Source organism: Pseudarthrobacter scleromae (genome assembly GCF_014644515.1).
In the GTDB taxonomy this organism is placed as follows: Bacteria; Actinomycetota; Actinomycetes; order Actinomycetales; family Micrococcaceae; genus Arthrobacter; species Arthrobacter scleromae.
Map to the genome: position 1 here is coordinate 1 of NZ_BMKV01000008.1, position 115,343 is coordinate 115,343.

General features: G+C 66.4%; 96 protein-coding genes and 1 tRNA gene (1 of these 97 running past the window's edge). 31 read left to right on the top strand and 66 right to left on the bottom strand.

Annotated features, from left to right (window positions below):
• Window positions 1-62 precede the first annotated feature (62 nt).
• The 4 genes from IEX33_RS17465 to IEX33_RS17480 are packed head-to-tail and all read right to left on the bottom strand — an operon-like array spanning window position 63 to window position 5,539.
• Window positions 63-788, bottom strand: coding sequence for a thymidine kinase (locus IEX33_RS17465; protein ID WP_188732206.1), 726 nt, complete (start codon window positions 786-788; stop codon window positions 63-65).
• Entirely contained in the window at window positions 781-2,070 is a 1,290-nt protein-coding gene (locus tag IEX33_RS17470; RefSeq protein ID WP_188732207.1) for an alkaline phosphatase family protein, read from the bottom strand. Before IEX33_RS17470 ends, IEX33_RS17465 begins: the two co-directional genes overlap by 8 nt.
• 1 nt (window position 2,071) lies before the next feature.
• Window positions 2,072-2,812 (bottom strand): DUF5998 family protein, encoded by a 741-nt coding sequence (locus IEX33_RS17475; protein ID WP_104187600.1) that lies wholly within the window; start codon window positions 2,810-2,812, stop codon window positions 2,072-2,074.
• Between the two features lie 42 nt (window positions 2,813-2,854).
• On the bottom strand, window positions 2,855-5,539 hold the full coding sequence (locus tag IEX33_RS17480) for a bifunctional acetate--CoA ligase family protein/GNAT family N-acetyltransferase (protein WP_188732208.1): 2,685 nt from the start codon (window positions 5,537-5,539) through the stop codon (window positions 2,855-2,857).
• Between the two features lie 88 nt (window positions 5,540-5,627).
• Between IEX33_RS17480 and IEX33_RS17485 the strand changes: the two genes are divergently transcribed.
• Together IEX33_RS17485 and IEX33_RS17490 are read left to right on the top strand one after the other, a co-directional pair.
• Window positions 5,628-8,144, top strand: a complete 2,517-nt coding sequence (locus tag IEX33_RS17485) for a DNA gyrase/topoisomerase IV subunit A (RefSeq protein WP_188732209.1) — start codon at window positions 5,628-5,630, stop codon at window positions 8,142-8,144.
• 19 nt (window positions 8,145-8,163) lie between these two features.
• Window positions 8,164-8,682 (top strand): DinB family protein, encoded by a 519-nt coding sequence (locus IEX33_RS17490; protein WP_188732210.1) that lies wholly within the window; start codon window positions 8,164-8,166, stop codon window positions 8,680-8,682.
• Here the strand turns inward: IEX33_RS17490 and cydD are convergent.
• Genes cydD through IEX33_RS17505 form a run of 3 tightly spaced genes read right to left on the bottom strand, consistent with a single transcriptional unit; the run spans window position 8,664 to window position 14,884 of the window.
• A complete protein-coding gene (gene cydD, locus IEX33_RS17495; protein WP_188732211.1) occupies window positions 8,664-12,197 on the bottom strand; it encodes a thiol reductant ABC exporter subunit CydD in 3,534 nt (1,177 codons plus the stop codon). The genes IEX33_RS17490 and cydD overlap by 19 nt on opposite strands.
• Window position 12,198: 1 nt before the next feature.
• A complete protein-coding gene (gene cydB / locus IEX33_RS17500; protein WP_188732212.1) occupies window positions 12,199-13,248 on the bottom strand; it encodes a cytochrome d ubiquinol oxidase subunit II in 1,050 nt (349 codons plus the stop codon).
• 31 nt (window positions 13,249-13,279) lie between these two features.
• Complete coding sequence (locus tag IEX33_RS17505) at window positions 13,280-14,884, bottom strand: cytochrome ubiquinol oxidase subunit I (RefSeq protein WP_188732284.1); 1,605 nt, start codon at window positions 14,882-14,884, stop codon at window positions 13,280-13,282.
• A gap of 271 nt (window positions 14,885-15,155) precedes the next feature.
• On the opposite strand from IEX33_RS17505, the gene IEX33_RS17510 reads away from it, so the two are divergent.
• Window positions 15,156-15,542, top strand: a complete 387-nt coding sequence (locus tag IEX33_RS17510; protein ID WP_013600699.1) for a BlaI/MecI/CopY family transcriptional regulator — start codon at window positions 15,156-15,158, stop codon at window positions 15,540-15,542.
• Window positions 15,543-15,548: 6 nt separating this feature from the next.
• Window positions 15,549-16,541, top strand: a complete 993-nt coding sequence (locus IEX33_RS17515; RefSeq protein WP_188732213.1) for a M56 family metallopeptidase — start codon at window positions 15,549-15,551, stop codon at window positions 16,539-16,541.
• Window positions 16,542-16,620: 79 nt separating this feature from the next.
• Here the strand turns inward: IEX33_RS17515 and IEX33_RS17520 are convergent, their stop codons facing one another.
• Entirely contained in the window at window positions 16,621-18,729 is a 2,109-nt protein-coding gene (locus IEX33_RS17520) for a DNA gyrase/topoisomerase IV subunit B (RefSeq protein ID WP_188732214.1), read from the bottom strand.
• 256 nt (window positions 18,730-18,985) lie between these two features.
• Here IEX33_RS17520 and IEX33_RS17525 point away from each other — a divergent pair, with 256 nt between their 5' ends.
• Entirely contained in the window at window positions 18,986-19,207 is a 222-nt protein-coding gene (locus IEX33_RS17525; RefSeq protein WP_013600696.1) for a DUF7455 domain-containing protein, read from the top strand.
• A gap of 218 nt (window positions 19,208-19,425) precedes the next feature.
• Here IEX33_RS17525 and IEX33_RS17530 read toward each other — a convergent pair whose 3' ends face one another.
• The 4 genes from IEX33_RS17530 to IEX33_RS17545 all read right to left on the bottom strand — a co-directional run bounded on the left by IEX33_RS17530 (window position 19,426) and on the right by IEX33_RS17545 (window position 24,686).
• Window positions 19,426-20,730: an RNA polymerase sigma factor gene (locus IEX33_RS17530; RefSeq protein ID WP_104187575.1), complete on the bottom strand. Its 1,305-nt coding sequence runs from the start codon at window positions 20,728-20,730 to the stop codon at window positions 19,426-19,428.
• A gap of 303 nt (window positions 20,731-21,033) precedes the next feature.
• Window positions 21,034-22,284 (bottom strand): DUF4192 domain-containing protein, encoded by a 1,251-nt coding sequence (locus IEX33_RS17535; protein ID WP_188732215.1) that lies wholly within the window; start codon window positions 22,282-22,284, stop codon window positions 21,034-21,036.
• A gap of 83 nt (window positions 22,285-22,367) precedes the next feature.
• On the bottom strand, window positions 22,368-23,714 hold the full coding sequence (locus tag IEX33_RS17540) for an MFS transporter (protein ID WP_104187570.1): 1,347 nt from the start codon (window positions 23,712-23,714) through the stop codon (window positions 22,368-22,370).
• A gap of 33 nt (window positions 23,715-23,747) precedes the next feature.
• The gene (locus IEX33_RS17545) at window positions 23,748-24,686 is read right to left on the bottom strand and encodes a proteasome assembly chaperone family protein (RefSeq protein WP_188732216.1); all 939 of its coding nucleotides are present in this window, start codon (window positions 24,684-24,686) and stop codon (window positions 23,748-23,750) included.
• 258 nt (window positions 24,687-24,944) lie between these two features.
• On the opposite strand from IEX33_RS17545, the gene IEX33_RS17550 reads away from it, so the two are divergent.
• The 5 genes from IEX33_RS17550 to IEX33_RS17570 all read left to right on the top strand — a co-directional run bounded on the left by IEX33_RS17550 (window position 24,945) and on the right by IEX33_RS17570 (window position 31,146).
• Window positions 24,945-26,468 carry a leucyl aminopeptidase gene (locus IEX33_RS17550; protein WP_188732217.1) on the top strand — a complete coding sequence of 508 codons (1,524 nt, stop codon included), beginning with the start codon at window positions 24,945-24,947 and terminating at the stop codon, window positions 26,466-26,468.
• A gap of 259 nt (window positions 26,469-26,727) precedes the next feature.
• Complete coding sequence (gene lpdA / locus IEX33_RS17555; RefSeq protein WP_188732218.1) at window positions 26,728-28,110, top strand: dihydrolipoyl dehydrogenase; 1,383 nt, start codon at window positions 26,728-26,730, stop codon at window positions 28,108-28,110.
• A gap of 113 nt (window positions 28,111-28,223) precedes the next feature.
• Complete coding sequence (gene sucB, locus IEX33_RS17560) at window positions 28,224-29,996, top strand: 2-oxoglutarate dehydrogenase, E2 component, dihydrolipoamide succinyltransferase (RefSeq protein WP_188732219.1); 1,773 nt, start codon at window positions 28,224-28,226, stop codon at window positions 29,994-29,996.
• Between the two features lie 182 nt (window positions 29,997-30,178).
• On the top strand, window positions 30,179-30,529 hold the full coding sequence (locus IEX33_RS17565; RefSeq protein ID WP_066275205.1) for a hypothetical protein: 351 nt from the start codon (window positions 30,179-30,181) through the stop codon (window positions 30,527-30,529).
• A 188-nt stretch (window positions 30,530-30,717) separates the two neighbouring features.
• On the top strand, window positions 30,718-31,146 hold the full coding sequence (locus IEX33_RS17570) for an OsmC family protein (protein WP_104187558.1): 429 nt from the start codon (window positions 30,718-30,720) through the stop codon (window positions 31,144-31,146).
• Window positions 31,147-31,243: 97 nt separating this feature from the next.
• On the opposite strand, the gene IEX33_RS17575 is transcribed toward IEX33_RS17570, so the two are convergent.
• Window positions 31,244-34,777, bottom strand: a complete 3,534-nt coding sequence (locus IEX33_RS17575) for a S41 family peptidase (protein ID WP_188732220.1) — start codon at window positions 34,775-34,777, stop codon at window positions 31,244-31,246.
• A 73-nt stretch (window positions 34,778-34,850) separates the two neighbouring features.
• On the opposite strand from IEX33_RS17575, the gene IEX33_RS17580 reads away from it, so the two are divergent.
• A complete protein-coding gene (locus IEX33_RS17580) occupies window positions 34,851-35,744 on the top strand; it encodes a TIGR01777 family oxidoreductase (protein WP_188732221.1) in 894 nt (297 codons plus the stop codon).
• Between the two features lie 7 nt (window positions 35,745-35,751).
• Here IEX33_RS17580 and IEX33_RS17585 read toward each other — a convergent pair whose 3' ends face one another.
• On the bottom strand, window positions 35,752-37,728 hold the full coding sequence (locus IEX33_RS17585) for a serine/threonine-protein kinase (protein ID WP_188732222.1): 1,977 nt from the start codon (window positions 37,726-37,728) through the stop codon (window positions 35,752-35,754).
• A 163-nt stretch (window positions 37,729-37,891) separates the two neighbouring features.
• Here IEX33_RS17585 and lipB point away from each other — a divergent pair, with 163 nt between their 5' ends.
• From lipB to IEX33_RS17605, 4 genes are all read left to right on the top strand, one after another.
• Complete coding sequence (gene lipB, locus IEX33_RS17590) at window positions 37,892-38,560, top strand: lipoyl(octanoyl) transferase LipB (RefSeq protein ID WP_229675445.1); 669 nt, start codon at window positions 37,892-37,894, stop codon at window positions 38,558-38,560.
• Complete coding sequence (gene lipA / locus IEX33_RS17595) at window positions 38,557-39,564, top strand: lipoyl synthase (RefSeq protein WP_188732223.1); 1,008 nt, start codon at window positions 38,557-38,559, stop codon at window positions 39,562-39,564. Before lipB ends, lipA begins: the two co-directional genes overlap by 4 nt.
• A 96-nt stretch (window positions 39,565-39,660) precedes the next feature.
• Window positions 39,661-40,413, top strand: coding sequence for a DUF4191 domain-containing protein (locus tag IEX33_RS17600; RefSeq protein ID WP_188732224.1), 753 nt, complete (start codon window positions 39,661-39,663; stop codon window positions 40,411-40,413).
• 82 nt (window positions 40,414-40,495) lie between these two features.
• On the top strand, window positions 40,496-40,855 hold the full coding sequence (locus IEX33_RS17605) for a DUF3817 domain-containing protein (RefSeq protein WP_188732225.1): 360 nt from the start codon (window positions 40,496-40,498) through the stop codon (window positions 40,853-40,855).
• A gap of 36 nt (window positions 40,856-40,891) precedes the next feature.
• On the opposite strand, the gene IEX33_RS17610 is transcribed toward IEX33_RS17605, so the two are convergent.
• The gene (locus IEX33_RS17610; protein ID WP_104188642.1) at window positions 40,892-41,329 is read right to left on the bottom strand and encodes an RDD family protein; all 438 of its coding nucleotides are present in this window, start codon (window positions 41,327-41,329) and stop codon (window positions 40,892-40,894) included.
• A gap of 300 nt (window positions 41,330-41,629) precedes the next feature.
• Between IEX33_RS17610 and glnA (IEX33_RS17615) the strand changes: the two genes are divergently transcribed.
• Entirely contained in the window at window positions 41,630-43,054 is a 1,425-nt protein-coding gene (gene glnA / locus IEX33_RS17615) for a type I glutamate--ammonia ligase (protein ID WP_174177032.1), read from the top strand.
• A gap of 251 nt (window positions 43,055-43,305) precedes the next feature.
• On the opposite strand, the gene IEX33_RS17620 is transcribed toward glnA (IEX33_RS17615), so the two are convergent.
• From IEX33_RS17620 to glnA (IEX33_RS17635), 4 genes are all read right to left on the bottom strand, one after another.
• Window positions 43,306-43,821: a GNAT family N-acetyltransferase gene (locus tag IEX33_RS17620; RefSeq protein WP_188732226.1), complete on the bottom strand. Its 516-nt coding sequence runs from the start codon at window positions 43,819-43,821 to the stop codon at window positions 43,306-43,308.
• Between the two features lie 5 nt (window positions 43,822-43,826).
• Entirely contained in the window at window positions 43,827-44,270 is a 444-nt protein-coding gene (locus tag IEX33_RS17625) for a VOC family protein (RefSeq protein WP_188732227.1), read from the bottom strand.
• A gap of 69 nt (window positions 44,271-44,339) precedes the next feature.
• Window positions 44,340-47,351 (bottom strand): bifunctional [glutamine synthetase] adenylyltransferase/[glutamine synthetase]-adenylyl-L-tyrosine phosphorylase, encoded by a 3,012-nt coding sequence (locus IEX33_RS17630; protein ID WP_188732228.1) that lies wholly within the window; start codon window positions 47,349-47,351, stop codon window positions 44,340-44,342.
• A 9-nt stretch (window positions 47,352-47,360) separates the two neighbouring features.
• Window positions 47,361-48,701 (bottom strand): type I glutamate--ammonia ligase, encoded by a 1,341-nt coding sequence (glnA, locus tag IEX33_RS17635; protein ID WP_066280551.1) that lies wholly within the window; start codon window positions 48,699-48,701, stop codon window positions 47,361-47,363.
• A 275-nt stretch (window positions 48,702-48,976) separates the two neighbouring features.
• On the opposite strand from glnA (IEX33_RS17635), the gene panB reads away from it, so the two are divergent.
• Window positions 48,977-49,879 carry a 3-methyl-2-oxobutanoate hydroxymethyltransferase gene (gene panB, locus IEX33_RS17640; protein WP_188732229.1) on the top strand — a complete coding sequence of 301 codons (903 nt, stop codon included), beginning with the start codon at window positions 48,977-48,979 and terminating at the stop codon, window positions 49,877-49,879.
• Between the two features lie 53 nt (window positions 49,880-49,932).
• On the opposite strand, the gene IEX33_RS17645 is transcribed toward panB, so the two are convergent.
• Window positions 49,933-50,097 carry an SPOR domain-containing protein gene (locus tag IEX33_RS17645; RefSeq protein WP_188732230.1) on the bottom strand — a complete coding sequence of 55 codons (165 nt, stop codon included), beginning with the start codon at window positions 50,095-50,097 and terminating at the stop codon, window positions 49,933-49,935.
• A gap of 121 nt (window positions 50,098-50,218) precedes the next feature.
• Here IEX33_RS17645 and map point away from each other — a divergent pair, with 121 nt between their 5' ends.
• Together map and ppgK are read left to right on the top strand one after the other, a co-directional pair.
• A complete protein-coding gene (gene map / locus IEX33_RS17650; protein WP_188732231.1) occupies window positions 50,219-51,097 on the top strand; it encodes a type I methionyl aminopeptidase in 879 nt (292 codons plus the stop codon).
• A gap of 132 nt (window positions 51,098-51,229) precedes the next feature.
• Window positions 51,230-52,033 carry a polyphosphate--glucose phosphotransferase gene (ppgK, locus tag IEX33_RS17655; RefSeq protein ID WP_104188661.1) on the top strand — a complete coding sequence of 268 codons (804 nt, stop codon included), beginning with the start codon at window positions 51,230-51,232 and terminating at the stop codon, window positions 52,031-52,033.
• 191 nt (window positions 52,034-52,224) lie between these two features.
• Here the strand turns inward: ppgK and nrdR are convergent, their stop codons facing one another.
• The 3 genes from nrdR to IEX33_RS17670 form a co-directional block, all read right to left on the bottom strand.
• Window positions 52,225-52,728 carry a transcriptional regulator NrdR gene (gene nrdR / locus IEX33_RS17660; protein WP_104188663.1) on the bottom strand — a complete coding sequence of 168 codons (504 nt, stop codon included), beginning with the start codon at window positions 52,726-52,728 and terminating at the stop codon, window positions 52,225-52,227.
• 151 nt (window positions 52,729-52,879) lie between these two features.
• Window positions 52,880-54,250, bottom strand: a complete 1,371-nt coding sequence (gene hisD / locus IEX33_RS17665; protein WP_188732232.1) for a histidinol dehydrogenase — start codon at window positions 54,248-54,250, stop codon at window positions 52,880-52,882.
• Window positions 54,251-54,259: 9 nt separating this feature from the next.
• The gene (locus tag IEX33_RS17670) at window positions 54,260-54,790 is read right to left on the bottom strand and encodes a hypothetical protein (protein ID WP_188732233.1); all 531 of its coding nucleotides are present in this window, start codon (window positions 54,788-54,790) and stop codon (window positions 54,260-54,262) included.
• A 132-nt stretch (window positions 54,791-54,922) separates the two neighbouring features.
• Between IEX33_RS17670 and IEX33_RS17675 the strand changes: the two genes are divergently transcribed.
• Complete coding sequence (locus tag IEX33_RS17675; protein WP_188732234.1) at window positions 54,923-55,423, top strand: flavin reductase family protein; 501 nt, start codon at window positions 54,923-54,925, stop codon at window positions 55,421-55,423.
• A gap of 83 nt (window positions 55,424-55,506) precedes the next feature.
• On the opposite strand, the gene dnaE is transcribed toward IEX33_RS17675, so the two are convergent.
• The 23 genes from dnaE to dinB form a co-directional block, all read right to left on the bottom strand.
• Window positions 55,507-59,064 carry a DNA polymerase III subunit alpha gene (dnaE, locus tag IEX33_RS17680; RefSeq protein WP_104188671.1) on the bottom strand — a complete coding sequence of 1,186 codons (3,558 nt, stop codon included), beginning with the start codon at window positions 59,062-59,064 and terminating at the stop codon, window positions 55,507-55,509.
• Between the two features lie 36 nt (window positions 59,065-59,100).
• Window positions 59,101-60,027, bottom strand: a complete 927-nt coding sequence (locus IEX33_RS17685; RefSeq protein WP_188732235.1) for an RluA family pseudouridine synthase — start codon at window positions 60,025-60,027, stop codon at window positions 59,101-59,103.
• The gene (lspA, locus tag IEX33_RS17690; RefSeq protein WP_104188673.1) at window positions 60,020-60,592 is read right to left on the bottom strand and encodes a signal peptidase II; all 573 of its coding nucleotides are present in this window, start codon (window positions 60,590-60,592) and stop codon (window positions 60,020-60,022) included. The genes IEX33_RS17685 and lspA overlap by 8 nt, the downstream gene beginning before the upstream one ends.
• A gap of 92 nt (window positions 60,593-60,684) precedes the next feature.
• A complete protein-coding gene (locus IEX33_RS17695) occupies window positions 60,685-61,371 on the bottom strand; it encodes a DivIVA domain-containing protein (RefSeq protein WP_104188675.1) in 687 nt (228 codons plus the stop codon).
• Window positions 61,372-61,548: 177 nt separating this feature from the next.
• The gene (locus IEX33_RS17700; protein WP_104188677.1) at window positions 61,549-61,836 is read right to left on the bottom strand and encodes a YggT family protein; all 288 of its coding nucleotides are present in this window, start codon (window positions 61,834-61,836) and stop codon (window positions 61,549-61,551) included.
• 120 nt (window positions 61,837-61,956) lie between these two features.
• A complete protein-coding gene (locus tag IEX33_RS17705) occupies window positions 61,957-62,487 on the bottom strand; it encodes a cell division protein SepF (RefSeq protein WP_104188679.1) in 531 nt (176 codons plus the stop codon).
• Window positions 62,488-62,577: 90 nt separating this feature from the next.
• A complete protein-coding gene (locus IEX33_RS17710; protein WP_188732236.1) occupies window positions 62,578-63,339 on the bottom strand; it encodes a YggS family pyridoxal phosphate-dependent enzyme in 762 nt (253 codons plus the stop codon).
• Window positions 63,332-64,021, bottom strand: coding sequence for a polyphenol oxidase family protein (locus tag IEX33_RS17715; RefSeq protein WP_188732237.1), 690 nt, complete (start codon window positions 64,019-64,021; stop codon window positions 63,332-63,334). The genes IEX33_RS17710 and IEX33_RS17715 overlap by 8 nt, the downstream gene beginning before the upstream one ends.
• Before the next feature lie 8 nt (window positions 64,022-64,029).
• The gene (ftsZ, locus tag IEX33_RS17720; RefSeq protein ID WP_188732238.1) at window positions 64,030-65,268 is read right to left on the bottom strand and encodes a cell division protein FtsZ; all 1,239 of its coding nucleotides are present in this window, start codon (window positions 65,266-65,268) and stop codon (window positions 64,030-64,032) included.
• Between the two features lie 183 nt (window positions 65,269-65,451).
• A complete protein-coding gene (locus IEX33_RS17725; RefSeq protein WP_188732239.1) occupies window positions 65,452-66,432 on the bottom strand; it encodes a cell division protein FtsQ/DivIB in 981 nt (326 codons plus the stop codon).
• Window positions 66,425-67,801, bottom strand: coding sequence for a UDP-N-acetylmuramate--L-alanine ligase (gene murC / locus IEX33_RS17730; RefSeq protein WP_188732240.1), 1,377 nt, complete (start codon window positions 67,799-67,801; stop codon window positions 66,425-66,427). Before murC ends, IEX33_RS17725 begins: the two co-directional genes overlap by 8 nt.
• A complete protein-coding gene (gene murG / locus IEX33_RS17735; protein ID WP_188732241.1) occupies window positions 67,798-68,898 on the bottom strand; it encodes an undecaprenyldiphospho-muramoylpentapeptide beta-N-acetylglucosaminyltransferase in 1,101 nt (366 codons plus the stop codon). The genes murC and murG overlap by 4 nt, the downstream gene beginning before the upstream one ends.
• A 6-nt stretch (window positions 68,899-68,904) precedes the next feature.
• Window positions 68,905-70,245, bottom strand: coding sequence for a putative lipid II flippase FtsW (gene ftsW, locus IEX33_RS17740; protein ID WP_104188692.1), 1,341 nt, complete (start codon window positions 70,243-70,245; stop codon window positions 68,905-68,907).
• A gap of 2 nt (window positions 70,246-70,247) precedes the next feature.
• Window positions 70,248-71,822: a UDP-N-acetylmuramoyl-L-alanine--D-glutamate ligase gene (gene murD / locus IEX33_RS17745; RefSeq protein ID WP_188732242.1), complete on the bottom strand. Its 1,575-nt coding sequence runs from the start codon at window positions 71,820-71,822 to the stop codon at window positions 70,248-70,250.
• A complete protein-coding gene (mraY, locus tag IEX33_RS17750; RefSeq protein ID WP_104188696.1) occupies window positions 71,804-72,913 on the bottom strand; it encodes a phospho-N-acetylmuramoyl-pentapeptide-transferase in 1,110 nt (369 codons plus the stop codon). The genes murD and mraY overlap by 19 nt, the downstream gene beginning before the upstream one ends.
• Complete coding sequence (locus tag IEX33_RS17755) at window positions 72,910-74,376, bottom strand: UDP-N-acetylmuramoyl-tripeptide--D-alanyl-D-alanine ligase (RefSeq protein ID WP_188732243.1); 1,467 nt, start codon at window positions 74,374-74,376, stop codon at window positions 72,910-72,912. Before IEX33_RS17755 ends, mraY begins: the two co-directional genes overlap by 4 nt.
• Window positions 74,377-74,382: 6 nt before the next feature.
• Window positions 74,383-76,044, bottom strand: a complete 1,662-nt coding sequence (locus IEX33_RS17760) for a UDP-N-acetylmuramoyl-L-alanyl-D-glutamate--2,6-diaminopimelate ligase (protein WP_188732244.1) — start codon at window positions 76,042-76,044, stop codon at window positions 74,383-74,385.
• Between the two features lie 81 nt (window positions 76,045-76,125).
• Window positions 76,126-77,922 (bottom strand): peptidoglycan D,D-transpeptidase FtsI family protein, encoded by a 1,797-nt coding sequence (locus IEX33_RS17765; protein ID WP_188732245.1) that lies wholly within the window; start codon window positions 77,920-77,922, stop codon window positions 76,126-76,128.
• Window positions 77,923-77,970: 48 nt separating this feature from the next.
• Window positions 77,971-78,705 carry a hypothetical protein gene (locus IEX33_RS17770; RefSeq protein WP_188732246.1) on the bottom strand — a complete coding sequence of 245 codons (735 nt, stop codon included), beginning with the start codon at window positions 78,703-78,705 and terminating at the stop codon, window positions 77,971-77,973.
• Entirely contained in the window at window positions 78,702-79,694 is a 993-nt protein-coding gene (rsmH, locus tag IEX33_RS17775; protein ID WP_188732247.1) for a 16S rRNA (cytosine(1402)-N(4))-methyltransferase RsmH, read from the bottom strand. The genes IEX33_RS17770 and rsmH overlap by 4 nt, the downstream gene beginning before the upstream one ends.
• A 162-nt stretch (window positions 79,695-79,856) precedes the next feature.
• Window positions 79,857-80,285: a division/cell wall cluster transcriptional repressor MraZ gene (gene mraZ / locus IEX33_RS17780; protein WP_104188709.1), complete on the bottom strand. Its 429-nt coding sequence runs from the start codon at window positions 80,283-80,285 to the stop codon at window positions 79,857-79,859.
• 395 nt (window positions 80,286-80,680) lie between these two features.
• Window positions 80,681-81,055, bottom strand: coding sequence for a DUF3040 domain-containing protein (locus IEX33_RS17785; protein WP_104188817.1), 375 nt, complete (start codon window positions 81,053-81,055; stop codon window positions 80,681-80,683).
• 274 nt (window positions 81,056-81,329) lie between these two features.
• Entirely contained in the window at window positions 81,330-82,541 is a 1,212-nt protein-coding gene (dinB, locus tag IEX33_RS17790) for a DNA polymerase IV (RefSeq protein WP_188732248.1), read from the bottom strand.
• Window positions 82,542-82,631: 90 nt separating this feature from the next.
• Between dinB and IEX33_RS17795 the strand changes: the two genes are divergently transcribed.
• Together IEX33_RS17795 and IEX33_RS17800 are read left to right on the top strand one after the other, a co-directional pair.
• A complete protein-coding gene (locus tag IEX33_RS17795; RefSeq protein ID WP_188732249.1) occupies window positions 82,632-83,159 on the top strand; it encodes a hypothetical protein in 528 nt (175 codons plus the stop codon).
• The gene (locus IEX33_RS17800; protein WP_188732250.1) at window positions 83,156-84,250 is read left to right on the top strand and encodes a polyprenyl synthetase family protein; all 1,095 of its coding nucleotides are present in this window, start codon (window positions 83,156-83,158) and stop codon (window positions 84,248-84,250) included. Before IEX33_RS17795 ends, IEX33_RS17800 begins: the two co-directional genes overlap by 4 nt.
• Before the next feature lie 65 nt (window positions 84,251-84,315).
• Here IEX33_RS17800 and IEX33_RS17805 read toward each other — a convergent pair whose 3' ends face one another.
• Window positions 84,316-84,669, bottom strand: coding sequence for an Rv2175c family DNA-binding protein (locus IEX33_RS17805; protein WP_188732251.1), 354 nt, complete (start codon window positions 84,667-84,669; stop codon window positions 84,316-84,318).
• Between the two features lie 239 nt (window positions 84,670-84,908).
• Between IEX33_RS17805 and IEX33_RS17810 the strand changes: the two genes are divergently transcribed.
• Together IEX33_RS17810 and IEX33_RS17815 are read left to right on the top strand one after the other, a co-directional pair.
• Window positions 84,909-86,294 (top strand): lytic transglycosylase domain-containing protein, encoded by a 1,386-nt coding sequence (locus IEX33_RS17810; protein ID WP_188732252.1) that lies wholly within the window; start codon window positions 84,909-84,911, stop codon window positions 86,292-86,294.
• A 101-nt stretch (window positions 86,295-86,395) separates the two neighbouring features.
• Window positions 86,396-88,570, top strand: coding sequence for a protein kinase domain-containing protein (locus IEX33_RS17815; RefSeq protein WP_188732253.1), 2,175 nt, complete (start codon window positions 86,396-86,398; stop codon window positions 88,568-88,570).
• A gap of 46 nt (window positions 88,571-88,616) precedes the next feature.
• Here IEX33_RS17815 and IEX33_RS17820 read toward each other — a convergent pair whose 3' ends face one another.
• The gene (locus IEX33_RS17820) at window positions 88,617-90,011 is read right to left on the bottom strand and encodes a class II 3-deoxy-7-phosphoheptulonate synthase (RefSeq protein ID WP_188732254.1); all 1,395 of its coding nucleotides are present in this window, start codon (window positions 90,009-90,011) and stop codon (window positions 88,617-88,619) included.
• Window positions 90,012-90,084: 73 nt separating this feature from the next.
• On the bottom strand, window positions 90,085-90,912 hold the full coding sequence (locus IEX33_RS17825; RefSeq protein ID WP_188732255.1) for a lysophospholipid acyltransferase family protein: 828 nt from the start codon (window positions 90,910-90,912) through the stop codon (window positions 90,085-90,087).
• A gap of 111 nt (window positions 90,913-91,023) precedes the next feature.
• Between IEX33_RS17825 and IEX33_RS17830 the strand changes: the two genes are divergently transcribed.
• Genes IEX33_RS17830 through IEX33_RS17840 form a run of 3 tightly spaced genes read left to right on the top strand, consistent with a single transcriptional unit; the run spans window position 91,024 to window position 93,204 of the window.
• Window positions 91,024-91,812, top strand: coding sequence for an alpha/beta hydrolase (locus IEX33_RS17830; RefSeq protein WP_188732256.1), 789 nt, complete (start codon window positions 91,024-91,026; stop codon window positions 91,810-91,812).
• Window positions 91,809-92,630 carry an alpha/beta hydrolase gene (locus IEX33_RS17835; protein ID WP_188732257.1) on the top strand — a complete coding sequence of 274 codons (822 nt, stop codon included), beginning with the start codon at window positions 91,809-91,811 and terminating at the stop codon, window positions 92,628-92,630. Before IEX33_RS17830 ends, IEX33_RS17835 begins: the two co-directional genes overlap by 4 nt.
• Window positions 92,617-93,204 (top strand): hypothetical protein, encoded by a 588-nt coding sequence (locus IEX33_RS17840; RefSeq protein WP_188732258.1) that lies wholly within the window; start codon window positions 92,617-92,619, stop codon window positions 93,202-93,204. Before IEX33_RS17835 ends, IEX33_RS17840 begins: the two co-directional genes overlap by 14 nt.
• Window positions 93,205-93,266: 62 nt before the next feature.
• On the opposite strand, the gene IEX33_RS17845 is transcribed toward IEX33_RS17840, so the two are convergent.
• Entirely contained in the window at window positions 93,267-94,361 is a 1,095-nt protein-coding gene (locus tag IEX33_RS17845) for an ROK family glucokinase (protein WP_104188737.1), read from the bottom strand.
• A 190-nt stretch (window positions 94,362-94,551) separates the two neighbouring features.
• Between IEX33_RS17845 and IEX33_RS17850 the strand changes: the two genes are divergently transcribed.
• A complete protein-coding gene (locus IEX33_RS17850) occupies window positions 94,552-96,360 on the top strand; it encodes an AMP-dependent synthetase/ligase (RefSeq protein WP_188732259.1) in 1,809 nt (602 codons plus the stop codon).
• A 197-nt stretch (window positions 96,361-96,557) separates the two neighbouring features.
• Here the strand turns inward: IEX33_RS17850 and IEX33_RS17855 are convergent, their stop codons facing one another.
• Window positions 96,558-99,956 carry a pyruvate carboxylase gene (locus tag IEX33_RS17855; protein WP_188732260.1) on the bottom strand — a complete coding sequence of 1,133 codons (3,399 nt, stop codon included), beginning with the start codon at window positions 99,954-99,956 and terminating at the stop codon, window positions 96,558-96,560.
• Window positions 99,957-100,257: 301 nt separating this feature from the next.
• Between IEX33_RS17855 and IEX33_RS17860 the strand changes: the two genes are divergently transcribed.
• Window positions 100,258-101,076, top strand: coding sequence for a ParA family protein (locus IEX33_RS17860; RefSeq protein WP_188732261.1), 819 nt, complete (start codon window positions 100,258-100,260; stop codon window positions 101,074-101,076).
• A 78-nt stretch (window positions 101,077-101,154) separates the two neighbouring features.
• On the opposite strand, the gene IEX33_RS17865 is transcribed toward IEX33_RS17860, so the two are convergent.
• From IEX33_RS17865 to gcvH, 5 genes are all read right to left on the bottom strand, one after another.
• A complete protein-coding gene (locus IEX33_RS17865) occupies window positions 101,155-101,748 on the bottom strand; it encodes a MerR family transcriptional regulator (protein WP_066275050.1) in 594 nt (197 codons plus the stop codon).
• A gap of 231 nt (window positions 101,749-101,979) precedes the next feature.
• Window positions 101,980-102,483 carry a bifunctional nuclease family protein gene (locus tag IEX33_RS17870; RefSeq protein ID WP_009358600.1) on the bottom strand — a complete coding sequence of 168 codons (504 nt, stop codon included), beginning with the start codon at window positions 102,481-102,483 and terminating at the stop codon, window positions 101,980-101,982.
• Window positions 102,483-103,199: a transcriptional regulator FtsR gene (gene ftsR, locus IEX33_RS17875; protein ID WP_188732262.1), complete on the bottom strand. Its 717-nt coding sequence runs from the start codon at window positions 103,197-103,199 to the stop codon at window positions 102,483-102,485. The genes IEX33_RS17870 and ftsR overlap by 1 nt, the downstream gene beginning before the upstream one ends.
• Window positions 103,200-103,222: 23 nt before the next feature.
• The gene (locus IEX33_RS17880) at window positions 103,223-103,699 is read right to left on the bottom strand and encodes an FHA domain-containing protein (protein ID WP_188732263.1); all 477 of its coding nucleotides are present in this window, start codon (window positions 103,697-103,699) and stop codon (window positions 103,223-103,225) included.
• A gap of 155 nt (window positions 103,700-103,854) precedes the next feature.
• The gene (gcvH, locus tag IEX33_RS17885; protein WP_104188752.1) at window positions 103,855-104,241 is read right to left on the bottom strand and encodes a glycine cleavage system protein GcvH; all 387 of its coding nucleotides are present in this window, start codon (window positions 104,239-104,241) and stop codon (window positions 103,855-103,857) included.
• A gap of 165 nt (window positions 104,242-104,406) precedes the next feature.
• Between gcvH and IEX33_RS17890 the strand changes: the two genes are divergently transcribed.
• A complete protein-coding gene (locus IEX33_RS17890; protein ID WP_188732264.1) occupies window positions 104,407-105,276 on the top strand; it encodes an Fpg/Nei family DNA glycosylase in 870 nt (289 codons plus the stop codon).
• A 50-nt stretch (window positions 105,277-105,326) separates the two neighbouring features.
• Here IEX33_RS17890 and IEX33_RS17895 read toward each other — a convergent pair.
• From IEX33_RS17895 to IEX33_RS17940, 10 genes are all read right to left on the bottom strand, one after another.
• Window positions 105,327-105,403, bottom strand: a tRNA-Pro gene (locus tag IEX33_RS17895).
• Window positions 105,404-105,563: 160 nt separating this feature from the next.
• The gene (gene der / locus IEX33_RS17900; protein ID WP_104188756.1) at window positions 105,564-107,114 is read right to left on the bottom strand and encodes a ribosome biogenesis GTPase Der; all 1,551 of its coding nucleotides are present in this window, start codon (window positions 107,112-107,114) and stop codon (window positions 105,564-105,566) included.
• A 10-nt stretch (window positions 107,115-107,124) separates the two neighbouring features.
• Window positions 107,125-107,805, bottom strand: coding sequence for a lysophospholipid acyltransferase family protein (locus IEX33_RS17905; protein WP_188732286.1), 681 nt, complete (start codon window positions 107,803-107,805; stop codon window positions 107,125-107,127).
• A 31-nt stretch (window positions 107,806-107,836) separates the two neighbouring features.
• Entirely contained in the window at window positions 107,837-108,550 is a 714-nt protein-coding gene (cmk, locus tag IEX33_RS17910) for a (d)CMP kinase (RefSeq protein WP_188732265.1), read from the bottom strand.
• Window positions 108,550-109,659 carry a prephenate dehydrogenase gene (locus tag IEX33_RS17915; RefSeq protein ID WP_188732266.1) on the bottom strand — a complete coding sequence of 370 codons (1,110 nt, stop codon included), beginning with the start codon at window positions 109,657-109,659 and terminating at the stop codon, window positions 108,550-108,552. Before IEX33_RS17915 ends, cmk begins: the two co-directional genes overlap by 1 nt.
• Window positions 109,660-109,662: 3 nt before the next feature.
• Window positions 109,663-110,862, bottom strand: coding sequence for a pseudouridine synthase (locus IEX33_RS17920; RefSeq protein WP_188732267.1), 1,200 nt, complete (start codon window positions 110,860-110,862; stop codon window positions 109,663-109,665).
• Window positions 110,863-110,972: 110 nt separating this feature from the next.
• The gene (gene scpB, locus IEX33_RS17925; protein ID WP_188732268.1) at window positions 110,973-111,635 is read right to left on the bottom strand and encodes an SMC-Scp complex subunit ScpB; all 663 of its coding nucleotides are present in this window, start codon (window positions 111,633-111,635) and stop codon (window positions 110,973-110,975) included.
• The gene (locus IEX33_RS17930) at window positions 111,632-112,444 is read right to left on the bottom strand and encodes a segregation and condensation protein A (protein ID WP_188732269.1); all 813 of its coding nucleotides are present in this window, start codon (window positions 112,442-112,444) and stop codon (window positions 111,632-111,634) included. The genes scpB and IEX33_RS17930 overlap by 4 nt, the downstream gene beginning before the upstream one ends.
• Window positions 112,445-112,451: 7 nt before the next feature.
• Window positions 112,452-113,351 (bottom strand): ParA family protein, encoded by a 900-nt coding sequence (locus IEX33_RS17935; protein ID WP_104188770.1) that lies wholly within the window; start codon window positions 113,349-113,351, stop codon window positions 112,452-112,454.
• Window positions 113,352-113,601: 250 nt separating this feature from the next.
• Window positions 113,602-114,957, bottom strand: coding sequence for a cation:dicarboxylate symporter family transporter (locus IEX33_RS17940; protein ID WP_188732270.1), 1,356 nt, complete (start codon window positions 114,955-114,957; stop codon window positions 113,602-113,604).
• Window positions 114,958-115,139: 182 nt separating this feature from the next.
• Between IEX33_RS17940 and IEX33_RS17945 the strand changes: the two genes are divergently transcribed.
• On the top strand, window positions 115,140-115,343 hold the 5' portion of the coding sequence (locus tag IEX33_RS17945) for a sensor histidine kinase (RefSeq protein ID WP_188732271.1). Its footprint extends 1,431 nt past the window's final position; the window shows 204 of its 1,635 coding nt (coding positions 1-204); it begins with the start codon at window positions 115,140-115,142; its stop codon lies off the right edge, out of view.

The window sequence follows — 115,343 nt, forward strand, 5'->3', positions numbered from 1 at the left end:
GGCTGGCCCCGACACGTGAACGCCCCGGACCAGCCCCATAAAGCACTTAGTTCAGCAGTCTCCTAGGCGTCCGCGCCGGTCCCGCCGGTGCCCCGCCACAGGCACGCATCCACCTCGAACGGCAGCAGCTGGTCCTGTTCGGCCATGAGGTTGGCGCCATGTGCCGTGACGCGGCGCATGAAATGGCGGCGGCACAGCGTCTCATATCCCACCACGGGGACGTGGCCTGCCGCCGTGGCAGCCGGGCCGTCCACGGCCATGTCCACGTCGCCCACCACAACCTGCGCGCCCTCGGTGACCATGACGCCGTCGACCGTGCGTGCATTGTGCGTTGCCCGGCGGCCGCACCAGCACAGGGCCTCCACCTGCAGGACCTGCACTCGGTCCGCAAGTTCGATCAGCCGCTGGGAGCCGGGGAACAGCCGGGTGCGGAAGTCAGCGGTGATGCCGAAGGCAAAGACGTCCACGTCGATTTCGTCCACGACTTTCGCCAGCTGCTCCACCTGCGCAGGCGTGTAGAACTGGGCCTCATCGCAGATCAGGTAGTCCACGCGCTGGCCCAGGGTGCGCCGCCGCATGACTTCCTCCCAGAAATCCGTCCCGTCCACTACCTCCACGGCGTCGGTTTCCAGTCCAAGCCGGCTGGAGATGCGGGACTCGCCGGCGCGGTCATTGCGGCTGAAGCGTACGCCGCCCCGGCCGCGGACCCTATGGTTGTGGTCCATCTGCAGCGCGAGCGTGGACTTGCCGCAGTCCATGGTGCCGGAGAAAAAGACGAGCTCAGCCACGGCGGGCGCCCCTGCCGTCGGCCGTGAAATACAGGAGCGGAACCTCCCGCTCAGCCTTGGTCAGCGATCCGTGCTGGCCCACGACCTCCATCGCCGTGGGGCGGACACGCCTCGTGTCGTAGAGGGCGAGCTCGTCGCGGGCCGCAATCATCACGTCGCCGATCCTGCCCTCGACGGCGGGCCGGACCGGACCGAAAAGCCCGGCGGCAATGGCGTCCTCCCTGGTGAATGCCCAGATGCGGGTACCGAAACGGCCGCGCCAGGCGGCGAGGAGCCGCTCCCTCACACCGGCGTCGGACCCGTCATCCAGGTACAGATGCACCATCCGGGGTTCGCCGGCCGTGTGGCGGACTCCTTCCACCAACTGCGGATCCGCCGAGAAGTCGATGCGCTGCTGCTCCGGCACGTCAAGCATGCCGTGGTCCGCCGTCAGCAGGATGCTGGTGCCCGCCGGCAGCGAGGAATTCAGCCGCTTCATCACGGCGTCCAGCTCCTCAAGCTGGTGTTCCCACTCCGGCGACTGACAGCCGTAACGGTGGCCTGCCTTATCAAGCTCGTTGACGTAGAAGTACATCAGGCCTGGCCCGGGCGCTGCCAGGGCCTCGGCGGCAGCTGCAGTCCGGGCGTGGGAGGTGGTGGCGGGCATGAAGTTGCCGCCGCGGAGGGCGGCGCGGGTCATGGGTGAGTCCCCGAACTGGGGAAGGCTGACGGTGGTCACTGCCGCCTGGCCGGCAGCTCGTTCCAGCACTGTGGGGAACGGTTGCCAGGCCACCGGGTCAACCCCGGGGTCCCAGTTGCCAAGAAGGTTGACCACCTTGTCCTGCTCCGGATCCAGCACGTCGTAGCCCACCAGGCCGTGCTGGCCCGGGGGCAGGCCGGTGCCGAAACTGGCCAAAGCGGCGGCCGTGGTGGAAGGGAACGCCGAATCGAGCCACACGGGGACGGCGCCCTGGCCGGCCTGGATGACGGAGCGCAGGAAGGGGGTGTGGGCGGACTTCTGCTTCAGGAGGTTCCGGCCCAGGCCGTCGGCCACGACGACGCATACGCGGGACGCGGCAGGAAGGCCAAGGGTGTTGGTGAATCCGTCGAGGCCCAGGCTGGCTGCGGCACTGGTCAGCACGTCCGCCACGGAACGCCGGCCGTAGGCGGGAGCGGGCGGCAGGTCCGGGGCTTTGGCCGGCCGGCCGGCTGAGGCACCGGCGGGGACAGGAGCGCCGCTGGCTGGGGGTCGTGGGACGTTGCCGGTTGGGACGTTGCTGCTTGTTCGTCGTTCGTCCGGCATCTCAGCGCTGCTGGTGCCCGCGGCTGAGCCGGTTACCGAACACGCCTGAACGCGGCCGGGCCGGGAGTGACTGGATGTGGGGCGCCGGGGCGGCAGAGCCCGTGTTCACGGCGCGCAGCGCGCGGGCAAAAAGCTTGGCATCCTGGACGGCCTGCAATCCGTCCGCCTCGGCGCTGATCCGCAGGACAATGTCCTCCTGCGCAATGGTGCCGCTGTACCCGTGGTCCGCCTCGCACTGGGGATCCCCGCAGCTGGCGGGGCCCATGTCCAGCCGCTGGCCGCCGGACCATGCTATGGACAGCGTCACCTCGCGGACCGGGTCCGAAGGCTTGTAGTCCTGAGGCTGCGCGTACATGTAGCTGAGGACCACGGAGCGGATCTGCGCCACGGGCACGGACTCGGTGGAAATCTGGGCCACGATTTGCTCACCCGCCTCATCCAGCTGCTGGTCGTCCACGTGGGTGATCACCAGCATGTCCGCGGTCAGCACCAGCACGGTGATGTGGCGGCGTACCTCGGCGCGGTCGAAGTGGGTTTCCAGGTGCACCAGGTGGGCAACGCACTCGCGGCCGTCCAGTGCGTCGTCCACCACGTCAGCCACCAGGCGCGGGTAGAAACCCGCCTTTTGGAGCGCGCCGTCAAGGCTTTGGCCCTGGGCGCTGTGGCTGTGTGAGCTGTGGCGGACTGCCTGGTTTTCATTGCCGGGCGTTTCGGGCGCCGACGCGGGAGGCTGTGAGCTCATTCCCCCATTTTCACAGATCGGCCCGCCACATTGCTAACCGCGTCAGCCCAGCATGGCCCGGCGGGCGCTGTCGGTGCGCTGGGCCGCGTTGCCGATCCGGACATCTGCGGCCAGGATCACAGCCCCGGACACGCCGCACAGCACCGGGTTGAATTCCACCAGCGCGATCTCCGGATGGCTGTCCTTGAGCCAGGCAAGCCTGCCGGCCAGGTCCTCAAGGGCGGCCACGTCCACGGCCGGCAGGCCCTGATAGCCGAACAGCTTCCGGGCGGCCCGCGGCCCGCGGATGAAGTCGTGCACGTCCGCTGCGGACAGGGGCGGTACCCGGTGCGCCCAGTCGTCCAGCAGGTTGACGGCGTCCCCGGCCAGGCCGAACGAGATCACCGGGCCCAGGAGCGGGTCCTCGATGGCCCGGAAGGTACAGGCCTGTCCCACCGGCGCCATGCTCTGCACTTCCAGTGCCGGGTCGCCGTAGCGGGACAGGGTCCGGCGCATCTGCAGGACGTTCCGGCGCAAGGACTCGGCGTCCTGGATATCCAGGCGGACTCCCCCAAGGTCCAGGCGGTGGCGCAGCGAGGGGTCGGTGGTCTTCAGCGCCACCGGCCAGCCCAGCATGTCCGCCGCCTCAACGGCCTGGTCCGGGGTGTCGAAGCCAACCGAAGGCAGCACGGTGATGCCGTAGTGGCCCAGGAGGGAGCGCGTGGCCGCCGGGTCCAGCTGCTTGAGCTGCTCCCCCTTCACGTCGCGGAGGAGGCCCTCCAGCTCGGCCCGCGCGCGCTGCGGATCGCAGCCTTCCGGCTCAACGAAGTGCCCGTGGTCGCGCGAGACCCACTCCGAGTACCGCACCACGGCGGCGAGCGCGGCCACCGCAGCCCCGGGGTTGGAGAAGCAGGGCACGGCCTGCTCCGCGGACCCCACCATGCCCTCGACATAGACCGAGGGATCCAGGATTCCGGTAAACGCGGCCACCACGGGTTTACCTGCCTTCACCGAGCATTCGGCGAGCACCTCGGCAATTCTGTCCACCGTGAGCCCGCGGGCGGGCAGCAGTGCGGCGACGGCCCCATGCACGGCGTCGGACTCAAGGGCGGCGAGCAGGGACGAACGCAGGGCGGGGAGGGCAACCGACTGGCCGGCGTCGAGGTCCACGCCGGTCACCAGCCGGGCAACGTCGAGCCCATGCGACGACGCGCTGTCTGCCACCACTTTTCCCAGGGCCTGGGAGTTGCTGAAGATGGCCAGCCCGGGCCCGGCGGGCAGTGGCTGGTTGGACACCACCTGCGCCACGTCCACAAGCTGTTCTATGGTTTCCACCCGGATGACGCCGGACTGGCGGAGCATCGCGTCAAGGGCACCTGCGGGTGCCTGCGTGGTGCGGACGGCGTGGCCGGGCGGCAGCCGCAGCCCCATGGCATCGGACTTGGCCACAATGACAGGCTTGATGCGCGCCAGCCGCCGGGCCAGCCGGGAAAACTTGCGCGGGTTGCCGATCGATTCCAGGTACAGGCCCACGGCGGAGGTGTCGGCGTCGTCCTCCCAGTACTGCATCATGTCGTTGCCTGACACATCGGCGCGGTTTCCGGCGGAGAGGAAGGTGGACAGTCCCAGCCGCCGCCTGCTGGAGGCGGCGTAGAGCGAGACGCCGATGGCCGCTGACTGGGAGAACAGCCCCAGCCCGCCGCGCAGCGGCAGCGTGGGCGCCATAGAGGCGTTCAGCGAGACGGCCGGGTGGGTGTTCACGATCCCCAGGGACGCCGGCCCGATCACCCGCATCCCGTTGGCGCGTGCCTGCCGCACGAGGTCGCGCTGCCTCATGAGGCCGCGTTCGCCGTCGTCCGCGAAGCCTGCCGAGGCGATGACCAGGCCCTTCACCCCTGCCGCCGCACAGTCTGCGACGACGGCGGGCACTTCCTCGTAGGGGACGGCAACAACGGCCAGCTGCACAGGTTCAGGGACCTCCGAGAGCTTGCCGTAGGAGATCATGCCGGCCAGTTCCAGGGCCTCGGGATTGATGGCAAACACAGGCCCGGGGAAGCCGCCTTCGATGATGTGCTCCAGGAGCTGGTAGCCCACCGTCCCCCACTTGCGGCTCGCCCCGATGACGGCAATGGACGACGGCGTCAGCAGGTCGCGGACGCTCCTCGCCTCCGCGCGGTGCTCGCGGGATTCCATCACGGCCCGGGATTTTTCGGTGGGGTCGATGTTGAACTCAAGGCTGACGACGCCGTCGTCGAAATGCCGTTTGACGTCATAGCCGGCGTCGGAGAAGACCATCAGCATCTTGCGGTTTTCCGGCAGCACCTCCGCGCTGAAGCGGCGGATCCCGTTCTCGTGGGCGGCGGCGGCGAGGTGTTCGAGCAGGATGGAGCCGATGCCCCTCCCCTGGTGCGAGTCGGCGATGTTGAACGCCACTTCGGCTTCGGTGGGGTCGTCCAGCCGGTCATACCGGCCGATCCCTACGATTTCACCGCCGATGGTGATGACGAACGCCACCCGGTCCCGGTAGTCCACCTCGGTGAACCGCTTGAGCTCCTTGCTGGAAAGCTTGGCCTTGAAGGCAAAGAAGCGCATGTAGATTGAGTTCTGCGACTGTCCCATGTGGAACTTCTGGACAGCGTCCGCGTCCGAGGGGTGGATGGGGCGCAGATGTGCCGTCCCGCCGTCCCGGAGCACGACATCGGCTTCCCAATGTTCCGGATATTCGCCGTCCACGGGCTGTTCCACCATAGGCTTAGCCTAGCCAAAAACTCCCGCAGCACTGCCGCTTGCGCCCAACAAACCATTGCACCGCTCTGCAGAAGGATCCACCAACCCCATGGCCCGCCGCCAAAGTTCAGCCCCTCCCGAAGACACCACCCCCTACACGGAGAACATCGTGGACATCGATGTCACCTCCGAAATGGAAGGTTCCTTCCTGGAGTACGCGTATTCGGTGATTTACTCCCGGGCGCTTCCGGACGCCCGCGACGGGCTCAAGCCGGTGCAGCGGCGCATCCTCTACATGATGAGCGACATGGGCCTGCGCCCGGACCGCGGCCATGTGAAGAGCGCCCGCGTGGTGGGCGAGGTCATGGGCAAGCTGCACCCGCACGGCGACACCGCCATCTACGACGCCATGGTGCGCATGGCCCAGGACTTCTCGCTGCGGCTGCCCCTGATTGACGGGCACGGCAACTTCGGATCGCTCGACGACGGCCCTGCGGCTCCGCGGTACACGGAAGCGCGGCTCGCAGCGGCTGCCCTGACGCTCACCAACCACCTCGACGAAGACGTGGTGGACTTCGTCCCCAACTACGACAACCAGCTGACCCAGCCGGACGTGCTTCCGGCCGCGTTCCCCAACCTGCTGGTCAACGGCGCCACCGGCATCGCCGTGGGCATGGCCACCAACATGGCCCCGCACAACCTGGTGGAAGTCATTTCCGCCGCGCGGCACCTGATTGCCCACCCGGACGCCACACTCGATGACATTATGCGGTTCGTGCCCGGCCCGGACCTGCCCAGCGGCGGGCGGATCGTGGGGCTGGACGGCATCCGCGACGCCTACGCCACGGGACGGGGGTCCTTCAAGACGCGGGCCAAGGTGGAGGTGGAACAGCTGTCCGCGCGGCGGACCGGCCTGGTGGTCACCGAACTCCCCTACATGGTGGGCCCGGAAAAGGTCATCGAGAAGATCAAGGACGCCGTCAACGCCAAGAAGCTGACCGGCATCAGCGACATTGTGGACCTGACCGACCGCAAGCACGGCCTGCGCCTGGTCATCGAACTCAAGAACGGCTTCAACCCCAACGCGGTGCTCCAGCAGCTCTACCGCTACTCGCCGATGGAGGACTCCTTCGGCATCAACAACGTCACCCTGGTGGACGGACAGCCGCAGACCCTGGGCCTGGTGCAGCTGCTGACTGTGTACGTCAACCACCGGATCGACGTTGTCCGCCGCCGGACGGTGTTCCGGCTGGGCAGGAAGAAGGACCGCCTCCACCTGGTGGAGGGACTCCTCATCGCCATTGTGGACATTGACGAGGTCATCCAGATCATCCGCTCCTCGGACGAGGCAGCCGCCGCCCGGGCCCGGCTGATGTCCATCTACGACCTCACGGAGATCCAGGCGAACTACATCCTGGAGCTCCGGCTGCGCCAGCTGACCAAGTACTCCCGGATCGAGCTGGAGAAGGAGCAGGACGAGCTGCGCCGCGAGATCGCGGAGCTCGAGGCGATCCTGGGCTCCGAGGAGCGGCTCCGGACCCTGGTGTCCGACGAGCTGGGAGAGATTGCCGAGGAGCACGGCACTCCGCGGCGCACCGTCCTCCTCGAATCCGAAGCCGTGGCACCGACCGTGGCCGCCGACCTTGCGCTGGCCGCCGGGAAAAAGGGGAAGGCAGCGCCGCTCGCCCTGGAGATTGCCGACGACCCCTGCTGGGCCATCCTGACCGCCTCCGGACAGGTGGCCCGCACCAGCAACCAGGAGCCGCTGGCGGAGGCGGGCCCCCGGGCAAAACACGATGTGTTCACGTCCGTGGTCAAGACCTCCGCACGGGGCGAGATCGCGGCGGTCACCTCCCTGGGGCGGATGCTGCGCCTCCAGGTGATGGACATGCCGGTACTGCCGCCCATGTCCGGCCTGCCCAACCTCGCCGGCGGGGTTCCGGCCAGGGATTTCCTCACCCTGCTCAAGGGGGAAACCCTGGTGGCGTTCGTGCCGCTGGACGAAGTGCTGGCCATCGGCACTTCCCAGGGCGTGGTGAAGCGGGTGCAGCCGGACTACCCGCTGAACCGGGAAGACTGGGACGTCATAGCCCTCAAGGACAAGGACTTCGTGGTCAATGTGGCCCCGGCGGGCGCCGATGACGCTGAGCTGGTGTTCCTGACCAGCCAGGCCCAGCTGCTGAAATTCGGAGCCGCCAGCGTGCGCCCCCAGGGGCGGACGGCCGGAGGCATGGCGGGAATCAAGCTGGCCGCCGGGGACCGCGTGCTGTTCTTCGGCGCGGTCCAGCCCACGGACGAGGCCGCCGTGGTGGTGACCATCGCCGGGACAACGGGAGCCCTTCCCGGGACCGCCCCCGGCACGGCCAAGGTCACGGCGTTCTCCGAGTACCCCGTGAAGGGCCGCGCAACCGCCGGCGTGCGGGCACACCGCTTCCTGAAGGGCGAGGACACGCTGTTGCTGGCCTGGGCGGGCCACGGACCGGCCAAGGCCGCCTCAGCCGCGGGGGTTGCCAGGTCCCTGCCGCAGGAGCACGGCCGGCGGGATGGCTCCGGCGTCCCGTTGTCGCAGCCGGTGGACGTGATGGGTCCGGCCATGGCGTGGCCTGATCCCGGCCAGACTGCCTGATCCGGCCTAGACTGCATGCATGCCTATCGTTCCTGATGAGAAGGACTGGACCTGGGTCCTGACGCGTCCCTGCCCCGACTGCTCGTTCGATGCCGCCACGGTAACGCCGTCCACCGTCCCGGGGAACATCGACAATATGCTGCCCCGCTGGCGTGCCGTCCTGCGCAGGCCGGACGTGGCGGAGCGCCCCAATGGGCACACGTGGTCCGCGCTGGAGTATGCCTGCCACGTCCGGGACGTCTTCAGCCTTTTCGACCAGCGGCTGAACCTCATGCTCGAATCGGATGACGCACGGTTCGAGAACTGGGACCAGGACCAGACGGCCATGGACAAGGACTACGCCAACGCGGATCCGGCAGTGGTCAGCGCAGAGCTGACGGCTGAGGGAAAGCAGGCGGCGGAGTCCTTTGCCAGGGTCCGCGAACCAGAGTGGGGACGGACAGGGCTGCGCAGCAATGGCTCGGAGTTCACCGTCCTGACGCTGGCCCAGTACTTCCTGCACGACGTCGTCCACCACCTTCACGACGTGGACGGCTGAGCACCTTCTGTAACCGCGGCATACGCCGGCGCGCCGTTGTGTCCGCTGTCTCCGGTGTCCCCGGATCCGGCCAGCACCAGCCTCGCATCCTCCGGATGGATGTCAGCGGGGTTGTGGGTCACCAGCACCACGGTCCGGTTGCCGAGTCCCGCGCGCAGGTCGGCCAGCATGGCCTCTGCCGATTCAGCATCCAGGTGCGCTGTTGGCTCATCCAGCAGGATCACCTCCGCACCGGTCATCAGCGTGCGCGCCACGGCCAGGCGCTGGCGCTCTCCCCCGCTCAGGAAGGCCCCGCCCGGACCGATCCTGGTGTCCAGGCCGGCCGGCAGGCGCTCCACCAGGCCCGCCAGGCCCACGGACTCCAGCACCTCCATCAGCTCGCCGTCTCCGGCCGGGCCGTTCGCGGGGGGCCTGCCCAGCAGCAGGTTGCCGCGGATGGTCGAGTCAAAGAGGTGGGCTTCCTGCGGACACCAGGCGGCCCGGCCGGTCACCCGGGCTGCCCCGGCTGCTGCAGGGAGGAAACCCAGCAGGACGGAGAGCAGGGTGGATTTTCCGGAACCGGACGGTCCGGTGACGGCCAGCCACCGGCCTGGCTCGGCAACGGCGTTGATCCCGGAAAACACCGGAGCACCGCCCGGCCACGCCGCCGCGAGGTCAACGAGTTCGACGCCGGGACCACCGTCCTGGCGGGCAGGCACTGTGTGCAGGCCGTCCGCTGGGGTGCCTTCGGAGCCCGCGGTGCCGGCGTCCAGGGCGCCCGAGGCGGACACGCGCCGCATGACTGTCCGCAGCGCGGGGAACTGGCGCACCGCCGTCGTCATCGCTGAGTAGGGCTCCACCAGTGCGAGGAGCATCAGCACGACCACCGCCGCCGTCGCCGGGGCGAGCCGGCCGCCGAGCACGGCGGGAGCGGCCAGCCAGGCAGCTGCGAAGGCAGCCGCGCAGCAGGAGGCTGTGGTGACAGCGTGTCCTAGGCCGTCTGCCCACGCTGACCGCTGGGAAGCGCGGGTGGCGCTGCGGTCCTGGGCGCGCAGTCCGGCCAGTACCGGGGCGGAGACGCCGTTGGCGTGGAGTTCGGCGCGTGCATCGAGGGCTGCGGAAATCCGGCGCAGGACCCCGGACCTCAGGACCTGTTCGGCGCTGGCCGACTTCCGGTCGGCCCACAGCGCCACGGCCGGGGCCAGGAGCAGGCTGGCTGCGGCGGCGGCCAGGACGGCCGGGACGGCATCCGGCACCAGCAGCCAGGTGGTGGCCAGGGCCAGGGCGGAGACAGCGAGCGCAGTCACCGGCGGCAGCGCAACCCTTGGCAGGAGGTCGCGGACGGTGTCGACGTCGTCGATGACCGTCCCCAGGACGTTGCCGCCCTGCAGCAGCCGGCGGAGGGCGAGGGCCCTGCGGCTCAGGGACTCCCAGAGCCGTCCCCGGAGGCGGGTGAGGGCGGCAAACACCGCATCATGGAGCAGGAGCCGCTCGCAGTAGCGCAGCACGGCCCGCCCGATCCCGAAGAACCGCACGCCAACAATGGCCGTCAGCAGGTACAGGATGGGCGGCTGCTCGCTGGCACGGATGATCAGCCAGCCGGACAGGCCGGACAGCGCGACGGCGAAGACGGCCGCCAGGGTGCCCACCACGGCAGCCGCTGCGAACTTGCCGCGGACCGGCGCCAAGAGCGCCGCGAGGAGACGGGTCGTTTGGCGGGTGCCTGCGCCCCCGCTGGCGGGTGCGCCGGCACCCGCGCCGGCAACCGGGGCAGCAGCGGGGGCGGGCCAGGCGTCCGCTGCAACGTCCACGGCACCCCCTGGCTTCGGCCCGGCCTTCTGCAGCGCGGCTTGCACCGGCGCGGCAGCTGTGGCCAGCACCCCGGCCCGCGCGCCTGGTTCCCCTGCCCGGGCTGGCTCTGCGTGGACTGGCTCTGCGTGCGCAGCCACCGGCACCAGGTGGTCAGCGAGGTTGCGGGTGCGCCCGTTGTGCGCCACGAGGATCACGGTGACGCGTCCGCGCAGGTGGCGGATCGCGTCTTCCACCACCATGGCCGAGGCGTCGTCCAGGTGTGCGGTGGGCTCATCGAGCAGCAGCACTGTAGCTCCTGCCTCGATCCGGGCCAATCCCCTGGCGAGTGCCACCCTCCGCAGCTCGCCGGGGCTCAGCTCGGCGGGGTGCTGGTGTGCCAGGTGGCCGGCAGCGGCGCGGGCCAGGCATGAGCGTGCGGCGGCTTCCACGCCGGCGTGGCCGCGGGCGCCCTCGATATCCCCGGAGAGGTACAGCATCACCTCGTCCAGGACAGTTTCGGCAAGCATGACCGGATGCTGCGGCACCCAGGCCAGCGCGCTGCGGTCGATGCCCCGGAGCGTGCCGGTGACCGTGGCGCCGGCTCCGTCCCCGATGGTTCCCGCCAGCACGCCGAGGACTGTGCTCTTTCCTGCGCCGCTGGTTCCGTCCAGGGCGGTGATCCTGCCTTGCGGCGCGGTGAAGGTGAGCGGGCCGACGGCGGGGCCCGACCTTCCGCTGTAGCCTACGGTCAGGTCCGTGACGGAGACGGGGGCACCGGGCCGTCCCGCCCTGGTTGCCGGAAGCGGCCGGGGTTCGGGGGCCCCCGTGACCGCGGTGGTTTCCGCGAGGGCCACCCGCCCGTCGTCGCTGGCATGGTGGGCGGTGCCCAGTTCACGCAGCGGGAGATAGCAGTCCGGGGCCAGGATCAGTGCCAGCAGGCCGGCCTCGAGCGGCATGTCCCCGTGCACCAGCCGGACGCCGATGAACACCGCCACGACCGCCACGGAGATCGTGGCGATCAGTTCCAGTGCCAGCGCCGAGAGGAATGCGGTGCGCAGGGTTCCCATGGTGCGGGTGCGGTATTCCTCGGAGATCTCTTCGAGGGCCTTGCGCTGCGCCGTGGCGCGCCCGAGCCCCACCAGGACCGGCAGGCCTTTTGCCAGCTCCAGCATGTGGGCGGACAGCCTGCCAAGGGCCGCCTGCGCTTCACGGACGTTGTCTTCGGTGTACCGGCCTATCAGCACCATAAACAGCGGGACCAGCGGTACCGTCAGGACAATCACCACTGCGCTGACCCAGTCCGCAAAGAGGACCCGTGCTCCCAGAAGCAGCGGAATCGCCGCGCAGTTCACCAGTGCCGGGAGGAACTGGGTGTAGTAGTTGTCCAGCGCATCCAGTCCACGGGTTGCCAGGACGGCGAGCCCGCCGTCGGCGGGGCCGGTTCCCCTGGCGCCGTTGCGCAGCGCCCGTTCGAGCAGTCCGGCACGCAGCTCCTCCTTGATGCCAAGGGCCGCCCGCCGGGCAGCGACAGCCTGTGCCCAGACGGTCAGGGACCGCAGCACCACGCCGGCCAGTCCCAGGACAACCTGGCCTGCCCAGTCCGGGTCCCCCGCCACCAGTCCGGCCAGCACCGAGGCCACGGCCTGGCCCATCAGGACCAGTGACAGGGCCTTCAGGGCTGCCAGCAGTCCCAGCAGGTAGACGGCGGACCGGGTGGCCGGACCGGGAGGGAAACTTGGCCGCATGTCAGCCCTTCGTTGTGAAAGCCCTGGCGGCGATGGCCGGCAGGAAGCTGTGGGCCTCCGGGATGTGCGCTGCACTGACCCGGCGGCGGAACACCCAATAGGTCCAGGCCTGGTAGGCGATGACAAGGGGGAGGCCGAAGGCCGCCACGATGCTCATGAGCCCCAGGGTGTAGTCGGAGGAGGACGCGTTGGAGATGGTGAGGTCAAAGGCCTCGTTAAGGGTGGAGGGCAGCACCACCGGGAATACCGCGGCAAAGATCGATGCCGAACCCAGTGCCAGGAAAGCACCAAGCCCGGAAAAGGCCTTGCCTTCCGCTCCCCGGCGGGCCCACACCCAGGCTGCTGCGGCGGCGGCGACAGCCAGCACAACGAGGGCCCAGGTCCAGGGCTTCCCTTCCAGGAACTGGATGCTCAGTGCCCACGCCGCGATGGGCAGGAGCAGGACGGGCAGCAGGCGCACGAACCATGTCCGTGCCCGGTGCCGCACGTCGCCGTCGGTCTTCAGGGCCAGGAAAGCCAGCGCGTGGATCAGCGAGAAGCCCACGACGGCAAGGCCACCCAGAACGGCGTATCCGCTGAACCAGGCCAGCGGGCCTCCCTCGCGGTCGCCATTGGCATTCAGCGGCAGGCCGGTGGTGGTGAGCGCCAGCGCGGCACCCACGCCGAAGGCCGCGAAGAAGGATCCCAGCGCGATGGCCCAGTCCCAGCGGGCACGCCACCGGTCCGTGTCCACCTTGCCCCGGTACTCGAACGCCACTGCCCGGAAAATCAGGGCAACAAGCACCACCAGCAGAGGGAGGTAAAGGGCCGAGAACAGGGAGGCGTACCAGAGCGGGAAGGCGGCGAACGTGGCGCCGCCGGCCGTCAGGAGCCATACCTCATTGCCGTCCCAGACGGGTCCGATGGTGTTGAGCAGGACGCGGCGCTCCGTGTTGTTGCGGGCAAAAAGCTTCATGAGCATCCCGACGCCGAGGTCGAAACCCTCCAGGAAGAGGTACCCGGTCCACAGCACCGCGATGGCGATGAACCAGACGGTTGGCAGCAGTTCCATGTGTGTATTTCCTCTGCTCTTCGTGCGCGGCTTAGTAGGCGAACGCCAGGACGTCGTCGCCGGGTTTGCCGCCGCCCGGTCCACCGGTTCCGGGGGTGGCGTCCTCATTTTCGTCGGCCGGTGCATGGACCAGCTCAGGCATGGCGGAGACCACTCCGCCGCGGATGTATTTCACCAGCAGCTTGACTTCTACCACCAGCAGGACTGCGTAGACCGCCGTCAGGGTGACCAGCGAGGCCAGCAGCTCCCCGGCAGAGACACCGGGTGATACCGCGGCCGCCGTGAACATAAACACCTGGTCGATGCCGCTGGGATCCGGGTTGGGGGCGACGACGAACGGCTGGCGGCCCATCTCGGTGAAGATCCAGCCGGCCGCGTTGGCGCCGAAGGGGGCCAGGATGCCGAAGACCGCGAGCCGCATGAGCCAGCGGGATTCGGGGACGGTCCCCTTCCGGGTGATCCACAGCGCCACGAGGGCTGCCAGGGCGGCGAGCCCGCCGAAGCCGATCATCATGCGGAAGCCCCAGTAGGTGACCTCCATGACGGGAAGGTAGTCGATTTCCTGGCCGGCGCGTTCGCCGTAGATGGGGTTGTCCGGCAAGTGGGTCCCGTAGGCCTCCTTGTACTGCGGCAGGAGGCTGTTGACGCCCTGGACTTCGGTGGTGAAGTCGCCCTTTGCCAGGTAGGAGAGGATGCCGGGGACTTCAATGAGGGCAACGATGTCGTCGCAGTTCTGCGAACCCAGGTTGCCAATGCTCAGAACGGAGAACCCGGTGCCATCATGGCAGGCGGCTTCCGCTGCGGCCATCTTCATGGGCTGCTGTTCGAACATCAGCTTGCCCTGGAGGTCCCCGGTGAGGGCGGTGCCTGCGAAGGAGATCATGGCCACCACTGCACCGATGCGGAGGGACCGGAGCCAGACCTTGTGGTCGTCGCGGTCCCGGCCGGGGATGTCCGCAGATTCGCCCGGGATGACCTTGCCGTCGGCACCGACTGTGTCGACGCCGTCGCGCCGCCGGCGCCACAGGTGGTACCAGGCGATGCCCAGCAGGAAGCCGCCGGCAACGGCGAGGGCTCCGAAGAGGGTGTGTGGAACGGCAACGAGCGCGGTGTTGTTGGTGAAGACGGCCCAGGCGTCGGTCATAACGGGCCGGCCGTCGATCATCTCCACGCCCACGGGGTGCTGCATCCAGCTGTTGGCCACGATGATGAAGTACGCGGAGAAAATCGACCCGATCACTGCGATCCACAGGCACGCCAGGTGGATGCCGGGCTTGAGCTGCTTCCACCCGAAGATCCACAATCCCAGGAAGGTGGATTCGACGAAGAACGCCAGCAGCGCTTCCAGGGCCAGGGGCGCGCCGAAGACGTCGCCCACGAACCGGCTGTATTCACTCCAGGCCATCCCGAACTGGAACTCCTGGACGATGCCCGTGGCTACGCCCATGATGAAGTTAATGAGGAACAGCTTTCCCCAGAACTTGGTCATCCGGAGGTACTCGGGATTGCCCGTGCGGTGCCAGGCCGTCTGCATGAGTGCGACAACCAGGCCAAGGCCGATGGTCAGCGGGACCATCATGAAGTGGTAAACGGTGGTGATCCCGAATTGCCAGCGTGCGATTTCCAGCGCGTCCATAGCGTCCAAGGCGGTCCCTCGTGTCAGCGAATGCAGATCTTCTACGTTTTGTAGAACTCAACTTCTACCGAGTGTAGAACAACCGCGGCGGCGGTGTAAAAACCAGCTTCCACTTCCCCGGCACGGCAGGCAAGGGCCGTGTCAGGCCGCGTGTTCTACCCAACGTAGAAAGTCTCGGGAAAACCGGGTAAATTGGAGGTTGTAGTTCAAACACAGCATGCAGCCACCTCCGCCCGGCGGCGGTGGCGCGGGGAGAAAAAGGAAAAGTGCAATGGCTAGTCTTGGTGAACTGGAACGGGCAGTGATGGATCTGCTCTGGGCGGGCCAGGAAGCAGCCACAGCCAACACGCTGCGGGACAGGCTCGCACAGACCTCTGCCGGGCAGGGCGGCGCGGCCGGCCACGAGGGCAAGGAACTCGCCGTGACCACTGTGCTCACCGTACTGTCCCGGCTGGAGAAGAAGGGGCTGGTGGAGCGCGAACGCGGCACCCGTCCGCACCGCTACCAGGCAGTGTCGAGCCGCGAGGACCACACCGCCGAGCTGATGCACGAGGTGCTGGGGTCGGCTCCGGACCGCGAAGCAGTGCTGGCCCGCTTTATCGGGTCCGTATCCGAGGGTGAAGCCGAGACTCTGCGCAAACTGCTTGGCCACCTCTAGCGGACCATGTTCTGGGCCTCGTACCTGCTGGCGGTCCTTGCGATAGTCCTGGCCTGGCCGGTGCCTGTCCTCCTCTCACGCGCGCAGTGGCCCGCCCGCTCACCCTTTACCGCCATGATCCTGTGGCAGGCGATAGCGCTGGCCGGCGGGCTGTCCATGATCGGCGCAATGCTCGTGTATGGCCTGGAACCGATCGGGGACAACCTGATCGCAGGCCTGCGGGCGCTGGCCGGCATGGTGCTGTACAACGCCCCCACCACGGCCCTGGGCTTCTGGCATATTTTCGCCCTGTCCGCCGCAGCGCTGCTCACCGCCCACCTGGTGTTCACCCTGCTGCTGACCTACTACAAGATTGAACGCCAGCGGCGGCGGCACCGCGAACTGCTGTCCCTGTTGGCCTCACCGTCCGCTGAGGGGACGGGAACCCTGGTCATCAGCCACAACTCCCCCGTGGCTTACTGCCTTCCCGGGGGCGCCCGGTCCGTGACTGTCCTCTCTGATGGCCTAATGGCGGCCCTTGAGCCCGCAGAACTCCGTGCCGTCCTGATCCATGAGAACGCCCACCTCAGCCAGCGCCACCACCTGCTGCTGTGGGCTTTCGCCGCCTGGCGGCAGGCACTGCCCTGGCTGCCAACCACCCGCCTCGCCCAGGAGTCAGTGAACTCCCTGATCGAGATGCTGGCGGACGACGTCGCGCTCAAGACCGAAAGCAAGGCCACGCTGATCAAGGCCATCGCCATTGTGGCCAGCGGGTCGGCCGGCAACAGCGGCGGCGCGGACCTCCGCCCGGAGGCTTCCAGCCTGGCGCTCTCCGGACTTGACTCCGCCGCCGGCACGTCCGGCGCGGACTCCGCCCGGACCACCGCCTCACGGGTCAGCCGGCTGCTCTCGCCCCGGCCCGAACTGCCGGCACCCATCCGCAGCATGGTCGTGGCAGGATCCGTACTGCTCCTTGCCCTGCCTACCCTGCTTCTGGTGGTGCCCGGCCTGCTGGGGTGAGTCCCGCCGTCGTCCTCCCCCTGATGCCCAGATGCCTGCGGCGCCGGCTGCCCGCGGCCTGCCCGTTGCCTTCTGCCGTTCAGGCGTCGATGCGCTCCCGGTCCAGGCTGGCGGCGCCTGCAATGATGAAGTCCTTGCGCGGTGATACGTCCGAGCCCATCAGCAGGTCGAAGATCTCCTCTGCCTGCTGCGCGTTTTCGATCCCCACCTTGCGCAGGGTACGGTGCCGCGGGTCCATGGTGGTTTCCGCCAGCTGCTCGGCGTCCATCTCCCCCAGGCCCTTGTACCGCTGGATCGGCTCCTTGTACCGCTTGCCCTCCTTGGCCAGGCGGGCCAGCAGGACGTGGAGCTCCGCCTCGGAGTAGGTGTAGATCATCTCGTTGGCTTTTTGGCCCGCGTTGATGACCTCCACCCGGTGCAGCGGCGGAACCGCCGCGAACACCCGGCCCTCCAGGATCATGGGCCGCATGTAGCGGAAGAAAAGGGTCAGCAGCAGGGTCCGGATGTGGGCGCCGTCCACGTCGGCGTCAGTCATCAGGATGACCTTGCCGTAGCGGGCGGCAGAGAGGTCGAAGCTGCGCCCGGACCCGGCCCCCACCACCTGGATCAGGGCGGCGCACTCGGCATTGGAGAGCATGTCCCCCACCGAGGCCTTCTGGACATTGAGGATCTTGCCGCGGATGGGCAGCAGCGCCTGGAAGTCGGAGGACCTGGCCAGCTTGGCGGTTCCGAGCGCCGAGTCGCCTTCCACAATGAACAGTTCGGAACGCGCGACGTCGTCCGTGCGGCAGTCGGCCAGCTTGGTGGGCATGGAGGAGGTTTCCAGCGCATTCTTGCGCCGTTGGGTCTCCTTGTGCACGCGGGCCGAGATGCGGGACTTCATCTCGTTGACGATTTTTTCGAGCAGCAGGGCGGACTGGGCCTTGTCATTGCGGTTCGCGGAGCTGAGCTTGGCGCTGATCTCCCGCTCCACCACCTTGGCAACGATGGCGCGCACGGCTGATGTGCCCAGGATTTCCTTGGTTTGGCCTTCGAACTGCGGCTCCGCCAGCCGCACCGTCAGGACAGCCGTCAGTCCGGCGAAGATGTCGTCCTTTTCGATCTTGTCATTCCCGGCCTTGAGCTTGCGGGCGTTGTTTTCCACTGCCTTGCGGAACGTCTTCACCAGGGCCTGTTCAAACCCGGACTGGTGGGTTCCGCCCTTGGGCGTGGAGATGATGTTCACGAAGCTGCGGACCGTGCTGTCGTAGCCGATCCCCCAGCGCAGTGCGACATCGACTTCACAGTCGCGCTCCACCTCGGCGAGCTGGCTGTGCCCGCGCTCGTCCAGGACGGGGACCGTCTCCTTGAACTTTCCGGAGCCATGCAGCCGCCACACGTCCGTGACCGCCGGATCGGCGGCGAGGAATTCGACGAATTCGGAGATGCCGCCGTCATGGTGGAACACCTCTTCGTGGACGCCCGCCTCGCCGGGGGTACCCGGAACCCTCCGCTCATCCCGCACGGTCAGCTTGAGGCCCGGGACCAGGAAGGAGGTCTGCCGGGCGCGGGCGGCCAGTTCCTCGTAGGAGAACTTGGCGTCCGGGGTGAAGATCTGCCGGTCGGCCCAGTAGCGGATCCGGGTTCCCGTGACGCCGCGCTTGGCCTTGCCGGCGATGTCCAGGACCGAGTCGTCAACGAACGGTGTGAAGGGCGCGGCGGGGTCCGTTTTGGAACCGGTGTCCTTGAAGCGCCCGGGTTCGCCGCGGCGGAACGACATCTTGTAGGTTTTCCCGCCCCGGTCCACTTCGACGTCCAGGCGGGAGGACAGGGCATTGACCACGGACGCACCCACACCGTGCAGGCCGCCCGAGGCGGTGTAGGAGCCGCCCCCGAACTTGCCGCCGGCGTGCAGTTTGGTGAAGACAACCTCCACGCCCGTCAGGCCCGTCTTGGGTTCCTTGTCGATGGGAATGCCGCGGCCGTCGTCGTGGATCTCCACGGAGTTGTCCGCGTGCAGGATAATTTTGATGTCGTGGCCGAATCCGGCCAGCGCCTCGTCGACGGAGTTGTCGATGATTTCCCAGAGGCAGTGCATGAGGCCGCGGGAGTCGGTGGAACCGATGTACATGCCCGGGCGCTTGCGGACGGCCTCAAGGCCCTCCAGTACAGAAAGGTGCCGGGCAGTGTAATCAGAACTTGGTGCCACTGGTGGTGAGCTCCTTCAGGGACGTAAAACAGCGGGCTGGGATCGCTTCCTCTAGGGTAGTCGGCGCGGCGCCCGCGGTCCGGCTGCCACACCTGGCGGAGGGTGTGGACCGCACCACGTCAGGGCGTGCGCAGGCTGCTTGGACGTTCTTGAGCCAACATTGCGGATACGCGCACAGCGAACTTGCCCCATCCTTGCGATGGTTTTGTTACGAATGCTGGTTATATAGACGTACTGATCTACTAAGGAGGCCGACATGACAACAGCAGTGGCAGACCGCACACTCAATGCACTGGACCGGTGCGACCGTTGCGGAGCTCAGGCCTATGTCCGGGTTGTATTGGAGTCCTCCGGCGGTGAGCTGCTCTTCTGCGGCCACCATGCCCGCGCAGTCGAGGCGACTCTGAAGCCCTTGAGCTCCGACTGGCACGATGAGACAGGCAAGCTTCATGAGAAGGCAGCCGTAGAAATCGACTAGCTTCCCCAAGCTGTTGGGACCCCACCGGAAGGTGGGGTCCCAATTCTTTTAAGCCGCGTCCTTCTTTTTAGGCCCCGCCCCGGCGTTAGAGGGCACAGATCCGGCCGGCCAGTCCCTTTGCCCGCGCATTCTGGCTGGAACTGAAAAGCGGCCCGCCCGCTGCCACGCCCGCGAGGGGCACGGCAGCCGGCGGGCCGCTTTTCCAGCTCATCCTGCTGTTAGTCGAGGTAGTCCCGGAGCACCTGCGACCGCGAGGGGTGGCGGAGCTTGGACATCGTCTTCGATTCGATCTGGCGGATGCGCTCACGCGTCACTCCGTAGACCTTGCCGATTTCGTCTAAAGTCTTCGGCTGTCCGTCGGTCAGGCCGAAGCGCATGGCCACAACCCCGGCTTCGCGCTCGGACAGGGTGTCCAGGACGGAGTGCAGCTGTTCCTGGAGGAGCGTGAAGCTCACGGCGTCCGCGGGAACCACGGCCTCGGAGTCCTCGATCAGGTCACCGAACTCGGAGTCGCCGTCCTCGCCCAGGGGCGTGTGCAGCGAGATGGGTTCACGGCCGTACTTCTGGACTTCGACAACCTTTTCGGGAGTCATGTCGAGTTCAAGAGCTAGCTCTTCGGGCGTAGGTTCGCGGCCGAGGTCCTGGAGCATCTGGCGCTGGACGCGTGCCAGCTTGTTGATGACTTCGACCATGTGGACCGGAATACGGATGGTGCGGGCCTGGTCCGCCATGGCGCGGGTGATGGCCTGCCGAATCCACCAGGTGGCGTAAGTGGAGAACTTGAAGCCCTTGGTGTAGTCGAACTTCTCCACTGCACGGATCAGGCCCAGGTTGCCTTCCTGGATCAGGTCCAGGAAGAGCATGCCGCGTCCGGTGTAGCGCTTGGCCAGCGAGACCACCAGGCGGAGGTTGGCTTCGAGGAGGTGGTTCTTGGCGCGCTTGCCGTCATGGATGATGAATTCAAGCTCGCGCTTGTACTTCGGGTCCATGGAACCGTCGTCGGCGTTGATCTTCTCTTCGGCGAACAGTCCGGCTTCGATCCGGAGGGCAAGGTCCACTTCCTGCTCGGCGTTGAGCAGTGCCACCTTACCGATTTGCTTCAGGTAGTCCTTGACGGGGTCGGCCGTTGCTCCGGCGGACATGACCTGCTGGACAGGCGCGTCGTCGTCGTCAGCGTCCGAGTAGACGAAGCCCTTGCCGGAACCGGCAACTGCCTTGGCGGGATCAGCCTCGGCGTCCTCCTCCACGACTTCAGGTCCTTCGAGGACGATGTCGTCGAGGTCTTCCTCGACTTCTTCGGCGTCGTCGGTGTCACCGGCAGCGGACTTTGCGGCTGCCGCCTTCGCACCGGGCTTGGGGCCGCGCTTCTTGGGCTCGGGCTTGCCGTCCGCTGCAGCCGCACCGGCCGACGCCTTGTTGGCTGCCCGGGTAGCTGCACGCTTGGCGTTGGTCGCAGCCTGCTTCTCCTCGGCGGACAGTTCGTCCTGGGCGGCGGGGTCCTTCTTCGTGGAAGACGGGGTCACAGAAAACCTTTCTAGCGGTGGTCTGTGGAATCACCATACGGGCAACACCACTATGACCCTGTCAAGTCCGTGGTGAAAACCAAGCGCCACCACGGCCTGCAGAGTCTGTTAAGACAACTGCCGGAGCCGCTGTTATGTTCCCCGCGGGGTCCACCACTGTGCGCTCAATACACGGACCCAACCGGGTCTCGGCCTCCATTGTCTCATGTTTTCCCCGAATCGGGCCTCCCCGTCATTCGCCCACGCCGGGTGTCCCCGCCGTCAAGCCCCGCCTGCCGCCGCTCCCCCGGCCCCCGGGAGCGTTCACGCCGCGTCCGGACCGAACTTCTGCCAGGCAGCCTCCTTCCGTGCCGCCCATCCGCAGAGTGTTCCGCGCCGGACCAGTTCCAGCAGCAGTTCCGCGAGGCGGTACCCGGGTTCTGCGTCAAGGGCCTGCCGCAGATAGGCCGCCGAGTAGGAGCCGCGGCCGCGGCACCAGGCAATCCAGCCCCTTCCCGTGAACGATGCAGCCGCCGCCCGGCCGCCGGCTGCGGCAAGCCGCCCGAGGACCAGGTCCAGGGCGCTGAGCCGTTCCCAGTCCGGGACGGCAGGGGCCACGCCCATCAGGACGTCCCCGTAGCCTGGGATGTCTGCACCCGGCGGTCCTTCCTGGGGCGGTTCTCCCCGCGCCGCACCGCCGTGCAGCCCACCCGCGGATGCCCCGGTCCCCTGAAAGACCTCATGGGGAGCCACAGGATCCAGCAGGCATTCATCCCGGAAGAGCCCCAACTGCCCGGCACCGGCTTCGGCAGCTTGTGTGCCGGCTGCCGCCATCATCAGGACAGCATCCCGGTACGCGGGGACCAGCAGCGACGCCCGCAGGAATCCGTCGCGATCCGCCTCGGGCAGCCAGGCTTCCCCCTGCGGGCTGTTCAGCAGATCCCGCCAGAGCCTGAGGACCGCGTCGAACTGCGGCCTGCTTGGCCGGCGAAGGTCCAGTTGCGCGGACCACGCGGTTTCAGCCTCCCTGACGGCAGCCAGGTAGAGGCTTGAAACCGGAAGCGGGGGTGCCTGCTCCTCCGGCTGCGGGCCAACGCTGCTTCCGCGGTACACCATCTCGGCGTTCAGGGTGCTGTCACGAATCTGCTGCACTGGCCGGCCAGGGGGCGGGCAGCATGAAACATCCATGCACCAGGCCTCCCGCCAGAAATCATCGCCGACGTACCAGGCTTCCCGGACTGGCATCCCGGCCCTTTCCAGCATGGAGTCCAGTCCGGCCAGCAGACCGTCGTACCGGGACGGCGACGACGCGCTGCCGTTGCTGGTGAAGAACGCCAGCAATGTGCCGTCAGCTTCCTTGTCCGCTTCCAGGTAGCGGAGGACGGCCTGCAGGAATTTTGCCGGTGCGGCCAGGACCTCGCGTCCCGGCAGGTCCAGCCGGAGGGTAGCGCCAAGCCTCGTACCCTGCAGGGTCATCGCCACAAGGCTCTGCGCCGGCCAGTATCCGAGTGAGTGCGGAATGAAGCCCAGGATGTCTTCCGGGCTGCGGACTGTCAGGTGGTCTGGAGAAGTCATGGCTCCAGCTTCCGCCGCCCGCCGGCGCCGGTTAAGGCCGGAAAGCGGCTATGTGCGGAAACCAGGCCTGTGGAGGACCAGTGTCACTCGTCCGGGAGGGAGGACCCGCGGCGCCGTGCAAGGTTTTCGCGCCGCTGGCGGGCGAGGGCGCTGCGCAGCGGTGGCACAACCACGCCCTGGGCGGCCATCTGCCGCCGCACTTTGCGCCGGCACACGAGCATGGCTGCTGCCCCGAACCCCAGCAGCAGGAACTGGACGCTCAGGGCGATCCGGAAGGGATCCAGGCCGTAGAGGACGCCCTGGGAAAAGCCGCTGGCAAAAAGGATGTCCAGCACGAGCCCGATCAGGAAGATCGCCACCAGGGCGGCGATGAACCCGCCCACGTTGACGATGCCCGTGGCCGTCCCGATCCGGTGTGCAGGGTTGAAGGTGCGGGCAAAGTCGAAGCCGATCATGGACCCCGGCCCGCCGACGGCGAGCACCACCACAAGACCGGCCAGCAGCCACAGCGGGGCACGGCCGGGGGTCAGCAAGACGGCGGCCCACGCTGCCGCGGTAGCGCCGGCGATGAGCAGGACCATGGTGGAACGCCGCAACGGGTGGCGGGAGACGAAGCGTCCGATGAAGGGCCCCACCGCCATCGCGGCGGCGACGTAGAGGGCCATCAGGGCCGCCACCGTTCCGGCGTCCAGGCCCTGGCCGGAGAGCAGGAACGGGTAGCCCCAGGTCATGGCGAACACGGTACCGCTGAACTGGATGGTGAAGTGGCTCCAGAGCCCCAGGCGGGTCCCCGGCTGGCGCCAGGCCCGGGCCAGCGAGGACCCGGTAGCCCGCAGCCCCTGCTGGGCCTGCGGGCGGGCGGTTCCCGGCGGGACGTCCTGCAGCAGCACCAGGGTCAGGACGACGGCGAGCGCTGACATCCCGGCAAGCATGAGGAACGCCGGGGTCCAGCCCGCGAGATGCAGGACGAAGGCGAAGGGGATGACGCTGAACAGCTGGCCGAGCTGGCCGGACATGCCCGTCAGCTGCGTCACCAGCGGCACCCGGGCAGGAGCGAACCAGAGCGGAATCAGCCGGATCACGGAGATGAATGTCATGGCGTCCCCGGCGCCCACCAGGACCCGGCCTGCAACTCCCCCGGGAATGCTGTCTGCGAAGGCGAGCTGCAGCTGGCCCAGGCCCATAAGGACTGCACCGCCAGCGATCATGGCACGGGAGCCGAACCTGTCCACCAGCAGCCCCACGGGAATCTGCAGTCCTGCATAGACAAGGAGTTGAAGGACGGTGAAGAAGGAGATCGCTGACGCGCTGGCCTGGAACCTCTCGGTGGCTTCCAGTCCCACCACGCCAAAGGACGTGCGCTGCGCCACAGCCACCAGGTACCCGAAAATTCCGATGGTCCAGATAAGCCAGGCGCGGGGTGCAGTCACCACTTCATTATGCCCGGGCGCCCGCCGCGGCCTTTACTGGCCCGGGTTCTCCCGGGCCAGGTACGCCTCCACCGCAGCCCCCAGGTCGTCGGCGTTGGGCAGCTCATCGTTCTCGTCCGCCAGGAGCGACCGGCGGACCGTGCCCTCGGCCTTTTCGTCGTAGCGGGCCTCAAGCCGCGACACGACCTGCTGGACGTCCTCGGAGGCGTCGATCTGTTCCGCGATCTGCCGGCCTACCTCGCGCCCTGCCTCACGGAGCCTGTCCGAGGGGAGCATCAGGGATGTGGCGGCGCCCAGGTATTCAAGGCCTGCGACGGCGGCGGTGGGGTATTCCGCCTCGGCCAGGTAGTGCGGCACGTGGATGACGTAACCGGCAACGTTGCGTCCTGCCTCCACCAGGCGGAGTTCCAGGATGTGGCCCACGGCGGCGGGGACCTCCACCGTCGGTTTCCAGACAGAGATGCCCTCGATCAGGTCAGGGCGGTTGCCGTGCACTGTCACGCCCACCGGCCTGGTGTGGGGAACGGGCATGGGGATGGAGTGGATCCAGGTCACCAGGTTCACGTCGAGTTTCTCCACGATACCCACCACGGCCCGTGCGAACCTCTCCCACTGCAGGTCCGGTTCGAAGCCTGCCAGCAGCAGGAAAGGCTTTCCCAGCCCGTCCATCAGCCGGTACAGGGCCAGCCGGGGTTCCTGGTAGTCCTGGAGGTGGTCCTCCACGAACGTCAGGTGCGGCCGGCGCGAGCGGTAGTCAATAAGCTGGTCCGCATCAAAAACGGCCACCGGCTCGGCGTCGAGGGAGTCCAGCAGTTCGGCATTGATCTGCTTCACCACGTGCCCTGCGTCAGCGAAGCCGGTAAAGCCCATCACCAGGTTCAGCCCGCGGAGTTCAGGGCTGTGGAACAGCTCAATGTTGCTCGCATAGAGCGCATCGGGGTCCAGCAGGGAGCCGGAGATCCGTTCAAGCACGGCATGTTCCTTTCACAGGTGCGGGTGGACATTCTTTACAACGCCCCGGGACGGCCGGGCATTCCGGCGCCGGCTGTGGCGCAGCTCTCACGGGATTCACCAGCTCAGACACGGAAGGGCTACGATCGGAACTGGCCTGCCAGGCGGGCCCGCAGGCACCCGGACTGCGTTCCGAACGGCGGTACCCGGGCAACCATGGCAGAGCGCCGAACATGCACCCCTGCCCGAACATCTTTCGAGAATCGAGGACTGATCCGCGTGGTCAAGAATACTGAAATCAACCTTAGTACCCTCTCGCGGGACCTGAAGAAAACCCCCAGTGACGCCGTCGTCATAGGTGTGGGGCAGGGTGCGGACGGACCCGTCCTCCTGGACAACCCGCTGACGGCCCGGTCCGCCGAGGCGCTGGCCGATTCCCTGAAGGCCCTCGGCATTACGGGGGCGGCGGACCAGCTGGTGCGCCTTCCGGGCCTTCCCGAGACCGGCGCGGGCGTTTTGGTCCTTGCCGGGGTGGGCAAGGTATCAGCCTCGGAGCCACTGGCAGGGGAAGCCCTGCGGCGGGCAGCAGGCTCCGCCGTCCGCCAGCTCGCCGGCCTGGCCACGGTTGCCCTGGCATTCCCGACGGCGTCCCTCGCCGACGTCGAGGCCGTAGCCGAAGGTGCCGCGCTGGGCGCCTATTCCTTCAGCGAGTTCCGGTCCTCCAAGGACGGCCTGAAGGACCCCGTCCGCAATGCCGTGATCTTCACTGAACTGGCCGGCCAGAAGGAACTGGACGAGGTCCTCAAGCGGGCCACGCTGATCGGCAGGGCGGTTAACGCCACCCGGTCCCTGGTCAACCAGCCGCCCAGCCACCTCTACCCGGAAACCTTCGCCGACGCCGCGAAGGACCTCGCCAAGGGGCTGCCCGTCAAAGTGACCGTCTGGGACGAGAAGCGCCTTGAGAAGGAAGGTTTCGGCGGCATCATGGGCGTGGGCAAGGGGTCGGCACGCCAGCCCCGCCTGGTGAAGGTGGAGTACTCCCCTGCCAAGGCCACCTCGAAGATCGCGCTGGTCGGCAAGGGCATCACGTTCGACACCGGCGGCATTTCCATCAAGCCGGCGCTGGGCATGGGCGACATGAAGAGCGACATGGCGGGGGCCGCCGTCGTCCTTAACACTGTCCTGGCGCTCGCGGGACTCGGCCTGCCGGTCAAGGCCACCGCCTGGCTCTGCATCGCCGAGAACATGCCCTCCGGCGCCGCCTCCCGCCCGGCTGACGTCCTCACCATGTTCGGCGGCAAGACCGTTGAGGTCCTGAACACCGACGCCGAGGGGCGGCTGGTCATGGCCGACGGCATCGTGGCCGCGAGCCGCGAGTACCCGGACGCCATCATCGACGTTGCCACGCTCACCGGGGCGCAGCTCATCGCCCTGGGCAACCGGACAGCCGGCGTCATGGGATCCGAGAGCGTGACGGGCCCGCTCAAGGCGGCAGCGGACCGGGCCGGTGAACTCGTGTGGCCCATGCCGCTGCCCGAGGAACTGCGGCCCAGCCTGGATTCGCAGGTCGCCGACCTCGCCAACATCGGCGAACGCCACGGCGGCATGATGACCGCCGCCGTTTTCCTCCGCGAGTTCGTGGGTAAGGGCAAGGACGGGGAACAGATCCCCTGGGCCCACATCGACATCGCCGGGCCGTCCTTTAATAACGGGAGCCCGTACGGCTACACGCACAAGCAGGGAACGGGCTGCACCGTCCGGACCCTGGTGGCGTACGTGGAGGACATCCTGGCCGCCGCCTGACCATTTGGCGGCCTCCGACGTGCTGTTACGCGGCTTTGCGGGACCGGTGATCCCTGTGCCACAAAGCCGCGTGACACTCGACACAAGCGCTCCACAATCGTGGTGCCAGGGTGGAGCATGGATAAGTGGTTCGCTAAGGTGAACCACGGTAGTCACAAATGCAAGAGAATTGGCCTGCTGGCATAATCACGGCAGTGCAAGTTCCAAGACCAGATGATGCGCGCAGATCGCGTCATCGTTCACGCGAGGGAGCGTTTAAGTGGCCGATCAGGCAACTGCGCAAGAATTCGACATCCTGGTACTCGGTGGCGGCAGCGGCGGATACGCCGCCGCGCTCCGGGCAGTACAGCTTGGCCTCACCGTCGGCCTCGTGGAGAAGGCCAAGCTGGGCGGCACCTGCCTCCACAACGGCTGCATCCCCACCAAGGCCCTCCTGCACTCCGCGGAGCTGGCAGACCACGCCCGCGACTCCGCCAAGTACGGCGTGAACGTCACCCTTGACAGCATCGACATCAATGCCGTCAACGCGTACAAGGACGGCATCATCGCCGGCAAGTACAAGGGCCTGCAGGGACTCATCAAGTCCAAGGGCATCACCGTCATCGAAGGCGAAGGCAAGCTCCAGGGCACCGACACCGTGGTGGTGAACGGTACCGCGTACAAGGGCAAGAACATCGTCCTGGCCACGGGTTCCTACTCGCGCACCCTGCCCGGCCTGGAGCTCGGCGGCAAGGTCATCACCTCCGACCAGGCCCTGACCATGGACTTCATCCCCAAGAGCGCCATCATCCTCGGCGGCGGCGTCATCGGCGTCGAGTTCGCCTCTGTGTGGAAGTCCTTCGGCGTGGACGTCACCATCGTGGAGGGCCTGCCCTCGCTGGTTCCCAACGAGGACGCCACCATCGTCAAGAACTTCGAGCGTGCCTTCAAGAAGCGCGGCATCAAGTTCTCCACCGGCGTGTTCTTCCAGGGCGTCGAGCAGAACGACGACGGCGTCAAGGTAACCCTGGTGGACGGCAAGACGTTCGAAGCCGACCTGCTGCTCGTTGCCGTGGGCCGCGGCCCCGTCACCGCCAACCTCGGTTACGAGGAAGCGGGCATCACCATTGACCGCGGCTTCGTGATCACCAACGAGCGCCTTCACACGGGCGTCGGCAACATCTACGCGGTGGGAGATATCGTCCCCGGCGTGCAGCTGGCGCACCGCGGCTACCAGCAGGGCATCTTCGTGGCCGAGGAAATCGCCGGCCTGAAGCCCGTGGTCGTCGAGGACATCAACATCCCCAAGGTCACCTACTCCGAGCCGGAGATCGCCACCGTGGGCTACACCGAAAAGGCCGCCAAGGAGAAGTTCGGCGAGGACCAGGTGCAGACCCAGGAATACAACCTCGCGGGCAACGGCAAGAGCTCCATCCTGGGCACGTCCGGCCTGGTCAAGCTGGTCCGGCAGAAGGACGGCCCCGTGGTGGGCGTCCACATGATCGGCGCCCGCATGGGCGAGCAGGTGGGCGAGGCCCAGCTGATCGTCAACTGGGAAGCGTACCCGGAGGATGTGGCCCAGCTGCTTCACGCCCACCCCACCCAGAACGAGTCCCTGGGCGAAGCCCACATGGCACTCGCCGGCAAGCCTCTTCACGGCTAGTCTCCCCAACACCCAAGGGCCTGGTGCACCCGGCACGGAATGCCGGGTGCACTAGGCTGGCCAAACGGCAGCAATCATCCGCACTAAAGATCAATAAGGAGAACGGGGACGACATGTCTGAATCCGTTAACTTGCCCGCCCTCGGTGAGAGCGTCACCGAAGGAACCGTCACCCGCTGGCTCAAGCAGGTAGGTGACCGGGTAGAGGTGGACGAGCCGCTGCTCGAAGTCTCCACCGACAAAGTAGACACTGAAATCCCCTCTCCTGTAGCTGGCGTGATTGAGGAAATCCTGGTGGCCGAGGACGAGACCGCCGAGGTCGGCGCTCCCCTGGTCCGCATCGGGGACGGCTCCGGCGGCGGCGCACCGGCCGAAGAGGCGCCCGCCGAAGAGGCCCCCGCTGCCGAGGAAGCGCCGGCTCCCGCCGAAGCCCCCTCCACCGAGGCGCCCGCTCCCGCAGAAGCACCTGCGCAGGAAAAGTCCGCACCCGAGGCACCGGCCGCCGGCGGCGAAAGCCACGACGTCACCCTGCCGGCCCTCGGTGAGAGTGTCACCGAAGGTACCGTCACCCGCTGGCTCAAGGCTGTTGGCGACGCCGTGGAGGTGGACGAGCCCCTGCTGGAGGTTTCCACTGACAAGGTCGACACCGAAATTCCCTCCCCCGTGGCCGGTACCCTCCAGGAAATCCGCGTCAACGAGGATGAGACCGCAGAGGTCGGATCCGTCCTTGCCGTTATCGGTTCAGGCGCTGCTGCCGCCCCGGCCGAAGCCCCCTCCACCGAGGCACCGGCCAAGGAAGAGCCCAAGGCCGAAGCACCGAAGGCTGAAGCACCCGCACCGCAGGCCGCTCCCGCCCAGGAAGCGCCCAAGCAGGACGCACCCAAGGCTGCACCCGCTCCCCAGGCTGCTGCACCGGCGTCCGAAGAGGCTGCCCCGTCAGCAGGCGGATCCGAGTCGGGCTATGTGACTCCCCTGGTCCGGAAGCTCGCCAACCAGCACGGCGTGGACATCACCTCCCTCTCCGGCACCGGCGTTGGCGGCCGCATCCGCAAGCAGGACGTCATCGCCGCAGCCGAGGCAAAGGCAGCTCCCGCCGCCGCGCCCGCAGCTCCGGCAGCGTCCGCCCCGGCAGCCTCCGCATCCGCGGGCCAGGCCGCTTCCTCGCTGCGCGGCACCACCCAGAAGGCCCCGCGCATCCGCCAGGTCATCGCCCGCCGCATGCGCGAGTCCCTTGAGGTCTCCACTCAGCTGACCCAGGTCCACGAAGTGGATATGACCAAGGTCGCCAAGCTCCGTGCCCGCGCCAAGAACTCCTTCCAGGCACAGAACGGCGTCAAGCTGACCTTCCTGCCGTTCATCGCCAAGGCTGTCGCCGAGGCCCTCAAGCAGCACCCCAAGCTGAACGCTGCCTACGATGAGGACAAGCAGGAGATCACCTACCACAACGCCGAGCACCTGGCGATCGCCGTCGACACTGACAAGGGCCTGCTGGTTCCGGTCATTTCCGACGCCGGCAGCCTGAACCTTGCGGGACTGGCGGGCAAGATCGCCGACGTTGCCGGCCGCACCCGCGACGGCAAGATCGGCCCGGACGAGCTGTCCGGCGGCACGTTCAGCATCACCAACATCGGCTCGGTCGGGGCCCTGTTCGACACCCCGATCATCAACCAGCCGCAGGTGGGCATCCTCGGCACCGGCGCCATCGTCAAGCGCGCCGTGGTGGTGGCCGATGAGAACGGTGACGATTCGATCGCCATCCGCTCCATGATGTACCTGTCCCTGACGTACGACCACCGCCTGGTGGACGGCGCGGACGCCGGCCGTTTCCTCCAGACCCTGAAGGCACGCCTTGAAGAAGGCGCCTTCGAAGCGGACCTGGGGCTGTAACACCCGGACGCACACGACGGCGGTGCAGGCAACGGCGGGATACCTCCCGGACTGCCTGCGCCGCCGTCGTCGTTTAACGCTCCGGTGCTCCGGCGGGCTCCCGCACGGCACCTAGGGCGGACGGGGCACCACGCGCCCGCCCTGCTACTACGCCCGGTAGAACGAATGGCTACACTGGTCCCATGAACATCGTCTATAACATCGTGGTCTTCCTGCATATCGTCGGCGCCGCCATGATCGTCGGCATCTGGATCGGCCAGATGAAGAAGCCCACCGTCCACCCCCGCCAGTTCGACGGCGCCATGCTCCAGCTGCTGACCGGCGTCGCCCTGATGGGGCTTATCCCGGCCCTGGACATGGACGCCAACTACTTCAAGCTCGGCATCAAGTTCGCAGTAGCCCTCGCGGTTGGCGTGCTCGCCTTCATCGGCCGCCGCAAGTACAAGAAGGGCGAGGACATCAGCGCAGGCCTGGCGCACGGCGTAGGCGGACTCGCGCTGCTGAACATCGCCATTGCGACGCTCTGGCAGTAAGGCCCCAGGCTAAAACCACGACGGCGACGCTCCCTTCCAAGGGAGCGTCGCCGTCGTCGTCTCATGCCCCTGTCATAATCCTCTGACAGCGGACAGCCGGTGCATGCCGCGGGTGTTGTCCCTAGGATGGGACACGGCGGGGTCCAGGCAGCGGCCTGCCCCGGTACACATCGACCTGAGGAGTGAACATGGCAGCAACACGTTCAGCAAACGCAGTATGGAACGGCAACCTGACGGAAGGTGCCGGCACCACCAGCCTGGCCACCTCGGGCCTGGGCACGTTCGATGTCACCTGGAAGGCCCGCACTGAAGCGGCCAACGGCAAGACCAGCCCGGAGGAACTCATCGCCGCAGCCCACGCCGCGTGCTTCTCCATGGCCTTCAGCAACGAGCTCGATAAGGCGGGCCACACACCGGAGGAAGTCCGCACCAAGGCAGACGTGACGTTTGTTCCCGGCACGGGAATCACCGGCAGCCACCTCACCATGTCAGCGCGGGTCCCCGGCATTTCCGAGGAGGAGTTCCAGAAGATCGCGGGCGAGGCCAAGGTGGGCTGCCCCGTGTCCGGCGCCCTGGCCAGCATCGACATCACCCTGGATGCGACCCTGGAGTCCTGATCCGGCAAGAGTAAACAAGCCCTGCCTGGCCATTCCGGCCAGGCAGGGCTTTTTGCTGCGCTGCGGGTTATTGCTGATGCGGCTTCTGCTGCCGGGGCTACTTCCCCTGGCGGCGTGCCGGCAGCGGAGCGGGACGCAGCCGGCGGTAGCCTTCGCGGGCCGGCGGACGGTCGGTGGGCAGTTCCTGGATCATTTCCTTCAGCGCGCCGATGCCGTACTCCAGCTGGGGGTCCCGGCCCGCCGCGTAGGCATGGGGCGGGAACGTGACCTCGATGTCCGGGTCCACACCGTAGTTCTCCACGCTCCAGCCCACTCCGCCGCCGAACCAGGTGGCGTACCGCGGCTGCGTCACGCCGGTGCCGTCGGCCAGGGCGAAGCGGTTGTCAATGCCCACAACCCCGCCCCAGGTGCGCGTTCCGATGACCGGTCCGATCCCCCTTAGCTTGGACACCTGCGTAATGATGTCCCCGTCTGAGCCGGCAAACTCGTCGGCAAGGATAATCACCGGGCCGCGCGGCGCATGGTGGGGGTATGTCCGCGGCTTTTCCCCGCGGGGCATGCTCCAGCCCGTGACCTTGCGTCCAATGAGCTCTGCCACCAGCTGCGAGGTGTGCCCGCCGCGGTTGCGCCGGACATCGACGATCAGTCCGTCCAGGGCAGTTTCGGTGTCAAGGTCCCGGTGCAGCTGTGCCCAGCCGTTCGCCATCATGTCCGGTATGTGGAGGTAGCCGAACGTGCCTGCCGACGCTTCACGGACGGTACGCCGGTTCGAGGCCACCCATTCCTGGTACCGGAGGCGCTCCTCGTCCTTGACGGGCACGACGGCGACGCGGCGCTGGGTGCCCGCTGCGGCTCCGTGCGCGGCACCGTTCAGGAGGGTCAGCTCGACGGCACGCCCTGCTGCTCCCACAAGCTGCATGGCCGGGGTGACGCTTTCCGAGAGCGGCACGCCGTCGATGGCGAGCAGGATGTCCCCCGCCTTGCCGCCGACGCCGGGCCGGGTCAGGGGCGACGTCGCCAGCGGGTCTGAGGACTCGCCGGCAAGGATCCGCGTGATTTCCCATCCGGCGGACGTGTAGGCCAGGTCGGCCCCCAGCCTGCCTTGGCCGTGGCTGCCGTTCTCCGTGACAAGTGCCGGCCGGACGTAGGCGTGCGAGGTTCCCAGTTCGCCGTGCAGTTCCCACAGGAGGTCCACCAGGTCATCGTGGGAGCCCAGGCGCTCCACCAGGGGACGGTAGCGCTTGTGGATGGATTCCCAGTCCTGGCCGGCCATGTCCTCGGTCCAGAAGAAGTCGCGCTGCAGCCGCCACGCCTCGTCGAAGGCCTGGCCCCACACACTGAGCGGTTCCATCATGACCCGGATCCGGCCGAGGTCAACCTTGACCAGCTTCCCGGATTCCTCATCCGCCTTGGCATCGGCGGGAACCACGGTGACCTGCTTGTCGGAGACCAGCACCACCTTGCTGCGGTCCCCTGACAGGCGGTAGCTGTCCAGCGCGTCCACCAGTGTGGTCTGCTTGCGCCGTCCAAGGTCGAACCGGACCAGGCTGGGCCGGGCGTCTTTGTCGTCCTGGCTGGCCTTGCCGTCGCCGGTGACCCCGGCGAGGGCCCAGTCGAGCCACAGCAGGGCTCCCTCAGTTGCCTTCAGGGAGGTGTAGTTCCCCTGCGGCACGGGAACGGTGATGACCCGGTGCGCCAGTCCCTCGGCGTCCACCCGGACGTCCGGTGCTGATGTTTCCCCGTCCGGGGCCTGTCCGTCTCCCCCTGCGGCTGCAGCTTCCCCCGCTTCGGAGTCCACCGCGGGACCAAAGGGCGACGGCGTGTCCGCCGAGAGTGCCACAAGGTACGGCTTGATGGGGCTGGGGAAGGAGAGGTCGAAGGAATGTCCGTCGTACACCGGGTCGAAGCTGCGGTTCGACAGGAACGCCAGGAACTTCCCGTCCGGGGTAAAGACCGGGGATTTGTCTCCGAAACGGCCGTCCGTGACATCCACCGGGACGGATCCCGGCTTTGCCACGTTGGCCATCCGCAGCCGGCTGCGGGAACCGAAGGACGTGACCGGCTCCGACCACACGAGCCACTGGGAGTCCGCCGACCACGAGAGGTCGGCAACCGTGCCCTCGCCAATGCTGGACACCAGCGTCAGTTCACCTGTGCGGGTGTCCGCCACATAAACCTCGCCGAAGGATGTGCCGAGGGCGAGCCGTTGCCCGTCAGGACTGGCTTCCAGGGCGCTGGCACGCGAGGGACGGGGAAAGTCGATGCGGGTTGCAGCCGGAAGCGCCTGTGCTTCGGCGGCGGAGGTGCCGGCTTCAGGAGCAACGTCGGCCTGCTCATCCGAGGCGTGGGCAGGCACGGTGTTTCCGGCCAGCGCGGGGTTCCCGGCCAGCGCGGCAGCACCGGCAGCCGGGACCGGCTGCGGCAGGACTACGGCCTCTTCTTTTCCTGCGGCCACCGGCGCAGGAACGTCCGCCGCGCTGGGGGCTGCGGCGGCACCCGGTCCCGCGCTCCGTTCCGTGCCGGCAATCCCGGCATGCGGCACCGGAGCCGCGATGTCCTTGATGTACAACGCCTCCACATTGTCGTGGTCGGCAAGGTAGGCGATCCGGCCGTCCCCCAGGGGCCGGGGCAGGCGGGCGCGGACACCCGGCGTCGCCTCGATGATGCGGGACGGTCCGTCCTTGTGGCGCAGCCAATGGATGGTGCCGTGGGCTTCGATTGCACTGGCGGAGCCGGTCGTGTCAGGTACTGCCGCACCGAGGTGCCTGGCGGTCTTGAGCAGGGCAGGACGCCTGGACTGCGAGGCGGAGCCAAGGGTGATGTCCAGCCGAACGGCGTCGGAGCTGAGGTCGTGCAGTACCCACAGCTCGCCCGCTGATTCGAAAATGACGCGATTGCCGTCAGTGGCGGCATGCCGGACGTAGAAGTCCTCGTGGTCCGTGTGCCGGCGCAGGTCCTTTCCGCTGGGAAGGACCGAATACAGGTTGCCGTAGCCTTCGTGGTCCGAAAGGAAGGCGATCCGGCCGTCCACCCACATGGGATCGGCGAGGTTGCCGTCAAGCTCCGGCACAAGGCGTTCAAACTCTCCGTTGCCGTCGGCGTCGATCCACAGCTTTCCCGCGGTGCCGCCGCGGTAGCGTTTCCACCAGGCAGGTTCGCGGGACAGCACGCTGCCCACCACCACGGGCCGTTCGTCACCCACCTCCGGGCCAAAGGCCACGGACTCAACCGGCCCGTACGGGAGTTCCTCAGCCCAGCCGCCCTCCAGCGGGACGCTGTAGGCGTGTGTGTGCCTGCTTTCGGCCTGGCGGAACGCGCTGGTGACCACCACTGAACCGCTGGCAGTGAAACCCTTGACCCGCGTTGTGCTGTGGCCGAAGAAGGTCAGCTGCCGGTACCCGCCGCCGTCGACTTCTGCCGACACCACTTCCGGCGCCGTTCCCTGGACCACCGTCCACACCAGCCGCTTCCCGTCGGGGGTGAAGCGGGGGTTGCGGGCGGGAAGTTGGAGTGCCGAGACGCGCCAGGCGCGGCCGCCGCCCAGGGGCGCGATCCACACATCGTCCTCGGCCACGAAGGTGACCAGATCGCCGTGCAGATGCGGGAAACGGAAGTAGCTGGAAAAGGTCATCGTTCGATCATAGTCAACCCTCCTGCGGCCTGTCGGGAGGTGCTGCCGGCGCTGTGGCGTGGTGAGATGGACCATGCGCATCGTCATGGCCGGCGCCTCCGGGCTCCTCGGCACTTCCATGTCAGAAACCTTCACCAAGGCGGGTCACGACGTCGTGTCCCTGGTCAGGGGGGACCCCGCCTCCGCGTCCGAGATCAGGTGGGATCCCGCGGCCGGCGACCTGGATCCGCAGGCGCTGGCCGGGGCGGACGCCGTGGTTAACCTTTCCGGCGCCGGCATCGGCGACCGGCCCTGGACCCGCAAACGGGTGGAGGAGCTGTTCAGCTCGCGGGTTGGTGCAACACAGACCCTCACGCAGGCGATGCGGCAATTGGATTCCCCCCCGGCAGTCTTTATCAGCCAGTCCGGCTCGAACTACTACGGCGACGCCGGCAACACCGTCCTTCGGGAGTCCGCACCGCCGGGATCGGGAACCTTGTCCCGGATCTGCGTTGAGTGGGAGGACGCGGCCCGTACGGCCCCGGACGGGGTGCGGGTGGTGACCACGCGGACAGGCGTTGTCCTCAGCCGTTCAGGCGGGGCGCTGGGCAAGCTCCTGCCCCTGATCCGGCTGGGTCTGGGCGGGCCACTGGGGAGCGGCCGGCAGTACTGGCCCTGGGTCACCCTGCCGGACGTATCAGCGGCATTCCTCTTCCTGCTCGAGTCACGGGTCAGCGGGCCAGTGAACCTGTGCGCTCCCGAGCAGGCCGACGTGGGCACCCTGGTGGGGGAAATTGCCCATGCACTGCACCGGCCCGCAGCCCTGCGGGTACCCGCCTTTGTGCTGCGGCTGCTGATGCGTGACCTGGCGGAGGAACTCCTGCTTTCCAGCCAGCGCATGGAACCCGCGGTGCTCCTGGAAGCCGGGTTCAGGTGGCAGCATCCCACGCTGGCACAGGCCGCCCAGTGGGTTGCCGGCAAGGACTAGGTGGGGATCAGTCCCCTGGAAGGATTTCGCTGATGCGCCACGTGCCGTCCACGGCCACGAGGACCAGACGGATCTGGCGGCTGGTGGTGGCCGGGCCCGTCCCGACGACGGAACCCCCTGCGTCCTGCTCCTCATAGGCGGAGGAACTGGAGCGCACCTGCACCAGGGTGCGGGTGGCAGTGGCTCCGTCCTCCACATGTAGCCCGGCAAGGGTGCTGGAAAACCCGGCGAGGACGTGGCCGGAGCCGCGAAGCCGTTCGGCTGTCCGCCCATCGGCTGCAGCTGCCGGCGAGCCTTCCGCATTCACCTCGGCGAGCAGCCCGAACTCTCCCGTGCTGAACGCCAGGTCCCGCAGGGCAGCGAGGCCCTGGACAGCCTGGAGGGGGTCCGACGCCCGCGCCTGCTGCCTGGCGACAGCGCCAGGGCCGCCACTGTTGCCGCCCCCGCTGTCTTTCACTGTTCCCTGCTCGCTTCCGCCACTTTCGGTGGGGGCGCCGGAGATGGCCTGTGCCGTTTGGCTGGCAGCAGTTTCACTTGCTGCAATTTCATGTGCCGCAGTCCCACCTGCCGGAGTATCTGGCCCCTGTCCGCCGTCGGGTTCCTGACCAAGGACGGACTCCCGGGCAGTGACGGACTCCGGCGTAGGACCTGGCCTCACCGGCAATTCTGCTGCCCCTGCAAGCCACCATGCCGCGGCCGCCACCACGCCGGCCGCAGGGAGGATGCCGCGCACCAGTGGCGCGCGCCGCTGCAGGGGCGAGCGGCGCCGTCCCCTGCTGGGGTGAGCTGGGGCGCGTTGTGCCGTGCCGGCATCTGCTGGGCTGGATCGTACCGCGCCGGCATCTGCTGGGCTGGATCGTGCCAGCCAGGCATCTGTTGTGCCGGCATCTGCTGTGCCTACATCTGCCGAGCCAGCGTGCGTGCTGCCAACGTCCGCTCGCCCGGCGTGCTTCCCGCCGGAAGGGCGGCGTTCGTTCACGGGCTGTGGGAACGGCATGCGCGGCCCAGCAAAAGACAGGCCGGAGAAGGGCAGGCAGGACCACCTGGCAGTGGCGATCCACCTGCCTGCAGCCTTGTACTTTTCCGCAGCTGCCCCCGGCCGGGACGCCGCCGCGTCCTGCCGGCGGGTCAACAGCTCCGGAATCACCGTGGGATGGACGGAGGACGCGAGGTCCAGTGGCCGGGGCGACGCGCTGCGGTAGACGGCCGTTGCCAGCGCCGCGGCGGTGGGCCGGGCACGCCGGTCCTCGTTCAGGCCTGCTTCCAGTGCAGCGGCCAGCTCCCGCGGAACGTCCGGGACCAGGAGCGGCAGCGGCGGCCGGCCCGAGGTCCTGGGCGGAGCCTGGCCTGTGAGGCAGAACCAGCCCAGCGCCGCCGTCGAATAGACATCCCGTTCGGGCTGCAGCCCACGCACGGCGTCCACCGGTGACGGGTCCACGAAGCCCGGTGTTCCTGACGCTGCAGCACAGCCGGGGTCGCCCAGCATCCGCGCGATGCCGACGTCGGACAGCAAGGGCTTGCCCTGTCCGGTGAACAGGACGTTTCCCGGCGAGACGTCCGCATGGGTGAATCCCTTGCCGTGCAGGTATCCCAGCGCTTGGGCGATGGGTGTCAGCACCGTCACCGTTTCGCCAACGCTCAACTTTCCGCGGCTGGCTACCAGGCCGGCCAGGGACCCGCCCGGCGCATAATCCATCACCAGGGCCGTGCAGCCTTCCGGCTGTCCTGGAAACCGGACGGCGTCATATGCCTTGACCAGGTGCGGATGGTCCAGGACTGACAGGATGCGGACCTCGCGCCGGACCGCGTCCTCAGTCAGCGGTTCGCCACCGGCTGGGCCGCCCTTGCCGGGGTGGAAGCACTTGAGGGCAAACTCCCGTCCGGTCCGGTCTTCCCTGGCCAGCCAGACCGTCGCGCTCCCTCCGCGGCCCAGCCTCCGTCCCACGGCGAAGCCGGGCACCTCGGGCACCTGCGAAATTTCCATACGACATGTCTAGCCGAATCCTCTTCGCCGTGCAGAAGTTATCCACAGGCTCCGCGGCAGCGTGCCGCCACCGCCTGGGGCTCCGTGTGACGGGCGTCCGGCAGGCGGGTGAGCTTAAGCACTAAACCGGGCACGGGACGCCGCGGCGTCTAAGCTGGATGCCATGACTCTTGAGTTTTCACAGCTGGGTCTTGCTCCCGATTTTGTCGACTACACGCGTGGCTGGCAGATCCAGAGCGAACTCCACGACAAAGTGGTCGCGGGGGTGGCCCCCAGCACTGTCCTCCTCCTGGAACACGCGGCGGTCTACACCGCCGGCAAACGGACCGAAGATCATGAACGGCCCTTCGACGGCACGCCGGTGGTCCCCGTGGACCGGGGCGGAAAACTGACCTGGCACGGTCCCGGCCAGCTGGTGGGATACCCCATCATCAAACTGAAGAACCGGGCAGGCATCCGCGACTACGTGGAACGCCTGGAAGCCGTGATCATCGCGGTGCTGGCCGATTACGGCATCACCGCTGTCCGCATCAAGGGCAGGGCCGGTGTCTGGATCACCGCGGACAGCAAGGGCCCGGACCGGAAGATCGCCGCCATCGGCATTCGGGTACATGAGGGCGTCACCATGCACGGGTTCGCCATCAACTGCAACAACGATCTCGCCCCTTATTCCCAGATCATCGCCTGCGGCATCACTGATGCCGGCGTGACAACCATCGCCCAGGAAACGGGCCGTGACGTCGCCCCGGCTGACCTCGTGTCCCGCATTACTGAAGAACTGCGCAAGAATGAAGACGCCCTGGTCGCTACCCCCGAAGGAGCACTACTGTGACATTGGCACCTGAAGGCCGGAAGCTTTTGCGCGTTGAACAGCGCAATTCTGCTGTTCCGGTGGAGCGTAAGCCGGAGTGGATCAAGGCGAAGGTCCAGATGGGCCCGGAGTTTGTCCAGCTCAAGAACCTGGTCAAGAAAGAAGGCCTGCACACGGTGTGTGAGGAGGCCGGCTGCCCCAACATTTTCGAGTGCTGGGAGGACAAGGAAGCCACGTTCCTGATCGGCGGGTCCGAGTGTACCCGGCGCTGTGATTTCTGCCAGATCGATACCGGCAAGCCCTCCCCGGTGGACATGTTCGAACCCACCAAGGTGGCCCGCTCCGTGCAGGCGATGCAGCTGCGCTACGCCACCGTCACCGGCGTGGCCCGGGACGACCTCGAAGACGAGGGCGTGTGGCTGTACGCCGAAACGGTCCGGAAGATCCACGAGCTGAACCCCGGCACCGGCGTGGAACTGCTGATCCCGGACTTCTCCGGCAAACCCGAGCACATCAAAGCGATCTGCGATTCCAAGCCCGAGGTGTTCGCGCACAACGTCGAGACGGTGCCGCGGATCTTCAAGCGGATCCGTCCGGCGTTCCGGTACGAGCGGTCCCTGGATGTGATCACGCAGGGCCGGAACCTGGGCATGGTCACCAAGTCCAACCTGATCCTGGGCATGGGCGAGACCCGCGAGGAGATCTCCGAGGCCCTGCGGGACCTGCACGAGGCCGGGTGCGACCTGATCACCATCACCCAGTACCTGCGCCCGAGTGAGCGGCACCTGCCGGTGGACCGGTGGGTCAAGCCGCAGGAATTCGTGGACCTCCAGGACGAGGCCACCGAGATCGGGTTCCTCGGCGTGATGTCCGGGCCGCTGGTCCGTTCCTCCTACCGCGCCGGGCGGCTCTGGGCCACCGCGATGCGGAAGAAGGGCTGGGAGATCCCCGCCGAACTCGCCCACATCGAGTCCTCCGGCAGCACCCGCCAGGAAGCCAGCTCCCTCATCGCAGCACACCACTGATCTGCAGTACCCATAAAACGCAGCGTCCCCGACGGGCCGGCACCTGAACAATTCGGTGCCGGCCCTTCCGCTTTGGTCACGTAGAATTAAGGCACTATGGCGAAATCCCCTGATTCCAGCAACTCCACTCCGTCTGGCTCCAGCGCAGTCAAGCGTGGCCTCTTCTCCCGCAAGCCGAAAGAAGCGAAGGCCAAGAAGCCCAGCCGGCTCAAGCAGATCCGCGAAGTCTTCACCATGACCCGCCGTCATGACCCCATGGTCCCGTGGCTGATGCTGCTGGTTTTCCTTGGCGTCGTGGCTGTCAGCTTCCTGGTGGGCTTCTGGCTGGATAACTGGATCACCGGCCTGATCATCGGCATCCCCCTGGGCCTGCTTGGCGCCACGTTCATCCTGTCCCGCAGGGCAGAACGCGCCGCATTCGCCCAGATCGAGAACCAGCCCGGCGCTTCCGGCGCCGCACTGGGAACGCTCCGCCGCGGCTGGATCACCGAGGAACAGCCTGTTGCCGTTAACCCAAGGACGCAGGACGCCGTCTTCCGCGCCATCGGCCGTCCCGGCGTCGTCCTTGTCAGCGAAGGCCCCACGCACCGGGTAAAGCCGCTGCTGGACGCGGAACGCAAACGCCTTGCGCGCATCCTGCCGAACGTCACCGTCCACGTCATCGAAAGCGGCCGGGGCGAGGGGCAGGTGCCCATCAGCGAGGTGGCCAAGAAGATGGGCAAGCTCAAGAAGGAACTGACCAAGCTTGAGGTGAACGCAGTGTCCAAGCGCATCTCCTCACTGGGCAACCGCCTCCCGATCCCCAAGGGCATCGACCCCTACAAGGCGCGTCCCAACCGCGGACGCTAGTTTTTGAACCTGCCCCGGTTCCGGCTCCGGCCGGCAGCCGGGGCGTTTCTTTGCCGCTTTCACGGCAGGAGAGGACGTTATCGTGACCTACAAGAAAACAGCGGTGATCCGCGCATTCCGGATCCTGGCCATCGCCGAAGCCTTCAGCTGGGCGGCGCTCCTTATCGGCATGTACTTCAAATGGATTGCCGGCACCACCGAAATAGGCGTCCAGGTTGCCGGACCAATACACGGTGCACTCTTTGTGGGCTATGGCATTGCCGCCCTTGCCCTCTGGAGGCTGCAGCGGTGGCCCTTCGTCGTGGCGCTGTTCGCAGGCATCTCCGCCGTTTTCCCGTTCGCCACAGTCCTGTTCGAACGCTGGGCGGACAAGCGGAACTACCTGGACGCCGCACCGGCATCACCAGGCACCGCGGCAGTTCGGGAAGCCAGCTCCGTATAGCGGGCGTCGAGGCCGGGAAGTCCGGGGCTGCAGCCTTTAGCGCCGCACCAGCAGCGTGTCCATGGCCTTGTCGTGGAGGCCCCGGTGGTCGGGGTCGAAAATGACCGCGGGAATGACCAGGCAAAGCAGCAGGGACCTCACCAGCGCGGCCAGCGGCCCGGCCGGCCCGCCGCCGGCTTTGACCACGTGGATGCCCATGGCACGGTGTCCGATGCTGTAGCCAAGGGTTCCTATCAGCAGGGTCTGTTCGACGGCGAAGATCGCCAGGGTGGCCCACGGATCTCCCCCGAAAGCGAAGTTGCTGATCAGGAGCGCGATGCCCCAGTCAATCATGATGGCCGCGATCCTGCGGCCCGCCCGCGCAATGGAGCCGGGCCCCGACTCGGGCAGTCCCAGCCGCTCCCCCGGATATTTCGAGATGCCCGATGTGTCGGGGCCGGAGAGCCAGGAGCCGATGTCTTTGCGATCTACCACGGTCCAAGCTTAGCGACTTCCCGCCGACCACACTGTGGATGGAGTTAGACCACAGAGTGGACGGAAGATAGCGTTGCCATATCAGGGCACTATGTAACCTGCCCGAAACAATGCGGACACGGACGGGAAATGCCGCGTCCATAGGCTGTTACCAGTTTCAAGCAATCCGCCGCCAGGCAGTAGAGGGCAGGTAATACCAGCAGGGTACTTACAGCAGGGAAACTGCGTTTCCCTGCGCGTCGGATTGCGCTGGATCAGCTGGCTTGCCAGCCAGATATTACATATGCGTTAGGAGCATAGATGTTCAAGACTGCGGACGAAGTCCTCAAGTTCATCAAGGACGAAGATATTAAATTCGTCGATATCCGCTTCACCGACCTCCCCGGCGTCCAGCAGCACTTCAACGTGCCGGCCAAGAGCGTTGACGCCGACTTCTTCGTCAACGGCCAGCTCTTCGACGGGTCCTCCATCCGTGGCTTCCAGGGCATTGCAGAATCTGACATGCAGCTGATCCCGGACGTCACCACTGCGTTCCTGGACACCTTCCGCATGGAGAAGACGCTGGCGCTGAACTTCTCCATCGTCAACCCCCGCACTGGCGATCCGTACCACCGCGACCCCCGCGGCGTGGCCGAGAAGGCCGAAGCCTACCTGGCCTCCACCGGCATCGCCGACACCGCATTCTTCGCTCCCGAAGCTGAGTTCTTCGTGTTCGACAACGTGCAGTACCAGTCCTCCCCGCAGGGCAGCTTCTACAAGATCGACTCCGAGGAAGCCCACTGGAACACGGGCCGCGAGGAAGAAGGCGGAAACCTGGGCTACAAGACCCCCGTCAAGGGCGGTTATTTCCCGGTTTCCCCCACCGACAAGCAGGCTGACCTGCGCGACGCCATGTGTGTCGCCCTGGACGAGGCCGGCCTTGAGGTCGAGCGCAGCCACCACGAAGTTGGATCCGCCGGCCAGGCTGAGATCAACTACAAGTTCACCACCCTGACGCACGCTGCCGATGACCTGCAGAAGTTCAAGTACGTCATCAAGAACACCGCAGACGCCTGGGGCAAGTCCGTAACGTTCATGCCCAAGCCGGTCTTTGGCGACAACGGCTCCGGCATGCACTGCCACCAGTCGCTGTGGAACGGCGGCGAGCCGCTGTTCTACGACGAGAAGGGCTACGCCGGCCTGTCCGACACCGCCCGCTGGTACATTGGCGGCCTGCTCAAGCACGCCTCCGCCGTCCTGGCCTTCACCAACCCGACGGTGAACTCCTACCGCCGCCTGGTCAAGGGCTTCGAAGCTCCGGTCAACATGGTCTACTCGCAGGGCAACCGCTCTGCAGGTATCCGCATCCCGATCACGGGCTCCAACCCCAAGGCCAAGCGCATCGAGTTCCGCGCTCCGGACCCCTCCTCCAACCCGTACCTGGCGTTCGCTGCCCAGCTGATGGCCGGCATCGACGGCATCCGCAACCGCATTGAGCCCCCCGCCCCGATCGACAAGGACCTCTACGAGCTCCCCGCCGAAGAGGCCAAGGACATCCCCAAGGCTCCGGGCACGCTCGAGGAAGCACTGGAGGCCCTGCGCGAGGACAACGAGTTCCTCCAGGCCGGCGGCGTGTTCACCCAGGACCTGATCGACACCTGGATCGAGTACAAGTACGAGAACGAGATCCGCCCGCTGTCCCTGCGCCCGAACCCCTACGAGTTCGAGCTCTACTACGGCGTCTAGCATCACCGTCTTCTGAGACACCAAAGGCGGCCACCGGTTCACCGGTGGCCGCCTTTTGCGTGTGGCCCGAAGGTGGGAGCCCGGCTCCAGACGTGCTGAGACCGGGAGCCGGACCCCCTGACGAATGCCCCCCGGGACGAAGACCAGTTTCAGCCCTCCCCCCAACAAGGTTGAAGAACACCGCCATTCCACATGATCGGGCAATCGCTTTCTCAGCGCAATACGGCCCGCCGCCTGTTATGCCATTGTGGTCAAAAACTGCGGAACATGATCCGCTGCGGACCCGCCTGCCCGCCGGTGTATTGTCCCCGGTCCACGAACCCGGCCCGGCGGTAGGCGGACAGGCCCGCAGCGTTCGCTTCATTGACGGAAAGAACGACGCCGGCCTCCCCGGTGTGGTGCCTGGCCGTGAGTTTTTGGGCGGCGGACACGGCGGCGGCTGCCGCGAGCGGACCAAGTCCCCTGCCCTGTTCGCGCCTGTCGATCAGGAAGCCCCTGAGGAGCCACGCAGAGTGGTCGTCCGGCCAGCCGGCCAGGCGCGCCGCAGCGGCCTGCAGGGTCAGGACGCCGACGGCCCGGCCGGCGGACTCGATGACATAGGGCCGGCGTGATTCCTCGGCAAGCCCGGTGAGGGCCATCCGGAGCGGATCGCCAACAAACCTGTCCTGCCCTGGCCCCATTTCGAGGCCGGCAACTGCCTCGAGGTGGATGGCGCGGGCGTCGTCGTCGAGGTCCTGGAGCGAAATCAGCCAGACGTCCGTGGCCACGCCGTTCAGGTCTGCGGTCCGGCAGAATCTTCGTTTGAGGGGGACTCCGCGGGCGGGCCATCAGGGTCCATCCAGAAGACCTCCCAAAGGTGCCCGTCCGGGTCCTGGAAGCTGTGGTTGTACATAAAGCCGTAGTCCTGGGCATCCTGCGACGCGGAGCCGCCGTTGGCCAGGGCAGACTGCACTGCCTGGTCCACGGCCTCCCTGCTGTCCACGGAGTAGGCGATGATTGCCTCGGCTGAATCCCTGGTGCTGGCGACCCCCTTTGTGGTGAAGGTCTTGAAATAGGCCTCCACCAGGAGCATTACGTACGCGTTCTCGTTGACCACCATGCACGTGGCGTTCTCGTCCGTGAAATCGGGGTTGAAGGTGAAGCCCAGGGCCGTGAAGAAACCGACTGAGCGTTGGAGGTCCTGGACAGGCAGGTTGAGGAAGAGTTGGCTAGCCATGCGCTCAACCTAGCACCGGGCCCCGACAGGTGTCAGCCGTCCCTGCCACCTTCCGCCGCCTCCTACCGGCTACTGGCCGTAGAAGACCCGCTCGAAGACCGCCCGGGCCCGGCGGCTGACCCGGAGGTAGTCCTCCTCCAGTGCCGCTGCCTGTCCCGGTTCGTATCCGCACCAGCGGGCAACGGCTTCCAGGTCGCGCCGGGACGACGGCAGAAGGTCCGAGGCCTTGCCGCTCCAGATGACGTTCGCGGACCGGATCCGGCTTGCAAGACGCCAGGCGGCGGCCAGCAGGCCGGCGTCGTCCTGTGCGAGCAGGCCGGTCCGGGCGGCAGCGTCCAGCGCTTCCAGGGTGGACGTGGTCCGAAGCTCCGGGTGGCTGCCGGCGTGCTGCAGCTGCAGGAGCTGGACAAGCCATTCGACGTCGCTCAATCCGCCCCGGCCCAGCTTGAGGTGGCGTGCGGGGTCGGCGCCGCGGGGCAGTCGTTCGGACTCCACGCGCGCCTTGATCCGCCTAATTTCCCGCACGTCCGTCTCCGCAACCGATTCCGGATACCTGATGGGCTCGATGAGTTCCAGGAAGTCCCTGGCCAGGTCGTCATTGCCGGCCATGGGACGGGCCCTGAGCAGCGCCTGCGCCTCCCAGATGAGGGACCAGCGCCGGTAGTATTCTGCGAACGAGTCGAGGGATCGGACCATGGCACCGTTCTTCCCCTCGGGGCGCAGGTCCGCGTCCATCTGGAGCACCCGCTCGGCCATGATGGCGGGCTTCAAGGGCTGGGTCAACAGGGTGGAGACTTTGTTGACGATCCGGGTGGCCTGTTCCTGTGCTTCTTCGGGGCTGAACCCGGGCAGGGCCCTGTGCACGTACATCACATCCGCGTCCGAACCGTAGCCGATCTCGCGGCCGCCCTGCCGTCCCATGGCAACCACCAGCACGGTGGTCTTCAGCGGCCCGTTGGCGGAGACGATGCCCTCCGCCACGCGCAGGGCCCCCAGGACCGCGGCCCTGTCCGTATCCGCCAGGGCCCTCCCCACCTGGTCCTGGTCCAGCAGTCCGGCTGAATCGGCGATGGCGATCCGGAGGATTTCACGGCGCCGGATCAGTCGGATGAGGCGCATGGCGCTTTCCGGATCCGCGTGCCGCGACATCTTGGAGGTGATTTCCTGCCACTGGGCATCGAACCCCACGGGTGCCAGGTCCTTGTCCTGGCCCAGCCAGGCCACCGACTCCGGCGAAACCTCCAGCAGATCCGCAATGAGCCGTGAGTTGGACAGCATGTGGCACAACCGCTCTGCGGCCGCATTGGAGTCCCGGAGCATCCCCAGGTACCAGTGCGTGGTTCCCAGGGCCTCGCTGACGCGCCGGAACGCAAGGAGCCCCGCGTCCGCGTCCACGCCTTCAGCCAGCCAGTCGAGCAGGATCGGCAGCAGCTGCCGCTGGAGGGCTGCGCGCCGGCTGACGCCAGCGGTCAGGGCCTCGATATGGCGCATGGCGCCCTTCGGGTCCCGGTACCCCAGGGCAGCCAGGCGGCCCTCGGCTGCTTCCGGCGTCAGCTTGGCGTCTTCGCTGCTAAGCTTGGCCGCCGTGTTGAGCAGCGGCCGGTAGAAGATGCGCTCATGCAGTTCCCGGACGGAGCGCTTGGTTTTCTGCCAGGTGGACAGCAGCGCGTCCGGATGGGGACGCTCGTTGGAGAAGGGGCCCAGCACGGCTTTCGCCAGCGACCTGAGCGCCGGTTCGGCAACGGGCATCAGGTGCGTCCTGCGCAGCTGGAAGAGCTGGATGCGGTGTTCCAGCAGGCGCAGGTAGCGGTAGGCGTTGTCGAAGGCGGCCGCGTCCGAGCGGCCTATGTAGCCCCCGGAGGACAGGGCAGCGATGGCGGAGGTAGTGTCCCGGCGTCGGAGTGTTTCGTCTGCTTTGCCGTGGACCAGCTGGAGCAGCTGCACGGTGAATTCGACGTCACGCAGCCCGCCGCGGCCAAGCTTAATCTGGCGCTGCTCCTCCGCAGCCGGAATGTGTTCGGTCACCCGGCGGCGCATGGCCTGCACCGATTCCACGAATCCGTCCCGGCTTGCCGAACTCCAGATCAGCGGTGCGACGGCTTCCTCGTAGCGGCGGCCAAGGTCTGCGTCGCCGGCAATGGTCCGGGCCTTGAGCAGCGCCTGGAACTCCCAGCTTTCAGCCCAGCGGGCATAGTACGTCTGGTGCGAGGCAAGGGTGCGGACCAATGGTCCGGATTTTCCTTCCGGCCGAAGGTTCGCGTCCACCTCCCACAGGCCCGGTTCACGGGCAACGGAGGAGATGGCGCGGGAGATTCCGCTCGCCAGCGCTGTTCCTATGGTGTTCGCCTTCGCGTCATCGAGGGTGCCGGGGTCCACCACGTAGATGACGTCGACGTCGGAAATGTAATTCAGTTCGCGGGCGCCGCACTTGCCCATCCCGATCACGGCAAGGCCGACGTCGGCAACGTCCCCGGCGCCGTACTGCTCACCCGCCTCTGCGCGCGAGACGGCAAGGGCCGCTTCGATGGCTGCGCCGGCAAGGTCCGCGAGTTCCGCTCCCACTGACGGGAGGAAATCCAGCGGATCGGCCGCACACAGGTCCTTGACGGCGAGGTCCACCACACCCCTGCGGTACGCCGTGCGAAGCGCCGCATAGGCGTCATTCCCGGTGCTGGCTGCCACGGGCCGGGCAGCGCGGGGGTCAGCGCCCACGGACTGCAGGAGGACCCCGCGCAGGGCGGCAGGATCGGACTGCAGCGGCTCGGGGCTGGCGCGGACTTGGAAGGCCTCCAGGTGTTCCGGATGCCGTATCAGGAACTCCCCCAGGGCTTCGGACGCACCCAGCACGCGGTACATCGGTTCGCTGGTGTCGGGGTCGGCGGTGGCCAGTTCCCGGAGCGCCGGGTGCTTTTCGATCAGGCGGACCAGGGACTGCAGCGCCGTGTCCGGACTGGCTGCCAACTGCAGGCCCGCAAACAGCCTGTCCTGGTCCAGCCCTTCCAGTTCCGGCGCAGCGAGGAACCGCTCCCCCTTGTCGAGGTCGCTGAATCCAGCCGCAATGAGGCGGCGTGCCAGGCTCACGCCCGCAGCCTAGAGGATGCCGAGGTTGCGCTGCAGCTCGTAGGGCGTCACCTGCAGGCGGTAGTCCTGCCACTCGGCGCGCTTGTTGCGCAGGAAGTGCTCAAACACCTGTTCGCCCAGGATCTGGGGCATGAGCTCCGAGTCTTCCATCGTCCGGATGGCGTCATGGAGGCTGGCGGGGAGGGGATCGTGGCCCATGGCCCGGCGTTCGGCCGAGCTCAGCGACCACACGTCGTCCTCGGCGGCGGCCGGAAGGTCGTAGCCTTCCTCGATGCCCTTCAGGCCGGCCCCCAGCAGTACCGCGTAGGCCAGGTAGGGGTTGGCCGCGGAATCGATGCCACGGTACTCGATCCGTGCGGACTGGCCCTTGCCCGGCTTGTACAGCGGGACCCGCACCAAGGCTGAGCGGTTGTTGTGGCCCCAGCTCAGGTAGCTCGGAGCCTCTCCGCCACCCCAGAGCCGCTTGTAGGAGTTCACGAACTGGTTGGTCACTGCGGTGAACTCGGGCGCGTGCTTGAGGATGCCGGCGATGAACTGGCGGGCGGTCTTTGAGAGCTGGAATTCGGCGCCGGCCTCGTAGAACGCGTTGGTGTCGCCTTCGAACAGCGAGAAGTGCGTGTGCATGCCGGAGCCCGGGTGGGCGGTGAACGGTTTGGGCATGAAGGTGGCGTAGGTGCCCTGCTGCAGCGCCACTTCCTTGATGACGGTGCGGAAAGTCATGATGTTGTCCGCGGTCTGCAGGGCGTCCGCGTAGCGCAGGTCTATTTCGTTCTGGCCGGGACCAGCCTCGTGGTGGCTGAATTCCACGGAGATACCCACGGATTCGAGCATGGTGACAGCTGTCCGGCGGAAGTCCTGGGCCACGCCGCCGGGAACATGGTCAAAATAGCCGCCCTCGTCCACGGGCACGGGGGCGCCGTCCGGGCCGGGTTCCTGGGACTTGAGAAGGTAGAACTCGATTTCGGGGTGGGTGTAGCAGGTGAAGCCCATGTCGGCGGCCTTGGCGAGGGTCCGCTTCAGGACGTTGCGGGGATCCGCGGCGGACGGTTCGCCGTCCGGGGTGAGGATGTCGCAGAACATGCGCGAGGTCTGTTCCGTCTCCCCGCGCCACGGCAGGATCTGGAAGGTGGAAGGATCGGGCTGGGCCAGCATGTCTGACTCGAACACCCGGGCCAGGCCTTCAATGGCGGAGCCGTCGAAGCCCAGTCCTTCCTCGAACGCACCCTCAACCTCGGCGGGGGCAAGTGCCACGGACTTGAGCGAACCCACGACGTCGGTGAACCACAGCCGCACGAAACGTACGTCGCGCTCTTCGATTGTGCGCAGGACAAACTCTTGCTGGCGGTCCATGATGGCCTCTTCTCCGGTCAACGTCCATGCTCCGGGCCCGCAGTAAAGGGAAGCCGGCAGCAGTTCACCAACACTGTACTAAGCATTCGGCGCCGATGCTGAAGCCTGCGCCGCGCGTAACACAGCGTTAACGCCCGGCCTCCGGATTTAAGCCGCGCAACCCGGCTGTGCGCACCGTCGGGACCCGCCGCAGGCCAGCCCGTATGACCCTTATCACCAGGTGAGCCTCCGGCCCGCGGTAGCTAGGACAGCGGCTCCCCCACTACGCTCATGCCATGTCCTCAAGCAACAGCTCCGATTCCAGCATGTCCGCCGACGTCCCCGCCCCCTACGGCAGCGGGCCGGGCCAGGCAGCTGCGCCTGCGGCTGCGGCACAGCAGAAGCCGGCCAAGGTGCGCATCCACCACCTGCAGCAGGCCAAGAGGGACGGTACCAAGTTCGCCATGCTGACTGCCTACGAGCAGTACACGGCTGAAATATTTGATGCCGCCGGAATAGAAGTTCTCCTGGTCGGCGACTCGGCCTCGAATAACGTGTTCGGCAACGAGACCAGCCTTCCGGTCACTGTGGACGAACTGCTGCCCCTCTGCCGCGCCGTAGCACGCAGCGCCAAGCGCGCGCTCATCGTGGCCGACCTGCCGTTCGGCAGCTATGAGGTGTCCGCGGAACAGGCAGTCGGCGCCGGCGTCCGATTCCTCAAGGAAGGCCTGGCGCACGCGGTCAAGATCGAGGGCGGCGCCTACTATGCGCCCACGGTGAAGGCCATGGTCCAGGCCGGCATTCCGGTCATGGCACACATCGGTTTCACCCCGCAGAGCGAGCATGCCCTCGGCGGTTACCGCGTGCAGGGCCGCGGCGACGATGCGCAGCGCCTTGTCGATGACGCGGTCGCCCTCGCTGAGGCGGGGGCATTCTGCGTGCTGATGGAGATGGTCCCAGCCGGGACGGCAGCCGCCGTGGACGCGGCTGTTCCCGTCCCCACGGTGGGCATCGGCGCGGGCAAGGAAACAACCGGACAGGTGCTTGTCTGGCAGGACATGGCCGGGCTGCGCGGCGGGCGGATGGCCAAGTTCGTCAAGCAGTACGCAGACCTGCGCAGCACACTTATGGACGCGGCCACGCAGTATGGCGAGGACGTCAGGTCAGGACAGTTCCCCGGGCCGGAACACTCGTTCTAAAAAGCGCCGACGGAACAGGCGGCCGGCACCCGGCCAGCCTGCCCGGCCGACTGTCAGTCGTCGTCGTCCTTTTCCCAAGCCTCATTGCGGGCGCGCACCTTTTCCAGCGCGTGCTCGGCTTCCTCCCGCGTTTTGTACGGTCCGATCAGCTGGCTCCAGTCGGACAGCCGGTCCTCTTCGATCTCATGCGTATTGACGTTGTACCAGTACTCAGTCATCGTTGCTCCTCGTTCCGGCGGCGGGAAAGCTGCGGCGTGACCCGCGTAACTTAAATTCTTACGCAGGCCCTGCGCGGCTTCCGGTTGTTAGGCGTTCTGCACTGCCTTATATGATCAATCTATGCCTTCCCTTGCCTCGACTGCACCCATCGGCACCCTCACCCCGGGAACCATAGGTCCGCAGCGTCCCGTCCCGGCGTCCATCCCCCGGCCGGAGTACGTCGGCAGGCCCGCACCGGCGAAATTCACCGGTTCGGAGGTCAAGTCCCCGGAAACAATCGAGAAGATCCGGATCGCGGGAAAGATCGCAGCACAGGCCATCGTGGAGGTGGGCAAGCATATCCAGCCCGGCGTCACCACCGACCAGCTGGATAAAGTGGGCCACGAGTTCCTCCTTGACCACCACGCCTACCCGTCCACCCTCGGCTACCGGGGCTTCCCCAAGTCGCTGTGCTCCTCCCTGAACGAGGTCATTTGCCATGGCATCCCGGACAGCACCGTGGTCCGGGACGGGGACATCCTCAACATCGACATCACCGCCTTCATCAACGGAGTCCACGGGGACACCAACTACACCTTCCTCGTGGGCGACGTGGACGAGGAATCCCGGCTGCTGGTGGAACGCACCCGGGAGTCCCTGAACCGTGCCATCAAGGCTGTGGCCCCCGGACGGGAAATCAATGTCATCGGCAGGGCCATCCAGTCCTATGCCAAGCGCTTCGGCTATGGTGTTGTCCGTGATTTCACCGGGCACGGCGTGGGCGAAGCGTTCCATACCGGGCTCATCATTCCGCACTACGACGCGGCACCTGCCTACAACACTGTGATCGAGGCCGGCATGGTCTTCACCATTGAACCGATGCTCACCCTCGGCACCGTGGAATGGGACATGTGGGCCGATGACTGGACCGTTGTCACCAAGGACCGGAAGCGCACTGCCCAGTTCGAGCACACGCTGCTGGTGACGGACTCCGGCGCGGAAATCCTCACGCTGCCCTAGCCCTGCCCAACCGGGCACCACCACGACGCACACACCATGGCCCACCCCTTCCCGGTTCCTGACCGGACATCAATTCCCGGCCGGCCACCGGCCCCCGCAACCCTGACCGCCCCTGCCACGAACGGAAACCCATTGGCCAAGAAGGACGAGAAGTCGCACAAGAACGCCCCGCTGATCGGCATCGACATCGGAGGTACCGGAATCAAGGGCGGCATAGTCGACCTGAAGAAGGGCAAACTGCTGGGGGAACGGTTCCGCGTCCCCACCCCGCAGCCCGCCACGCCTGAATCAGTTGCCGAAGCCGTGGCGCTGGTGGTTTCCGAGCTGTCCGCCCGGCCCGAGGCGCCTGCTGCAGGCTCCCCCGTCGGGGTGACCTTTCCCGGCATCATCCAGCACGGCGTGGTCCACTCCGCCGCCAACGTGGACAAGAGCTGGCTCAACACGGACATCGATGCGCTCCTGACTGCCCGCCTTGGCCGGCCCGTTGAGGTCATCAACGACGCCGATGCCGCGGGCCTGGCCGAGGCGCGCTACGGCGCCGGTGCCGGTGTCAAGGGCACTGTCCTGGTCATCACGCTCGGCACGGGAATCGGCTCCGCCTTTATCTTCGACGGCAAGCTCGTCCCCAATGCTGAACTTGGCCACCTCGAGATCGACGGCCACGACGCCGAGACCAAGGCTTCCGCAGTGGCCCGCGAACGCGACGGCCTGTCCTGGGACGAGTACAGCGTGCTGCTGCAGCGCTACTTCTCCCACGTCGAGTTCCTGTTCTCGCCCGAACTGTTTATTGTTGGCGGCGGCATTTCCAAGCGCGCTGACGAGTACCTGCCCAACCTGCGGCTGCGCACGCCGATCGTCCCGGCGGTCCTCCGCAACGAGGCAGGCATCGTGGGAGCCGCGATCGAAATTGCATTGAAGCACAAGCTCGCCAAGTAGCGCGGGTGCCGTGCCGTCGTCGCAACGATCCAACAGGCGACGGCGGCACGGGAGTTCCGCTGGAGTGTGGCTGGAGGCATTCCACCAGCTCGGGAGTTCCGCCGCAGGCGATACATTCTTCCGTCCGGCGATCCTCCGGAACAGAGTGCCGGTGGCGGCTTCGGCTTCCCCTCCGCTGCCGCCACCGGAGTTTACAGGGGGCTCTTCTCGGAGCTCTTGGCGCCCTTAGCGGCAACGCCCCGGGCGTCCTGTTCTTCCTGGCGGAGCAGGGCAATGGCAGTCTCGAAATCCTCAAGGGATTCGAATGCCTGGTACACGCTCGCGAAGCGAAGGTACGCAACCTTGTCCAGCTTCTGCAGGGGCCCGAGGATCACCAGGCCCACCTCGTGGGCGTCGATTTCGGCGGCGCCGGAGGAACGGATCTGTTCCTCGACTTCCTGCGCCAGCAGTGCGAGGTCGTCCTCGCTGACGGGACGCCCCTGGCAGGCTTTGCGTACCCCGTTGATCACCTTGCTGCGGCTGAAGGGCTCGCCCACGCCGGAGCGCTTGATCACGGAAAGGCTGGTGGTTTCGACGGTGGTAAACCTGCGGCCGCACTCCGGGCACTGGCGGCGGCGCCTGATGGCCGAGCCGTCATCCGCCATCCGGCTGTCCACCACCCGGGAATCGGGGTTGCGGCAAAACGGACAGTACATCGTGCCTCCCTCTCCCAGGACCTGTGCCAGCGGAAAATTGCAAGCGCAAGTGCGCCCTATCCCAGTTTACGTCTCCGCTCCGGCTAATAACAAGCGTGTAAGTACTACATGTTGTGGTTGCCACCACTACATGTCGGCATTGCGGCAGATGTCAGGAGAACCTGGCGGTCACCGCATCCCCGTGCGCGGGAAGGTCTTCGGCTCCGGAAAGGCTGACAATGTGGCCGCTGACTTCCGCCAGCGCGTCACGGGAATAGTTCACTACCTGGATGGCCCGCAGGAACGTGGTGACGTTCAGGCCGGACGAAAAGGCAGCCGTGCCGCTGGTGGGCAGGACGTGGTTGGAGCCGGCACAGTAGTCCCCCAGGCTGACCGGGCTGTAGTCGCCCACAAAGATCGCACCGGCGTTCCGGATCCTGGCGGCGACGCCCGCGGCATCCTGCGTCATGATCTCCAGGTGTTCTGCCGCATAGGCGTCGCACGCTGCAATGCCCTGTTCAAGGTTGTCCACCAGGACTACCCCGGACTGCGGGCCGGACAGCGCCTCGCGGACGCGCGCGGAGTGCCTGGTGGCCGCAGCCTGCCGGTCGAGCTCGGCACGGACAGCGGCGGCGAGGTCCCCGGAATCCGTGATCAGCACGGATGCTGCCTTGGGATCGTGCTCGGCCTGGCTGATGAGGTCGGCCGCCACCAGACGGGGCTGGGCCGTGGAATCCGCGAGGATCGCGATTTCCGTGGTGCCCGCCTCCGAGTCGATCCCCACCACGCCCTTGACCAGACGCTTGGCGGTGGCTACAAAGATGTTGCCCGGTCCGGTCACAACGTCCACCGGCTCCAGGGCCGGGCCGGCCTCCGTTGCCGGGATACCGTAGGCGAACGCGGCGATGGCCTGGGCGCCGCCGATGGCATAGACCTCGGTGATCCCCAGCAGCGCGGCAGCGGCAAGGATGGTGGGGTGGGGCAGCCCGCCGAACTCCTTTTGCGGAGGGGACGCCAGGGCGATGGACCGGACACCTGCTGCGAGGGCCGGGACGACGTTCATGATCACGGAGGAGGGGTAGACGGCGAGGCCGCCCGGAACATACAGCCCCACCCGCGCCACCGGCACCCAGTTCTGCGCCACCACTGCGCCGTCGCCGAGCTGCACCTCGATATTGCGCGGACGCTGGCCGTCAGCGAACCGGCGGGCCCGGCTGATGGATTCCTCCAGCGCGCCGCGGACGGACGGGTCCAGCTCCTCCAGCGCGGACGCCAGGGCCTTCCGGGGAACCAGTGGGTGGTGCTGCGCCACGCCGTCAAAACGCCGGGCGAGTTCACCCAGCGCCGCGAAACCTCCCTGCCGGACAGACGAAATGATGTCCTGGACCTTCTCCTCGGCATCGGCCACCGTCTGGCCCTGGGCCCGCGGCACTGCGGCCCGGAGCCCGGCGAGGGTAAGGCTTTGGCCGCGCAGGTCAACGGTGCGGAAGTCCACGGTGGCGGTGGCGGCTGGGCTGGCGGAGTTCTCCGAAGAAATGGTCACTGGCCTATTTTACTGGCCCTGCCACAGCGTCCGGCGACTCCCGTGGTCCGCCGGCGGCTTCCGGCTCATGAGGTCGAGAAGCTCCAGCACGAAAACCGAGACGGCCGTGGCTGCGGGCCACAGGAGCAGCACCGGCCAGGCGCGCAGCGAAAAGGCGATGCTGGCGTTGACTGAGGCATCAACTGCAGGCGCCCACAGCTGCGCGGCCAGCAGCCCTGCCTGCCAGGCCAGGGCTGCCCCGCACAAGGCTCCCGCCAGGCCCGCCACAAGGTCCGCCTGCGGATCCGCCCGTTTCTTGTCCGCCAGGACAACGGCCAGCAGGCATCCGGCAAGAACCAGCAGTCCTGCCAGCGTCAGGTCACGCGGCAGCCAGACCTCCGGATTGGTTCCGCTGCCCAAGGCCGGGTCCCTGGTGATCAGGTTCAGGCCCCCGGGCGCCAGGATCCACCAAAGGATGCCCAGCGGGACACCTGCGGCAGCCGGAATCACCAGCATCGCCCAGGGCAGCCGCGGGCGAGTGCGGCGGGTGGCTTTTGTCATGCAACAAACCTTAACAAATCCGCGGCGTTCATCGCCGGACCCGGGCCTTCCGGGAATTCACCGCCGGCACGGCAGAGCCATACCCTTGAAGGAGAGCACACGTACCCGACTTTCCAGCCACCAGGAGTTTCCGTGACAACTAATGACGTTCCGTTCGAGCGGACGTTCAGGGAGATGTTCCGGCGCCACGCTGCCGGCGTCGCCATCATCACGGTGAACTACCAGGACCAGCCCTACGGCTTCACCGCCACCTCCGTGGCTTCGCTTTCCGCGCAGCCTCCGCGCTTCACGTTCAACATGGCCCGCAGCTCCCGGTCGTGGCCGGCCGTGGCCAATACCACCTACCTGGGGGTCCACATGCTGGGCCTCGAAAACATGCAGCTGGCCGACCTGTTCGCGGGCGCCGGCAACCGTTTTGAGGGCGACCACTGGGAAACCGGTCCGCACGGGGTGCCCATCCTGAAAGACGTGGCCGGCTGGCTGATCGGCGAAGTGCAGATGCGGCTGTCTTTCGAGAACAATGCCGTCGTGGTGGTCCAGGTGGTGGACGGCCAGGTGGGCGGCGACGGCTCACCGCTGCTGTACCACGGCGGCGCGTACGGCCAGCCCGTCCCGCTGGACTACGAGATCTAGCGGTCCCCCACCACCCGCGGACGACGACGGGACGTGCCTTCCGTCGTCGTCCTTCCCTTGTCTTCCTTTCGCAAGGAGGCCGCTTAGGCGTCCAGGCAGGCCGGGCCGAGCAGCACCTTGAGGTCGCCGAACAGTGACGGGCTGGGGTTCACGCGGAGGTGGACCGGCAGTCCCATGACTTCCGTCCGCGTATCGCCCTGCAGGTGCAGGCGCACCTCGGAGTTGCCGCGGTGCGTGCGGAGGACGTCGCCCAGTTCGGTGACCACAGCCTCGGTGGCTTTGTAGGTGGGCATGGTTATCACCAGCGGGCCATTGAGCCCCTCGCTGAGGTCCGGAACGGACAGTTCCATGCAGTTCAGGGTGATGGCACCGTCGTCGCGTTTCTGGAGGCGCCCCTTGACCACCACGATCAGGTCCTCCGCAAGGACAGAGGCGATGGGGCCGTAGACCTGGCCGAAGAACATGACTTCCATGGAACCGCCAAGGTCCTCCACCTCGGCCCGGGCGTACGCGTTGCCGCTGGCTTTGGCAATGCGCCGGCTCAGCGAGGTGATCATGCCCGCAATGGTGATGATGGCGCCGTCCTGCGGCCCGTCTTCGCCGAGGACGGAGGTGATGCTCATCTCCGCGTGCTGGCTGAGCAGTCCCTCCAGGCCCTGCAGCGGATGGTCCGAGACGTACAGCCCGAGCATGTCCCGTTCGAAGGAAAGCTTGTCCTTCTTCTCCCACTCCGGCAGGTCGGGGATCTCGATACTCAGGGACGATTCGGATTCGGCTTCGTCGAACCCGGCGAAGAGATCGAACTGTCCGATCGCCTCGTTCCGTTTGAGTGTGATGACGGAGTCGATGGCCTCTTCATGGATCATGGCCAGGGCCCGGCGGTGGTGGCCCAGCGAATCGAAGGCGCCGGACTTGATCAGTGATTCGATGGTCCGCTTGTTGCAGACCACCGCCGGCACCTTCATCAGGTAATCCTTGAAGGAGGTATACGCGCCCTCGCTTTCGCGGGCGGCCACCATGGCCTCCACCACGTTTACGCCCACGTTGCGGATGGCGCCCATGCCGAAGCGGATGTCGTTGCCCACGGGGGTGAAGTTCAGTGCGGACTCGTTGACGTCCGGTGGCAGCACCGTGATGCCCATGCGGCGGCACTCGTTGAGGTAGATCGCCGACTTGTCCTTGTCATCCCCCACCGACGTCAGCAGCGCGGCCATGTACTCCGGCGCATAGTGGGCCTTGAGGTACGCAGTCCAGTAGGAGATCACGCCATACGCGGCGGAGTGTGCCTTGTTGAAGGCGTAGTCGGAGAAGGGAAGCAGGATGTCCCACAGGGTCTTGACGGCCTCCATTGAGTAGCCGTTGTCCTGCATGCCCTGGGAGAATCCGGCGAACTGCTTGTCCAGCTCCGATTTCTTTTTCTTGCCCATGGCGCGGCGGAGGATGTCCGCCTGGCCCAGCGAGTAACCGGCCAGTTTCTGCGCCACCGCCATGACCTGCTCCTGGTACACAATCAGGCCGTAGGTTCCGCCGAGGATCTCCGCGAGCGGTTCCTTCAGTTCGGGGTGGATCGGGATGACTTCCTGGATACCGTTCTTGCGGAGCGCGTAGTCCGTGTGCGCGTTGGCGCCCATGGGCCCGGGACGGTACAGGGCAAGCACGGCGGAAATGTCTTCGAAGTTGTCCGGCTTCATCAGCTTGAGCAGGGACCGCATGGGCCCGCCGTCGAGCTGGAACACGCCCAGGGTGTCGCCTCGGGCCAGGAGCTCGTAGGACGGGGCGTCATCCAGTTCCAGCGACTCGAGGTCCAGGTCGATGCCGCGGTTCATCTTGATGTTTTCCAGGGCGTCGGAAATGATCGTCAGGTTCCGCAGGCCCAGGAAGTCCATCTTGATCAGCCCCAGGCCCTCGCACGTGGGATAGTCGAACTGGGTGATGACCTGGCCGTCCTGGATGCGGCGCATGATGGGGATGACGTCGATGATCGGGTCCGAGGACATGATGACGCCGGCGGCGTGGACGCCCCACTGCCTCTTCAGGCCCTCGATGCCCAGGGCCGTCTCGAAGACTTTCGCAGCCTCGGGGTCGGTGCTGATCAGCTGGCGGAAGTCGCCCGCTTCACCGTAGCGCTTGGCTTCCGGGTTCTGGATATCCGCCAGCGGAATGTCCTTGGCCATCACGGCCGGCGGGAGCGCCTTGGTCAGCTGCTCACCCATGCTGAACGGGTAGCCCAGCACGCGGGAGGAGTCCTTCAGCGCCTGCTTGGTCTTGATGGTGCCGTACGTGACGATCATGGCCACGCGTTCGTCGCCGTACTTCCGGGTCACATAGTCGATGACCTCGGACCGGCGCCGGTCATCGAAGTCGACGTCGAAGTCGGGCATGGAAACGCGGTCCGGGTTGAGGAACCGTTCAAAGATCAGGCCGTGCCGCAGCGGGTCGAGGTCCGTGATGCGCATGGCGTACGCCACCATGGAACCGGCGCCTGAACCACGGCCCGGGCCGACCCGGATGCCGTTGTTCTTGGCCCAGTTGATGAAGTCCGCCACCACCAGGAAGTACCCGGGGAAACCCATCGAGGTAATGACGCCCAGTTCATAGTCAGCCTGGGCGCGGACGTCGTCGGGGACGCCGCCCGGATAGCGGTACTCGAGCCCCGTGGCAACCTCTTTCACCAGCCAGGACGTTTCGTCCTCCCCCGGCGGGCAGGGGAAGCGCGGCATGTAGTTGGCACCGGTATTGAAGGACACCTCGCAGCGCTCGGCGATGAGGAGTGTGTTGTCGCAGGCGTCCGGGTGGTCGCGGAACAGTTCCCGCATTTCCTGCGGGGACTTCAGGTAATAGCCGCTGCCGGAGAAGGCAAAGCGTGAACCGCCGTTGTCGTAAGTGGGCTCCAGGAGGGTGGACCCGGACTGGATGGCCAACAGGGCCTCGTGGGCCTTGGCGTCGTGCTCGTGGGTGTAGTGGAGGTCGTTGGTGGCCACCAGGGGAAGGTTCAGGTCCTTGGCGAGCCGCAGCAGGTCGCCGGTGACGCGCCGCTCGATGTCCAGCCCGTGGTCCATAAGCTCGCAGAAGTAGTTCTCGGCCCCGAAGATGTCCCTGAACTCCGCGGCGGCTTCCAGCGCCTCACGGTACTGTCCCAGCCGGAGCCGGGTCTGGATCTCCCCGGAGGGGCAGCCGGTGGTGGCAATCAATCCCTCGGAGTAGGTGTTGAGCAGTTCGCGGTCCAGGCGTGGCCATTTGCCGAACACGGCGTCCAGTGAGGCGATGGAGGAAGCCCGGAACAGGTTCCGCATGCCCGCATTGTTGTAGCTGAGCAGGGTCATGTGGGTGTAGGACCCGCCGCCGGAGATATCGTCCTTGCGCTGGTGCTCCTCGCCCCAGCGCACACGGCTCTTGTCGCCGCGGGCCGTTCCCGGGGTCACATAGGCTTCGACGCCGATGATCGGCTTGATCCCCTTGTCAGTGGCCTTCTTCCAGAAGTCGAAGGCGCCGAAAAGATAGCCGTGGTCGGTGGTTGCGAGTGCGGGCATCCCCAGCCGCTCGGTCTCGTCGAACAGCTCACCGAGCCTGGCGGCGCCGTCCAGCATCGAATACTCGGTGTGGTTGTGGAGATGGACAAACGAGTCATTGCTGGAAGTCACCGCACTATTCTATGCGCCGGACAGGCGGCGAAAGCGCTAGGCCTGCCCGGACCCGAGGACTTCCAGGGCATAGGCCAGGTCCTGCGGGTAGTCGCTGGCGACCCGGACGCGTTCCCCTGTCACCGGGTGGTCGAACCCCAGTTCGCGGGCGTGCAGCCACTGCCGGGTCAGGCCGAGGGTGGCGGCCAGCCGCGGGTCGGCGCCGTAGGTGAGATCTCCGGCACAGGGATGCCGGAGCGCGGAAAAGTGGACGCGGATCTGGTGGGTGCGGCCCGTTTCCAGGTGGACTTCCACCAGGCTGGCTTTGCCGAAAGCTTCAATCACTTCGTAGTGCGTGACGGACGGGCGTCCGTCCTCAATCACCGCGAAGCGCCAGTCATGCCCCGGGTGCCGGCCGATGGGCGCGTCGATGGTTCCCGCCAGGGGGTCGGGCAGGCCCTGCACCACCGCGTGGTAGACCTTGTCCACCGTCCGCTCCTTGAAGGCCCTCTTCAGGGCCGTGTAGGCACGCTCCGACTTTGCCACTACCATCACACCGGATGTCCCGACGTCGAGCCGGTGCACGATGCCTGCCCGCTCCGGCGACCCGGAGGTGGAGATGCGGTAGCCGGCCCCTGCGAGCCCTCCCACCACTGTGGGCCCCACCCATCCCGGGGAGGGGTGCGCGGCCACGCCGACGGGCTTGTCTACGACGACGAAATCCTCGTCGTCCAGCAGGATCTTCAGGCCTTCCACAACTTCCTCCACGACTTCCAGCGGGTCACGCCGTTCCGGCATGCTGACCTTGAGGACATCGCCCGCCACGAGCTTTGCCGACTTGCCCAGCGGTTTGCCCCTGCTCTCCACATGGCCCTCCGCAAGGAGGGACGCGGCAAGGGACCGCGAGATGCCCAGGAGGGCCGCGAGCCCGGCGTCGGCACGGGTTCCCCCGTATTCGTCGGCAACGATGATCTGCTCAGGCATCGCCGGACTTGTCCTTGCGTTCAGGGGTAAGCCTGCTTCCATCGAGGGTGATGCCGCGGAGCGTCAGGATGCAGATGATGGCGACGGCGGACACCACCGCCGAGTCCGCGATGTTGAAGATGGCAAAGTTGGGGAGCTGGATAAAGTCCACCACGTGGCCCATGCCGAAGGACGGTTCCCGGAACAGCCGGTCGGTCAGGTTGCCGAGCGCCCCTCCCAAAAGCAGGCCCAGCGCCAGGGACCACCAGACCGAGCCCAGCTTGCGGACCTGGAAGAGAATCGCCACGGACACCGCGGCCATGATGATCGAAAACACCCAGGTGACGTTCTCGCCGATGGAAAAGGCCGCGCCCGAGTTGCGGATGAAGTACCAGTGCAGGAGCGGCGGGAACACGGGGATCCGTTCGCCCTCCACCATGCTGGAGGTGACCCAGAGCTTGGTGAGCTGGTCCAGGACGTAGGCAAAGAGGGCGAACCCGGCGAAGACGGAGAACAGCACCGCCCGGCGCGGTCGCGGTGAGGGTGGGACAGGGCGTGCGGGATCCGCAGCAAGTTCGTCAGTCATGGTGCTTTCATTCGTACAACAGGTGTCAATGCCAAAAGCCGGTGGCCGAGGAATCCTCAGCCACCGGCTTTCAGAATACGTGCTTTGACCGACTAGTTGGCTTCGCTGACTTCCGGCGTAGCCACGGAACCGCGGGCGTCGAGGTCGCGCAGCTGGCCTTCGATGTAGGCCTTCAGGCGTGAACGGTAGTCGCGCTCGAAGCCGCGGAGCTGCTCTACCTTGCGCTCCAGGACCGAACGCTGCTGCTCGAGGGCGCCCAGGATCTTGCGGGACTTCTCCTGTGCATCGTTGACCAGGCTGCTGGCTTCGATCTGCGCCTCGGCGATGATCTTGTCCTTCTGGGCCTGTCCGTCGGCCACGTGGCGGTCGTGCATCTGCTGGGCCATGGCCAGGAGGCCTGCTGCGGACTCGGCAGAAGGTGTTGCGACGGCGGCGGGGGTTGAGGCGGCAGGGGCTGCAGCAGCGGCCGGCTGGACGTCCTTCTTCTTGCTGGCTTCGGCAGCCTTGGCGTCGGCTTCCGCCTTCTCGCGTGCCTCATCCTTGTCGGCCTTGACGGGCGCGGGGACCTTCTCCACAACGGGAGCGGCGGCCGAGCTGGCCGGAACGCTGGAACCGGCCTCGGCGAGCTTCTTGCGAAGTTCGTCGTTCTCCTGGTTCAGGCGGCGGAGTTCAACGACGATCTCGTCCAGGAAGTCATCAACTTCGTCCTGGTCGTACCCTTCGCGGAACTTGGTCGGCTGAAAGCGCTTGTTGACAACGTCTTCTGGCGTCAAAGCCATCTGGTCACCTCACTGGTCTGGTTAGTCAGTAGGCCTTCCGGCCGTCAAAACTACGGTACCTAAATTTGGTCTGGTTACTCTAATTCAACACTGGGGTGTCAAACGTGAGTTTCTTCGCTTCACAGTAGCTGTTCCCGGACGGGTCCACCCTGTGCTGCTAGGTCTATTGGGGGTAAATCAGGCCAGGCCCCTTGTGATTCCCATCGCAATGCTGACGGCGATGAACAGAACCAGGAAGCCCAGGTCCAGGGAGATGCCGCCAAGTCGCAGGGGCGGGATGACCCGGCGCAGTACCTTCAGTGGCGGATCGGTGATGGAGTACACCGCGTGGGCGGCCACCAGTGCGGCGCCCCGCGGACGCCATTCACGGGCGAACATCTGCACCCAGTCGAAGACCAGGCGGATGATCAGGGCAACGAAGAACAGGAGCAGCGCGAGATAGACAAGTCCGAAAGCAATTCCCATGACTTAACTCATATCTCCATGTTCATCTGTGTACCGCGGCTTCCTGCCGATGTGTCCCGTCTATTTCAACACAGATGCCAGACAGGTGTCCCTGCCTGGCATCCGCATACTGAACGAGGTTCAGCTTTGGTTGAAGAAACTGGCCTGCGTTTCGCTGATTTTCTTGTCGTCACCGATGACTTCAACGTACGACGGCGACAGCAGGAAAACCTTGTTGGTCACCCGCTCAATGCTTCCACGGAGTCCGAAGACCAGTCCTGCGGAGAAGTCCACCAGGCGCTTGGCGTCAGCCTCGCCCATGTCCGTAACGTTCATGATCACCGGAATGCCGTCCCGGAAGCTCTCACCGATGAGCTTGGCATCGTTGTAGGAGCGCGGGTGGATGGTGGTGATCTGGCGAAGCCCGCTGGTCTCTTCGCGGCTCGAGGCCGCACGTTTGATGGGGGTCACTGGGGCGCGGTATTCCTCTTCGGGGGTGTAGGACGTTTCGCGGCTGACCTCACGGACGGGTGCAGGTGCACGGCGCTCCTCGCGGTCAGCTTCCATAGTTTCGTCCTCATCCTTACGTGTTGTCTGTTGCTCGGACTCGTAATGCTCATCGCCGTCGGCGAGCCCAAGATAGATCATTGTCTTGCGCAGAGCGCCGGCCATGGTCGACTCCTAATCGTGTCCCGTAAGCGGGCCGCCCAATGACTTGACAGCATTGAAGTCCCCCGCCCATCACTTGCAATAGCTCCGACGCTACCCCACGGCTGGACGCGATCCGAGAATATCGGACCCGATTCGCAGGTGTGTCGCCCCGAACGCAATGGCTGCTTCCAGGTCCTGGCTCATGCCGGCGGATATGGCGGCAGCCCCTGGGTGGTGCGCCACCAGCCGCGCCGAGACTCCGGCCAGCTTTTCGAAGGCGGTCTCCGGTGGGGCGCCCAAGGGCGCCACTGCCATCACGCCGGCCAGCCGCAGGCCTTCGGCCGCGGCAATCCGGTCCGCCAGGAGCAACACGTCGCCAGGGTCGGCACCTCCCCGCTGCGCACCGGCGTCGGCATGGTCATCAAGGTTGACCTGGATGAAGCAGTCCAGGGGCGCGCGTCCTGCCGCGGCGCGCTGGTTCTGCGCCGCCTTCGCCAGGGCCTCCACGAGTTGTGGCCGGTCCACCGAGTGCACGGCGGAAGCGTAGCGGACCACCGATTTGGCTTTTTTCGTCTGCAGTTGGCCCACGAAGTGCCAGGTAAGCGCGCAGTCGGCCAGGATCTCCGCCTTCCCCGCAGCCTCCTGGTCCCTGTTTTCCCCGACGTCGGTGACTCCCAGGGCGGCGAGCCGCCGGATGTCCTCCGCGGGATGGAACTTCGTGACCACGATCAGGGTTGGCAGCCTGTCCGCCCTGCCGGCCGCCGCCGCGGCCACGCTGATCCGGCGCCGGACTGCTTCGAGCCGCCCGGCCAGTTCGGCGGTGCGCGGATCCCCTGCGCCTGCACCGCCGTCGTTCAACGCGGGGTCAGTCATGGCACCAGACAACGCCGGCGAAACGGCCCGTGCCGGAGTCGCGGCGGTAGGAGTAGAGGGAACCTGTTTCCAAGGTGCAGGGTCCGGCGTATTCAACGCCAACCCCGGCGTCCTCCAGCTGGCTGCGCGCGCCTGCCGGAAGGTCCAGTGCCGGGGTTCCCCAGGAGGTCTCGGACCAGGTGGCGGGCACCGCCACGGCCACCTCGTCCCGCAACACAGGAGGCACCTCGTAGCACCTGCCGCAAATGGACGGACCGAGCCAGGCGCGGATGTCCACCGCGCCGAGCGATTTCATGGTGTGCACGGCGGAGGGGATAACCCCGTTGGCCACGCCGGGCCTCCCGGCGTGGACGGCGGCCAGGACGGGACCGTCAGCGGAGGTTCCCGCCAGCAGGAGCGGGATGCAGTCAGCCACCATGACGGCCAGGGGCTGGGAACGCGAAACCATCGCATCCGCTTCCGGTGTGCCGCTCCCCCGGTCCATAACGGCCACCGTGGTGCCGTGCACCTGGTGCATGAACCGCAGGCTACGGGTTTCGATTCCCACCGCGGCTTCGAGCTGTTCGCGCCGCCGCTGCACGGCGCCGGGGTCGTCGCCCACGTGCAGGGCGAGATTCCCCGCGCCGCTGTCAGTAAAAGCGGCCGAGATCCCCGGAAGGATCTCGGCCCGCCAATGGAACAAGCCGCGGCCTACTTCAGGAAGTCGGGGACATCCAGGTCATCCGAGCGGCTGCCGGTGAGGTCCGGTTCCACGACGGAAGGAAGGTCAACGTCGAAGCCGGAATCGGCCGGGACGGCAGACGGGCGCTGCTGTCCCCAGTTGCTGAGGCCTGCTGCCCCTACACCTGCGTGGACCGGCTGGACGTGCACCTGGTGGTTTCCGGCGGAGGGTGCCTGCGACGGCGCCGGGACGGCTGCCGGAGCGGCGGGCCGCTGGGGAGCAACCTGGGGCTGCGACTGGTCCATGGACGGCGAGGTGGCCTTGACGTCGTCGAAGCCGGCAGCAATGACCGTTACGCGGGCCTCGTCGCCGAGGGCGTCGTCGATCACGGCACCGAAGATGATGTTCGCCTCAGGGTGGGCAACTTCCTGGACCAGGCGCGCGGCTTCGTTGATCTCGAACAGGCCAAGGTCAGAGCCGCCCTGGATGGACAGCAGGACGCCATGTGCGCCGTCGATGGACGCTTCCAGCAGCGGCGACGCGATGGCCAGCTCGGCTGCCTTGACGGCTCGGTCTTCACCCCGGGCAGAGCCGATGCCCATCAGCGCGGAGCCGGCACCCTGCATGACGGACTTCACGTCGGCGAAGTCGAGGTTGATCAGGCCCGGGGTGGTGATGAGGTCCGTGATGCCCTGGACACCCGAGAGGAGCACCTGGTCTGCTGAGCGGAAGGCGTCCAGGACCGACACGTTGCGGTCGCTGATGGACAGGAGCCGGTCGTTGGGGATCACGATGAGGGTGTCCACCTCGTCCCGGAGGGCGTCGATGCCGGCCTCCGCGGAACCGGCGCGGCGGCGGCCCTCGAACGTGAAGGGACGGGTGACCACGCCGATGGTCAGCGCACCCAGCGAGCGGGCAATGCGGGCGACGACGGGAGCGCCGCCGGTTCCGGTACCACCGCCTTCGCCGGCCGTGACGAAGACCATGTCCGCGCCGCGGAGCACTTCCTCGATCTCGTCAGCGTGGTCCTCGGCGGCCTGCTTGCCTACCTCCGGGTTGGCGCCTGCACCGAGCCCGCGGGTCAGCTCGCGTCCGACGTCGAGCTTCACGTCCGCGTCGCTCATGAGCAGGGCCTGGGCGTCGGTATTGATGGCGATGAATTCAACACCTCGGAGGCCGACCTCGATCATGCGGTTGACTGCGTTCACGCCACCGCCGCCGATGCCGACGACTTTGATGACGGCCAAGTAATTCTGCGGAGCTGCCACGTTACGTGTCCCTTGTTCGTGTCTTATTGCGAAAACTGATGGAGAGCTTGAAGCCAGTAACCTTAACCTTCGAGTTGAAGGTTATAGTTATGTCAAGTAACTCATGTCTGTGACGGTATTTCCTCTGCCTGCCACATTCAATAACCGGCTCCGCGTGTCGGATTAATACCGGAAATAAACCCTTCAGCGCGTCACCGGGTGCCGGGGCACGCTGACGTCATAAACCTTGACGGGGTTCTTGGGATCGGCGGGAACCTTCAGGAGTGCAGCCAGTACTTTGGCCTTGAGCTCCTTCTCCCCCGCGTTGCCCCAGATGATGGTCTGGCCGTCCACGAGCTTGAGTTCCACCGCATCCACCGACTGCGCAGAGGCGTTGGAAAGCCTGGCGAGGACGTCGGCGGGCAGGGCGCCCAGGACGGCGGCCGTCGCGCGGAAGAGATCCTGTCCGATGGCTCCCGCCCCGCCGTCAATGACGGGCAGGGAGACGGACGCGGGATCGGCGGTGGCCGCCAGCTGGACGCCTTCGACGTCCACGAGCTGGTACTGCTCCCCCTGCTTGACCAGTGCCACCGGCACCCGTTCCCGGACTGCCACAGCCAGCCCTGAGGGCGGCCGGGCTTGCACGGAGACCGACTTGACCTGGACCAGGGGCTCCAGCAGCCTCGCCACCTCGTCGTCGCTGATTTGCGGCAGGGGCTTTCCCCGCAGAGGCTCCAGCGCGGTTTCCACCTGGGCAGGCGTCAGCAGGCGCGTCCCGGAAACAGAGATGGTGTCAACGGCCAGGACGGGCGAGAAGGTGGCCACCGCCAGGAGGCCGGCCACGAGGGCGATGAGCGTTCCGGCTACGGCGAGGATATTCCGCTTGCGGCGCTTCCCTTTGGGCTCGGGAAAAGCCAGCACGTTCTCCGCGGCTGCCGCAGGCTGTTCCGCCTTCCTGCCCCTGCCCAGGCCGGGAATGCCGGCCCGTTTCGGTTTTTCCGGCTCCTTGCCCTTGCCGACCCCTTCGGGCGCCGACTCGGGAACGCTCCGGGAGGCCGAAATGACGTCGTCCGCGGCAGGTCCGGTCTGCCCGCCGTTGCCGGCATTTCCATCGCTGCCGCCTGTGCCGCCGGAGCGGGCCGAGCGGCCGGTGGAGGTGTACGTGGGGCGGCGGGTGCTAGCCACGCAGGGCCTCGACGATCTGCGGCCCGTACGCCGTGACATCGCCGGCGCCGGCCGTCAGCACAATGTCACCGGCCGCGGCGGCAGCCCTCAGTGCTGAGACGGCGTCACCGGCGGCCACAAGGCGTCCTCCGCTGTCCAGGTGGTCGGCAATGAGCTGGCTGGTCACTCCCGGAATGGGATCCTCACGGGCGGGATAGATATCCAGCACCAGGGCGGTGTCGGCGAGGTTGAGCGCCTCGGCGAACTCCTTCGCGAACTCGCGGGTGCGGGAGAACAGGTGGGGCTGGAAGAGGACGTGCACCTTGTGCGCGCCGGCGACCGAGCGGGCAGCGGCGAGGGCGGCCCGGACTTCGGTCGGGTGGTGGGCGTAGTCATCGAACACGCGGACTCCGCGGGCCTCGCCTTTGAACTCGAAGCGGCGGGAGGCGCCGGAGAAGTGCGCCAGGGCGGCCGCGGCCGCTGCGGGGTCAACGCCAAGTTCAAGCGCGACGGCGAACGCGGCCGCCGCGTTCAGGGCGTTGTGCCGCCCGGGCACCTGCAGGGCCAGCGGAAAACGCCCGGAGGCCGTGGAGACTGCGACGTCGCCGGGACCGCCGTCGTGCAGCACGAGGTCCGCCCCCTCGGTGGTTCCGTACAGCACCACGCGCGTGTTGCCCCTGGTCCGTGTTCTTTCAGCGAGGGCCAGCGCGCCGGCGTCGTCCGCGCAGGCAACCAGCACGCCGTCAGCTGGAAGCAGCGCAGTGAACCGGTCAAAGGACTCGTACACAGCCTCAGCCGTGCCGTAGTGGTCAAGGTGATCCGGTTCAACGTTGGTCACCACGGCGATCCCGGGCCGGTAGTTGAGGAAGGAGCCATCGGATTCGTCAGCCTCGGCCACGAAGATTCCGGAACTCCCGTGCGCTGCGTTGACGCCAAGCGCGGGAACATTGGCGCCGATGGCGAATGAAGGGTCCAGCCCTGCGCCCTGCAGCAGGACCGTGACCATGGACGTGGTGGTGGACTTGCCGTGGGTGCCCGCCACCGTGACCACCGTGTCGCCGCCCATTGTGGCAGCCAGGGCCTCGGACCGGTGCAGCACGGGCAGCCCTGCTTCCCTCGCGGCAACAAGCTCCGGGTTGTCGGGGCGGATGGCGGATCCGGCCACGACTGTCTGGGCATCGCCCAGGTTGGCGGAGGCGTATCCCACCGCGATGCGGGCACCGGCTGAGGCGAGGTCGGCCATCACCGGCAGGTCCTTGGCGTCGGAGCCGCTGACCGGAACGCCGCGGGCAACCATGATCCTGGCAACGGCGGACATGCCGACGCCTCCGATTCCCACAAAGTGGACGCGGCCCAGCGACTCGAGGCTGGGTACGGTGCCGTGGTTCATGATGCTGCTGCTTCCAGGATAAGGTCTGCCATGCGCTGATCTGCGTTTCGGATGCCAAGCCGGTAGGAACTGCCGGCCATGGCATCAAGCCGCGGCTGGTCTGTGACGAGCGGGATCAGCTCCCTGTCCACCCATTCGGGGGTGAAGTCGCGGTCATTCACCAGCAAGGCTCCGCCGGCAGCCACCAGGCCCGCAGCGTTCAAGGCCTGCTCGCCGTTACCGATGGGCAGCGGCACCAGCACGGCGGGGACGCCGACGGCGGCAACCTCGCAGACGGTGGCCGCACCCGAGCGGGCCAGCAGCACATCCGCGGCAGCGTAGGCAAGCTCCATGCCGTCCACGTACTCCACCTGGCGGTAGTCCTTCGCGCCAAGCGGCCGGCCCTGGCTGTCCATGACGGTCTTGCCGCGGCCGGTGATGTGCAGGGTCTGGATACCCGCCGCCGACAACCGTTCAACAGCGGCGGCAATGGTGCGGTTGATGCTCTGGGCGCCGGAGGATCCTCCGGTGACGATCAGCGCAGGCTGAACCGGGTCCAGGCCGAGGGCAGCGCGTGCAGCGGTGCGCGCGGCTGCCCTGTCCAGTCCCGAGATTTCGGTGCGCATGGGCATGCCCACGTGCCTGGCGTGGCGGAGCGGAGTGTTGGCGAAGGCTACAGCGACGCGGCCGGTCATTAGGGCTCCCACCCTGTTCGCCAGTCCGGGACGGGCATTGGCCTCGTGGATCACGATCGGAATGCGGCGTTTGCGCGCGGCCAGGTACATGGGCGTGCAGACATAGCCGCCAACCCCCACCAGGACATCAGCGGCCGCTGTGTCCAGGATTGCTCCCGCCTGGCGTACCGCCCCGGCCAGCCTGGCCGGGAGGCGCAGCAAGTCCGTGGAAGGCCGCCGCGGGAACGGCACCCGGTCGATGGTGGCCAGTTCAACCCCTGCAGCGGGAACCAGCCTGGTTTCCATTCCGGACGGCGTGCCGACGGCGAGGATGGCGGCTTCCGGGGAGGCATTCCGGAGTGCCGCGGCGATGGCGAGCAGCGGGCTGATGTGTCCGGCAGTGCCGCCGCCGGCCAGGACGATGGACGGGGTTTTGGTGGTCATGGAGGGCTAGGTACGCTTTCTTGCAGTTTTCTTCCGGTCCGCGTTTTTCCGCGCCGGCTTGGCCTTGAACTTGAGCATCCGTTTCGGCCGGATCGCCGGGGCCATCTGTTCCCTGGCCAGCGAAAGCACAACCCCGATGGCGCAGAGCGACATCAGCAGTGCCGAGCCGCCGTAGGAGATGAAGGGCAGCGGCACGCCGATGACGGGCATCAGGCCGGTCACCACTGACATGTTCACAGTTGCCTGGCCCAGCAGCCACACCATGATGGTGCCGGCGAGGACACGGTGGAACATGTCCTCCTGTGCCACCACCACGCGGTAGATTGCGGTTCCCAGGATGGCGAAAAGGATCAGGACGACGACGGTCCCCACCAGTCCAAGTTCCTCACCGATGATGGCGAAGATGAAGTCGTTATGGGCTTCGGGGATCCAGCTGTACTTCTGCCGGCTTTGTCCCAGCCCCACGCCGAACCATCCCCCGGAGGCGAGCCCGTAAAGGCCGTTCGTGGCCTGGTAGTTGGCGTCGATGCCATCGGCACAGGACTGCCCGGTCCACCATGAGGTGATGCGGCACATGCGGTTGGAGCTGGTGACAGCCATGAGCGCCGTTCCGGCGGCTGCGGCCAGGCCGGCAATGCCGAAGAGATAGAGCGGCGCCCCGGCGAAGAACAGTGCTGCAGCCGTCACCATCATGATGATCATGGCGGTTCCGAGGTCGTTTCCCACCAGGACCAGGCCGACGATAATGATGGCCATCGGGACGGCAGGGACCGCGACGTGCTGCCACCGGCTGAGCAGCTTTCCCTTTCGGGCCAGGACGGTGGCCATCCAGAGTGCGAGTGCGAGCTTGGATGCTTCGGACGGCTGGAAGGTGATGCCGCCAAGGTCGATCCAGTTTTTGTTGCCATTGACTTCCGCGCCGACCAGCTGGACCAGGCCAAGGAGGACGACGGCGGCGATGATGGCGGGCCAGGCAAGCCGCTTGAGCCACACCACGTTGATGCGGGACAGCACGAACATGGTGAAGATGCCGATTGCGGCGAACATGCCCTGTTTCAGGGCATCGCCGTACGGGGACTTGCCCGCGGCGATCGACTCCACGCTCGAGGCGGAGAGAACCATCATGATGCCGATGGCCGTCAGTGCGAGGGTGGAGCCCAGGATGAGGTAGTAGGTGGAGCCGTTCCTGGACGTTCCGGTTCCCTCAAGCGCCGACCAGAACTTACGGTATGCGGCGCGCAGCCGGGTGCCGGCAGCGGCCGGGGGCCGGACCGGTGATGCGGAGGAGCCGGGACGCGGCTTGCCTGCCTGCTTCTGGGCTGGCGGGCGTGTGGGCGTGCTGACCATTGTTACTCCTCGCCGGTCTGGGCCTGCCCTTCCACCAGCTCGCGGACAGCTTCGATGAAAGTGTCACCACGGTGAGCGTAGGAAGAGAACTGATCCATGGAAGCAGCTGCCGGAGCCATCAGCACAGTATCGCCGGACCCGGCCAGCTGGGCTGCTGACGCAACTGCACGGGACATGACGGTTCTCCCGGCGTCGGGAGAACCGGCCTCAGTGCCGTCTGTTGCAGCAGTCTGCACCTGTTCAGTTTCACCCGGGGCCGTCCCGATCACGGGGACATCGGGCGCGTGTCGCCGGAGGGCGTCCGCCAGTGCCGAGGAATCCGCTCCGATGAGCACCACGGCCTTGAGCCGGGGGGCGTGTTCCCGCACCAGGTCGTCATAGGTCACGCCCTTGGAGAGGCCTCCGGCGATCCAGATGACGTTGCTGAAGGCGGCCAGGGAGGCCGATGCTGCGTGCGGGTTGGTGGCTTTGGAGTCATTAATCCACAGGACGCCGTTGTGGCGTGCTACCGGCTGGATGCGGTGGTCCCCCGGCACGTAGTCCTGGATTCCCTGCCGGACCCCCTTGGGCTCGATGCCGTAGGCGCGCACCAGTCCTGCTGCCGCCAGGGCGTTGGCCACCATGTGCCGCGGCGCCAGTGCACCAAGGTCGGTCATCGAGGCGAGCTCCGCTGCGCTGTCCCGGCGCTCTTCGATGAACGCCCGGTCCACCAGGAGCCCTTCCACCACACCGAGCATGCTGACGGCAGGGGTGACGGTGGTGAAACCAACGGCGCGGCATCCTTCCACCACGTCGGCGTTTTCCACCATGCGTTCTGTTTCGATCTGCTCCGCGTTGTAGAGGCAGGCCTTTTGGGTGCGTTCGTAGACCTTGGCCTTGTCCGCCAGGTATGAATCGTAGGATCCGTGCCAGTCGACGTGGTCCTCGGCAACGTTGAGGCAAACGCTGGCCACCGGCGAGAGTGACTCGGACCAGTGCAGCTGGAAACTCGAAAGCTCCACGGCCAGGACGTCGTACTCCACCGGATCCCGGAGCGCATCCAGGATGGGCGTACCCACGTTTCCCACGGCAATGGCTTTCAGCCCGGCCGCGCGCAGCATTGATTCGGTGAGCCCTACCGTGGTGGTTTTTCCGTTGGTTCCCGTTATGGCGAGCCAGTCCGCGGTCTTGCGGCCTTCCCGCACGCGCACGCGCCAGGCCAGTTCAACGTCCCCCCATACCGGGATGTGGGCCCGTGCGGCTGCGGCCAGCAGGGCCTGGTCCGGACGCCAGCCCGGCGACGTGACAATCAGTTCCGGCAGCTCGCCGTCGATCCTGGGAATGCGGGTGACTGCGTCCTCCCCGAGCAGGACGTCCGCAGCGCCGACAATTTTCAGGGTGTCGGCGTGGGCTTTGGCCTTGTCGCTGGTGGCGGCATCCACCACCACCACGCGGGCGCCGAGTTCGATCAGGGTGTCCGCAGCGGCGAAACCTGAGACCCCAATGCCGGTGACGACCACCCGGAGTCCGGACCAGTCGGAGTCCCAGCTCACTAGGTTATGGAGGCGGGGGGAAACGGTCACAGCAGCACGACCCATTCAGCGTAGAAGATTCCCAGGCCCACGGCGACGAAGAGTCCACCGAGGATCCAGAACCGGACCACCACGGTCACCTCGGCCCACCCCTGAAGTTCAAAGTGGTGCTGCAAAGGCGCCATTTTGAAAACACGTTTACCTCCGGTGGCTTTGAAGTAGCCCACCTGGATGATGACGGACAGTGTGATCAGGACGAACAGCCCGCCGATGATGCCCAGCAGCAGCTCGGTCCTGGACAGGATGGCGAATCCCGCGATGGCGCCACCGATGGCCAGCGAGCCGGTGTCGCCCATGAAGATCTTGGCCGGAGAGGTGTTCCACCAGAGGAAGCCCACCAGGGCCGCGCTCATGATCGCTGCCAGCAGGGCGAGGTCCAGGGGGTCCCGGACCGAGTAGCAGCCGCTGCCCGCCTCGCGGGGCGAGCCGCAGGCCTGGTTGCTCTGCCAGATGCCCATGAGCGTGTAGGCGCCGAACACCATGACCGAGGCCCCTGCCGCCAGCCCGTCGAGGCCGTCGGTGAGGTTCACGCCGTTGGTTGCAGCGGTAACGATCAGGTTGGACCAGACAACGAAGAGGATGGCCCCCAGCACAGTTCCGCCGAAGGCAAGGTCCAGCCACGGCAGGTCGCGCACCAGGGAAATCTTGGTGGACGCCGGCGTGAGGCCGTCCTCGTCGGGGAAGTTCAGGGCCAGCACGGCGAAGATGATGCCGACGGCGGCTTGCAGGATCAGCTTGGCCTTGGCGTCGAGCCCAAGGCTGCGCTGCCGCGAAATCTTGATGAAATCGTCCAGGAACCCCACAAGTCCCATGCCCACCATCAGGAAGAGCAGGATGAGGGCGGACGCGGAGGGGCCCGGGGAAGCCGGGTTGACCATCAGCATGATGAGGTGGGTCAGGCCGTAGCTCAGCAGGACGGCAGCCACCACCACGGTCCCGCCCATGGTGGGCGTTCCGCGTTTGGTGTGGTGGGAGGTGGGCCCGTCGTCGCGGATGAACTGTCCGTAGCCGCGGCGCACCAGGAGCCGGATGAAGAGCGGGGTGCCCACCAGCGCAAACAACAGGGCCAGTCCGGCGCCGATCAAAAGTGCAATCACAGCAGAGTGCTCCTTTCATCGGCGGGTTGCGGGGTTTGTGGGGGTAATGCTATCTGATCGCCCAAGTGGCGAAGTCCAACGCTGTTGGACGATTTGAAGAGCACCAGGTCGCCGGGTTCGAGTTCGGCGTTGAGCAGTTCGTAGGCTTCGTCGGCGGTCTCGGCGAAGACGCATTCGTCCCCCCAGGAGCCCTCCTGGACTGCGGATACGTAGAGTGCGCGGGCTTCCCTGCCCACCACCACCAGCCGGGAAATATTGAGCCGCACCACCTGGGTGCCCACGGCTGTGTGCTCGCGGATGGAATCCTCGCCGAGCTCCAGCATGGCGCCCAGGACTGCCCAGGTGCGCCTGCCCTGCCCCAGGTCGGCGAGTGTGCGCAGCGCGGCGCGCATGGATTCGGGGTTGGCGTTGTAGGCGTCGTTGATGATGGTCACGCCGTCCGGCCGCTCGGTGCGCTCCATGCGCCACCGGCTGGCGGCCGCCTGGCTGCTGAGGGCGGCGGCGATGTCTGCGCCGGAGATTCCTGCGGCCCGGGCCGCTGCTGCCGCCGCCAGCAGGTTGCCGGTGTGGTGGGCGCCGATCAGCCGGCTTATGACATGGTGAGGCGTGTCTTCTCCGGGGAGGAGGAGGTCGAATTCCGGGTTGCCGTCAGTGTTGGTGTCCGCATTGAGTGCCTGCACGGCGGCGTCGGGCCGCCCTTCGGCGGAGAATCCGACGACGGACGCTGAGGTGCGTGCGCGCATGGCCGCCACCCGGTCGTCGTCGAGGTTAATGACGGCGGTTCCGGAGGCTGCAAGGGCTTCCACCAGTTCGCCCTTGGCCAGGGCGATGTTGTCCACTCCCCCGAATTCGCCGGCGTGTGCAGTTCCCACTCCAAGTACCACGCCGATATCCGGCTTGACCATGTCTGCGAGGTAGCTGATGTGGCCAACTCCTGTGGCGCCCATCTCAATAACCAGGTACCGGGTATCCGTTCCGGCGGTGAAGACCGTGAGGGGCACCCCGATCTCGCCGTTGTAGGAACCCCTCGGCGCCACGGTATTGCCGTGAAGGGAGAGAATGCCTGCGAGCAGGTCCTTGGTGGTGGTCTTCCCTGCCGAGCCGGTGATGCCGACGACTGTCAGTTCGCCGTTTGCCGCAGCACGTGCGGCGCGGATCCTGCGGACGGCCTCCGCAGCGAGTGCGCCCATGGCGAGCACGGCATCAGGAACAACGATGGAAGGGTAGGGAGCACCGTCGGGGCCGGCCACGGGGCGTTCCACGAGCGCAAGGGTGGCGCCGGCTGCGAAGGCGGCGGCTGTGAAGTCGTGGCCATCGGCGTACTCCCCAGGTTTCGCTACGTAGAGCGACCCAGGCGTGGCTTCGCGGGAATCCGTGACCACCGAAAGAGGGGTGATTCCAGGATCGGCGTCCAGGCGCCCCTTGGTGATATCGGCGATTTCCGCCGCAGTAAATGCAATCATCTCGGTCTAGGACTCTATCCGGTCGTCTTGGAGAACGTTGAATCCCCTGGCTGTCAAGGCGCTGCGCAGCTCCACCCTGTCGTCGAGCGCAAGGTTGACGCCCTTCACTTCCTGCCACACCTCGTGGCCGCGGCCGGCCACCAGGATGGTGTCATGCGGCCGGGCGAGTTCCACGGCGCGCTGGATGGCTGTGTCCCGGGGGAAAACCTCCAGCACGGTACAGGGCAGCTTTTCCCGCTCCTGGGCCTCCCGGGCCCCGGCTAGGACATCGGCGCGGATGGCGGCCGCGTCCTCGTCGTGGGGGTCGTCATCGGTGATGATCACGGTGTCCGCCAGCCGTGCGGCGATGGCGCCCATGGCCGGCCGTTTGCCCTGGTCACGCTGGCCTGTCGCACCGAACACAACGATCAGGCGGGAGTCCGCTTCCGGTGACCGGACAGCTTCCAGCGCCCGGGCCAGAGCGTCGGTGTTATGGGCAAAATCCACGACGGCGGCGGGCTGTTCGGATACCAGCTGCATCCGTCCCGGCACGGCCACCGTAAAGGGGTCGCCTGCGTCGAGCGCAGCCTGCAGCGTTGCGGCGTCCACGCCGGCGGCGAGCACCATCACCACCGCCAGGGCTGCGTTGGCCACGTTAAAGCTTCCGGGAAGCCCCGTGTGGATTGTCAGGACGGTGCCGCCGGGTCCGCTGAGCGTGAACTGCGTGCCCAGCCCCCGGGGCATGGTTTCCGTCACGGTCCAGTCGGCGGGGTTGGCCCTTGAGGTGCTGAGGGTGGTGACCGGCACCCCGGCGCTGCCGGCAAGGCGGCGGCCCCATTCGTCGTCGACCGTTACCACGGCCCTCCGCGCCCGTGCAGGCGTGAAAAGCTCCGCCTTGGTGGCGAAATAGTCCTCCATGGTGTGGTGCAGGTCCAGGTGGTCCTGGGTGAGGTTGGTGAAGCCGGCCACGTCGAACAGCACTCCGTCCACCCGCTGGTAGGAGATGGCGTGGGAGGAGACCTCCATGGCGGCGGCGTCGAGTTCCTTTTCACGCATGAGCGCCAGGAGCCCGTGGACCTCCGGGGACTCCGGTGTGGTGAGGAGGCTGGGAATGGGGTCCCCGCCGGCCAGGATCTCTATGGTCCCGATCAGGCCGGTCCTTTTGCCAAGGGAGCGCAGCAGCGAGGTGATGAAGTACGTGGTGGTGGTCTTGCCGTTGGTGCCCGTCACACCGAACAGCTGCGGGGCAGTGTCCTGCCCGCTGCGGTAGATCATGGCGGAGAGCGGGCCCACCACGTTCCGCGGCGCATCAACCACCAGCACAGGTACCGGCGTCTCGGAGGACAGTGCCAGGAGGCGCGCACCGGCGTCGTCCGTCAAGACAGCCGCGGCTCCCGCTTCAACGGCTTGGGCGGCGAAGTCTGCGCCGTGCCGGACGGCACCGGGCAGGGCCACGTACAGGTCACCCGGTTCCACTGTGCGGGAGTTCAGCGAGATGCCGGTCACCGCCACATCCGCCGAGGCTCCCGGAATGACGACGCCGACTGCGTCACCAATGCTTTCCAGCCGGACCGCCTCCACAGCTGAGGGGCGGAAGCGTGCCTGGCTGTCCGGTCCCTGCGGGGCCGCTCCCTGTGGAGCCGCTTCCTGCGGGGCAGGGCGCTGATCGGACGCGTTGAACTCTGACAAGGGATCTCCGATGGTGCTAGTGGACCGTGCCCGGCGTGGATCAGCCGAAGCAGGCGGGCTGCTGCGGCTGCTGCCGGGGTATTACTTGGCGAACTGGGGCAGCCGGGCCGGTTCACCCGTGGACGGCTGGACGTTGTAGGTCCGCAGTGCCTGGCTCAAAACCGACCGGAAGACCGGCCCGTTGGTAATCCCGTAGATGCTGCCCTTGGGCCGCTGGAGTACCACCTCAACAATAAACCGCGGATCATCCATCGGGGCCATGCCCACGATCGAGGCGGTGTAGCCGCAGAAGCCGGACTTGCCGTCGTCGCACGGGGACTCGGACGTGCCGGTTTTTGCCCCCACCCGGTAACCGTCGATGCCGGCGTCCTTGATCTGGCCCTCGGTCACCGCGCTCTCCAGGATGTCCTGCACCTGCTGGGCGGTGTCCTCCGACACGATCTTGCGTGGTTCCGCGGGCGCAACCTTTTCCTCGGTTCCATCTGCGGAAACGTAAGAGTCGATGAGGCGCGGCTGCAGCATCACGCCGTTATTGGCGATGGACTGGAATGCCCGCACGGTCTGCAGGGTGGACTGGGAGACGCCCTGGCCGAACAGGACCGTGAATTCCTGGCGGCCGTCCCACTGCTGCCAGGGTGTCAGTATCCCGGAGGCCGTGGCAGGCAGGCCAATGTCCGGGGCTTCGCCGATGCCAAACTTCTTCAGCCAGTCGTAGCGCTGTTCCTTGCTCAGCCGCTGACCGGCCATGACGGTTCCGGTGTTCATCGAGTAGCCCAGAATACCGGCGAGCGTCCGCTCTTCCGTGCCGTGCGCAAAGGAGTCGCTGAAGGTCTGGCCGTTGACCGTGTAGGTCGGGTCCAGGGTGAATTCATCGAGCGGGCCCGCCTTGCCCTCTTCGATCAGCGCGGCCACGGTCATCATCTTCTGCACCGAGCCGGGCTCGTAGGCCGCGGTGACGGAGCGGACACCGCGGTCCTGCGCAGCCACCCTGCCAGGGTCGTTCGGGTCCGGCGCGTTGGTGTCCGCCATGGCCACCAGGTCACCGGTCTTGGCATCCATCACAATGATGGAGCCCCACTCGGCGTTCAGTTTCTCCGTCTGGCTTTGGATGGCCTGCTGCGCGAAATACTGAAGGTCCGAGTTGATGGTGAGCTTGACGTCCTTGCCGTCCTCCGGCGGAGTCAGTTCATCGACGCCCACGGGGATGCGCAGGCCGTCCGCACCGATCTCGAAGAGCCTCTTGCCGTCAGCACCTTTCAGGAGATCATCCTGGGTCTGCTCGATCCCCGCCTGGCCGGTGGTGCCGTCCTGGAGGAAACCGATGATGCCGCCGGCAACGGATCCGTTCGGGTAGACACGTTTGCTGACGCCCTCGGTCACAATGCCGGGAATCTGGAGCTGCGAGATGCGGTCCTCAACGTCCGGCTTCACGTCCTTGGCCACAATGTAATAGGGCTGCTGCCCGGTGACGGCCTCGCGGATCGCGTCCTTTTCCATGCCGAGGGCAGCCGCAAGTTCCGTCAGCCCCTGCTCCCGGCTGACGTCCACCAGCTTCTCCTTGGCGTCGTCCAGGCGCTTGAATGTCTCCGTTTTGGTGTTCACCCGCTGGTCCACCACCACGTTGTAGCGGATCACGCTGTTGGCGAGCACAGTACCCCGTGAGTCCAGGATGCTTCCGCGTTCCGCCGGGAGGACGGTTTGCTGCATCCGGCTGTTCAGGGCGGCCTCGGCCATTCCCCCCACGTCGAGCCCCTGGACCAGGAAAAGTTTTCCGCCCACCACCAGCAGGAGCGTCAGCATGATGCCAAGGCCCAGGCGCAGGCGCTTGGTGGCGTTGGGAACCCTGCCGTTGTTTGCCTTGCCGGTCCTCTGCGCCACCGTTAATTTCCTTGCTGTTCGACCCTGCTGCCTGCCAGACCTGCCGTATTACTGTCCGGGCACCTTCTGTTCCGGCGCGGGGACGGAGCCCCCGTGGAGTTCAACGGCAGCCGCGGCCGGTGCTGCTGCAGCCGCGGCAGCAGCAGCTGGATCACCGGCTGCGGGGGCCGCAGGACCTGGCGTTGCCGCGCCGGACGCCGCAGCATCCGTTGTTTCACCACCCTGCGATGCGGGAGCAGCCGATTCTGCCGGCTTGCGGCTTGCCAGCGGTTCACCTTTGCTTGCCGGCGGCACCACGATCAGCTGCCCGGCCACGGCGGGCGCGGGAATGACCGCCCCTTCAGCACCGCCCTTGACCGCGGGCGTCGCCTTACCAGTGACAGAAAGGGTTGACAGATCGATCTGGCCTTTTACCGTGGAGGCAACCATCCCCAGTTCCGTGGCTTTCGCGGCCAGGTTCTGGGGTGCTTCGAAGTTCTGTACCTGCTGGGTGAGGTCCTGGTTCTGCTTGGTCAGGGTACTCTGCTTGGCCCGAAGCTCCACCAGCTGGTACTGGGAGGTGGATACCGAGATGTTCAGTACCAGCACGGCAATCAGCGCCAGGGCAAGCATGGCGAAGCACAGCACCACGAAGGGTGCCCGGCGCTTGCGGGGTACGGTGCGCACCACAGACAGCGGAGTGCGGGCCTTCCGTCCGTCACCGGAGGTACGGACGGGAAGATTCCTGCCGGCCGCCGAACTGCCTGAAGCGACGGGAAAGTCCTTGACGGCAGCGGTGCTCATGCAGCTCTCCTGGCTCTGATTCGTTCCGCCGCGCGCAGTCTTGCGGAGGCAGCACGCGGGTTTTCGGCGATTTCGACGGCGGTGGGCACCTCGGTGCCTTTGGTAAGGGTTTTCAGTTCGGCCTTATGTTCTTCCAGTTCCACCGGGAATCCGAGCGGAGCCGAGGATCTGGAACGTGCCTGCAGGACGCCCTTGACGATTTTGTCCTCCAGCGAGTGGTAGGACATGACAACGATCCGCCCACCCATGGCCAGGGAGTCGACGGCGGCCGGAACAGCACGCTCCAGGACGTCGAGTTCTTCGTTGACCTCGATCCGGAGAGCCTGGAAGGTCCGCTTGGCTGGGTGTCCGCCGGATTTCGCTGCGGACGCCGGCACCACCGAGCGGATCTGTTCCACAAGTTCCCCGGTTGTTGCGAAGGGCTTGGTGGCCCGGGCTGCAACAATCCTGTTGGCGATCCGGCCCGCGAACTTTTCCTCGCCCCACTTGCGGATGATCCTGACGAGTTCCTCTTCGGAGTAGTTGTTCACGACGTCCGCCGCCGTCTGGCCGCGGCTGGTGTCCATCCGCATGTCCAGCGGGGCGTCGAAGGAGTAGGCGAAGCCGCGTTCGCGTTCATCAAGCTGGAGGGAGGAGACACCGAGGTCCATCAGGATCCCGTGGACCTCGGAAACGCCAAGGTCAGCCAGGACGTCCTGGATCTCGTCATAGACGGCATGCACCAGGTCCGTGCGGGCGGCGAACGGGGCCAGCCGCTCGCCGGCAAGGGCCAGGGCTTCTTCATCGCGGTCGATGCCAATGAGGTGCAAGTCGGGAAAACGCTGCATCATGGCCTCGGAGTGGCCGCCCATGCCCAGGGTCGCGTCAACGGCTACCGGGGTTTCCCCGCGCAGCCTTGCGGCCTCGAAACCAGGTGCCAACAAATTGATGCACCGGTCCCGAAGGACCGGCACATGGCGTTCGGACGTGGGCTTCGGGTGTTCGTTCATGCCTCGTCCTTTCTCGCCGTAGGTGTTGCCTGTGGTGCTTCTGGGACCAGATCCCCATCCGCGCCTATCGTCCGCCAGCCTGGCTCCGGGGAAGTGAGCCAGGATGGCCAGCCGATGGGCGGCTGGAGATCTCATCCAAGAAACTGCCTGTTGTCCCCCCGGTCAGAGAATGCCCGGAATGGGGTCATCAGTCTCGGAGAAGGCCGTCTCCTTCTCCGCGAGGTATTCAGTCCAGGCCTGGGCATCCCAGATCTCGGCGCGGGAACCGGCGCCGATGACGGCGAGCTCCCTGCCGAGGCCTGCATACTCCCGGAGCGCCGGTGGAATAGTTATGCGCCCCTGCTTGTCAGGTACCTCGTCCGAGGCTCCAGAGAGAAAGACGCGGATGTAGTCCCGCGCCTGTTTCGAGGAGATTGGCGCATCCCGCATTTGCTCGTGGACCCGCGCAAATTCCTTCTCGCTGAAGACGTAGATGCAACGTTCCTGGCCCCTTGTGAGCACCAGCCCGCTGGCAAGTTCCTCACGGAACTTGGCGGGGAGGATAATCCGCCCCTTTTCATCAAGACGCGGCGAGTGAGTGCCAAGAAACACTGGCCCACCGCCTGTCCGATGTCAGGAACTGCACATCCCCTATGTTGCAACTACCCTCTTATGTCCTCCACATTACTCCACTTTCCCCCACAGTCAACGCAAACAGGGCGCCCTGGCCTCCACTTTGTGGGAAAAGGAGGCTGAATTGGCGCGGATTTCACCGCGGTGGTGGAAAGTGGAGGAATTTTGCCGCCGGGCGGTTCCCCGGGTCCGGACAGAGTCACTTCCAAAGGACTAAACGCGTGGCCACGTCCGGCCAGGCTCCGGCAAGGGAGGGACGTTTCGCCAGCGGCGTGCTTAAACGTGAAAAGACCCGCCCAAAGGCGGGTCTTTTCGCGTTTACCCCACGAGGGGGGAGGGAAGTGGAGGTGCCGTCATGGGCAGCGCCCGGAGGTTTAGGGTTCGCCCCTGCGCCTTTCGTCCCAGCGCTCCTCGAGGCTGCTCATGAAGGAGTTTTTCTGCTTGCCGGGCTTTCGGCTGCCGGCCTTGGATCCTGGCTTCGCGGCCGCACTGCTGCGCATGGTGGCGAAGTAGACGCCGCCGCCCATCACTATGAAGCCCAGTACTCCAACAAAGATATTTTGGAGAGTGACGCCCACGAGCAACAGGAAGACGCCAGCCAGGGCGCAGAGGACGCCAATCACCACGTGCCTCGTGGACCATGAACGCCCTGGGTCTGACCCCATGGAATTTGCGAACTTCGGGTCGTCCTCGTGAAGCTGCTTCTCCAGCTGCTCAAGCAGCTTCTGTTCGTGCTCCGACAGCGGCATCACGACCTCCTTTTGTAGGCCAACGTCCGGGCTGATCCCAGCCACTACTTCTGCACCGTTAACGGCTGTTGTGCCTAAGAGGTTCCCGCCCTGCCCACAATGGCAAAAAGTCGGTAACCAGGCACGCCGTCGCAGGAGCGGGAGCATGTCCAAGAGGGTCCGGCAGTAAGTCCAGTCACTCAAAAACTATGTATATCTAAGGATAGTTTGTTGAGGGCTGTTCTGAAAGACGGCAATGACTTATCCGGGACCCCCGGCTGCCGCAACCGGCCCATTATTCAGGGCCGGTTCCCGGCTCCATCAAGCGGGCCGGGAGGACAGATTTGCTGCCGAATTTGCGAGCCACTTCGTCGAGGGCCTGTTCGGCCGCACGCCAGTTGTCGTCCCGCCGGTCGATGCTCAGCTGCAGCGAGGTGCGGGCGGCTTCCTCCAGCTGTTCGGCACGCACGCCCACGAGCCGCACCGTCATGGTCCTGTCCCCCACCGATTCCAGTAGCTGGAGCGCCACGGAATAGATCAGCTGGGCACTGTCCACCGGCGTTTGGACCGTCCGGCTGCGGGTGATGGTGGAGAAATCGGCGAACCGCAGCTTCAGGGCAATTGTCCGTGCCACCATCCCGGAACTCCGCAGGCGCGAAGCCGTCCGGTGGGACAGCCGCAGGATTTCACGGTGGAGCAGGGCGTCGTCGCCTGTGTCGACCGCAAAGGTCTCTTCGGCACCGATGCTCTTCTCCAGCCGGACCGGAGTCACCGCCCGGTGGTCAATACCCCACGACAGCTGATAAACGTGCTCACCCGCAGCACCCAGCATCCTCTTAAGGGTGGACACCGGCGTTGCTGCCACGTCCGCAACCGTCCTGATGCCCATCCTTGCCAGGACATCCGAGGTCTTGGCGCCTACGCCCCACAGGGCACCAACCGGCAGGCTGTGGAGGTAGGGCACCGTTTCGTCGGGACCAATCATGAGGAGTCCGTCAGGCTTGCAGCGGGTTGACGCGATCTTCGCCACGAACTTTGATTCCGCTATCCCCACGGATGCAGTGATGCCCAGCTCCGAAGCTACCTTGCGCCGGATCATCTCTCCGATGCCGCGCGGTGCCCCCAGCCGGCGTATGGCGCCTGTGACGTCGAGGAACGCCTCATCGACGCTGAGCGGTTCAACGAGTTCGGTGACTGACCCAAAAATCGCCATCAGCTGGGCGGACACCTCGTAGTAGAGCTTGTGTCGCGGTTCGATGATGACCGCCTGCGGGCACATCCGGGACGCCACGGCCATAGGCATGGCCGATTTCACACCGAACGCACGGGCTTCGTAGGAGGCAGAGAGGACCACGGAACGGTCCCCGGGGAAGCCAACAATGACTGGCTTGCCGCGGAGTTCAGGGCGCGTCCGCAGCTCGACCGAGACGTAAAAGGCATCCATGTCCACGTGCATGATGCACGTGCGCCGACGTCCCGGAAGCACCGCTCCGGGTGGCTGGTTCATACCTTCGGGCCCCACGGCTGCAATCCTAGCCGTTTTGTACTGACTAAACTGAAGGCTGAATCCGGCATCAACACCAGGAGGAAAGTCCCTGTGACGGTCTTTGGAAACCTCAAGCCAGCAGGCGCTGCAGTTCTAGCTGCCGGCGCAGCGATGGCACTTGCAGCCTGCAGTCCAACTCCGTCAGCAAGCCCGGATCCTTCCGCCTCCGCATCGGCGCCGGCAACTGCCGCGTCCACCGTCACGGCTTCCCCCAGCCCTTCCGCTTCGCCCAATACCTCCGCCACCGTCGGCGCGCTGGTGGACGGCTTCCCGCAGCAGCTCCTGCCCCTCATGCCGGGGGCCACAGTGGTATCGAGCAGTTTCGATAAAGCGTCGGCCCCCGCCACCGCCGCACTGGTGGGTACCGTGGCGGCCCCCACCGCCGCAGTCCTCGATTTCTACGCTAAGGCGCTTGAAGGCCAGGGTTTCAAGGCCGTACCCGGCGAAGCCGTGGGGGCAGTGGCTTCCAGGGACTTTCTCCGGGGGGACAGCGAGACCGTCAATATCTCGGTAGTTGAAGCAGCTGGAGTTTCCACCTTTACCATCGGCGCCAACGTGCCAGCTGAGTCAGCCAAGTGACGTCGGCCGAACAGCTCAGGCATGAACAGGCCGACTTCGTGGCGGCGGTGGCCGGCGAACTCACCGGGTTCCTGGCCTCGCGGCAATCAGTCATGTCTGCCATTTCGCCGGACATTGATCCGATCATGGGGTCAATCTCCAACCTGGTGACCGGCGGCAAGCGCCTGCGCGCGTTGATGTGCTACTGGGGCTGGCGGGGTGCCGGTGGAGAACCTGCGGCCCAGCAGGTAGTAACGGCAGGCGCAGCCCTTGAGTTGTTCCAGGCCGCTGCGCTGATCCACGACGACATCATCGACCGGTCTGACACCAGGCGGGGCGGACCAAGCGTCCACCGCCGGTTCAGCGAGCTGCACGGCTCACAGGGCTGGGCGCTGGACAGCGAACGCTTCGGGCAGGCAGCCGCCATTCTGGCGGGAGACCTCTGCCTCTCCTTCAGCGAGGAGGCCTTCACGGATATTGGCGAGCGGGCAGCAGCCGGCAGCAGGGCAAGGCTGATCTTCAACCTCATGCGGGCCGAAGTCATGGCAGGCCAGTACCTGGACATCCTGGAAGAGGTTGCCGGGCCGGCCAGGGACCGCGCCGGCGCCGTGTCGCGGGCCCAGTCCATCATCCGCTTCAAATCTGCCAAGTACTCCACCGAACATCCGCTGGCGCTGGGAGGCGCACTCGCGGGAGCCTCGGATGACCTGCTCCGCGGCTACTCGGCATTTGCGCTGCCCCTGGGGGAAGCGTTCCAGCTCCGGGATGACGTGCTCGGTGTCTTCGGCGATCCGCTGACAACCGGCAAGCCGGCGGGCGACGACCTGAGGGAAGGGAAACGCACTGTGCTGGTTGCCCTGGCCATGGACCAGGCAACGGCTGAAGAGGCGGCCTTCATCGACTCCAGGCTCGGGAGCCCGGACCTCTCGGAGGACGACGTCGACGAGATCCGGCGGATTATTGAGGAGTCCGGGGCACTGGCGGCCACCGAGGTCCTCATCAATGAATTTGGCGCCGCCGCCTTCGAGGCCCTGGAGGCACTCCCCCTCGTGGAGTTGCCCAAGACTGCCCTTCGGCGGCTGGCTGAAGCGACCGTCAGCCGCGCCTCCTAGCGGTTTAAGGCAAGCCAGGCGACGTGCGATTAACGGCAAGCCAGGCGACGTGCCGGGCCGGGAAACTACCAGGCGAGGGTCTGGGCCCTGCGCCGTATTTCTGTTTTCCGGCCCTCACGCAGGGCGTCGATGGGCCGTCCGCGCAGTGAGTCGTCCGGGGTAAAGAGCCAGACGATCAGGTCCTCGTCGGAGTACCCTGCGTCAGACAGGACAACGATGGTTCCCTTCAGGCTGTCCACCACCTGGCCGTCCTGAATAAATTCTGCCGGCACCGACCTGATTCTCCGTTCACCGACCCGCAGCGCGGCCAGGGCACGTTCATCCAGCAGGCTGTGCACCTTGGTGATGGAAACATCCAATAAACGGGCGACGTCGGGCAGGGGCAACCATTCGCCCACAAGGTTTTCTACATTGCTCACGGATCAAGGTTGCCACGGCGTGCGCCTTGCCGCCTAGTTGATGCATTCGGCGGAACGCATTGACCCGCGGACACTCCCAAAATTCTTCCTTGCAGCTGTTACCGGAATTCTTGTGCTAATCCACAATCCGTGAGAGATTCTCATTGACCACATTTGTAACAGTATTAACAGCAGTAACAGTAGTATCGGAATCAGCGGCATCCCCGCCCGCGCCCGCAGTTGAGAAGAGGATTCTTTCCATGACGATGTCCCGCTCGCACAAGCAGCCCCCCAAGCCGAGCCTGCCTATGCTCGCCGCGACGACGGCAGCGCTGCCAGCGGTCGTATTGTCATCCTTGGCGCTGGCCCAGCCAGCCGCTGCCGAGCAGCCTGTCCGCGCCATTCCGGGGACGCTTGCAGCGGCCATGAAAGCCCAGGCCGCGACGGCCACCGCAACGGTTATTCCCGCGGCGTCGGTGTCGACGGCAATCCCCTCCGCTTTTAAGCCGGCCCAGCCTTCGGCCCCGGCAGAGTACACGATTGCCCGTGGCGACACCATCAGTGCCATTGCGGGAAAATTCGGACTTAACACTGCTGAGGTCCTGAAGCTGAACAACCTTCAGGCGAACACAATCATCTATCCCGGCCAGAAGATCAAGCTTTCCGGCTCGGCCGCCGCACCTGCAGCGCCCTCCGCCGCGCCCGCCCCGGCCGCACCTGCAGCCGCACCCGCAGGCGGCGCCACCTATACGGTGAAGCCCGGTGACACGCTGGGTGCCATCGCTGCCCGGCACAACGTGGGCCTGGCGGATGTGTTCTCGTGGAACAACCTCAACATGCGCTCCGTTATCTACCCGGGGCAGAAGATCAAGGTCGGGGCCGGTGGTGCGGCTCCCGCGCCCGCCGCCGCTCCTGTTCCGGGCGGGCTGGCCTCGACATCGGCTCCCGCCGCGCCTGCGGCCCCGGCCTCCGGCTCGTACACCGTCAAAGCCGGCGACACGCTCTCTGCGATCGCGTCCCGGCACGGCGTCAAGCTTTCCGAGCTGCTGTCCGCCAACCGCCTGGGCATGACCAGTGTCATCTACCCGGGCAACAAGCTGGCCATCCCCGGCGCCAACGGACAGCCTGCCGCTCCGCAGCCGGCAGCCTCGGTCACGCCCCTGGTCCCGAGCTCATTCCTGGGCTTCAGCTACCCTGCCGCAGTGGTCAGCTCCGCCAACGAGAACAAAGCGTTGCTGAACGCCTCCCCGGTGCCCTCCCGAGCTGAAATGCGGAACATCGTGGCAGATACCGCGCGCAGGATGGGCGTGGAACCCTCCTTGGCCCTCGCCTTCGCGCACCAGGAATCCGGGTTTGACCAGCGGGCAGTTTCCCCCGCCAACGCCATAGGTACCATGCAGGTCATCCCCACCTCCGGCCAGTGGGCTTCGGACCTGGTGGGACGCAAGCTGAACCTGCTGGACCCCTATGACAACGCCACGGCCGGGGTAGCAATCATCCGCCAGCTCCTGGCCACCAGCAAGGACAGGGACACGGCCATCGCCGGCTACTACCAGGGCCAGTATTCTGTCAGCAAGTACGGCATGTACGACGACACCAAAGCCTATGTGGCGGCCATCAAGGCACACCAGAAAAACTTCGGCTGAGCTGCTGCTGCCTCCCGCGCACCGCGGGGACGGGAAAGTTTGAACGGGTCCGGACCGGTAAAGGTTCGGGCCCGTTCCGTTGCGGGGATTAGGATCGTAGGGTGCAGGAACACGTGTCAGACCCTCTTGTAGGAACGCTGGTGGACAACCGGTACGCCGTGCGGTCCAAGCTCGCGCGTGGCGGCATGTCCACGGTTTACCTTGCCACGGACCAGCGGCTGGAGCGGGACGTGGCGCTGAAGGTGCTGCACCCCCACCTCTCCGCTGATGACAACTTCCTGGACAGGCTCGGCCGCGAGGCGAAGGCGGCTGCCAGGTTGTCCCATCCCCATGTGGTGGGGGTCCTCGACCAAGGGAACGACGGCCGCACGGCCTACCTGGTCATGGAATACATCAAAGGCCACACGCTGCGTGACCTTATAAACCAAAAGGGCGCACTCCCGCCCCGCCTGGCACTGGCACTGATCGACCCGGTTGTTGAGGGGCTCGGTGCAGCGCATACCGCCGGTTTCATCCACCGTGACGTCAAGCCAGAAAATGTGCTGATCTCGGACGACGGACGGATCAAGATCGGGGATTTCGGCCTGGCCCGTGCTGTCACCACCGCCACCAGCACCGGCGCCCTGATTGGAACGGTGGCGTACCTTTCCCCTGAACTTGTCCTGGGCAGGCCGGCTGACGCGCGCAGCGACATCTACTCCCTCGGCATCATGCTGTACGAGATGCTTACCGGACAGCAGCCGTTCGACGGCGAAGTCCCTATCCAGGTGGCGTACCAGCACGTCAACGGGACGGTCGGACCGCCGTCGGCCCTGGTCCCGGGCCTGGCCGCCGAAGTGGACGAACTCGTGCAGTGGTGCACTGCCAACGACCCCGAGAACCGGCCAGTGGACGGGAACGCCCTGCTCCAGGAACTGCGGCACATCCGGACCAATCTCACAGATGCTGAACTGGACCTGCGTCCGCCGGCGGCTGCCGCCGGCGGCACCGTGACCGCGCCCCAACAGGATGCCCCGGTCCGGATTCCTTCCCCGCCCCCGGGGCCTCCGCCATCCCGTGAGCCTGTCGGGTCCAACAACACCGGGCATGTCCAGCATCCCACCGAGATCATCGGCCGCACCAACAATCCCACCACGGTGATGCCTTACGGACAGACGCCTGGGCCCGCCTACCAGCCCTCGCCGGGCCAGTCCCGGGCCGCCATGCAGCCTTCAGGTCCTGCTGCCGGTGCTGCCAGGCGCACTCTGTCACCACCTGACGACGACCAGGCGTGGGCGCCGCCTCCTCCGGTGCTGGGCAAACGCGCCCAGCGCAAGGCCGACAGGGAGGACGAGAAGGCACGGGCGCGTGCCGCCGCCACCCCCGCACGGACGCTCCGGGAAGGGAATCCCCGGCGCCGCGGCGTCCTGTGGGTGATAATCCTCGTGGTGGCTGCCCTCCTGGCGACAGGCGCCGGCTGGTTTTTCGGGATGGGCCCCGGCGCAGCCGCGTCCATCCCTTCCGTCGCCAACAAGACCGTAGCGCAGGCGCAGCAGCTGCTCAGCGACGCCGGCTTCCGGTCCACCACCAGGGACGTGTTCGACGACGACGTGCCTTCGGGCCTCGTGGTGGGCAGCGAGCCGGCCGAGGGCGCGGAAATCCGCAAGTTCCAGCCCGTGGCCCTCTATGTTTCCAAGGGGCCCCAGCTTTTTCCGCTGCCCGTTCTGGCCGGCGGCACCCTTGAGGAAGCCAAGAACGGCCTCAACGCGGCGGACATGGCACTGGGGCCCGTGACGGAGCAGTTCGACGAGCAGGCACCCGCGGGCACGGTCCTGTCGCAGGACCCCGCTGCAGGGACGGATGTCCGCCGCGGTACGCCTGTCAGCCTGGTGGTTTCCAAGGGGCCCGAGCCTATCCCGGTGCCAGTGGTGGTGGGCCAGGACCAGGACGACGCCGTTGATGCCATCACGGCAGCCGGTCTCCGGGCAGATGTGGCCGGCGAGGAAGTCTTCAGCCGGGACATTCCCAAGGGCGCTGTGGTCAGCCAGGCGCCGGCGGAGGGAACGCTTACCCGCGGCGGAACCGTGACCCTGACCATCTCCAAGGGCCCCCGGATGGTGGAAGTCCCCAGCTACATCGGCAAGCAGGCCAAAGAAGCCGAACAGGCACTGCGCCAGCTCGGCTTCGACGTGAAGGTGAACAATATCCTCGGCGGCTTCTTCGGAACCGTCAGGGATCAGGACCCGGTCAACAAAGAGGTTCCGGAGGGATCGGTCATCACCCTGACGGTGGTGTAGCCGGACCTGCCGGCCACACCACTATCGGGTCATGAGTGTGCGGCGCCTAGTGCTTTGCCAGGGCGCCGGCTACCAGGAAGGCCATCTCGAGGGACTGCATGTGGTTCAGGCGCGGGTCGCAGACCGACTCGTAACGGTCCAGGAATGCGTCCTGGTCCACGGGATCGGCGCCGCCGAGGCACTCTGCGACGTCGTCGCCGGTCATTTCCACGTGCAGGCCGCCAGGAACGGTCCCCAGCGCGTGGTGCACCTCGAAGAAGCCGCGCACTTCGTCAATGACGTCGTCGAAATTGCGGGTCTTGTAGCCGTTGGGGGACGTAACGGTGTTCCCGTGCATGGGGTCCGTGACCCACAGCACCTGAGCGCCGGACGCGGTGACTTTTTCGACGACGGCAGGCAGCTTCTCGCGGATATTGCCGGCCCCCATGCGGGTGATGAACGTCAGCCGGCCGGGCTCGCGCTCCGGATCCAGCTTGTCGATCAGGCGAAGGGCGTCATCGCCTGTGGTGGACGGGCCCAGCTTCACGCCGATGGGGTTCCGCACCCGTGAGAGGAAGTCAACGTGCGCGTGGTCCAGTTCGCGGGTCCGCTCGCCGATCCAGAGGAAGTGGGCGGAGGTGTCGTACGGGAATCCGGTGCGTGAATCGATCCGGGTCAGCGCCCGCTCATAGTCCAGCAGCAACGCTTCGTGGCTGGCAAAGAATTCGACGCGCTTCAGTGCTTCGAAGTCGGCGCCGCAGGAGGCCATGAACTTGATGGCGCGGTCGATGTCGCGGGCCAGGGACTCGTAGCGTGCGTGTGCCGGGTTCTCGGTGAAGCCCTTGTTCCACTGGTGCACCGAACGCAGGTCCGCAAACCCTCCCTGCGTGAAGGCACGGATCAGGTTCAGCGTGGAAGCGGACGTGTGGTAGGCGCGGAGCATCCGGGAGGCATCATGGCCCCGGGACTGTGGAGTGAACTCGTAACCGTTCACAATGTCGCCCCGGTAGGCGGGCAGGGTGATGCCGCCGCGGGTTTCGTCATTGGATGAACGGGGCTTGGCAAACTGCCCGGCCATGCGGCCCATCTTGATGACGGGCATGGCGGCACCGTACGTCAGCACCACGGCCATCTGGAGAATGGTCTTGACCCGGGCGCTGATCTTGTCTGCCGTGGCAGCCTCGAAGGTCTCGGCGCAGTCACCGCCCTGCAGCAGGAAGGCCTTGCCCTGGGCAGCAGCGGCCAGCCGCTCGCGGAGGACATCCACTTCGCCCGCGAAAACCAGCGGGGGAAGGACGGAGAGTTCCTTCACCGAGGCGTCGAACACGTCACGGTCCTGCCAGCTGGGCTGCTGGGAAATGGGGAGGTCCCGCCAGTTATCAAGTCCGGGATAGTCGGCTGCTCCGCTCTGGGCGGTGCTGGACAGCGAAAAGGCGGGTTTTGCAGATAGCTCAGTCACCATCTAAGACTAGCGGTCGCGCAGGTCCCCGGGACACCGCACTGTCACGCTTCGGGCCTGCCGCGTCACAACCCGCTCAGCCCGCGGCAGCACCGCCGTCGTCCGCTTTTCGCGTGTCATCCGAAGGACCGCCCTTGCCGGCGCCGGGAGAGGCCTGACTTACACTGCCGGATTCAGGTGCGGGCGTTGCCAGGGGCTCGGCGGCAGCTGCAGGCTCAACCGCCTTGCCTGCCAGCCGCAGCTTTACAACCGCGGCGTACTCGTCCACGTATTCCTGCCCGGAGAGACGCATCAGTTCGAACATGATCTGATCGGTGACTTTCCGCTGGATGTCGCGGTCCTCGGTCTGGTCCCGGTAGTGGCTGAAATCCAGCGGTTCCCCGAAGATCATGCCGATCCTGCGGATGTTCGGCAGCCGCTTTCCAATGGGCTGGACCTTGTCTGTACCGATCATGGCGACAGGAATCACCGGGACCCCGGCCTGCAGCGCAAGCCTGGCCACGCCAACCTTGCCCCTGTAAAGCCTGGAATCCGGGCTCCGCGTGCCCTCAGGGTAGATGCCCAGCAGTCCGCCATGCGTGAGGACCTCCATGCCGGCAGTCAGTGACGCCGCGGAGGCAGCTCCCCCGGACCGGTCCATGGGCAGCTGGTTGGTCAGGCGGAAAAACAGGGCAGTCAGCCTGCCCTTGATTCCAGTGCCGGTGAAGTACTCCGATTTGGCCAGGAAAACCACCGGACGGCGGACCATCAGCGGCATAAAGATTGAATCGGAAAAGGAGAGGTGGTTGGACGCAATAATCGCCGGGCCTTCAGCCGGAATATTGTCCAGTCCCTTGACCCAGGGGCGGAAAAGGAGCTTCAACACAGGACCGAGGAAGATCCGCTTCATGACCCAATAGAACACGTGAGAAACCTCTCCGGAAGGCGGCCTGCAGGCCCCGCGTCGGGCCTGGCCAGCAGTTCAATGCAACCCTACTCTAGTGAGATTTGTCCGGAACAGTGACACGATGGAGGCATGAGCGAAAGCAGCATCCCGTCCCCTCCTGCCGCTTTCAGCTATCCCGGACACGGGCCCAATGCGCGGATCGGCATCGCCATCTGCCATGGCTTCACGGGAAGCCCCCTCAGTGTCCTGCCGTGGGCCGAGCACCTCGCTTCACAGGGTTACGCCGTGACCGTCCCCCTGTTACCGGGCCATGGGACGGACTGGCGCCACCTGGCCAGGACACGGTGGACCGACTGGTACCGCAGCTTCGAGGCCGCCTACCTGGAGCTCGCGCGGAACACCGAAACGTGCTTTGTGGCCGGGCTCTCCATGGGCGGGGCCATTGCGCTGCTGACGGCCTCCCGTCACACCGTTGCCGGGGTGTCCGTGGTCAACCCGGGCCTGAGCTTCTACGACCGGCGGGTCCGGGTGATCGGAGTGCTGAAGTACTTCCAGCGGACAACCCTCCCAATAGAGGAGGAACAGGCGACGGCGGCAGTCACCAATGACGGGGACTACTCACGTACTCCCCTGGCAGCGGTGCACGAGCTGAAGAAGCTCTTTGGTGCAGCGGCCCGCGGCCTGCCCAAAGTCACGGCGCCGGTCCAGGTCTTCAAGTCCCGCACCGATGCCGTGGTACCGCCGACGTCCCTGGCACTGCTCCGGAAAGGACTCGGCAGCCACCTCACTGAGGTGGTGGACCTCCACAGCAGCGGACATGTGGCTACGCTGGACGTGGACGCACCGGAGATCTTTGCGAAATCCAGTGCTTTCTTCCACGCCCTCGCCCGCCAGAACACCGCATTGGAGACTCCATGACCTCCGGCCTGGACCACAGCCCCTTCAGCAGCGGCTGCACCGGCGACGGGCCCCGCATCGGAGTGGTCCTCTCCCACGGGTTTACCGGCAGCCCGCACGGGCTGCGTTCCTGGGCCCAGGCCTTGGCCGGCGCCGGCTTCGCCGTGCGCATGCCCCTGCTGCCCGGTCACGGCACCAGCTGGCAGGAACTCGCCCGTACGCGGTGGCAGCAGTGGCACGGCGCGCTGGACGACGCTTACCTGGAGCTGGACGCCAGCTGCGATTATGTCTTCTCGGCAGGATTGAGCATGGGTGGAGCGCTTGCCCTGCGGATCGCTGCCACCCGCCCTGTGGCCGGGGTGGTCCTTGTCAACCCGGGGTTGGTCATTGACGATCCGCGAGCGCCCCTCGCCGGCATCCTGAAGCTGGTCATGAAAAGTACGCCGGCCGTCGGAAACGACATCCTTAAAAAGGGCATGGACGAGGGCGCCTATTCGCGAACCCCGGTAGCTGCCGCCCATGAGCTCAACAAGCTGTTCAAGGACACCATCAGGATCCTGCCCAGGGTCACCGCTCCGGTGAGGGTCTACCGGTCCACCGTTGACCACGTGGTATCCGACTCCAGCATCCATGCCCTCCGCCGCGGACTGACCCACGCTCCCCTGGATCTGGTCAGTCTTGAAAACAGCTACCACGTGGCCACCCTGGACAACGACGCCGAGCAGATTTTCCAGGGCTCCGTGGACTTCATCCGGTCAAGGGTTTCCGGCGGAAACCCGGAACGGCCAGCCGCAAATGCAACATCGAACCTGGAGGCCACGCCCCATGAACAGGCCTGACCCCGGACCCCAGGACCAGGGCGCTAACCCCGACGACGCCGTCTGGCTGGACCTCGTGGCCCGCCTTGAATCCGGCGTCCCGCATGCAGGCCCGGGCAGCACCACCGGAACCGGAACCGACATCGATCCCGCTACGGATGCGGCGCCGCGCCTGGATGCTGCAGCACCGGGCGGAAGGCCGCCGGCATTCCGCGACTTCGACCCGCTGGGCCTTGCGGGCGCAGTCCCCGCGGAGTTGTCCGCGGCGGAACGGCAGGCCTCAGCGGAAACAGCGGGCCCCGGCGTCGAGGCGGGCTTCCCTTCCGGCCCCCGCGACTACGATGTGGACCCGGATGACGGTGAATTCGTCCCGGAGGAACCGCCCAGCCTGGCCGGGACAGATCCATTGACCATGCTTGCGTGGCTCGCCGCCGTGGGCGGGCCGGTGGCGCTCCTGCTGTCCGTCATGTTCTGGCGCTCCGCCCCGCTCCTGGCCATCGTGGCTATTGTGGCCGCGTTCGTCCTGGGAACCGTCTACCTGATCATGAAGCTTCCGCAGGAAAAAGACGAGAACGACGACGGCGCACGGGTTTAGCGCGGCCGGCTTCCCCGGCTGTGCTCCCCCTGGTCAACGCCGGAGGAGCGCGCCGCGTGCCGTCAGCGGCGCGCCCGGCTGCTGACGCGGGACAGGTCCGCGGCTCCGATGAGTCCGGCATTCGGCCCGAGGGCAGCCAGCTGGATGCCGGCCGCCGGCCGGAAACCCCGCCCCGTCAGGTTGCGGGCGAAGGCCTTCCGGGCAGGCTCCACCAGCAGGTCGCCTGCTGAACACAGGCCGCCGCCGATGACGAAAAGTCCTGGATCCAGCGCCGCCGCCAGATTGGCCAGCCCCAGCCCCAGCCACTCCCCCACTTCCTCAAGCAGCTCGCGGCACGCCGGGTCACCGGCAAGTGCCAGCTCCGTGACGATAGCACCCGTGATTGCTTCGGTCCGCCCGCCGACGGCCGCAAGCAGGTCCTGCGCCACCGGAGAGTTTGCGCGCGCCAGGATACGGGCTTCGCGCCCCAACGCGTTCCCGGAGGCATACTGTTCCCAGCAGCCGCGGTTTCCGCATTCGCACCGGTGCCCGCCCGGCATGATGATCTGGTGGCCGAACTCGCCTGCCACGCCGAACCGTCCGCGCTCCACCCTGCCGTCCATCACCATGGCGCCGCCAATGCCGGTGCCCAGGGTGATGCAGACCAGCCGGTCTTCCCCCTGCCCCGCGCCAAAGCGCCATTCCGCCCACGCCGCGGCATCGGCGTCATTGGTCAGGAGTACGGGCCGGCGGAGGAGCTGCTGCAGGTTTGCCCGGAGCGGTTCATTGCGCCAGGCCAGGTGGGGGCTGAAAAGCACCGTGCCGCCGTCGAGATCCATCCACCCGGCGGCGCCGATGCCCACGGACCAGATGCGATGCCCCCTGCCCAGTTCCTCCACCAGCTCCACGATGACCTGCTCCACGGCCCGGGGGTCGCTGCCGGGGGTCGCGCGCCGCGCTTCGCGGAGGATGCGTCCGTCTGCATCCACGACGCCGGCCGCCACCTTGGTCCCGCCGATATCGATTCCAATGGCGAGGCCCTTGCGGCCGAGGCGAAGATGCTCACGGAAGCCCCCGCCGTCGTGCCGTGTCCCGGCCCGGCGCGAGGTGGGCCGCGCCCTCCAGGGGGCAGTTCTGCTCAAGGGCCCGGGCTGCTTGCCGGGGGGCGGTGCGTACATAGTTCCCCATTCTAGGTGGGCATATTCCACGGCCGTGCGCGGACAGGCGGAGCTGCTGCCGGCATGTCCGCGGGGCAGCATTGACGGCAAAGTTACCGGCCAGTAACTTTAGATACTGCATGGTCACGCATGGGCGTACTAGTCTTTAGGCATACCCCTGCGCGGGACCTCGGATATCAAAGGAGCTATAGTGCGCGAATTCAGTGTTCCGCCTCTTGTTGTTGTCCCACCGGAGACCAACATCACCGACCTAGTGCTGCGGCAGGCAGCAAAGGCCAGCAACCCGGCACTCTTTTCGCGGCTCGATGCCTCCGGAGCCTGGCAGGACATTTCCGCCACTGATTTCCTGGCGGACGTCCGGGCGCTTGCAAAAGGACTGATGGCCAGCGGCGTGGGAGCGGGCGACCGCGTGGGCATCATGTCCCGCACCCGGTACGAATGGTCCCTGGTGGACTTTGCCATCTGGTTCGCCGGAGCCGTCTCCGTCCCCATCTACGAAACGTCCTCGCCTTCCCAGGTTGCGTGGAACCTCGGTGACTCCGGCGCTGTGGCCGCCTTCGGCGAGGCAGCCCACCATGAGGACACCATCCGCCAGGCCGTGACGGCGGAAGCACTCACCGCGCTCCAGCATGTCTGGCAGCTCGAAGGGAACGGTCTCGATGCCCTCCGCGAAGCCGGCCGCGGCGTCAGCGACGACGACCTTGAAGCCCGCAGGAAAACCGCCGGACTGCGCGACACCGCCACCATCATCTACACGTCCGGCACCACAGGCAGGCCCAAGGGCTGCGAACTCACGCATGGCAACTTCGTCGAACTCTCGGACAACGCGCTGGCCATTATTGGCGAAATCGTCCATGAAAACGCCAAGACCATCATGTTCCTCCCCCTGGCACACGTCTTCGCCCGCTTCATCTCCGTCCTTGCGATGGCTGCCGGCACCACGGTGGCCCATACCCCGGACATCAAGAACCTCCTGGCAGACCTCCAGAGCTACGAGCCCACGTTCATCCTCGCGGTGCCGCGCGTCTTCGAGAAGGTCTACAACTCTGCCCTGACCAAGGCGGAGGACGGCGGAAAGGGTGCGATCTTCCACAAGGCGGCCGACACTGCCATCGCGTATTCCAAGGCGCGGCAGGACGGCCGCATCGGCCTGGGACTGAAGCTCCGCCACGCCTTGTTCGACAAGCTGGTCTACGGGAAGCTGCGGGCGGCCATGGGCGGGCACGTGGCACACGCAGTCTCCGGCGGCGGCCCCCTGGGCGAACGCCTGGGCCACTTCTTCCAGGGCATAGGGCTGCAGGTGCTCGAGGGATACGGCCTGACCGAAACCACCGCCCCCATTTCCGTGAACACGCCGTCACGGATCAAGATCGGCTCCGTCGGGAAGCCCCTGCCCGGTAACTCGGTCAAGATCGCCGAGGACGGGGAAATCCTTGCGAAGGGTGTCTGCGTTATGCGGGGTTACTACGAGCGCCCGGACCTCACCGACGAAACGTTCGAGGACGGGTGGCTGCGCACCGGAGACATAGGCCGCCTGGATGAGGACGGCTTCGTCTGGATCACGGGGCGCAAGAAGGAAATCATTGTCACCGCCGGCGGGAAGAACGTCATTCCCGCCCTGCTGGAAGACCAGATCCGGGCGGATGCGCTCGTCTCGCAGGTGCTGGTGGTGGGTGACAACCGGCCGTTCATCGGTGCGCTGGTCACCTTGGATCAAGAAGCCCTCCCCGGCTGGCTCCAGCGCCACAACCTCCCCGCGGACACCTCCCTTGCGGACGCCGCGAACAACCCCGTGGTCAAGGCGGCCGTCCAGGACCTGATCACGGCGGCCAACACCTCCGTCTCGCAGGCCGAAGCGATCAAGTCGTTCCGCATCGTGCCCGCCGATTTCACCGAGGCGTCCGGTCACCTGACTCCCTCCATGAAGGTCAAGCGTGCCCAAGTGATGAAGGACTTTGAAACGGTCATCGAGGAAATGTACTCCGCACCACGCTCGTAGCAGGCATCTCATGAGGCAGGCCTGGTCCGGCAGCGTGCGTAAAAGGGGCCCCGTGCCCCCGCTCGCCGCGAAGCGGCCTCAGCGGGGCGGGGGGAATAGCACGCAGAGGATCAGGCCCTGCCTCAACCACTGCCGCAAACAAACGAGAGGGTCCTCCTGACGGGGGACCCTCTCGTCGTATCACTCGCTGCCGTGCCCTACTGCTCGACCACCAGCAGGAGGTCTCCGCCTTCCACCTGTTCGACGGCGGAGACGGCGAGGCGGGAAACCTTGCCGGCCACCGGCGTCGTGATTGACGCCTCCATCTTCATTGCCTCTATGGTGGCCACGGTGTCGCCTGCCTTGACCTCATCGCCCTGCTTGACCGTCAGGGTGACGGCACCGGCGAAGGGCGCCGCAACGTGGCCGGGCTGGCCCGGGTCCGCCTTCTCGGCGGCCTTCACGTTGCTCACCACGGACCGGTCCCGCACCACGACGGGCCGGGACTGGCCGTTGAGGGTGCACATGACGGTGCGCATGCCCTTCTCGTCCGGCTCCGACACCGCTTCCAGGGAAGCAATCAGGCGTACGCCTTTCTCCAGCTGGATTTCGTGCTCCGCGCCGCGCTGCAGGCCGTAGAGGTAGTCGCGGGTGTCCAAAACGGAGAGGTTGCCGTAGGTCTCCACGCTCTTGAGGTAGTCCTTGGTGGGACCGTCGAAGAGCAGCCGGTTAAGCGTGTGCTGCCGGGTCTTCGAGTCGGACTTCAGGGCAGCACTGTCCTCGGCGCTGAGTTCCGCGTCCCGGACCTTCACGCTGCGGCCCTGCAGGGCCTTGGTGCGGAACGGCTCCGGCCATCCGCCCGGAGGATCGCCGAGCTCACCGGACAGGAACCCGATGACCGAATCGGGAATGTCATAGTTCTGCGGGTTCTCGTTGAAGTCGGCCGGATCCGCGTTCAGGCCCACCAGGTGCAGGGCAAGGTCACCGACTACCTTCGACGACGGCGTGACCTTGACCAGGCGGCCAAGGATACGGTCGGCGGCGGTGTACATGTCCTCGATGGCCTCGAACCGTTCGCCCAGGCCCAGAGCCATGGCCTGCTGGCGGAGGTTGGACAGCTGTCCACCCGGAATCTCGTGCTGGTACACGCGGCCGGTGGGGCCCGGCAGGCCGGATTCGAAGGGCGCGTAGACCCGGCGGACCGCTTCCCAGTAGGGCTCAAGGGAGCTCACCGCGGCCAGGCTCAGGCCGGTGTCGCGGGGTGTGTGGGCCAGTGCCGCAACCAGTGCCGAGGCCGACGGCTGGCTGGTGGTTCCGGCCAGCGATGCCGAGGCAACGTCCACGGCGTCCACACCGGCGTCCACGGCAGCAAGGAGGGTGGCCAGCTGGCCGCCCGCGGTGTCGTGGGTGTGCAGGTGCACCGGCAGGTCAAACCGTTCCCGGAGGGCCGCAACGAGCTTCGCGGCCGCGGCGGGACGGAGCAGGCCCGCCATGTCCTTGATCGCCAGGATGTGGGCTCCGGCGTCCACGATCTTCTGTGCCAGCTCCAGGTAGTAATCCAGCGTGTACAGCTTTTCGTCCGGGTCCAGCATGTCCGCCGTGTAGCACAGGGCCACCTCGGCGACAGCGGTGCCGGTTGCCCGGACTGCACGGATGGCAGGAGCCATCTGGCTGACATCGTTCAGGGCGTCGAAGATCCGGAAGATGTCGATGCCGGTTGCCGCGGCCTCGTTGACGAAGGCCTCGGTGACCTCCTCCGGGTAAGGCGTGTAGCCCACGGTGTTGCGGCCGCGGAGGAGCATCTGCAGGCACACATTCGGGAGGGCCTGGCGAAGGGCTGCGAGCCGGTCCCAGGGATCTTCGCCCAGGAACCTGAGGGCCACATCGTAGGTGGCGCCGCCCCAGGCCTCAACGGACAGCAGCTCCGGCAGCAGTGCCGTGACCGCGGGGCCGGCCGCCACCAGGTCGCGGGTGCGCACCCGGGTGGCCAGCAGCGACTGGTGTGCGTCCCGGAAGGTGGTGTCCGTGACAGCCACCGGGGTTTGTTCGCGCAGGGCCTTGGCAAAACCCTCGGGTCCCAGTTCAAGCAGCTTCTGGCGGGAGCCGGGTGCAGCCTGCTTGTCCTTGACCGACGGCAGTTTGCTGGCCGGGTTGGAGTGGACGGTCAGCTCACCGTTGGGCTTGTTGACGGTGACTTCGGCCAGCCAGGTGAGGAGCTTGGTGCCGCGGTCGGCGGAAACGCGGGCCTTGAGCAGCTGCGGGCGCTCGTCAATGAAGGAGGTAGCGACGTCGCCTGCAATGAAATCGGCGTCGTCAAGCACTGCCTGCAGGAACGAGATGTTCGTCGAGACGCCGCGGATGCGGAACTCCGCCAGCGCACGGCGGGCACGGGCGACGGCGGACGGGTAGTCCCTGCCCCGGCAGGTCAACTTCACCAGCATGGAATCGAAATGCGGGCTGATCTCGGCACCCGAATAAACCGTGCCGCCGTCGAGCCGTACTCCTGCACCGCCGGCGGAGCGGTAACCGGTGATCTTTCCGACGTCGGGACGGAAGCCGTTCGCGGGGTCCTCCGTGGTGATGCGGCTCTGCAGCGCCGCGCCCTTGAGGTGCACCGTCTCCTGCGAGAGGCCCAGGTCCGCCAGCGTCTCGCCGGAGGCGATGCGCATCTGTGCCTGGACCAGGTCGACGTCGGTCACTTCCTCCGTGACCGTGTGCTCCACCTGGATGCGGGGGTTCATTTCGATGAAGACGTGCTGGCCGGCGCGCTCACCGACGGTGTCCACCAGGAACTCCACGGTGCCGGCGTTGACGTAGTTCAGTGCCTTGGCGAACTTGACGGCGTCCCGGTAGAGCGCCTGGCGGATGCCTTCGTCCAGGTTGGGGGCCGGCGCGATTTCGATGACCTTCTGGTGGCGGCGCTGGATGGAGCAGTCGCGCTCGAAGAGGTGCATGACGTTGCCCTCGGCGTCGGCCAGGATCTGTACCTCGATGTGGCGCGGGCGGAGGACGGCCTGCTCCAGGAACATGGTGGGATCGCCGAATGCCGCATCGGCTTCGCGCATTGCGGACTGCAGGGCCTCGGGGAGGGCTTCCCGGGTATCCACCCGGCGCATGCCGCGGCCACCGCCGCCGGCGACGGCCTTGGCGAAGATGGGGAATCCGATGTCGTCGGCAGCCGCAATGAGTTCGTCCAGGTCCTTGGACGGCGCGCTGGACTTCAGGACCGGCACGCCGGCGTCGCGGGCAGCCTTCAGCGCTGCCACCTTGTTGCCCGCCAGTTCCAGGACCTCTGCGGGCGGCCCAACGAACGTGATGCCGGCAGCCTTGGCTGCCCTGGCGAGGTCCGGGTTCTCGGAAAGGAAACCGTAGCCCGGGTAGATTGCGTCCGCTCCGGATTCCTTGGCCACCCGCACTACTTCGTCAACATCCAGGTATGCCCGGACGGGGTGGCCCTCTTCGCCAATCAGGTAGGCCTCGTCCGCTTTCTGGCGGTGGATCGAGTTCCTGTCCTCATGGGGGAATACGGCAACGGTCTTGGCGCCCAGCTCGTAGCCGGCGCGGAAGGCCCTGATCGCGATTTCGCCGCGGTTGGCCACCAGAACTTTGGAAAACATACTTCTCCTGCATCATTGCGGGTGGATCGGTGAGTGGTCACAGTGTCTAGGACCTACAAGGACAAACACAAATCTTTGTGGCCACCATCACAGATTTCCCCGTCATGTCCCGAACCCTTTTGCCGCCGCGGGCGGAAACCGCCCCCGCAGCACAGTCGGTGCCATGCCGACGCCCGATAAAGCAGGATTCGCCGACGCATCAACATATGATGAGTAGGGCGGCAGGACCGTCCGGCTTCGGCACTGCCGGAGCAAACATTACCCCCAACACGGCATCCGGCGTTAGGTTTTGGTCTCTCAAGTGCAAGTAGTCAGCATCAGCAGCCTCAAGGGTGGAGTCGGCAAGACTTCCGTCACCACAGGATTGGCGTCCGCGGCGCTGGCCGCAGGCATCAGCACGCTGGTGGTGGACCTTGATCCGCATGCAGATGCCACCACTGCGTTGGGCGTGCAGCCCGGCGACCAGCTGGATATTGGCCGGATGCTCAAGAGCCCCCGCCGCGCCAACCTGGCCGAAAACGTGGTCCGCAGCAGCTGGACGGCACGGACCCAGGCCAACGGCTCCGGCCCGGCAGTGCTTGACGTCGCCGTAGGATCCGCCTACACGGGCATCTACGACCGGCCGGACCTGCGCCGCCGGGACCTCCGCAGGCTCTCCTCGGTGCTGGCCACCGGCGGCGATTACCAGCTTGTCCTGGTGGACTGCCCGCCGTCGCTCAACGGCCTGACCCGGATGGCGTGGACTGCCAGCGACAAGGTGGCACTGGTAGCCGAGCCCGGCCTGTTCTCGGTGGCGGGGACCGAACGGACCATGCGGGCCATCCAGCTTTTCCGGCAGGAGTTCGCCCCCAACCTCTCCCCCGCAGGCATCGTGGCAAACCGGGTGCGGTCAGGGTCCTCCGAACACACCTACCGGCTCGCGGAAATGGAATCCATGTTCGGCGACCTCCTCCTGAGCCCCCGGATCCCCGAGCAGGCCAACTGGCAGCAGATCCAGGGCGCCGCCCACCCCGTGCACCATTGGCCCGGCGACTCCGCAAAGTCTGCCGCGGCACTCTTCGATGACCTGCTGGCAAACGTGATGGCAGTGGGAAGCGGCCTGCGCAGCCGCGCCCGGTAAGGCACCAAGCCGTCAAGTCCGGTTAAACGGATAAGGGGCCGTCCTCCATATGGAGGACGGCCCCTTATCTGTTAAGCCTCAGCTGATTTTGCGGGCTGCTCGGCGTTTGCTCAGTTCGTCGTCCGGAAAGGACTGTTCGGCGGCGTGCTCACTGGGAAGTGATGCCAGGCTGCCTTCCACTTCACGCCACACCCGGCCCACGGCGATTCCGAAGACGCCCTGCCCTCCCTGGACAAGATCGATGACTTCATCGGCGGAGGTGCACTCGTAGACGCTCGCGCCGTCGCTCATCAGCGTGATCTGGGCAAGGTCCTCGACGCCGCGTTCCCGCAGGTGCTCCACGGCGCTGCGGATCTGCTGCAGCGATACCCCCGTGTCCAGGAGGCGCTTGACCACTTTGAGGACAAGGATGTCGCGGAAGCCGTAGAGTCGCTGGGATCCGGACCCGGCGGCGCCGCGGACCGCAGGCTCCACCAGGCCGGTGCGGGCCCAATAGTCGAGCTGGCGGTAGGTGATGCCGGCAGCCTTGCAGGCCGTGGGGCCCCGGTAACCGGCGTCCTCGTCCAGTACAGGAAGGTCCTCGGTAAACAGGAGGCCCTGGGCACCGCTCGCGGGCACAGCAACACCAGCCGTGGGCTGCTTCAGCCCGCCTGCTTCGCCTTTGGGACTCACCTGGATCCTCCTTGTCATGCGCTCCCGGGTAACTACTGCAGCAGCGGTGCATGAAGACCATGCATGTAATTTTCGCGGGGCGCACTTTCCAGTGTGACTTGCGAGGCTGCCGTAAGCAATGGGAACTTGATACTTCGACGTTAGGCCCGGCGGCCTGCAAGGTCAAAGACCCTGAGGGGTTTCACGAGGCGTGTCGAAAGTTTCATCCTCAACTTTAACCTTAACGTGACCTTAGCCGTCGAAATCCTCGGGTTCCACATCGTCCAGGAACTCGCGGAACCGGCGCAGTTCGCGCTCTTCGTCAACGGTGGGGCCAGGCTCGGTGTCCTCTCCCTCGTCGTGCTCTGTGATGCGCACGCCGGCCTCGTCCATGACCGAGTCGGCGCACCAGATCCGGCACTTCGCGCGCAGCGCCACTGCAAGCGCGTCCGAGGCCCGCGAACTCACCGTGGTGCCGTTCTCGAACTGGAGCTGGCCGTAGAAGATGTTGTCCTCCACTGCCACGATGTTGACGCTGACCACCGAGTGCCCCAGCGCTTCCACCACGTCCACCAGGAGATCGTGGGTCATGGGACGGGGCGGCACGACGCCCTGCTGGGCCAGGGCGATGGCGCTGGCTTCGGGAGTACCGATCCAGATGGGCACGTGCCGCTCACCGTGCATCTCCCGAAGCAGGACCAGCGGCTGGTTGGAAGGCAGTTCGATGCGAACGCCTACAATCTCGACTTCAATCATCAGATGTCCATGCGTGAGATATGGTCCTGCACCAGAGCCCGGTGCAGGGTGAGGCAGAGGTCGCTGATTTCACGGGCGGCCTCGGCCGCGCGCGCCTGGGACGCAGCGTCCTTGCGGGACGCCAGCGGCGCCACCGCGCGTTCCACCAGGCCGAACTCCCGCTCGGCAGCCGCCTGGAAGGGGCGCAGGTGGCGGGGTTCAAGGCCGTGGCTTTCCAGCTGGACACAGGCCCGGGCCACCTGGAGGGCGTGCTCGTCGAACTGCCCGTTGGTGTGGCTGATCAGACCAAAGCTCAGGAGGGACTGCAACAGCGGCACGCTCGCGCCGGACTCGGTGCGGAGCTGTTCCTCGGTGAGCTTGCGCCCCCGGCTCTGCAGTTCCGCCGCCAGCTCGTCGGAGACGATGCGGGGGGAAACAACGACGCCGGGCGGCAGGTTCTCCGGGCGTTCGCCCCTGTCGATCGCGTCAAGGTAGTCCTTGATGACTTTCAGGGGAAGGTACTGGTCCCGCTGCAGGGCCAGCACGAAGCGCAGCCGCTCGACGTCGCCGTCGGAGTACTGCCGGTACCCGGCAGGCGTCCGGCGGGGGTTGATCAGCCCTTTTTCCTCAAGGAACCTGATTTTGGACGCAGTCATGCCGGGAAAGTCCCCGCTGAGCTGTGCGAGGACTTCCCCGATGTTGAGGACCTGGGGTCCCCGGCGTTCCGGTTGTGCCATTGCCACAGGCAGTGGTCCCCGGTTCAGCCGCGGCCTGCAGCGGTGGCAGGGCTCAGGTAGAAGGTGAGGCGGAACTTGCCGATCTGGACTTCGCTGCCGGACTTGAGCTCCACGCTGTCCACTCGGTCGTGATTGACGTAGGTGCCGTTCAGGCTGTTCTTGTCCACCACTTCGAAGCTGCGTGCCGTGCGGCGGAACTCGACGTGGCGGCGGGAGACTGTGACGTCGTCCAGGAAGATATCGGCGTCCGGGTGCCGGCCTGCCGTGGTGACATCGGAGTCGAGCAGGAACCGTGCGCCGGCATTGGGGCCGCTGTGGGCGACCAGCAGCGCCGAACCAGCCGGCAGCGCCTCCACGGAGCTTCGCTCCTCGGACGAGAGTTTGGGTGTGATCGTGGGCTCATCCCTCACCGGGGTGAGATGGATGGAGGTGGTCTCCGACTCCCTGGCCGCACCCGAGCCGTATTCCCCGTCGGCAGGGTTCTGTGTGTGGCCAGCCATGGACTCCTCCTCTTTCCGCTGCGGCCGTCAGGCCTGCAACCAACATATGTCCTCCGGGCCTGCAGCGCAGGTCCGGAACCGGCTGCCGATCCGGCCGCTGACGTGCGAAGACATTCTGGCTTCGCCCTGGGCCGGACCGGAAATTCCGGTTAGCTTTAGCCTACCTGCTGTTCGTACTCCGATGCACTGAGCAATGAGTCGACGGCGTCAGCTTCGGCAAGCTTGATCTCGATCAGCCAGCCATCCCCATAGGGATCGGTGTTGATCAGGGCGGAATCGGTGTCCAGGGACTCGTTCCGGCCCACAACTTCGCCGCTGACGGGAGCGTAGATGTCGCTGACGCTCTTGGTGGACTCCACCTCGCCCACAACTTCGTTTGCCGTAATCTTGGTGCCAACTTCCGGCATCTGGGCGTAGACAACATCCCCGAGTGCGTCCTGGGCAAAGTCGGTGATGCCTACCCGGACCACGCCGTCGGCATTGGGTGCGGTGACCCACTCGTGCTCGGCGGTGTAGGACAGATCTTCGGGAATGTTGCTCATCAGGGGCCTTTCATCGGGTCGAACACCACTGTCAACGCGGCCCGGGAAACGGGCTGCGTTGAAAGTATAGGCACAACTGCCGGGGCGTTCGCCGGGGTTTCTGACAAGATGGGACGCATGAGCGTACGCACGGTCAGCGGCCACGCCAGGAACGGCGGGTGACGGATGCCTGAGCTCCCCGAGGTTTCCGGCCTGGCAGGCTACCTGGACGACCACCTGCAGGGAACCGTGGTTTCCAAAGTGCAGATCGTGTCCTTTGCCGTGCTGAAGACAGCCGATCCCCCCTTCAGTGCCCTCGAGGGCAGGACCGTCACCGGTGTACGGCGCTTCGGAAAGTTCATCAGCATTGACACCGGCGGCATTTCCTTCGTCTTCCACCTGGCCAGGGCGGGCTGGGTCCGCTTCACGGACTCCCCCACCGACGCCCAGCTGAAAATGGGGAAGGGGCACATCGCCGCCCGCCTTGCCTTCACCGGCCCCGGGGGCCCGCGCGGTTTCGACCTCACCGAGGCGGGCACCAAGAAGAGCCTGGCGGTTTATGTGGTGAAAGATCCCCGGGAGGTGCCGGGCATCGCCACGCTGGGCCCGGACCCGTTCAGTGAAGCGTTCGACGCCGACATGCTGGCTGGGATCCTGGGGTCCAGTTCCCAGCAGATCAAGGGACTCCTGCGCAGCCAGGGCGTGATAGCCGGCATCGGCAACGCCTACAGCGACGAAATTCTGCATGCCGCCCGTATCTCGCCGTTTGCCACCGCCAAATCCCTGGACCGGGCAACCGTCCAGGTGCTGTACGACGCCATCCATGACGTCCTGGGCACTGCGCTGGCGGAGGCCAGCGGCAAGCCGCCGAAGGATCTCAAGGACGTGAAACGGAGCCACATGCGCGTCCATGCCAGGGCGGGCCAGCCCTGCCCGGTGTGCGGAGACACGGTCCGAGAGGTTTCCTTTGCCGACACCTCCCTGCAGTACTGCGCCACCTGCCAGACGAAGGGGAAGATCCTGGCTGACCGCAGGACCTCGAAGTTCCTCAAGTAACCACACAAAAAGCGGAAGCGCCGGAGATTTTCTCCGGCGCTTCCGCTTGTTGGTCGGGCTGACAGGATTTGAACCTGCGACCCCTTGACCCCCAGTCAAGTGCGCTACCAAGCTGCGCTACAGCCCGCTGGTTCTGCCGTTCTCCGCTGTGCTTGATCCCTGAATCGCTCCCAGGATTTCCACCAGCAGTCCGGCCGAACCACCTAGAAGAGCTTACACGATCCCGGAGCGTGCCAGTGACACTTTCCCGGATTCAGCCCTCTGGTGTGTCGGAGACAACACCGGAATTAACGCTTCTTGCCGCGCTTTTCCCGCACGCGCATGCTGACCTCGATGGGCGTGCCCTCGAAGCCAAACGTTTCCCGCAGCCGGCGGGTGATGAAGCGCCGGTATCCGGGGTCCAGGAAACCGGTGGTGAACAGGACGAACTTCGGCGGACGGCTGGATGCCTGCGTGCCGAAGAGGATGCGCGGCTGCTTTCCGCCGCGGACGGGGTGCGGGTGGGCGGCAACAAGCTCGCCAAGGAACGCGTTGAGGCGGCCGGTGGCAATGCGCTTGTCCCAGTTCTCCAACGCCAGGTCCAGGGCAGGAACCAGGCGGTCCTTGTGCCACCCGGTCTTGGCCGAGATGTTTACGCGGGGTGCCCATTCCACGTGGGCCAGGTCCTGCTCGATTTCACGCTCGAGGTAGCGCCGGCGTTCGTCGTCGAGCAGGTCCCACTTGTTGAAGGCCAGCACCAGGGCGCGGCCCGACTCAATGGCGAGCTGCAGGATCCGGACGTCCTGCTCGCTGAGGACCTCGTCCACGGCAAGGAGCACGACGGCGACCTCCGCCTTTTCGAGCGCGGCCTGCGTGCGGAGGGAAGCGTAGTAGTCCGCGCCCTGCGCCATGTGCTGGCGGCGGCGGATGCCTGCCGTGTCCACGAAGCGCCAGGTCCGGCCACCGAGTTCGATGAACTCATCCACCGGATCGCGGGTGGTGCCGGCGGTGTTGTCCACCACCACCCGTTCAGTCCCGGCCAGCTTGTTCAGCAGGGAGGACTTGCCCACGTTGGGGCGGCCGATCAGGGCGATGCGGCGGGGTCCGCCGGAGCGTTCCAGGCCCTCGATGGTGGAGAATTCCGGAAGCACGTCCATCACGTGGTCCAGCAGGTCCGCCACGCCGCGGCCGTGCAGCGCGGAGACCGGGTAGGGCTCGCCAAAGCCCAGGCCCCACAGTGTGGCGGAATCCGCCTCCTGGGCAAAGTCGTCCACCTTGTTGGCCACCATGATGACCGGCTTCTTGCTGCGGCGCAGCATCTTCATGACGCCCTCGTCGGTGGCGGTTGCCCCTACGGCGGAGTCCACCACGAAGAGCACTGCGTCCGCGAGCTCAACGGCCATCTCGGCCTGCTCGGCCACGCGGGCATGGATACCGCGGGCGTCGTGTTCCCAGCCGCCGGTGTCCACCAGGGTGAAGTTGCGGCCGTTCCAGTTGGCGGAATACATGACGCGGTCGCGGGTGACTCCGGGGGTGTCCTCCACCACGGCTTCGCGGCGCCCCAGGATACGGTTCACCAGCGTGGACTTACCCACGTTGGGCCGGCCGATGATGGCCAGGACGGGATCGAGCTTGACGGGGCCGTCGAAGTCCTCGTCGCCGTATTCGCCGCTCAGCAGTGCGGCGTCTTCCTCGTCGAGGTCGTAGTCCTCCAGGCCCGCCCGGAGGGACGCCGCGCGGAGCTCTGCCTCGTCGTCGTCAATGGCAGCCAGCCGCTCGGCCACCTGGTCCGTGCCCGTGGGCGTGTATTCGTCTTCGCCGGCGCCGAAGTGGCCGGGAGTTTGAGTCGTATCGCTCATTGCACTGTCCTTAGTGGTCATCTGCCGGCGTCCCGGCTACTGCTGTTAAGTCTTGGCGGGCATCTGCGAAAGGCAGTGGCTGCCCGCTGAGTTGAATGGAGTCCTGGACGTGCCCTGCCAGCGCGGCGCGGATTTCCAGCGCCGCCCTGTCCATTGAAGCACGCCCGCTTTCCCCTGCCCGGCGGGCAAGGGTGAGGGCATTTCCGAAGCTGACGTGGAAGCGCCTGCCCGGCCGGGGCACGGAATCGAGGTGCTCCGCTCCCCTGCGGGTGCCCAGGATGGCCACGGGGACCACCGGGGCACCGGAGTTCAGCGCCAGCCAGGCGACGCCGCCGTTGATGTCCGCCGCTGCCCCGCTCCCCCTGGTTCCTTCGGGGAGGATGCCAACGCACCGGCCGGCGTCGAGCACTTCCTTGCACCGCTGCAGCGCGGTCCGGTCGCCGCGCCTGTCCACCGGCAGCTGGCCCGAAGCTGTCAGCACCTGGCCGAGGAAGCCCTTGAACATCTCCTGTTTGACCAGGATGTGCATGGGGCGCGGTGACGCGCCGAACATGACCGGCCCGTCCAGGAAGCTGATGTGGTTGCCCGCAAAGATCACGGGCCCGCCGGTAGGAACATTCTCCCGGCCCCTGACGGTGGTCCGGTACACCACGTGGTCGAGGATCCAGCCCACCGGCCTGCTCCACGCCATGGTCAGGCCAGAGGGAACACCCGGCCTGCCGTCAGTCACGGTTGAGGACCTTTGTCACGATCACCAGGGCTGCGGCCACGGTCTGGTCGAAGTCGAGGTCCGACGAATCCAGCGTCACTACACCGGAGGCGGCCTTGGTGAAGTTCACGACGGAAGAGTCCTTGGCATCGCGGTGGGTCACCTGCGCCGCCAGCTGCTCGGCATTCTGGGTGCCGCCAAGCTGGATTCCACGCCGGCGCAGCCGCGCTTCCTCGCTGGCGGTGAGCAGCATCCGGACTTCCGCCCCGGGCGCGACGACGGTAGTGATGTCCCTGCCCTCCACCACCATGCGGCGGTGGTGCTTTTCGATCAGTTCCCGCTGCCGGCGGATCAGCTCAGTCCTGGCCCCCAGTGTGGTGGCCACGGCGCTGACGGCGGAGGAAATGGCCGGCTCGCGGATGGCGTCGGTCACGTCAACACCGTCCACCCGAACGTACTCCTCCAGCGGGCTGGTGCTCAGTTCCAGGACGAGGTCGCGTGCGGCCTGTTCAACTGCTGCGGCGTCGTCGAGGTCGATGCCCCTGTTGACGCAGAACCAGGTGAGGGCACGGTACATCGCGCCGGTGTCCAGGTACGCGAGCCTGAGCCTGCGGGCCACTTCCTTGCTGACGCTGGACTTGCCGGAGCCGGACGGGCCGTCAATGGCCACCACCAGCGGCCGGCCGATGCGCAGCGCAGGCATGGTATCGAGAAGTTCCTGTGTCATTACTGGAGTACCCGCCATCCGCGGTCGTTGAGTGCTTCGATCAGGTGGTCATGCTTGTTCGGCAACACGGAGATTTCCACCATACCTACGTTTTGGCCGGACGAGTGGTCAAGGCGGAGGTCCTCGAGGTTGACGCCGATCTCGCCGATTTCCGTGAGGAGCCGGGCGATCTGTCCTGGCTTGTCGTCCACCAGGACGGTCAGCCAGGAGTACGCCTGCGGCGGCCCGCCGTGCTTGCCCGGAATACGTGCCTGGCCGGCGTTGCCTTCGCTCATGAGCTGCGCGAGGTCCAGCCGTGCGCCCGGAGCCGTGGGGTCCTCGAGCGTTCCGATCAGGCGGTTGAGGTCCTCCCGGACGCCGTAGAGGATTTCCACGACTTTCGCAGCGTTGCCGCCGAGGATCTGGACCCACAGGGACGGGTCACTCGCCGCTATCCGTGTGACGTCCCGGAGCCCGTTGCCGGCCAGGGACAGGGCATGCAGCGGCGTACCCTGGAGCCGGCTCGCCAGCAGCGAGGACATGACCTGGGGCAAGTGGGACACCAGGGCAACAGCTTCATCGTGCTCATCGGCCGTGAACTGGGATACAACTGCGCCCAGGTCCGAGGCCAGGGAACGGGCCGTCTGGAGGGCGGCGCCAGAGGTTTCCTCTGTGGGGCACACCACCCACGGCATCGAGGTGAACAGCTCGCCCCGGGCAGCCACCGGGCCTGACTTTTCCCGCCCGGCCATGGGGTGGGTGCCCACATACCGGGACAGGTCGACGCCGCGGCGCCGCAGGCTGTCCAGGATGCCCGCCTTGACGCTGGCTATATCCACCACAACTGAGCGGGGAAAATCCGAGAGGGCTTTATCCACGACGTCGGCCGTAACGTCCGGCGGCGCAGCAACCACCACCAGCTGTGGGACATCGCTGCCCAGTTCCGGCAGCGGCCGGCCTGCGCCGATGTCCACGGCCACCGCCTGGTTCGTGGGCGAGGGGTCGGACAGGAACACCGGAACGCCCCGTCCGCGCAGGCCCAGGCCAATGCTGGCGCCGAGCAGGCCGGTCCCGAGGACCACCACCGGACCATCCAGGTGCCCGCGGCCCTGGCTATGGAAGGCGGACATGCCTCAGAGCCCTACGGATGCCAGCAGATGCCCGACTTCCTGCTTGCCGAGGTTGCGGATGCTGCCCTGGCGCTGGTCACCCAGGCCGATAGGGCCCACCTTGACGCGGACCAGCCGCAGGACCGGGAAGCCGACGGCGTCGAAGAGGCGGCGGACAATACGGTTCTTGCCCGAGTGCAGCACAACTTCGATCAACACGTGGCCGGGGGTTGAGTCAACCAGCCGGAAGGAGTCGACGGACGCAAAGCCGTCCTCCAGTTCCACGCCTTCCTTGAGCTGCGCGCCGATACCCTGGGGGAAGGGACCGCGGACCTGTACCAGGTACGTCTTGGGCACTTCGTAGGAGGGGTGCGTCAGGCGGTTGGCCAGTTCGCCGTCGTTCGTCAGCAGGAGCAGCCCCTCGGTGGCGACGTCGAGACGCCCCACGTGGAACATCCGTTCGCCGGTGTTCTTGTTGCTCTTGAGGAAATCGCTGATGCAGGGCCGGCCCTCAGGGTCCTCCATGGTGGAGACAACGCCCTTCGGCTTGTTGAAGACCATGTAGACGAGGTTCTCATCCAGCTGGATGCGCAGGCCGTCCACGTGGATGACGGAGGTCTTGGGATCAACCCGGACACCGAGCTCGGTGACGACCTGTCCGTCCACTTCCACCCGCCCCTCGGCAATCATCTCCTCGCAGACGCGGCGGGAGGCGACGCCGGCCGAGGCCATGACCTTCTGCAGGCGCACGCCGTCGGCGTCGTGGAGTTCCGACTGGGGAACGTCGCCGCGCGGGCCCTTCTTCCGTGACGGCCGGCGCACTGGCCCCAGGTTCTGGCCGAAGCGTTCGCTGCCGAAAGCACGGGAGGCTGCGGCACCGGGCACACCGGTGCGCGGCTTCGGCTTGAGGGCGCCTGGAGTGCCCGGCGCCTTCTTGGCTCCGGGCTTGCGCGCTGCAGGCTTCCGTGAGGAAGGCCTGGCGGCCTTTGGATCTGCGGCGCCCCGGCCCTGCTGGGGGCCGTCCGACGCCAGATCCGGATCGATGAAGCGTTCCTCGCGCGGCTTGGGTGCGCGCTGCGGGCGGTCGATGCCGAACCCGCCGCCCCGCTTCGGGGCACCGCCGCGGAACCCGCCCGCTGACTTGCCACCCTGGGAGGTGTTGCGCTGGGGATTGTTGCGTCCCGAGCTGTTACGTGGTGAACCCTGGCGTCCCGCCTGTGTCATGACCCGTCCTTCAATTGTTTGGCCGGAAAGGTGTCCGGAGACAACCCTAACCAGCCGTGCAGAAATAATCTGCCCTGATAAATATCCTTGCCCAGGCAGCTCGAAACTGCCTAGATCCCTTCGGCGTCGTAGTACTCCGCGATGCCGTCCAGACCCGGAAGATGGGGAGACAACTGCGGCAGCTCAGCCACAGAGCCGATTCCCATCCGTTCCAGGAAATACGATGTGGTCCGGTACAGCATGGCCCCGGATTCCGGATCCGTTCCCGAATCCTCGATCAACCCGCGTTGGGCGAGTGTCCGCACCACTGAGTCAACATTGACACCCCGAATTGCAGAAACCCTGGCCCTTGAGACGGGCTGCCGGTACGCGATGACCGCGAGCGTTTCCAGGGCTGCCTGGGTAAGCCTGGCAGTCTGGCCTTCCAGCACATACTTGCCCACAATGTCGGCGAAGTCGGTGCGGGAGTAGATCCGCCAGCCACCGGCGATGTTCCGCAATTCAAAACCCCGGGGGCTGGAGCCGAAACCAGCGTGACTGGCTTGATCCATATCCGGGGCTTTAACAGTATAGCCGCTATACTCGCGCTGCAGTTCGGCCAGCAGCGCGCTGACCTTGTCCACGGTGAGGCCAAGGCCGGCTGCCAGTTCCTCCTCTGTGGCCGGCTGGTCGATAACCATCAGCACAGCCTCAATGGCAGCCTTGGCCCCGCCCGGGAGGTTTTCGAGGTCCTCCTCCCCCAGTTGCGTGTCTTCCGTGGCTTCCCTGGTCACAGCTGCTCCTCGAACTCTTCGCTTAGGTTGTCGGCGGACCACTGCCGGCTGCCGGCGGTCCAGTGGACGGCAAGATCCGCCAGCGGCGACACCTGGTCGAAGGACACCGCTTTGTCCCGGAACAGTTCCAGCAGCGCCAGGAACCTCGCAACCACCACAAGGGTGGACTCGGCGTCGGCGATGATGGCCCGGAACGTGAGCGGCGATTCCCGCTGGAGCCGCAGCCCCACGATTTCCGCCTGCTCCTTAACGCTGACATTGCCGCCATGGAGATGTGCCAGGCCCACTTCGGTGGGTTTCGGCGCCTTGGGCCGCAGCGCAGTTTCCGCCAGCGCGGCAAACTGTTCCGGGGTGTGCTTCCACACGAGTTCCGGGAGCATGGCCGCGAAATGCTCCTCCAGGGCAACCTGCCGGGGAAAGCGCATGGCTTCCTGGTGCAGTGTTTCACCCAGGAGACCGGCCACGTGCTTGAAGGCCTTGTACTGCAGGAGCCGGGCGAAGAGCAGGTCCCTGGCCTCGAGCAGCGCCATGTCCTCGTCGTCTTCCACCTCACCCGCGGGAAGGAGCCTGGCAGCTTTGATGTCCAGGAGCGTCGCGGCAATCACCAGGAACTCGCTGGCTTCATCCAGCGCCCATTCCCCGCCCATTTTCTGCAGGTTGCGGATGTACTTGATGAATTCGTCTGTCACCGTGGCGAGGGCCACCTCGGTAATGTCCAGCTGGTGCTTGGCGATCAGTCCCAGCAGGAGGTCGAAGGGACCCGTGAAGTTGGCCAGCCGCACCTCGAAGCCGGGCTTGGATTCGGCCACGTCCTGGCTAGGGTGCGCCGCCGCGCGAAATCAGTTCTTTGGCCAGGCGCCGGTAGGCGTCCGCACCGATGTGGTTGCCTGCGTAGCTGGTGATCGGCTCCGCCGCCACCGTGGCGTCCGCGAACTTGATGGAACGCTTGATGACGGTCTCGAACACCTTGTCCCCGAACGCTTCCACCAGCCGGGTGATGACTTCACGGCTGTGCAGGGTCCGGGCGTCATACATTGTGGCGAGCACCCCGTCCACCTGCAGGCGCGGGTTGAGGCGGTCCTGCACCTTGTCGATGGTTTCCACCAGCAGGGCCACCGCACGAAGGGCGAAGAATTCGCAGATCAGCGGGATGATGACGCCGTGTGCTGCGGTGAGGGCGTTGACCGTCAGCAGGCCCAGGGAGGGCTGGCAGTCGATGAGGACGACGTCGTAATCGTCCTCGACCTTCTTCAGCGCCCGGTCCAGGACCTGCTCGCGTGCCACCTCGTTGACGAGCTGGACTTCGGCCGCGGAGAGGTCGATGTTGGCCGGCAGCAGGTCGACGTTCTCGACGCCGGTCTGGTGGATGGCGTCGCGGATGTTGACCTTGCGGTCCATCAGCACGTTGTAGACCGTAAGGTCCAGCTCGTGGGGGTTCACGCCGAGCCCTGCCGACAGCGCACCCTGGGGATCGAAATCGACCAGGAGTACCCGGCGCCCGTACTCCGCCAGCGCTGCCGCGAGGTTGATGGTGGAGGTGGTCTTGCCGACGCCGCCTTTTTGGTTCACCATGGCGATCACACGCGCCGGACCGTGGGAGGACAGCGGTGCCGGTTCCGGGAACTCCCGGTATGGGCGTCCCGTGGGGCCCATCACCGCGTTGTCCAGGTCAAATTCCGTGCCCTCCAGAGTTGCCGAACCCTGTTCGCTGCTCACGTATCTATCCACACTTTCGATGACGGTGATTTCCTGCCGCTGGATGCCAGCGCCGTTCCTTCTTCTTCCCAAGGTTACAGCGACCGACACGGTATTCGACGGAACTTGACTTTCCACCCATGTTGAGCCTTGACCCTCTAGCTGAGGTCGAAGGTTGGTTTTGCCGGGGCACGCAGCAGCCCCCGCGGCCAGGGCTGCGGGGGCTGCTGCGTTAATACTGTTTGTGCGTGGCGGGCGCCCGGCGTGGTGCCTAGACGCCGGCCGGAACGCGCCGCTCTTCGGTTTCCGTGGCTGCCGGCGCCGCGTGGCCGGTGTGGCTGGCAATCATGGTCTGCTCGTCGAAGGGCAGTCCGCCGGAGAGTACCTGGTCAACCTGGCCCCGTTCGATCTCCTTCATCCAGGTGCCGATCAGGACGGTGGCTACGGCGTTGCCGGTGAAGTTGGTCAGGGCGCGGGCCTCGGACATGAACCTGTCGATTCCAACGATCATGCCCACGCCGCCCAGCAGTTCCGGCTTGTGTGCCTGCAGGCCTGCAGCAAGGGTGGCCAGGCCGGCGCCGGTGACACCGGCGGCACCCTTGGAAGCGATGATCATGAAGATCAGCAGCGAAACCTGGGCTCCCAGATCCAGCGGGGTTCCCATGGCGTTGGCCACGAAGAGGGAAGCCATAGTCAGGTAGATGGCGGTGCCGTCCAGGTTGAAGGAGTAGCCCGTGGGAACGGTAACGCCAACCACCGGCTTGGAAACACCGAGGTGCTCCATCTTTGCGATCAGGCGGGGCAGGGCAGCTTCGGAAGAGGACGTGGAGAAAATCAGCAGGTATTCACGGCCCAGGTACTTCATGAGCTTGAAGATGTTGACTCCGGACACAACCTTCAGCAGACCGCCCAGGATGATGACGATGAACAGTGCGCAGGTGATGTAGAAGGCGGCCATCAGGGTGAACATGCTGACGATGGCCTGGACGCCGGTGGCTCCGACAACGGCGGCGATGGCACCGAAGGCGCCCACGGGAGCAAGCCACATGATCATGATGAGGATGCGGAAGACGACGGCCTGGCCGTGGCCGATGGCCTTGAGTACCGGCGCACCCTGCGGGCCCATCTTCTGCAGGGCGAAACCTACAAGGAGCGCGGCAAAGAGCGTCGGAAGGACCGGAATGTCGCCCGGGATGATCCCCAGGAGGAAGGCGACGGTGCTGTCGACTTCTGCCTTCTTGGAAGGATCGTACGGCGCCAGCTTCAGGCCCTCGCCCGGGTGGATCAGGTTGCCAACAACCAGGCCGATGGCGAGCGCAAAGGTAGACATGAGCACGAAGTATCCCAGTGCCAGGCCACCGACCTTGCCCACTGTGGCGGCCTTTGCGATGGAGCCGATGCCCAGGACGATGGTGCAGAAGATGATGGGCGCAATCATCATCTTGATCAGCTTGATGAACCCGTCACCCAGCGGCTTCATGGACTTGCCGACCTCGGGGAACATCAGGCCCACTACGGCGCCGAGGATGACGGCGGCGATGACCGCAATGTAGAGGTAATGCGATTTGTCGATGCCCTTGCGCCGCGTCTTCACGGTGTCAAGCGACTCTCCTCGTTGAGAAGCCATGATGTGTCTCCTTATATGGATAATCTGATAGACGCTGCGGCACATTCTCTGGGCTCTGCGCGTCCTCCGGTGTGATATCCATCATTGGGTACGCCGTGACCCAGCTCACCGTTGCGTTCATATTGGTCGCGGCGCACATGCTTACTAAGGATGGCGCCCGGAAACGGCGTCGGGAGGTACACGTGATCCACCCCTGGAGTATCGCCCGCCGGCTCTTCGTGGCGAACCTGCTGATTGTGGTGGTGTTTATCGCCGTCGTCGGCTCGGCCACGTTCGTTGACGCCCGTGACCGCACCTACGACGAGGCCGGCCACCGGATGGCGGGGATCGCCGCTGCCATCGCGGCCAGCCCGCTGGTGCTGGAGGCGGCCTCCAGCCCGGACCCG

Bases quoted from the DNA above. Each gene is read 5' to 3' on its own strand.
- IEX33_RS17470 (WP_188732207.1), bottom strand. From the start codon at position 2,070: ATGCCGGACGAACGACGAACAAGCAGCAACGTCCCAACCGGCAACGTC.
- IEX33_RS17475 (WP_104187600.1), bottom strand. From the start codon at position 2,812: ATGAGCTCACAGCCTCCCGCGTCGGCGCCCGAAACGCCCGGCAATGAA.
- IEX33_RS17480 (WP_188732208.1), bottom strand. From the start codon at position 5,539: ATGGTGGAACAGCCCGTGGACGGCGAATATCCGGAACATTGGGAAGCC.
- IEX33_RS17485 (WP_188732209.1), top strand. From the start codon at position 5,628: ATGGCCCGCCGCCAAAGTTCAGCCCCTCCCGAAGACACCACCCCCTAC.
- IEX33_RS17490 (WP_188732210.1), top strand. From the start codon at position 8,164: ATGCCTATCGTTCCTGATGAGAAGGACTGGACCTGGGTCCTGACGCGT.
- cydD (WP_188732211.1), bottom strand. From the start codon at position 12,197: ATGCGGCCAAGTTTCCCTCCCGGTCCGGCCACCCGGTCCGCCGTCTAC.
- cydB (WP_188732212.1), bottom strand. From the start codon at position 13,248: ATGGAACTGCTGCCAACCGTCTGGTTCATCGCCATCGCGGTGCTGTGG.
- IEX33_RS17505 (WP_188732284.1), bottom strand. From the start codon at position 14,884: ATGGACGCGCTGGAAATCGCACGCTGGCAATTCGGGATCACCACCGTT.
- IEX33_RS17510 (WP_013600699.1), top strand. From the start codon at position 15,156: ATGGCTAGTCTTGGTGAACTGGAACGGGCAGTGATGGATCTGCTCTGG.
- IEX33_RS17515 (WP_188732213.1), top strand. From the start codon at position 15,549: ATGTTCTGGGCCTCGTACCTGCTGGCGGTCCTTGCGATAGTCCTGGCC.
- IEX33_RS17525 (WP_013600696.1), top strand. From the start codon at position 18,986: ATGACAACAGCAGTGGCAGACCGCACACTCAATGCACTGGACCGGTGC.
- IEX33_RS17535 (WP_188732215.1), bottom strand. From the start codon at position 22,284: ATGACTTCTCCAGACCACCTGACAGTCCGCAGCCCGGAAGACATCCTG.
- sucB (WP_188732219.1), top strand. From the start codon at position 28,224: ATGTCTGAATCCGTTAACTTGCCCGCCCTCGGTGAGAGCGTCACCGAA.
- IEX33_RS17565 (WP_066275205.1), top strand. From the start codon at position 30,179: ATGAACATCGTCTATAACATCGTGGTCTTCCTGCATATCGTCGGCGCC.
- IEX33_RS17570 (WP_104187558.1), top strand. From the start codon at position 30,718: ATGGCAGCAACACGTTCAGCAAACGCAGTATGGAACGGCAACCTGACG.
- IEX33_RS17575 (WP_188732220.1), bottom strand. From the start codon at position 34,777: ATGACCTTTTCCAGCTACTTCCGTTTCCCGCATCTGCACGGCGATCTG.
- IEX33_RS17580 (WP_188732221.1), top strand. From the start codon at position 34,851: ATGCGCATCGTCATGGCCGGCGCCTCCGGGCTCCTCGGCACTTCCATG.
- IEX33_RS17585 (WP_188732222.1), bottom strand. From the start codon at position 37,728: ATGGAAATTTCGCAGGTGCCCGAGGTGCCCGGCTTCGCCGTGGGACGG.
- lipB (WP_229675445.1), top strand. From the start codon at position 37,892: ATGACTCTTGAGTTTTCACAGCTGGGTCTTGCTCCCGATTTTGTCGAC.
- IEX33_RS17600 (WP_188732224.1), top strand. From the start codon at position 39,661: ATGGCGAAATCCCCTGATTCCAGCAACTCCACTCCGTCTGGCTCCAGC.
- glnA (WP_174177032.1), top strand. From the start codon at position 41,630: ATGTTCAAGACTGCGGACGAAGTCCTCAAGTTCATCAAGGACGAAGAT.
- IEX33_RS17625 (WP_188732227.1), bottom strand. From the start codon at position 44,270: ATGGCTAGCCAACTCTTCCTCAACCTGCCTGTCCAGGACCTCCAACGC.
- glnA (WP_066280551.1), bottom strand. From the start codon at position 48,701: ATGGACCGCCAGCAAGAGTTTGTCCTGCGCACAATCGAAGAGCGCGAC.
- panB (WP_188732229.1), top strand. From the start codon at position 48,977: ATGTCCTCAAGCAACAGCTCCGATTCCAGCATGTCCGCCGACGTCCCC.
- IEX33_RS17645 (WP_188732230.1), bottom strand. From the start codon at position 50,097: ATGACTGAGTACTGGTACAACGTCAATACGCATGAGATCGAAGAGGAC.
- map (WP_188732231.1), top strand. From the start codon at position 50,219: ATGCCTTCCCTTGCCTCGACTGCACCCATCGGCACCCTCACCCCGGGA.
- nrdR (WP_104188663.1), bottom strand. From the start codon at position 52,728: ATGTACTGTCCGTTTTGCCGCAACCCCGATTCCCGGGTGGTGGACAGC.
- IEX33_RS17670 (WP_188732233.1), bottom strand. From the start codon at position 54,790: ATGACAAAAGCCACCCGCCGCACTCGCCCGCGGCTGCCCTGGGCGATG.
- IEX33_RS17685 (WP_188732235.1), bottom strand. From the start codon at position 60,027: ATGCCTGAGCAGATCATCGTTGCCGACGAATACGGGGGAACCCGTGCC.
- lspA (WP_104188673.1), bottom strand. From the start codon at position 60,592: ATGACTGACGAACTTGCTGCGGATCCCGCACGCCCTGTCCCACCCTCA.
- IEX33_RS17695 (WP_104188675.1), bottom strand. From the start codon at position 61,371: ATGGCTTTGACGCCAGAAGACGTTGTCAACAAGCGCTTTCAGCCGACC.
- IEX33_RS17700 (WP_104188677.1), bottom strand. From the start codon at position 61,836: ATGGGAATTGCTTTCGGACTTGTCTATCTCGCGCTGCTCCTGTTCTTC.
- IEX33_RS17705 (WP_104188679.1), bottom strand. From the start codon at position 62,487: ATGGCCGGCGCTCTGCGCAAGACAATGATCTATCTTGGGCTCGCCGAC.
- IEX33_RS17710 (WP_188732236.1), bottom strand. From the start codon at position 63,339: ATGACTGACCCCGCGTTGAACGACGGCGGTGCAGGCGCAGGGGATCCG.
- murC (WP_188732240.1), bottom strand. From the start codon at position 67,801: ATGAACCACGGCACCGTACCCAGCCTCGAGTCGCTGGGCCGCGTCCAC.
- murG (WP_188732241.1), bottom strand. From the start codon at position 68,898: ATGACCACCAAAACCCCGTCCATCGTCCTGGCCGGCGGCGGCACTGCC.
- ftsW (WP_104188692.1), bottom strand. From the start codon at position 70,245: ATGGTCAGCACGCCCACACGCCCGCCAGCCCAGAAGCAGGCAGGCAAG.
- murD (WP_188732242.1), bottom strand. From the start codon at position 71,822: ATGGGTCGTGCTGCTGTGACCGTTTCCCCCCGCCTCCATAACCTAGTG.
- IEX33_RS17755 (WP_188732243.1), bottom strand. From the start codon at position 74,376: ATGATTGCATTTACTGCGGCGGAAATCGCCGATATCACCAAGGGGCGC.
- IEX33_RS17770 (WP_188732246.1), bottom strand. From the start codon at position 78,705: ATGAGCACCGCTGCCGTCAAGGACTTTCCCGTCGCTTCAGGCAGTTCG.
- rsmH (WP_188732247.1), bottom strand. From the start codon at position 79,694: ATGAACGAACACCCGAAGCCCACGTCCGAACGCCATGTGCCGGTCCTT.
- IEX33_RS17785 (WP_104188817.1), bottom strand. From the start codon at position 81,055: ATGCCGCTGTCGGAGCACGAACAGAAGCTGCTTGAGCAGCTGGAGAAG.
- dinB (WP_188732248.1), bottom strand. From the start codon at position 82,541: ATGAACCAGCCACCCGGAGCGGTGCTTCCGGGACGTCGGCGCACGTGC.
- IEX33_RS17810 (WP_188732252.1), top strand. From the start codon at position 84,909: ATGACGATGTCCCGCTCGCACAAGCAGCCCCCCAAGCCGAGCCTGCCT.
- IEX33_RS17820 (WP_188732254.1), bottom strand. From the start codon at position 90,011: ATGGTGACTGAGCTATCTGCAAAACCCGCCTTTTCGCTGTCCAGCACC.
- IEX33_RS17830 (WP_188732256.1), top strand. From the start codon at position 91,024: ATGAGCGAAAGCAGCATCCCGTCCCCTCCTGCCGCTTTCAGCTATCCC.
- IEX33_RS17835 (WP_188732257.1), top strand. From the start codon at position 91,809: ATGACCTCCGGCCTGGACCACAGCCCCTTCAGCAGCGGCTGCACCGGC.
- IEX33_RS17840 (WP_188732258.1), top strand. From the start codon at position 92,617: ATGAACAGGCCTGACCCCGGACCCCAGGACCAGGGCGCTAACCCCGAC.
- IEX33_RS17845 (WP_104188737.1), bottom strand. From the start codon at position 94,361: ATGTACGCACCGCCCCCCGGCAAGCAGCCCGGGCCCTTGAGCAGAACT.
- IEX33_RS17855 (WP_188732260.1), bottom strand. From the start codon at position 99,956: ATGTTTTCCAAAGTTCTGGTGGCCAACCGCGGCGAAATCGCGATCAGG.
- IEX33_RS17870 (WP_009358600.1), bottom strand. From the start codon at position 102,483: ATGATTGAAGTCGAGATTGTAGGCGTTCGCATCGAACTGCCTTCCAAC.
- ftsR (WP_188732262.1), bottom strand. From the start codon at position 103,199: ATGGCACAACCGGAACGCCGGGGACCCCAGGTCCTCAACATCGGGGAA.
- IEX33_RS17880 (WP_188732263.1), bottom strand. From the start codon at position 103,699: ATGGCTGGCCACACACAGAACCCTGCCGACGGGGAATACGGCTCGGGT.
- gcvH (WP_104188752.1), bottom strand. From the start codon at position 104,241: ATGAGCAACATTCCCGAAGATCTGTCCTACACCGCCGAGCACGAGTGG.
- IEX33_RS17890 (WP_188732264.1), top strand. From the start codon at position 104,407: ATGCCTGAGCTCCCCGAGGTTTCCGGCCTGGCAGGCTACCTGGACGAC.
- der (WP_104188756.1), bottom strand. From the start codon at position 107,114: ATGAGCGATACGACTCAAACTCCCGGCCACTTCGGCGCCGGCGAAGAC.
- IEX33_RS17905 (WP_188732286.1), bottom strand. From the start codon at position 107,805: ATGGCGTGGAGCAGGCCGGTGGGCTGGATCCTCGACCACGTGGTGTAC.
- cmk (WP_188732265.1), bottom strand. From the start codon at position 108,550: ATGACACAGGAACTTCTCGATACCATGCCTGCGCTGCGCATCGGCCGG.
- IEX33_RS17915 (WP_188732266.1), bottom strand. From the start codon at position 109,659: ATGTCCGCCTTCCATAGCCAGGGCCGCGGGCACCTGGATGGTCCGGTG.
- IEX33_RS17920 (WP_188732267.1), bottom strand. From the start codon at position 110,862: ATGACACAGGCGGGACGCCAGGGTTCACCACGTAACAGCTCGGGACGC.
- IEX33_RS17940 (WP_188732270.1), bottom strand. From the start codon at position 114,957: ATGGCTTCTCAACGAGGAGAGTCGCTTGACACCGTGAAGACGCGGCGC.